Source organism: Microbulbifer sp. JSM ZJ756 (assembly GCF_044383805.1).
Lineage (GTDB): Bacteria > Pseudomonadota > Gammaproteobacteria > Pseudomonadales > Cellvibrionaceae > Microbulbifer > Microbulbifer zhoushanensis.
Map to the genome: position 1 here is coordinate 115,343 of NZ_JBISER010000009.1, position 115,343 is coordinate 230,685.

At 61.7% G+C, this 115,343-nt stretch carries 100 protein-coding genes and 1 other RNA gene (1 of these 101 cut by a window edge); 44 read left to right on the plus strand and 57 right to left on the minus strand.

All coding sequences use genetic code 11. The features are described from left to right. Window positions 1-153: 153 nt before the first annotated feature. From ACH6CX_RS14770 to sdhC, 4 genes are read right to left on the minus strand one after another with little or no spacing between them, the layout of a single operon-like run. Window positions 154-858: a succinate dehydrogenase iron-sulfur subunit gene (locus ACH6CX_RS14770; protein WP_232941346.1), complete on the minus strand. Its 705-nt coding sequence runs from the start codon at window positions 856-858 to the stop codon at window positions 154-156. 19 nt (window positions 859-877) lie between these two features. Beyond that, a complete protein-coding gene (sdhA, locus tag ACH6CX_RS14775) occupies window positions 878-2,650 on the minus strand; it encodes a succinate dehydrogenase flavoprotein subunit (protein WP_232941345.1) in 1,773 nt (590 codons plus the stop codon). A gap of 3 nt (window positions 2,651-2,653) precedes the next feature. Then, a complete protein-coding gene (gene sdhD, locus ACH6CX_RS14780) occupies window positions 2,654-3,022 on the minus strand; it encodes a succinate dehydrogenase, hydrophobic membrane anchor protein (protein ID WP_232941344.1) in 369 nt (122 codons plus the stop codon). Beyond that, window positions 3,016-3,390, minus strand: a complete 375-nt coding sequence (gene sdhC, locus ACH6CX_RS14785) for a succinate dehydrogenase, cytochrome b556 subunit (RefSeq protein WP_232941343.1) — start codon at window positions 3,388-3,390, stop codon at window positions 3,016-3,018. The genes sdhD and sdhC overlap by 7 nt, the downstream gene beginning before the upstream one ends. A 470-nt stretch (window positions 3,391-3,860) precedes the next feature. Here sdhC and gltA point away from each other — a divergent pair, with 470 nt between their 5' ends. The 5 genes from gltA (at window position 3,861) to ACH6CX_RS14810 (ending at window position 10,355) form a co-directional block, all read left to right on the plus strand. Then, complete coding sequence (gene gltA / locus ACH6CX_RS14790; protein ID WP_232941342.1) at window positions 3,861-5,150, plus strand: citrate synthase; 1,290 nt, start codon at window positions 3,861-3,863, stop codon at window positions 5,148-5,150. 391 nt (window positions 5,151-5,541) lie between these two features. Further along, window positions 5,542-6,066, plus strand: coding sequence for a hemerythrin domain-containing protein (locus tag ACH6CX_RS14795; protein ID WP_232941341.1), 525 nt, complete (start codon window positions 5,542-5,544; stop codon window positions 6,064-6,066). A gap of 385 nt (window positions 6,067-6,451) precedes the next feature. Then, entirely contained in the window at window positions 6,452-8,458 is a 2,007-nt protein-coding gene (locus ACH6CX_RS14800; protein ID WP_334078748.1) for an FAD-dependent oxidoreductase, read from the plus strand. Beyond that, on the plus strand, window positions 8,459-9,796 hold the full coding sequence (locus tag ACH6CX_RS14805) for a cytochrome c3 family protein (RefSeq protein WP_232941339.1): 1,338 nt from the start codon (window positions 8,459-8,461) through the stop codon (window positions 9,794-9,796). It begins immediately after the preceding gene. A gap of 91 nt (window positions 9,797-9,887) precedes the next feature. Next, window positions 9,888-10,355: a DUF3365 domain-containing protein gene (locus ACH6CX_RS14810; RefSeq protein ID WP_232941338.1), complete on the plus strand. Its 468-nt coding sequence runs from the start codon at window positions 9,888-9,890 to the stop codon at window positions 10,353-10,355. 101 nt (window positions 10,356-10,456) lie between these two features. On the opposite strand, the gene ACH6CX_RS14815 is transcribed toward ACH6CX_RS14810, so the two are convergent. Beyond that, window positions 10,457-13,345 (minus strand): glycosyl hydrolase family 18 protein, encoded by a 2,889-nt coding sequence (locus tag ACH6CX_RS14815; RefSeq protein ID WP_232941337.1) that lies wholly within the window; start codon window positions 13,343-13,345, stop codon window positions 10,457-10,459. A 713-nt stretch (window positions 13,346-14,058) separates the two neighbouring features. Between ACH6CX_RS14815 and chaB the strand changes: the two genes are divergently transcribed. Beyond that, window positions 14,059-14,289, plus strand: a complete 231-nt coding sequence (gene chaB, locus ACH6CX_RS14820; RefSeq protein ID WP_232941336.1) for a putative cation transport regulator ChaB — start codon at window positions 14,059-14,061, stop codon at window positions 14,287-14,289. Between the two features lie 44 nt (window positions 14,290-14,333). On the opposite strand, the gene ACH6CX_RS14825 is transcribed toward chaB, so the two are convergent. After that, on the minus strand, window positions 14,334-14,576 hold the full coding sequence (locus ACH6CX_RS14825; RefSeq protein WP_232941335.1) for a DUF3820 family protein: 243 nt from the start codon (window positions 14,574-14,576) through the stop codon (window positions 14,334-14,336). A 134-nt stretch (window positions 14,577-14,710) separates the two neighbouring features. On the opposite strand from ACH6CX_RS14825, the gene ACH6CX_RS14830 reads away from it, so the two are divergent. Beyond that, the gene (locus tag ACH6CX_RS14830) at window positions 14,711-14,980 is read left to right on the plus strand and encodes a glycine zipper 2TM domain-containing protein (protein ID WP_232941334.1); all 270 of its coding nucleotides are present in this window, start codon (window positions 14,711-14,713) and stop codon (window positions 14,978-14,980) included. A gap of 270 nt (window positions 14,981-15,250) precedes the next feature. After that, entirely contained in the window at window positions 15,251-17,539 is a 2,289-nt protein-coding gene (locus ACH6CX_RS14835) for a S46 family peptidase (protein WP_396675719.1), read from the plus strand. 126 nt (window positions 17,540-17,665) lie between these two features. Here the strand turns inward: ACH6CX_RS14835 and ACH6CX_RS14840 are convergent, their stop codons facing one another. From ACH6CX_RS14840 to dcd, 3 genes are all read right to left on the minus strand, one after another. Next, on the minus strand, window positions 17,666-17,851 hold the full coding sequence (locus ACH6CX_RS14840; RefSeq protein WP_232941333.1) for a hypothetical protein: 186 nt from the start codon (window positions 17,849-17,851) through the stop codon (window positions 17,666-17,668). A 342-nt stretch (window positions 17,852-18,193) separates the two neighbouring features. Then, window positions 18,194-19,402, minus strand: a complete 1,209-nt coding sequence (locus tag ACH6CX_RS14845; RefSeq protein ID WP_396675721.1) for an NAD(P)/FAD-dependent oxidoreductase — start codon at window positions 19,400-19,402, stop codon at window positions 18,194-18,196. 65 nt (window positions 19,403-19,467) lie between these two features. Next, window positions 19,468-20,037: a dCTP deaminase gene (gene dcd / locus ACH6CX_RS14850; protein WP_232941331.1), complete on the minus strand. Its 570-nt coding sequence runs from the start codon at window positions 20,035-20,037 to the stop codon at window positions 19,468-19,470. 328 nt (window positions 20,038-20,365) lie between these two features. Between dcd and imuA the strand changes: the two genes are divergently transcribed. The 3 genes from imuA (at window position 20,366) to ACH6CX_RS14865 (ending at window position 26,160) form a co-directional block, all read left to right on the plus strand. After that, window positions 20,366-21,073 carry a translesion DNA synthesis-associated protein ImuA gene (gene imuA, locus ACH6CX_RS14855; protein WP_232941330.1) on the plus strand — a complete coding sequence of 236 codons (708 nt, stop codon included), beginning with the start codon at window positions 20,366-20,368 and terminating at the stop codon, window positions 21,071-21,073. Window positions 21,074-21,171: 98 nt separating this feature from the next. Then, complete coding sequence (locus ACH6CX_RS14860; RefSeq protein ID WP_396675724.1) at window positions 21,172-22,674, plus strand: Y-family DNA polymerase; 1,503 nt, start codon at window positions 21,172-21,174, stop codon at window positions 22,672-22,674. 168 nt (window positions 22,675-22,842) lie between these two features. Continuing rightward, complete coding sequence (locus ACH6CX_RS14865; RefSeq protein WP_396675726.1) at window positions 22,843-26,160, plus strand: error-prone DNA polymerase; 3,318 nt, start codon at window positions 22,843-22,845, stop codon at window positions 26,158-26,160. Window positions 26,161-26,552: 392 nt separating this feature from the next. On the opposite strand, the gene ACH6CX_RS14870 is transcribed toward ACH6CX_RS14865, so the two are convergent. Further along, window positions 26,553-26,963, minus strand: a complete 411-nt coding sequence (locus tag ACH6CX_RS14870; RefSeq protein ID WP_334078754.1) for a pilin — start codon at window positions 26,961-26,963, stop codon at window positions 26,553-26,555. 493 nt (window positions 26,964-27,456) lie between these two features. Here ACH6CX_RS14870 and pilB point away from each other — a divergent pair, with 493 nt between their 5' ends. From pilB to yacG, 5 genes are all read left to right on the plus strand, one after another. After that, the gene (pilB, locus tag ACH6CX_RS14875) at window positions 27,457-29,154 is read left to right on the plus strand and encodes a type IV-A pilus assembly ATPase PilB (RefSeq protein WP_396675728.1); all 1,698 of its coding nucleotides are present in this window, start codon (window positions 27,457-27,459) and stop codon (window positions 29,152-29,154) included. A gap of 106 nt (window positions 29,155-29,260) precedes the next feature. Then, window positions 29,261-30,472, plus strand: coding sequence for a type II secretion system F family protein (locus ACH6CX_RS14880; protein ID WP_334078756.1), 1,212 nt, complete (start codon window positions 29,261-29,263; stop codon window positions 30,470-30,472). Between the two features lie 3 nt (window positions 30,473-30,475). Then, window positions 30,476-31,360, plus strand: coding sequence for an A24 family peptidase (locus tag ACH6CX_RS14885; RefSeq protein WP_334078757.1), 885 nt, complete (start codon window positions 30,476-30,478; stop codon window positions 31,358-31,360). A 119-nt stretch (window positions 31,361-31,479) separates the two neighbouring features. Beyond that, on the plus strand, window positions 31,480-32,085 hold the full coding sequence (coaE, locus tag ACH6CX_RS14890) for a dephospho-CoA kinase (RefSeq protein ID WP_232941316.1): 606 nt from the start codon (window positions 31,480-31,482) through the stop codon (window positions 32,083-32,085). A 6-nt stretch (window positions 32,086-32,091) separates the two neighbouring features. After that, window positions 32,092-32,313: a DNA gyrase inhibitor YacG gene (yacG, locus tag ACH6CX_RS14895; RefSeq protein WP_232941315.1), complete on the plus strand. Its 222-nt coding sequence runs from the start codon at window positions 32,092-32,094 to the stop codon at window positions 32,311-32,313. Between the two features lie 219 nt (window positions 32,314-32,532). On the opposite strand, the gene mutT is transcribed toward yacG, so the two are convergent. From mutT to mraZ, 19 genes are all read right to left on the minus strand, one after another. Further along, a complete protein-coding gene (gene mutT / locus ACH6CX_RS14900) occupies window positions 32,533-32,943 on the minus strand; it encodes an 8-oxo-dGTP diphosphatase MutT (protein ID WP_334078758.1) in 411 nt (136 codons plus the stop codon). A gap of 372 nt (window positions 32,944-33,315) precedes the next feature. Further along, window positions 33,316-34,518 carry a bifunctional glutamate N-acetyltransferase/amino-acid acetyltransferase ArgJ gene (gene argJ, locus ACH6CX_RS14905; protein ID WP_334078759.1) on the minus strand — a complete coding sequence of 401 codons (1,203 nt, stop codon included), beginning with the start codon at window positions 34,516-34,518 and terminating at the stop codon, window positions 33,316-33,318. Between the two features lie 220 nt (window positions 34,519-34,738). Continuing rightward, window positions 34,739-37,489, minus strand: coding sequence for a preprotein translocase subunit SecA (gene secA / locus ACH6CX_RS14910; RefSeq protein WP_232941312.1), 2,751 nt, complete (start codon window positions 37,487-37,489; stop codon window positions 34,739-34,741). Between the two features lie 212 nt (window positions 37,490-37,701). Next, a complete protein-coding gene (locus ACH6CX_RS14915) occupies window positions 37,702-38,637 on the minus strand; it encodes a M23 family metallopeptidase (protein ID WP_396675732.1) in 936 nt (311 codons plus the stop codon). A 232-nt stretch (window positions 38,638-38,869) separates the two neighbouring features. Then, the gene (gene lpxC / locus ACH6CX_RS14920) at window positions 38,870-39,781 is read right to left on the minus strand and encodes a UDP-3-O-acyl-N-acetylglucosamine deacetylase (protein ID WP_232941310.1); all 912 of its coding nucleotides are present in this window, start codon (window positions 39,779-39,781) and stop codon (window positions 38,870-38,872) included. A gap of 348 nt (window positions 39,782-40,129) precedes the next feature. Next, window positions 40,130-41,332, minus strand: a complete 1,203-nt coding sequence (gene ftsZ / locus ACH6CX_RS14925; RefSeq protein ID WP_232941309.1) for a cell division protein FtsZ — start codon at window positions 41,330-41,332, stop codon at window positions 40,130-40,132. Window positions 41,333-41,462: 130 nt separating this feature from the next. Continuing rightward, the gene (gene ftsA, locus ACH6CX_RS14930) at window positions 41,463-42,698 is read right to left on the minus strand and encodes a cell division protein FtsA (RefSeq protein ID WP_232941308.1); all 1,236 of its coding nucleotides are present in this window, start codon (window positions 42,696-42,698) and stop codon (window positions 41,463-41,465) included. Window positions 42,699-42,805: 107 nt separating this feature from the next. Beyond that, window positions 42,806-43,687, minus strand: coding sequence for a cell division protein FtsQ/DivIB (locus ACH6CX_RS14935; RefSeq protein ID WP_396675735.1), 882 nt, complete (start codon window positions 43,685-43,687; stop codon window positions 42,806-42,808). Next, a complete protein-coding gene (gene murC / locus ACH6CX_RS14940) occupies window positions 43,668-45,131 on the minus strand; it encodes a UDP-N-acetylmuramate--L-alanine ligase (RefSeq protein ID WP_232941306.1) in 1,464 nt (487 codons plus the stop codon). The genes ACH6CX_RS14935 and murC overlap by 20 nt, the downstream gene beginning before the upstream one ends. Window positions 45,132-45,143: 12 nt before the next feature. After that, the gene (murG, locus tag ACH6CX_RS14945) at window positions 45,144-46,238 is read right to left on the minus strand and encodes an undecaprenyldiphospho-muramoylpentapeptide beta-N-acetylglucosaminyltransferase (RefSeq protein WP_396675737.1); all 1,095 of its coding nucleotides are present in this window, start codon (window positions 46,236-46,238) and stop codon (window positions 45,144-45,146) included. Further along, window positions 46,238-47,464: a putative lipid II flippase FtsW gene (gene ftsW / locus ACH6CX_RS14950; protein WP_232941304.1), complete on the minus strand. Its 1,227-nt coding sequence runs from the start codon at window positions 47,462-47,464 to the stop codon at window positions 46,238-46,240. The genes murG and ftsW overlap by 1 nt, the downstream gene beginning before the upstream one ends. Continuing rightward, window positions 47,461-48,870 carry a UDP-N-acetylmuramoyl-L-alanine--D-glutamate ligase gene (murD, locus tag ACH6CX_RS14955; RefSeq protein WP_396675740.1) on the minus strand — a complete coding sequence of 470 codons (1,410 nt, stop codon included), beginning with the start codon at window positions 48,868-48,870 and terminating at the stop codon, window positions 47,461-47,463. The genes ftsW and murD overlap by 4 nt, the downstream gene beginning before the upstream one ends. A 25-nt stretch (window positions 48,871-48,895) precedes the next feature. Then, window positions 48,896-49,981 (minus strand): phospho-N-acetylmuramoyl-pentapeptide-transferase, encoded by a 1,086-nt coding sequence (mraY, locus tag ACH6CX_RS14960; RefSeq protein ID WP_232941302.1) that lies wholly within the window; start codon window positions 49,979-49,981, stop codon window positions 48,896-48,898. Beyond that, window positions 49,981-51,366 (minus strand): UDP-N-acetylmuramoyl-tripeptide--D-alanyl-D-alanine ligase, encoded by a 1,386-nt coding sequence (murF, locus tag ACH6CX_RS14965; RefSeq protein ID WP_232941301.1) that lies wholly within the window; start codon window positions 51,364-51,366, stop codon window positions 49,981-49,983. Before murF ends, mraY begins: the two co-directional genes overlap by 1 nt. Then, a complete protein-coding gene (locus tag ACH6CX_RS14970) occupies window positions 51,363-52,889 on the minus strand; it encodes a UDP-N-acetylmuramoyl-L-alanyl-D-glutamate--2,6-diaminopimelate ligase (protein ID WP_232941300.1) in 1,527 nt (508 codons plus the stop codon). The genes murF and ACH6CX_RS14970 overlap by 4 nt, the downstream gene beginning before the upstream one ends. After that, window positions 52,886-54,643, minus strand: coding sequence for a penicillin-binding protein 2 (locus tag ACH6CX_RS14975; protein WP_232941299.1), 1,758 nt, complete (start codon window positions 54,641-54,643; stop codon window positions 52,886-52,888). The genes ACH6CX_RS14970 and ACH6CX_RS14975 overlap by 4 nt, the downstream gene beginning before the upstream one ends. Before the next feature lie 102 nt (window positions 54,644-54,745). Next, window positions 54,746-55,021 (minus strand): cell division protein FtsL, encoded by a 276-nt coding sequence (gene ftsL, locus ACH6CX_RS14980; protein WP_232941298.1) that lies wholly within the window; start codon window positions 55,019-55,021, stop codon window positions 54,746-54,748. Beyond that, the gene (gene rsmH, locus ACH6CX_RS14985) at window positions 55,021-55,944 is read right to left on the minus strand and encodes a 16S rRNA (cytosine(1402)-N(4))-methyltransferase RsmH (RefSeq protein WP_237063374.1); all 924 of its coding nucleotides are present in this window, start codon (window positions 55,942-55,944) and stop codon (window positions 55,021-55,023) included. The genes ftsL and rsmH overlap by 1 nt, the downstream gene beginning before the upstream one ends. Before the next feature lie 20 nt (window positions 55,945-55,964). Beyond that, window positions 55,965-56,408, minus strand: coding sequence for a division/cell wall cluster transcriptional repressor MraZ (mraZ, locus tag ACH6CX_RS14990; protein ID WP_232941296.1), 444 nt, complete (start codon window positions 56,406-56,408; stop codon window positions 55,965-55,967). 580 nt (window positions 56,409-56,988) lie between these two features. Here mraZ and ACH6CX_RS14995 point away from each other — a divergent pair. Then, complete coding sequence (locus ACH6CX_RS14995) at window positions 56,989-57,756, plus strand: thioredoxin family protein (protein ID WP_396675744.1); 768 nt, start codon at window positions 56,989-56,991, stop codon at window positions 57,754-57,756. A 47-nt stretch (window positions 57,757-57,803) separates the two neighbouring features. Here ACH6CX_RS14995 and ACH6CX_RS15000 read toward each other — a convergent pair whose 3' ends face one another. From ACH6CX_RS15000 to rnpB, 3 genes are all read right to left on the minus strand, one after another. Beyond that, window positions 57,804-59,828, minus strand: a complete 2,025-nt coding sequence (locus tag ACH6CX_RS15000) for a CocE/NonD family hydrolase (protein ID WP_396675746.1) — start codon at window positions 59,826-59,828, stop codon at window positions 57,804-57,806. Next, the gene (locus ACH6CX_RS15005) at window positions 59,825-61,147 is read right to left on the minus strand and encodes an acetyl-CoA carboxylase biotin carboxylase subunit family protein (protein ID WP_396675748.1); all 1,323 of its coding nucleotides are present in this window, start codon (window positions 61,145-61,147) and stop codon (window positions 59,825-59,827) included. The genes ACH6CX_RS15000 and ACH6CX_RS15005 overlap by 4 nt, the downstream gene beginning before the upstream one ends. A gap of 296 nt (window positions 61,148-61,443) precedes the next feature. After that, window positions 61,444-61,800: RNase P RNA component class A (gene rnpB / locus ACH6CX_RS15010), an RNA gene on the minus strand. 260 nt (window positions 61,801-62,060) lie between these two features. On the opposite strand from rnpB, the gene ACH6CX_RS15015 reads away from it, so the two are divergent. Next, on the plus strand, window positions 62,061-64,178 hold the full coding sequence (locus tag ACH6CX_RS15015) for a prolyl oligopeptidase family protein (RefSeq protein WP_396675750.1): 2,118 nt from the start codon (window positions 62,061-62,063) through the stop codon (window positions 64,176-64,178). Window positions 64,179-64,237: 59 nt separating this feature from the next. Here ACH6CX_RS15015 and rsmI read toward each other — a convergent pair whose 3' ends face one another. Then, complete coding sequence (rsmI, locus tag ACH6CX_RS15020; protein WP_232941291.1) at window positions 64,238-65,077, minus strand: 16S rRNA (cytidine(1402)-2'-O)-methyltransferase; 840 nt, start codon at window positions 65,075-65,077, stop codon at window positions 64,238-64,240. A 37-nt stretch (window positions 65,078-65,114) separates the two neighbouring features. Here rsmI and ACH6CX_RS15025 point away from each other — a divergent pair, with 37 nt between their 5' ends. The 4 genes from ACH6CX_RS15025 to ACH6CX_RS15040 are packed head-to-tail and all read left to right on the plus strand — an operon-like array spanning window position 65,115 to window position 68,637. After that, window positions 65,115-67,022, plus strand: coding sequence for a penicillin-binding protein activator (locus ACH6CX_RS15025; RefSeq protein ID WP_232941290.1), 1,908 nt, complete (start codon window positions 65,115-65,117; stop codon window positions 67,020-67,022). After that, window positions 67,019-67,396, plus strand: coding sequence for a YraN family protein (locus ACH6CX_RS15030; protein WP_232941289.1), 378 nt, complete (start codon window positions 67,019-67,021; stop codon window positions 67,394-67,396). The genes ACH6CX_RS15025 and ACH6CX_RS15030 overlap by 4 nt, the downstream gene beginning before the upstream one ends. 56 nt (window positions 67,397-67,452) lie before the next feature. Continuing rightward, a complete protein-coding gene (locus ACH6CX_RS15035; protein ID WP_232941288.1) occupies window positions 67,453-68,043 on the plus strand; it encodes an SIS domain-containing protein in 591 nt (196 codons plus the stop codon). A 3-nt stretch (window positions 68,044-68,046) separates the two neighbouring features. Continuing rightward, the gene (locus ACH6CX_RS15040; RefSeq protein WP_232941287.1) at window positions 68,047-68,637 is read left to right on the plus strand and encodes a BON domain-containing protein; all 591 of its coding nucleotides are present in this window, start codon (window positions 68,047-68,049) and stop codon (window positions 68,635-68,637) included. A 148-nt stretch (window positions 68,638-68,785) separates the two neighbouring features. On the opposite strand, the gene ACH6CX_RS15045 is transcribed toward ACH6CX_RS15040, so the two are convergent. Next, complete coding sequence (locus ACH6CX_RS15045) at window positions 68,786-69,976, minus strand: acetyl-CoA C-acyltransferase (protein WP_232941286.1); 1,191 nt, start codon at window positions 69,974-69,976, stop codon at window positions 68,786-68,788. A 228-nt stretch (window positions 69,977-70,204) separates the two neighbouring features. On the opposite strand from ACH6CX_RS15045, the gene ACH6CX_RS15050 reads away from it, so the two are divergent. After that, window positions 70,205-70,801, plus strand: coding sequence for a LemA family protein (locus ACH6CX_RS15050; protein ID WP_232941285.1), 597 nt, complete (start codon window positions 70,205-70,207; stop codon window positions 70,799-70,801). Then, window positions 70,802-72,754 carry a M48 family metallopeptidase gene (locus ACH6CX_RS15055; protein ID WP_396675754.1) on the plus strand — a complete coding sequence of 651 codons (1,953 nt, stop codon included), beginning with the start codon at window positions 70,802-70,804 and terminating at the stop codon, window positions 72,752-72,754. It begins immediately after the preceding gene. Window positions 72,755-72,907: 153 nt separating this feature from the next. Here ACH6CX_RS15055 and ACH6CX_RS15060 read toward each other — a convergent pair whose 3' ends face one another. The 9 genes from ACH6CX_RS15060 to zapE all read right to left on the minus strand — a co-directional run bounded on the left by ACH6CX_RS15060 (window position 72,908) and on the right by zapE (window position 81,427). Continuing rightward, window positions 72,908-73,522, minus strand: coding sequence for a Yip1 family protein (locus ACH6CX_RS15060; RefSeq protein WP_232941283.1), 615 nt, complete (start codon window positions 73,520-73,522; stop codon window positions 72,908-72,910). Window positions 73,523-73,634: 112 nt separating this feature from the next. Beyond that, window positions 73,635-74,864 (minus strand): diguanylate cyclase, encoded by a 1,230-nt coding sequence (locus tag ACH6CX_RS15065; protein ID WP_396675756.1) that lies wholly within the window; start codon window positions 74,862-74,864, stop codon window positions 73,635-73,637. Window positions 74,865-75,028: 164 nt separating this feature from the next. Next, window positions 75,029-75,424, minus strand: a complete 396-nt coding sequence (locus ACH6CX_RS15070) for a ClpXP protease specificity-enhancing factor (RefSeq protein WP_232941281.1) — start codon at window positions 75,422-75,424, stop codon at window positions 75,029-75,031. Between the two features lie 23 nt (window positions 75,425-75,447). Beyond that, a complete protein-coding gene (locus tag ACH6CX_RS15075) occupies window positions 75,448-76,074 on the minus strand; it encodes a glutathione S-transferase N-terminal domain-containing protein (protein WP_232941280.1) in 627 nt (208 codons plus the stop codon). A 141-nt stretch (window positions 76,075-76,215) separates the two neighbouring features. Continuing rightward, window positions 76,216-78,417, minus strand: a complete 2,202-nt coding sequence (locus tag ACH6CX_RS15080; RefSeq protein WP_232941279.1) for a ubiquinol-cytochrome c reductase — start codon at window positions 78,415-78,417, stop codon at window positions 76,216-76,218. Further along, on the minus strand, window positions 78,414-79,013 hold the full coding sequence (petA, locus tag ACH6CX_RS15085) for a ubiquinol-cytochrome c reductase iron-sulfur subunit (RefSeq protein ID WP_232941278.1): 600 nt from the start codon (window positions 79,011-79,013) through the stop codon (window positions 78,414-78,416). The genes ACH6CX_RS15080 and petA overlap by 4 nt, the downstream gene beginning before the upstream one ends. Window positions 79,014-79,326: 313 nt before the next feature. Then, window positions 79,327-79,719: a 30S ribosomal protein S9 gene (gene rpsI / locus ACH6CX_RS15090; protein ID WP_232941277.1), complete on the minus strand. Its 393-nt coding sequence runs from the start codon at window positions 79,717-79,719 to the stop codon at window positions 79,327-79,329. A gap of 14 nt (window positions 79,720-79,733) precedes the next feature. Beyond that, window positions 79,734-80,162 (minus strand): 50S ribosomal protein L13, encoded by a 429-nt coding sequence (gene rplM, locus ACH6CX_RS15095; protein ID WP_232941276.1) that lies wholly within the window; start codon window positions 80,160-80,162, stop codon window positions 79,734-79,736. A gap of 125 nt (window positions 80,163-80,287) precedes the next feature. Further along, window positions 80,288-81,427: a cell division protein ZapE gene (gene zapE / locus ACH6CX_RS15100; protein ID WP_237063386.1), complete on the minus strand. Its 1,140-nt coding sequence runs from the start codon at window positions 81,425-81,427 to the stop codon at window positions 80,288-80,290. Window positions 81,428-81,648: 221 nt separating this feature from the next. Here zapE and ACH6CX_RS15105 point away from each other — a divergent pair, with 221 nt between their 5' ends. Further along, on the plus strand, window positions 81,649-82,107 hold the full coding sequence (locus ACH6CX_RS15105; RefSeq protein WP_232941274.1) for a YhcB family protein: 459 nt from the start codon (window positions 81,649-81,651) through the stop codon (window positions 82,105-82,107). Window positions 82,108-82,221: 114 nt separating this feature from the next. Here the strand turns inward: ACH6CX_RS15105 and sat are convergent, their stop codons facing one another. After that, window positions 82,222-83,412, minus strand: a complete 1,191-nt coding sequence (sat, locus tag ACH6CX_RS15110; RefSeq protein ID WP_334078771.1) for a sulfate adenylyltransferase — start codon at window positions 83,410-83,412, stop codon at window positions 82,222-82,224. Window positions 83,413-83,568: 156 nt separating this feature from the next. On the opposite strand from sat, the gene ACH6CX_RS15115 reads away from it, so the two are divergent. After that, window positions 83,569-84,759 (plus strand): S1C family serine protease, encoded by a 1,191-nt coding sequence (locus ACH6CX_RS15115; protein WP_396675761.1) that lies wholly within the window; start codon window positions 83,569-83,571, stop codon window positions 84,757-84,759. A gap of 23 nt (window positions 84,760-84,782) precedes the next feature. Continuing rightward, the gene (locus ACH6CX_RS15120; protein ID WP_396675763.1) at window positions 84,783-85,244 is read left to right on the plus strand and encodes a nuclear transport factor 2 family protein; all 462 of its coding nucleotides are present in this window, start codon (window positions 84,783-84,785) and stop codon (window positions 85,242-85,244) included. Window positions 85,245-85,250: 6 nt separating this feature from the next. Here the strand turns inward: ACH6CX_RS15120 and hisD are convergent, their stop codons facing one another. The 5 genes from hisD to ACH6CX_RS15145 form a co-directional block, all read right to left on the minus strand. Next, the gene (hisD, locus tag ACH6CX_RS15125; protein ID WP_232941270.1) at window positions 85,251-86,558 is read right to left on the minus strand and encodes a histidinol dehydrogenase; all 1,308 of its coding nucleotides are present in this window, start codon (window positions 86,556-86,558) and stop codon (window positions 85,251-85,253) included. Between the two features lie 10 nt (window positions 86,559-86,568). Further along, window positions 86,569-87,207 (minus strand): ATP phosphoribosyltransferase, encoded by a 639-nt coding sequence (gene hisG / locus ACH6CX_RS15130; protein WP_237063392.1) that lies wholly within the window; start codon window positions 87,205-87,207, stop codon window positions 86,569-86,571. Window positions 87,208-87,284: 77 nt separating this feature from the next. Further along, a complete protein-coding gene (murA, locus tag ACH6CX_RS15135) occupies window positions 87,285-88,547 on the minus strand; it encodes a UDP-N-acetylglucosamine 1-carboxyvinyltransferase (protein ID WP_237063394.1) in 1,263 nt (420 codons plus the stop codon). Between the two features lie 12 nt (window positions 88,548-88,559). Further along, complete coding sequence (locus ACH6CX_RS15140; RefSeq protein WP_232941267.1) at window positions 88,560-88,793, minus strand: BolA family protein; 234 nt, start codon at window positions 88,791-88,793, stop codon at window positions 88,560-88,562. Window positions 88,794-88,883: 90 nt separating this feature from the next. Then, window positions 88,884-89,540: a phospholipid-binding protein MlaC gene (locus ACH6CX_RS15145; RefSeq protein WP_237063396.1), complete on the minus strand. Its 657-nt coding sequence runs from the start codon at window positions 89,538-89,540 to the stop codon at window positions 88,884-88,886. A 289-nt stretch (window positions 89,541-89,829) separates the two neighbouring features. Between ACH6CX_RS15145 and ACH6CX_RS15150 the strand changes: the two genes are divergently transcribed. The 13 genes from ACH6CX_RS15150 to yjgA all read left to right on the plus strand — a co-directional run bounded on the left by ACH6CX_RS15150 (window position 89,830) and on the right by yjgA (window position 100,405). Continuing rightward, a complete protein-coding gene (locus tag ACH6CX_RS15150; protein WP_396675767.1) occupies window positions 89,830-90,795 on the plus strand; it encodes a calcium/sodium antiporter in 966 nt (321 codons plus the stop codon). Window positions 90,796-90,849: 54 nt separating this feature from the next. Further along, window positions 90,850-91,821: a KpsF/GutQ family sugar-phosphate isomerase gene (locus ACH6CX_RS15155; protein WP_232941264.1), complete on the plus strand. Its 972-nt coding sequence runs from the start codon at window positions 90,850-90,852 to the stop codon at window positions 91,819-91,821. Window positions 91,822-91,864: 43 nt separating this feature from the next. Continuing rightward, entirely contained in the window at window positions 91,865-92,416 is a 552-nt protein-coding gene (locus ACH6CX_RS15160) for a KdsC family phosphatase (RefSeq protein WP_396675769.1), read from the plus strand. Beyond that, a complete protein-coding gene (gene lptC, locus ACH6CX_RS15165) occupies window positions 92,416-92,982 on the plus strand; it encodes an LPS export ABC transporter periplasmic protein LptC (RefSeq protein WP_237063402.1) in 567 nt (188 codons plus the stop codon). The genes ACH6CX_RS15160 and lptC overlap by 1 nt, the downstream gene beginning before the upstream one ends. Then, a complete protein-coding gene (gene lptA, locus ACH6CX_RS15170) occupies window positions 92,969-93,532 on the plus strand; it encodes a lipopolysaccharide transport periplasmic protein LptA (protein ID WP_396675771.1) in 564 nt (187 codons plus the stop codon). Before lptC ends, lptA begins: the two co-directional genes overlap by 14 nt. A gap of 86 nt (window positions 93,533-93,618) precedes the next feature. Beyond that, complete coding sequence (gene lptB / locus ACH6CX_RS15175) at window positions 93,619-94,344, plus strand: LPS export ABC transporter ATP-binding protein (RefSeq protein ID WP_232941260.1); 726 nt, start codon at window positions 93,619-93,621, stop codon at window positions 94,342-94,344. 192 nt (window positions 94,345-94,536) lie between these two features. Next, window positions 94,537-96,012: an RNA polymerase factor sigma-54 gene (locus tag ACH6CX_RS15180; RefSeq protein ID WP_396675774.1), complete on the plus strand. Its 1,476-nt coding sequence runs from the start codon at window positions 94,537-94,539 to the stop codon at window positions 96,010-96,012. A 227-nt stretch (window positions 96,013-96,239) separates the two neighbouring features. Continuing rightward, window positions 96,240-96,533 (plus strand): ribosome hibernation-promoting factor, HPF/YfiA family, encoded by a 294-nt coding sequence (hpf, locus tag ACH6CX_RS15185; protein WP_232941258.1) that lies wholly within the window; start codon window positions 96,240-96,242, stop codon window positions 96,531-96,533. Window positions 96,534-96,536: 3 nt separating this feature from the next. Further along, window positions 96,537-96,998 carry a PTS IIA-like nitrogen regulatory protein PtsN gene (gene ptsN / locus ACH6CX_RS15190; protein ID WP_232941257.1) on the plus strand — a complete coding sequence of 154 codons (462 nt, stop codon included), beginning with the start codon at window positions 96,537-96,539 and terminating at the stop codon, window positions 96,996-96,998. Window positions 96,999-97,173: 175 nt separating this feature from the next. After that, window positions 97,174-98,034: an RNase adapter RapZ gene (gene rapZ, locus ACH6CX_RS15195; protein WP_232941256.1), complete on the plus strand. Its 861-nt coding sequence runs from the start codon at window positions 97,174-97,176 to the stop codon at window positions 98,032-98,034. A gap of 27 nt (window positions 98,035-98,061) precedes the next feature. Further along, window positions 98,062-98,331: an HPr family phosphocarrier protein gene (locus ACH6CX_RS15200; protein ID WP_232941255.1), complete on the plus strand. Its 270-nt coding sequence runs from the start codon at window positions 98,062-98,064 to the stop codon at window positions 98,329-98,331. A 112-nt stretch (window positions 98,332-98,443) separates the two neighbouring features. Next, window positions 98,444-99,811 (plus strand): magnesium transporter, encoded by a 1,368-nt coding sequence (mgtE, locus tag ACH6CX_RS15205; protein WP_370636675.1) that lies wholly within the window; start codon window positions 98,444-98,446, stop codon window positions 99,809-99,811. 72 nt (window positions 99,812-99,883) lie between these two features. Next, complete coding sequence (gene yjgA, locus ACH6CX_RS15210) at window positions 99,884-100,405, plus strand: ribosome biogenesis factor YjgA (protein WP_237063406.1); 522 nt, start codon at window positions 99,884-99,886, stop codon at window positions 100,403-100,405. A 124-nt stretch (window positions 100,406-100,529) separates the two neighbouring features. Here the strand turns inward: yjgA and ACH6CX_RS15215 are convergent, their stop codons facing one another. From ACH6CX_RS15215 to ACH6CX_RS15250, 8 genes are all read right to left on the minus strand, one after another. Beyond that, window positions 100,530-101,390 carry a hypothetical protein gene (locus ACH6CX_RS15215; protein ID WP_232941253.1) on the minus strand — a complete coding sequence of 287 codons (861 nt, stop codon included), beginning with the start codon at window positions 101,388-101,390 and terminating at the stop codon, window positions 100,530-100,532. A gap of 181 nt (window positions 101,391-101,571) precedes the next feature. Continuing rightward, window positions 101,572-102,111: a peptide-methionine (R)-S-oxide reductase MsrB gene (gene msrB / locus ACH6CX_RS15220; RefSeq protein ID WP_232941252.1), complete on the minus strand. Its 540-nt coding sequence runs from the start codon at window positions 102,109-102,111 to the stop codon at window positions 101,572-101,574. 61 nt (window positions 102,112-102,172) lie between these two features. Continuing rightward, on the minus strand, window positions 102,173-106,507 hold the full coding sequence (locus ACH6CX_RS15225; RefSeq protein ID WP_232941251.1) for a YhdP family protein: 4,335 nt from the start codon (window positions 106,505-106,507) through the stop codon (window positions 102,173-102,175). A gap of 99 nt (window positions 106,508-106,606) precedes the next feature. Then, window positions 106,607-108,094: a ribonuclease G gene (rng, locus tag ACH6CX_RS15230; RefSeq protein ID WP_232941250.1), complete on the minus strand. Its 1,488-nt coding sequence runs from the start codon at window positions 108,092-108,094 to the stop codon at window positions 106,607-106,609. Then, the gene (locus ACH6CX_RS15235) at window positions 108,091-108,702 is read right to left on the minus strand and encodes a Maf family protein (protein WP_396675779.1); all 612 of its coding nucleotides are present in this window, start codon (window positions 108,700-108,702) and stop codon (window positions 108,091-108,093) included. The genes rng and ACH6CX_RS15235 overlap by 4 nt, the downstream gene beginning before the upstream one ends. 131 nt (window positions 108,703-108,833) lie before the next feature. Beyond that, window positions 108,834-109,313 (minus strand): rod shape-determining protein MreD, encoded by a 480-nt coding sequence (gene mreD, locus ACH6CX_RS15240; RefSeq protein WP_237063411.1) that lies wholly within the window; start codon window positions 109,311-109,313, stop codon window positions 108,834-108,836. Further along, a complete protein-coding gene (gene mreC, locus ACH6CX_RS15245; protein WP_255701183.1) occupies window positions 109,300-110,142 on the minus strand; it encodes a rod shape-determining protein MreC in 843 nt (280 codons plus the stop codon). Before mreC ends, mreD begins: the two co-directional genes overlap by 14 nt. 67 nt (window positions 110,143-110,209) lie before the next feature. Beyond that, entirely contained in the window at window positions 110,210-111,244 is a 1,035-nt protein-coding gene (locus ACH6CX_RS15250) for a rod shape-determining protein (RefSeq protein WP_091507849.1), read from the minus strand. A 419-nt stretch (window positions 111,245-111,663) separates the two neighbouring features. Between ACH6CX_RS15250 and gatC the strand changes: the two genes are divergently transcribed. The 4 genes from gatC to ACH6CX_RS15270 all read left to right on the plus strand — a co-directional run. Continuing rightward, complete coding sequence (gene gatC, locus ACH6CX_RS15255; RefSeq protein ID WP_232941246.1) at window positions 111,664-111,951, plus strand: Asp-tRNA(Asn)/Glu-tRNA(Gln) amidotransferase subunit GatC; 288 nt, start codon at window positions 111,664-111,666, stop codon at window positions 111,949-111,951. A 47-nt stretch (window positions 111,952-111,998) separates the two neighbouring features. Beyond that, window positions 111,999-113,468, plus strand: coding sequence for an Asp-tRNA(Asn)/Glu-tRNA(Gln) amidotransferase subunit GatA (gene gatA / locus ACH6CX_RS15260; RefSeq protein ID WP_396675782.1), 1,470 nt, complete (start codon window positions 111,999-112,001; stop codon window positions 113,466-113,468). Then, a complete protein-coding gene (gene gatB / locus ACH6CX_RS15265) occupies window positions 113,469-114,920 on the plus strand; it encodes an Asp-tRNA(Asn)/Glu-tRNA(Gln) amidotransferase subunit GatB (protein WP_396675784.1) in 1,452 nt (483 codons plus the stop codon). It begins immediately after the preceding gene. A gap of 395 nt (window positions 114,921-115,315) precedes the next feature. Next, window positions 115,316-115,343: the 5' portion of an AMP-binding protein gene (locus ACH6CX_RS15270; protein ID WP_396675786.1), read on the plus strand. Its footprint extends 1,661 nt past the window's final position; 28 of the gene's 1,689 nt are visible here — the first part of the coding sequence; the start codon lies at window positions 115,316-115,318; its stop codon lies beyond the right edge, outside the window.

A 115,343-nucleotide genomic window follows, 5' to 3' on the forward strand; every position in this document is an offset into this window, starting at 1 on the left:
CGTTCCTTTCACTCACAAAAGGGGAGGCGCCAAAAAGTCACCTCCCCTTTTCATCTTGGTACCGGCTCGCTGGCCGATTTTCTTGTAGTGGATGGGCGCCTGCTCTGGCGCCAGCCCCGTACGGGGGCAACCGGTCGGGCCGGCCACCCGCGCTTACACAGCGCGGGCCAGCAGCATATTGCGGATATGCCCGATCGCCCGCGTCGGGTTCAGCCCCTTGGGACAGACATTGACGCAGTTCTGGATACCGTGGCAGCGGAATACACTGAACGGGTCATCCAGGCCGGCCAGGCGCTCGTCGGTGGCGGTATCGCGGCTGTCCGCCAGGAAGCGGTAGGCCTGCAGCAGGCCCGCCGGGCCGATGAACTTGTCCGGGTTCCACCAGAAGGACGGACAGGCCGAGGAGCAGCAGGCGCACAGGATGCATTCGTAAAGGCCGTCGAGCTTTTCGCGGTCTTCCGGGCTCTGCAGGCGCTCGATCGCCGGTGCCGGGGTGTCGTTCTGCAGGTACGGCTCGATCTTCTTGTACTGCTCGTAGAACTGCTCCATGTCCACCACTAGGTCGCGGATCACCGGCAGGCCCGGCAGCGGGCGCAGTACCAGCTTGCCCTTGGGCGCCGCCTCTGACAGCGGGGTGGTACAGGCGAGGCCATTGCGACCGGAGATATTCATGCCGTCGGAACCGCACACGCCTTCGCGGCAGGAGCGACGGAATGCCAGGGTCGGGTCCTCCGCCTTCAGCAGTTCCAGTACGTCCAGCACCATCAGGTCCTTGCCCTGGGTGTCGAACTCGTAGTCCTGCATGTAGGGAGCTTTGTCGGTCTCCGGGTTGTAACGGTAAATGCTTACTTTCAACATACTCTATTCCGCTCCCGAATCAGTAAGTCCGAGCCTTCGGCTCGAAAGCTTCCATGGTGTTCGGCGCAAAGTTGACCGCGCGCTTGCCGACACGTTTTTCCGCCGGGAAGAACATGGAGTGGCACAGCCAGTTTTCGTCGTCGCGCTCCTGGTAGTCCTCGCGGGCGTGGGCGCCGCGGCTCTCGGTGCGCACTTCTGCCGGGATTGCGGTGGCCTCGGCCACTTCCAGCAGGTTTTGCAGTTCCAGCGCTTCGACACGGGCAGTGTTGAAGGCGTGGCTCTTGTCCTCGAGGCGCACATTCTCGATGCGCTCACGCAGGTCCTTGAGCTTTTCCACACCCTCCGCCATGTAGTCGCCACGGCGGAATACACCGAAGTGGTTCTGCATGACGCCCTGCAACTCATTGCGCAGGTCGGCTGCCTTTTCGCCATCGTTGGTATTTTCCAGGCGATTCAGGCGCGACATAGCTGCCTCGATATCGGAATCGGACGCTTCGCGTGCCTCGATACCCTCACGCAGGGCCTTCTCGATAAACAGGCCGGAAGCGCGACCGAAGACCACCAGGTCGAGCAGGGAGTTACCGCCCAGGCGGTTGGCGCCGTGCACGGATACACAGGCGACTTCGCCGCAGGCAAAGAAACCGTCAATCACCTGGTCGTTGCCGGCGGCATCCTGGGTCAGGGCCTGGCCGTGCACATTGGTGGGGATACCGCCCATCATGTAGTGACAGGTGGGTACCACCGGGATCGGTGCCTTGACCGGATCCACGTGGGCAAAGGTCTTGGCCAGCTCGCAGATACCCGGCAGGCGGCTGTTCAGCACTTCCTCGCCCAGGTGGTCGAGCTTCAGGAATACGTGATCGCTGTTGGGACCGGCACCACGCCCCTCCAGGATCTCCAGCACCATGGAGCGGGCCACCACGTCACGGGAAGCGAGGTCCTTGGCGTTGGGAGCGTAACGCTCCATAAAGCGCTCGCCATCCTTATTAATGAGATAGCCGCCTTCACCGCGGCAACCCTCGGTCACCAGTACGCCGGCACCGGCGATACCGGTGGGGTGGAACTGCCACATTTCCATGTCCTGAACCGGGAAACCGGCGCGCAGGGCCATGCCGACACCGTCGCCGGTGTTGATGTGGGCGTTGGTGGTGGAGGCGTAAATGCGGCCGGCGCCACCGGTGGCAAATACAGTAGCCTTGGACTTGATGAAGACCACCTCGCCATCCTCGATGGACAGGGCGATCACACCTACAACCACGCCGTCCTGATTCTTCACCAGGTCCACCGCGAACCACTCATTCAGGAACACGGTGTTGTTCTTGACGTTATTCTGGTAAAGGGTGTGCAGCAGCGCGTGACCGGTACGGTCAGCCGCCGCACAGGTACGGGCAGCCTGGCCGCCGCGACCGAAGTCCTTGGACTGACCGCCGAAGGGACGCTGGTAGATGCGGCCGTTCTCGGTACGGGAGAACGGCAGGCCCATGTGCTCGAGCTCAAACACGGCCTCGGGACCGGTGGAGCACATGTACTCGATGGCATCCTGGTCGCCGATGTAGTCAGACCCCTTCACGGTGTCGTACATGTGCCAGCGCCAGTCGTCCTGCGGGTCAGCACTGGCAATCGCGCAGGTAATCCCCCCCTGGGCGGATACAGTGTGCGAACGGGTCGGGAACACCTTGGTGATGACCGCGGTCTTGAATCCGGACTGGGCCATTTGCAGGGCCGCGCGCATACCCGCGCCGCCACCGCCGATTACGATCCCGTCAAAGGAAATGGTTCGCATGTTCGCCATAAATTACACACCCCACAAAATTTCAATGCCCCACACCGCGTAGATCACGGCCAGCGCGCCCAGGACTACCTGTGCCAGCACCCGCAGAGTGGTGGCCTTGGGGCCCATCATGCGGTTGGTAATGTAGTCGGTAACCACGGACCAGAGGCCGATCCAGGCGTGCGCGACGGTGGAGAGAAGCGCGACCAGACTGAAGATCCGCATCCAGCGCTGGTCGAAGAGCGCCGACCAGCTCTCGTAGCCGAAGTCGTCGCTGAGAAAGATGAAACCCACAATAAAGAGGGTATAAGCCAGCAGCACCACTGCCGTGACGCGCTGGTACAGCCAGTCAAAGACGCCGCTGCGGCCAAAGCTTGTAACCGTAGTTACCATAACCATACTCCCGTGAGCAGAATAAGGATTACACTGAGTACCAGCACCGCTACGGCGCCGCGACGGCCACCTTCAAGGCTCTCGCCGATCCCCAGGTCCATCAGCAGGTGACGCGCACCCGCCAGTGAGTGGTAGATCAGTGCCGCCAGGGATGCCCACAGCAGGAGCTTGGCGGGAACACTGCTGAACAGCGCTGCCGTATCGGCAAAGCCCTGCTCAGAGGCCAGGCTGGCATCCAGCATATAGAGGAGCAGCGCAACCACAGCGAAGAGAACCACGCCGGAGACACGATGCAAAATGGAAACCAGTGCGGCAGCGGGAAGCTTGATAGTGGAGATATCTAAATTGACAGGTCTGTCTTTGTTCACAGGAAAAACACCTTGTTGCCCTGAACGACCGGGCGCCCGTTAGCTTTTCAATGGAGGGGCGAACTGCTTGCTGGACGTTTCACATCCAAACTGGTGAAGCCTTGTCCAGAACGGCCTTACCATGGCGCAAGCCGCGCGGATTATAGGCATTTGATGGTCAAAACACAATGAAACTGCGCCCCGGCCCCGGCGGCACCCACCGGCCCGGCCGGAAGCATCCCCCGCCAGCATGCCCGGGGAGCCGGCGCCATTCTAACCGAAGATACTGGGAAAACAGCGCTGCAAAAGCAGCCGAATCCTCTCTTTAGTCAGTGAAAGACCGAATATCCTGCCGTTAAGCGACCAGCCGTCCACACGTTTTGGTTTGACAAATGGGGGGCCGCCACTTAAGTTTGGCCCCGCCGAAATGACCGCTAGGCCTCTGTGCAACAGGGAATAAGGCGGCATAAGAACAGTTTTAGGAGTCCGCAATGTCCGATAAAAAAGCGCATCTCACGGTCGACGGTATCGACGGCAGTATCGATATGCCGGTCCTTTCCGGCACCCTCGGCCCCGATGTTGTTGACGTCAGCAGCCTGACCGGCAAGGGCCTGTTCACCTATGACCCGGGCTTTGTCTCGACCGCCGCCTGCGAGTCCAAGATCACCTACATTGATGGTGCCAAGGGTCAGCTGCTGCATCGCGGATATCCCATCGAGCAGCTGGCAGACCAGTCCGACTACCTGGAGACCTGCTACCTGCTGATGAACGGCGAGCTCCCCTCAGCAGAAGAGAAGAAGAAGTACGTCGACACCATCATGAACCACACCATGGTGCACGAGTCGATCGTCAGCTTCTTCAAGGGCTTCCGTTACGATGCCCACCCGATGGCCATGATGTGTGGAGTGGTCGGTGCCCTCGCCTCCTTCTACCACGACTCTCTGGACATCAATGACCCCGAACACCGTCGCATCTCGGCCCATCGCCTGATCGCCAAGATGCCGACCCTGGCCGCCATGTGCTACAAGCACTCCAAGGGCCAACCCTTCATGTACCCGGATAACAGCCTCGGCTATGCCGAGAACTTCCTGCATATGATGTTCGGCAACCCGTGCGAGCCGAGCAAGGTGGACCCGATTGTGGCCAAGGCCATGGACGTGATCTTCCTGCTGCACGCCGATCACGAGCAGAACGCCTCCACCTCCACGGTGCGCCTGGCCGGCTCTTCCGGTGCCAACCCGTTCGCCTGCATCTCCTCCGGCATTGCCGCGCTGTGGGGCCCGGCACACGGTGGCGCCAACGAGGCGGTACTGAACATGCTGCAGGAGATTGGTGACGAGAGCCGCATCGACGAGTACGTGAAAAAGGCCAAGGACAAGAATGACCCCTTCCGCCTGATGGGCTTTGGCCACCGCGTCTATAAGAACTTCGACCCGCGTTCCCGTGTGATGCAGGGAATCTGCGACGAGGTCCTGAGTGCAATGGGTGCCGAAAACGACCCGCTGCTGCGGATCGCCAAGAAGCTGGAGAAGATCGCCCTGGAAGACGAGTACTTCGTCGAGAAGAAGCTCTACCCGAACGTGGACTTTTACTCCGGCATCATCATGAAGGCTATCGGTATCCCCACCGACATGTTTACCGTGATCTTTGCCACCGGCCGCACCGCCGGCTGGATCGCACACTGGAACGAGATGATCTCCAATCCCTACAAGATCGGTCGTCCGCGCCAGCTGTATACCGGCTACACCGAGCGCGACTACGTGCCGCTGGACCAGCGCTGATAGCGACAGGCAACGATTGAAAAACCCGGCCCCTGGCCGGGTTTTTTTATGGCGGCAAGAGCTGGCGCCAGGCTCGCTGCCAGCACTGTACCAACCATCTCCTCCGACCCTGATCAACTTACCTTCCAGCCCCCCGATCCCACCAGTCGCGAACTGGCCCGCTGAAGCTCCTTCCTCAACTGTTAACAGTGAAGGCACTCAGAAAAGTGCACCATAATCAGGCACAGCACCAAAATTCTGTGACTTGGTTCTCATGTGAGGCAGAAAAGTGGAACTCTGTTCTAAAAAACTGTTTCATCTATACGCCGTCACGGCAAAATCCGCTGTCCACAGCCATCAGTGGCACTCCGGTTCAACAACACTCCAAAAAGACCAAAAAAGGCCCAGACTCATGTTTCGCATCTTTTCCGGCAAATCCCGCAACGAGTCAGCTACTCGGGATGACCGCTATTCAAAGAACAGCACTGGCGGGACCAGGCAGGGACGGACAATCAACTATGACCCCGCACTGATCAATAGACTGAAGGGTGACCATCATGAATTGATCAGCATCTTCCAGCGAATCTGGTCAGAGGGGTATGAACGGCAGGACTTCCGCAAGCTGGCGCAACACCTGACCACATTCAAGTCCAGGTTCCAGGCCCACCTGATCAAGGAAAATGTGAGCTTTTACGTATACCTCGAGCAATCGCTGTCAGAGGACCTCCACACGCGCCAGATCGTCAAGGATTTCCGCACGGACATGAATGACATCGCCAACGCAGTAGTGCAGTTCTGTAAACGCTACTCGCACGAGGCTTTCACCCAGGAGATGGTGCGGGACTTCAAACGCGATTATGAAAAAATCGGCGAGGCCCTGACCCGGCGGGTCACACTGGAGGAAAAAGAACTCTACACGCTGTACCAACCCTCCTGAATTCGCTGGGAACACTACAGCACCCCGGCGCACCTGCACGGCGCCGCGGGCTGTAGTGGCCCGGGCAAATTCCGCAGCACGCCGCGCGGGCTGTGTCACATCCCAGCTGCCTTTCAGACTCCCATTCAATCCGACCCGTCCTGCCCCTCCGGACGGGCTGCGTTGATACCCCCATCACAAGCCCCGGGTAAATTATTTCACAGTGTTTTATAAAACAGGCCGGCTATGGACCTTCACTGGATTTTGTTTAAATATAGTGGCACTAAAATTCTCCAATAAACAAAATAATTAGAACAATAGATCTCAAGAGGGGCGCGGGGCTCCAGAATAATAATGAAGTACAAGACAGGATTGCGCATGGGGAACGGGCTATATGGGGGAAGGTATGGCTGAACTCGAGGATGCACCTCTACGGCAACAATTGCGGGAGCGCACCGGTTCGGCTGAGAGTGACTACCCGATTTATGTGGTGGTGGGTACCGGCCCGGTGGGTGTGCGCTGCGCACAGAAACTGCTTGAACTCAGTGACGATGCACAGGTGGTCATCTACGGTGCAGAGGCCGAATCCCCCTATAACCGGGTAAAGCTCTCGCAATACCTCTCCGACCAGGTGTCCCTGGAAGATCTGAGCAACCCCATTTTGGGCCAATACGACAGCAGACTGGCCGAGTTTATCGACCGGCGGGTTGTCGCCATCGACCGGGCAGGCAAGACCATCACGGATGCAGCCGGAAACATCCAGCCTTACGATAAGTTAATCCTTGCCACGGGCTCCAACCCGGCTATTCCACAGATTCCCGGGACCGATTTCCCAAACGTCTACCCGTTCCGCAGCCTGCGAAATACCGAAGACCTGATCCGGCTGCGCGAGGGAAACCAGCATATCTGCGTAATCGGTGCCGGCGCCCTGGGGCTCGAGGCGGCTGCAGCGTTAAAAGCGCAGAATAACCGTGTCACACTGCAATCCCGGGCAGGCCTGCTCGGCGGACTACTCAATGAAGAAGCCGAGACATACCTGAAATCAGCACTTGAGGCACTGGGTGTGGAACTCCGGGTTGGTGAGGTGCCAACTGCCATCACGGGTAATGAAAAAGCATCCGAGCTGCATTTTGCCGGCCAGCCTGGATTGGCCGTTGACGCCGTGGTCCTGTGCACTGGCATCCAGTCAGAGATCACCCTGGCCCAACAATGCGGCCTGGATACGGCCCGGGCAATTGTCGTTAACCAGTGGTTGCAGACATCCGACCCGGATATCTATGCAGTTGGCGAGTGCGCTGAGTTCGAACAGGAGGTGTACCAGTTCGTCCGGCCTGGCTACGAACAGGCAGAGAGTTGCTGTGAACACATCTGCCAGAGGCACAACAACCGACTGCAGGCCACTCCATACCGGGGTAGCTACCGGGACATCCAGCTGAAAATCGCCCATATTCCCTGCGCCATCATCGGTGACGTGGATGGCGATGAATATCATATCTATCGCAATCGCTTTAAAGGGCTCTATCGCCAGCTGTTTGTCCGGGATGGGCGCCTGTGTGGTGCTGTCTACATCGGCAGCTGGGATGAAGCCAGCCAGGTGCGACAGGCCGTCGCTGCCGCAGAGGTCGTCACGGCACGCATCACGAAACGTTTTGGGCGGGATGGACACCTGTGGCAAAAGTCGGCCGCCAGGGGGATCAGGGAGCAGCCCGAGCATTACCTGGTTTGCCAGTGCAATGGCATCAGCAAGGGAGAACTCTGCTCTGCCATCTCGCACGGCAAGCGCAACCTGATGGACCTGCAGCAGGCGACTACAGCCGGCTCGGTATGCGGCAGCTGCCGCCCGCTGATAGCCGAGTTGCTGGATGTGCCCGCCCCCAACCTGGTGATGCGCCACGCGCGCGGAATCCTGGTTACCTCATTTGTATCCCTGCTACTGATTGCGCTGGCCGTATTCATGCCGCCGGCACCAATTTCGGAAAGTGTCCAGTCAAGCTGGTATTGGCAAAAACTCTGGTACGACAACTTCTGGAAGCAGGTCAGTGGTTACAGTCTGCTCGGCTTCTGCCTGCTCACCGCGTCACTGAGTCTCCGCAAACGCTGGAAAAAATTCACCCACGGGCATGTTGATCACTGGCGCTACGCCCACAGCCTGATCGGCTGTGCGGCACTGGTGGTTCTGGTGGTGCACACCGGCTTCCGCCTCGGGGAAAACCTGAACCTGGCGCTGATGCTGGTTTTCCTTGCAGCAACCACTACCGGAGCCCTGGTGGGGGTATTTATGGCACGCAACCACCACTGGACGGATATGAAACTGCGCGAACACCGAAAGTGGTGGTCACGCGTGCACTACGCCCTGCTCTGGACACTTCCGGTTCTGCTCGCGTACCACATACTGGCGGTGTATTACTTTTAGATGAAAAGCTATCAATTCAAATTCTGGCACTTTGGACTGCTGGTGACCCTGGCAATTGGGTCTACTGCTGCGTACAACCTCGAGTACTCGGACAAGACCCTGTTTGTCAGCGGTGAAATGAGCCACGGCCACCACCAGATCGAGCTCGCATGCACCAGCTGCCACGGTGACGGCTTTGCCGGGCAGGAGGCCATGCAACAGGCCTGCCTGGATTGCCACGCCGATGAGCTGGAGCTGGCCAATGACTCCCATCCGCGCAAGAAATTCCTCGATCCACGCAACGCACCGCTGCTGGCCGAGCTGGATGCGCGCCGCTGTGTTACCTGCCATACCGAGCACCAGCCGGAAACCACCAGGGAGATGGGAGTGACCCTGGCCGGGGATTTCTGTTTTCACTGTCATAACGATATTGCCGAAGAACGCAGCAGCCACCAGGATCTCGCCTTCGACAGCTGTGCCAGTGCCGGCTGCCATAACTTCCACGATAACCGCACCCTCTACGAGGACTTCCTGATTGCACACGTGGGGCAGCCGGCACTGCTCCCGGATGCGCAGCTTCCGGCACGCACGGCAATGCAGTCATGGCTTCGGGAAAATCCGCACAGGGAACCGCTGCGACTGCAGCAGGCAGACCTTGATGCCGGCGAACCGCACAAAGGCATCTCCGACTCCTGGGTGGCAAGTAGGCACGCGCAAGCGGGGATAAACTGCAGTGACTGTCACAGTAACGGTCAGCTGCAGTTTTCCAGCCGCGAAATTGTCGAGCAATGTGGCAGCTGCCATGCCGGGCAACGGGATGCCTTCACCAGCGGCAAACACGGAATGCGCTTGTCAGCGGCACTGCCGGAGGACTTTGCGCACAATGGCGCGATGACCCCGGCAGAGGCGCGCCTGCCCATGCGGCCGGGGAGCAAAGGTGCACTCACTTGTATCAGCTGCCATGGACCCCACGAGACCGATACCCGCTTTGCCGCGGTCGAGGCGTGCCTGGGCTGCCACAACGACGAACACAGCCTGGCCTACCGGGAGTCAGGCCACTTCCAGGCCTGGCAACAAGGTGAAGCCGGCGGGGTCAGCTGCGCCAACTGCCACCTGCCAAGGGAAGAGCATGATGGTGAAATCCTCGTCAACCATAACCAGAATCACAACCTGCGACCGAATGAAAAAATGTTGCCGGTATGCCTGAACTGTCACGGCATCGAGTTTGCACTGGCCGCGCTTGCCAGTGAGCGTGTCCTGAAGAGCAACTTTGGCTTATCACCGACAACAGACCACGAAACATTCAGCCTGATCCGCGATCGTATCGCCCGGATCAAATCCAACGAGCCATCCCGTTAGGAGGGAATCCATGCGCATTTTTGCCTTCATCTTAGCTCTAGCCACACTGTTAACCGCCTGTGGCGAAAAAACAGGGATTGCACCCCAGAGAATGGCGGATGCCATTTTCGCGGTCATTGAAGCAGACCGGGCCAGCTATACCAACAATGTGGTCAATCGCCTGCAAAACGAGGAAGGGGTCATCAAGGCCGAGGAGCACTGGAAGGACAAGCAGGCCCTGCCACTTCCGGCCCAGATGCTCCGCATGGGCGCGGAACGGGTGGCAGAACAGGAGGCCGGATTCAATTATGCACTGCTCTCACTCTGGGCCATCAACAAGCAGAACGCGCCGCGCACCGACCTGGAAAAACAGGGCCTGGAATTCGTGATGGATAACCCCGGCCAGAACTTCTACGGCACGGAAAACCTGGGCGGCACCGAGTATTACACCGCGATCTATCCTGACGTCGCTGTTTCACCGGCCTGCGTTAGTTGCCACAACGACCATATCGACAGTCCCCGCACCGATTTTGAACTCGGCGAAACCATGGGCGGCGTGGTCATCCGAATCCCGCTGTGAAAACAGCCTGACCGCACCGAGAGGCTCCGGTACAGCCCGAGCCACACGAAAAAGGGCACCCTGGGGTGCCCTTCTTCTTTTTCCATCCTGTGAGAATGGGATCAGTTACAGCTGGCCTCGCCTATATCTTCCCAGACACTGGCCACGCCGGGCTCCTCGCCCTGGGTCCACCACTGGGCACGGTAACGACGGCCATTGTAGTTAACCTCGTCACCACCGTTATAGGCCTTTGATGCGCTCCAGGGCACCTCCACATCGCTGGCCAGTGACCAGTCGGCAGAATCGAGGCCCGGTTTCGCCTGGGTCCAGTAGTTGGCTTCCCAGACCAGGTCCTCGTGGCTGACCAGGTCACCTCCCAGGTAGGTGGAACCGGAAGCCCACGCCGGGTAACTACCCGCATTGGGATCAACAAGCTCGCAGCTGCCCCCACCGCCGGAACCGGAATCGGTCACATTGACCGTCACGGTGGCACTGGCAGAGTCGATACTGTCCGAGACCGTTACCGTAGCGGTATAGCTGGTGTCGCTGCCCACCTGCGGCGCCGTCAGGGTGACAGTGGCGCTATCGCCATTGGCCACATTGAATGCCGGCGCACTCCAGCTGTAGGTGAGGCTGTCACCATCGGCATCGCTGCCCGTGGCAGTTACCTGCACACTTTCACCTTCGACTACCGTCACACTGGCCGGCGCGGAGACCTCCGGTGCCGTATTGGACTGGGGAGGCAGAAGGGTTACGGTAACCTGGTCGGTATCGGTGAGATCGCCGTCATCGACGAACACCTCGAATACCAGGCTCTCTGCAGAGGCAACCTCGGCGGCAGAGAAGCTGGCGGTAGCGCTGCCGGCATTCTGCAGGCTGACGGCGGTACCGCTGACCTGGGTCCAGCTGTAGGTCAGGCTGTCGCCATCCACATCGCTGGAAGCACTGGCATCCAGGGTGACGGTGTCCGGAGTCACTACCGACTGGTCGGCCCCGGCATTCGCATCCGGTGCACGGTTCGGCTGCGGCGCCCGCACCAGTATCTCCACGATATCGCTGTCACTCAGGGGTTCCGCATCGCTCACCGCCAACTGGAATGCCAGGGTTGTGTCGGCTGAGACATCCGGCGCAGTAAAGCTGGCGGTTGCGCCGGCAGCCCCCTGCAGCTGGACAGTAGTGCCGCCCGTCTGGGACCAGCTGTAACTGAGTGGGTCACCGTCCAGGTCATAGGAAGAGGTGCCGTCGAGACTGACAACAGCGCCCGCATCCACGACCTGGTCAGCGCCTGCATTAGCCACCGGTGCGCGGTTGTTGGTGCCGCCCCCGTGGCCCAGGCTCTCATGCATGGCATTGAGGATATCGCCATTATCCGCATCGATTTCCCATGCGAAGAGACCGGCGAGCCCGTTACTGCGCACATAGGCACCCTTGGTCGCCACCGAGGTGGCGTCGTCGTAGGTGATCAGGTCGCCGTTGGTGGGATTGAAGATGTAGGCACCCTGGGCAGTGCTGTCGTAATGGTATTCATACCCACCGCTGGCCAGGCGCGCGACGATATCGCGGTAGTCCACCACGCCGGCTTCCCAGGTGCCGGAGACTGGCCCGGTGGCGGTACCGGTGAGGTGATTGCCTCCGCTCCAGCCGGAAACCCCGGTCCAGCCACGGCCATACATGGCGGCACCAAGCACCAGCTTGCCCGGGGAAAGCCCCGCATTGAGGACTGCATTGACACCGCTACTGGCATTGAAGTTGTCCGTGGGATCCCAGCTCGGAGCATAGAGTGCGGTCTGGTGACCCAATGAGTCATTACTCCAGGCCCCGTAAAAGTCATAAGACATCAGGAAGATGTAATCCATGTACTGGTCGACGGCACCGTAATCGATCCGGGCAACCTTGGCAGAATCCGCACTGACGGCAGAAGTCAGCTGGTACTCGCGGCCGGTCTCCTGCTCCAGCGTATCGAGCATGGCGCGCAGGTCACGCATCAGGATACGGTAGGTCTCACCATCCTCGGGTGCACCCAGTGCCGTGTTGTAACCACCGCCGCCGGGGTATTCCCAGTCGATATCCACGCCGTCAAAGAATTTCCAGGTACGCAGGAACTCTTCCACCGAATCGACAAAGGTCTGGCGCTTGGTGGCGTCACCGAGGAAGTAGAACGGGTCTGTCAGGGTCCAGCCACCAATTGAAGGCAGGATCTTCAGGTCCGGGTAAGCCTGCTTGAGGGCCATCAGCTGGCCGAAGTTGCCCTTGTAGGGGCTGGAGAAATCCTGGCCCGACTGGGTCTTCTGCACTGCTGCATAGGGATCGTGGATACCCACCTTGAAGTCTTCCCGTCCACTGCAGGATCTCTGCAGGGCCTCGAAACTTCCGGAGATGGACTTGAGGCTGTCATTGATGCCATCGCCACCGCAGATGGGAATAAATCCGTAGAGAATATGGGTCAGGTTGTAAGCGGGAATCTTGTCCACCGGGAACTTTCGACCGTAGACGCCCCACTCCACAAAATACGCGCCCACCACAGAATCACTGGTGTTGGCATAGGGCTGATTGTTCTCGGCCACGGCGGTCTCGAGGGGATCCAGGCCACTGCCATCAGTGTCCGCCACCACGATTGGGGTGGCAGACGAAGCGCTACAACCGGTGTCGTCACACAGCGCAACCTGCAGGTCATACTTGCCGCCCTGTGAAACCTGCAGGGTGGCAGAGCCACTCTGGCTACCAGTGCCGGATGCCGCCTGCTCCAGTACCACCTCACCATTCAGCAGGTACTGGACCGTATCGCCATCGTCACCGGAATACTTGGTCCATGAGACCGGGACCTCGGCATAGTCACGGATAGTGACAATTTGCTCATAGGCGGTGGCGGTATCATCCACTTCGACCAGTGCGAAGTTGGTCTCCATCCACTCGATCTGTGGCGCGCCGGGTGCGGCCAGTGCTGTCGACGTGCCGGCCAGTCCGAGCGCAAGCAGCGCCCGGCGCCAGCGGGCCGGGTTGATTATTTTCATGATTTTCACCTTGATGCGTTTTTATTGTTTCCGGGTCGGGCTTCCGAGCCCGCAAGAGCAAACCTCACAAAATAACACCGCTGTCATTAAATTCCGGAAATATGACAGCGATGTCATTTAAGTTTCACCGTATCTTCACATCGGTATCTTTGCCAGCCCGCAAAGCCATACTTGGGATTAATTTCACGGTCTGGTCGTGAATTGCGACCAATCAGCGTCCGGTTATGTAACAAGGGGCATGAAAATTCTTTTTGACCGAGCTTTCCGGGACATATGTTCCCATTGGGGTTCAATCACATGCTGTTTGCTTCAATTCCTGTATGTGGTCGCACAGGACTCGAGGGCCAGCGAAACAGCGGTCCTGAAGTGATACGACGAAAATCCTGGTGGGATAAATACAGGGGGAACAAAGGGAGTACAGCAAAGGCAGCCTGGAAGTGAAAAAGTGGAACCCACAAAGAAATAGCGGCCGAATTCATTTCGACCGCTCCCTCTCTTTAAGCTGGTTGGCTCTACTCCCGCTGTTCACCTCGCTGAAGTCGTCTCAGACCAGTGGTCACCCGCTGTGGGTCTATTTACGGGTTAGTCCAACCTCCAGTTACGGACCGCTTTTTCTTGCCGCTTCGCCCTTTAAGGAGGGTCGAAGCTTCTTACCTAGGCACTACATATACTAGTGTGACAGCACCCTTTTCCCCACCCGGAGATAAGCCGCCATGCCCTATCGGAACCGCAACGAATTACCGGAAAGCGTCCGTAATGTACTGCCAGAAAAGGCGCAGGATATTTACAAGGAAGCCTTCAACAGCGCCTGGGAGGAATACGCCCGGCCAGAGGATCGCAGGGAGGGCAAATCGCGGGAAGAGGCAGCCCACGCGGTGGCCTGGTCTGCCGTCAAGCAAAAGTATGAGAAGGGGGGGGATGGCAACTGGCACCGGAAATCGTGACCGGATTGCCGGTCACTTATCCTGCCAACCAACGCTGGTGATATTCAGCCTGCGCTCTCATAGCCACGGGCATTCCCGTGGCGCAACGGGTCGATCAGTCCGGTCAGGCCCTCGATCTTGATCTCCAGCGCCAGGGCCATCAACCGTCCCAGGCGTCCCGCCGGAAACTCTTTCTTGGCAAACCAGAGCAGGTACTCCTCCGGCAGGTCAATCAGCACACGGCCCGAGTACTTGCCAAACGGCATGGGGGTCCTGGCAATATCCACCAGGTCCTGCTTATCGAACATCCTGAGCCCTTGCTTGTGTCAGTGGAAATACCATTATCCGGCATCGACACCTGCATACCAAATTGGGAGCGGCCGGGACGCCACCATAACATGGGCCTGTGAATTGCTATCCCAGCAGGATCAGGAGTCACTTTATGGCTATGCAATCTTTCAGGCGTGCGGGACTCGCATCCCTGCTCGCCACCGGCCTGGTTTTCACAGGCTGTGCGAATATGAGTGATACCGACCGCCGTATCGGTACCGGCGCAGGCATCGGCGCTGTCACTGGCGCCCTGATCTCGGGCGGTCGTCCGGGCGGCACAGCGGCGGGCGCCGTTCTCGGCGCCGGGGCGGGCTACCTCTACGACCGCAACAAGAAACGGTATTACTACTACGACCGCCACGGCCGTCGCATCTACCGCTAGTCCCCTCCGTAAATAAGAGATCCGGGCATGGGCGACCATGCCCGGGCTCTTGCTGTTATCACCTGACACCACCCACCATTACCCGCTCGATCCCCTGTCGGGTTTGGCTCAGCCTGCAATGACAATCGATGCAAGGTGCCAGTGGCATGCCGGCTCTCGCCGGGGCCGGGTTTTCCTCGATCACGGAACTGTGGGAATATGAATGTCTTGCGGACGGGCTTACCGTCGCACATTTTTTAGACAACTAATAAAGATTCCTGAGGAAACGCCGTGAGAACAATAAAGCGATCTTCCATGCTGGTCCTGCCACTGGCCGCAGCGCTGTTGGCAGCCTGTGACAAATCCGCCGGCGACAAGCAGGCCGCCGCGGAAACCGGCAAGCCAGACACGGTAGTGTCCACCGAGGGCATGTGGATGCCGAGCCAGCTGCCGCAGCTGAGCGGCAAACTGAAAGACCTGGGTCTGGAGCTGGACCCGAAAACCATGACCGACCTCACCGAGTTCCCCATGAACGCGGTGATCAGCCTGGGTGGTTGTACCGCCTCGTTCGTCTCCCCCGAGGGGCTGGTGGTCACCAACCACCATTGTGCCTATGGCTCCATTTCCTATAACTCCACCGAAGACAACGACCTGCTGGAGAACGGCTTCCTGGCCAAGTCCCTGGACGAGGAACTGCCCGCGGCACCGGGTTCCCGGGTGTACGTCACCGTCGATATGAATGAGGTGACTGACAAGATCGATGCAGCCCTCAGCGAGGATATGGATGGTGCCGCGCGCTTTGCCGCCATTGAGGACGCCAAGAAAGGCCTGGTATCCGCCTGTGAATCCGACCCCGGCCACCGCTGTGAGGTCTATAGCTACTATGGCGGCGCCAGCTACTACCTGATCAAGCAGCTGGAAATCCGCGATGTGCGCCTGGTACACGCGCCCGCCTCTTCCATCGGCAAGTTCGGTGGCGATATCGACAACTGGATGTGGCCGCGCCACACCGGCGATTATTCTTTCCTGCGCGCCTACGTGGGCCCCGACGGCAAGCCGGCGGATTACGCCGAGGACAATGTTCCGTACCAGCCCAAACATCACCTGACAGTATCCACCGAGGGCCCACAAAAGGGCGACTTTGTCATGGTGGCCGGCTACCCGGGCAGCACCAACCGCTACCGCACTGCGGCGGAGGTGGACAGCAACTTCAACTGGTACTACCCCACCATGCAGAAAGTACTGGCGGAGTGGTCTGAAACCATCAGCGAGGCCAGCGCGGGCAACAAGGATGCGGAGCTGAAGTACGCCAGCCTGGTGGCCGGCCTCAACAACTACTCCAAGAACTTCACCGGCATGATGGAAGGCTATGGCCGCAGCGACCTGCTACAGCGCAAGCGCCAGCTGGAACAGGACCTGCAGGCCTGGATCGAGGCCAACCCGGAATCCGCCGACAGGTACGCCTCCTTACTGGCGGACCTTCAGGCGCTGATCAATGAGAAGCAGTCCACCCAGGAGCGCGACCTGGTACTGCGCTATATGGACCGCTCGGCCATGCTGAGTGCGGCGCGCAAGCTGTACCGGCTGAGCCTGGAAAAGCAGAAGCCGGATATGGAGCGCGAGCCGGGTTACCAGGAACGTGACATGACCCGCTTTACCGAGGGCATGAAGCGTATCGAGCGCCGTTTCCACCCGGAAGTGGATCAGGCCATCTGGACCTACTTTATCGAGCGCTACAACGCCTTGCCGGCAGAACAGCGCATTGCCAGCTTCGATGAATTCCTGGGCGACGACGCCAGCGGCGATGCCCTGCAGGAAAAGCTGTCCGCGATGTACGAAGACACTGGCCTGACCGAAACCCAGGCGCGCCTGGACTGGATGGAAAAGTCGCCGGAAGACTTCCGCAACAGCGAGGATCCGTTTATCCAGCTGGCTGTTTCCATGTATGACGACATGCATGCAATCGAAGAAAAGGACAAGGCCATGACCGGCCGCTTTGCCCAGCTGCGCCCACGCTATATGGACCTGCTGATTGCCTACTACAAGGAACAGGGCAAGCCCGTCTACCCGGATGCCAATGGTTCACTGCGCGTGACCTATGGCCTGGTAAAGGGTTACACCCCGCCGGCGGGCACTGTTAAGGCACCCGCAGACGGTAACGATGGCAAGGACAGCTTCGTACCCTTCACCACCCTGCGCGGTATCCAGGCCAAGTACACCGGTGAGGACCCGTTCGACGCACCCCAGGCCCTGCTGGATGCCATCGAGGAAAAAGCCTATGGCCGTTTCTACGATGAGAAGCTGGACTCAGTGCCGGTAAACTACCTCACCACAGTGGATATCACCGGCGGCAACTCCGGATCCGCTACCATGAACGGCAAGGGCGAACTGATCGGCCTGGCCTTCGACGGCACCTACGACAGCATCAATGCTGACTGGGACTTCAATGACAACACCCGGGCAATCCACGTGGATGTGGAATACATGCTGTGGGTAATGGAAAAAGTGGACGGCGCCCACAACCTGTTGGAGGAAATGGGTGTGGCGGAGGAATCGGTTGCGGCACAGGCCGCTGACTGATCACCCTGCCCCGCAAGAACGAAAAAGCCGGCGCATGCGCCGGCTTTTTTTGATTGTCGTCAAGCAGTTCGAGAGTCTGGTAGGTGAGGTCGACAGTAACGGCCGGTTTACCTGGCCGGTTATGCCCTAGAGCAGTTTGGTTTTGGTCTTGCCACAACGCTGGCAACGATACTCGGTTACCAGCTTGCCCTGTTTCACATCGAACTTCCGCTCGGTGACCACCTGCCACTTGTGAAAACCATCCCGGCACAGGCTTTTGCCCTTGTGCTTTTCCCAGGCGGTCTTCTTCTTGAACTGGATTACATCGCCCATAAAGGTAAATCTCCCCACAGGAGAACAATTATTACAGGAGCCTGCCCTGGCACACCAGGCACAGCCCTGGCGCCACCGGGACAGAGCATTCCCCACCCATAAGGGCGAACACAAGGTTCGCCCCTACGTAACGCGCTGGAGCCGACATACACCTATTGGGCAATGCATAACCTGTAGGGGCGCACCTTGTGTGCGCCCGCCCCCGGTATTCCGGCACATGGACGTCATGACGGCCTTGATCCGATCCCGGAATCCACAAACCACCGCGCCCCCCCGAGGGCGAACAGAAGGTTCGCGCCTACAACGGCAATGGAGAAAATGGCCTGCTGGTGGGCCACGGGATTATGCCACCTCCCCGGCCGCGTGCCCGGAAGCCCAGGCCCACTGGAAGTTATAGCCGCCCAGCCAGCCGGTCACATCCAGCACCTCGCCGATAAAGTAAAGCCCAGGCTGCGACTTGCACTCCATGGTACGCGAGGAGACCGCATTTGTATCAACACCACCGAGGGTCACTTCGGCTGTGCGATAACCCTCGGTACCCGCAGGCACCAGCTGCCAGGTCTGCAGTTTCTCGCCAATCGAAGCCAGCTCTGCCGCACTGAACTGCTTCAGCGGGCGACTCTCGATACCCTTCTCAGCGAGGAAATGCTGGACCAGTTTCCTGCTCCACAGTGTCGCGAGTACCGTGTGCAGGTGTGCCTCCGGCTTTTCGGTCCGCTGCTCATTCAGCCAGTGCGCCAGCTCCCGGTCCGGGGCCAGGTCAAAGCTGACGGCCTCGCCCTCCCGCCAGTGGCTGGAGATCTGCAGCACGGCCGGGCCACTCAGCCCGCGGTGGGTAAACAGCATCTGCTCATGGAAACTGCCGTTGCCGCAGCTTGCGGTCACCGCCAGGGCACTGCCGGGCAGGTCTTCCTGCCGCTGCAGCTGGCGCTTGTGCTGGGTAAAGGGCACCAGGGCGGCGCGAGTGGGCACGATACTGAGGCCGAACTGCCGGGCGATGTCGTAGCCAAACCCGGTGGCCCCCATGGTTGGAATCGACAGGCCGCCGGTGGCAACCACCAGGGATTCGCATTGCACTGTGCCAAGGCTGGTATTCACCCGGTAGCCAGTATTCACCGGCTCAATACTTTCAATGCTACAGCGGGTGCGAATCTGCGCCTGGGCCTCACGGCACTCCGCCAGCAGCAAGTCAACGATATCCCGGGACCTGTTATCGCAGAACAGCTGACCCAGGGTTTTCTCGTGATAGGGGATCCCGTGCTTCTCCACCAGCGCGATAAAGTCCCACTGGGTATAACGGGCCAGTGCCGACTTGCAGAAATGCGGGTTGCGGCTGTAGAAGTTTTCCGGCGCGGTGTACAGGTTGGTGAAATTGCAGCGTCCGCCACCGGACATCAGGATCTTCTTGCCCACCTTGTTTGCGTGATCGACTACCAGCACGCTGCGGCCACGCTGGCCAGCCACTGCCGCACACATAAGACCGGCTGCACCGGCACCAATCACCAGTACATCGACCTGTTCGGGCAGTGGGTTGGGACTGGCTTCACTCATGGGGTGGGGAAGCTGAAGGGACCGGGCACGGCGGGCACCCGGCGCAGGAGCAGGCCATCAGGCCATCAGGCCCGCGGCAGGGTTACGCCGCGCTGGCCCTGGTACTTGCCGCCGCGATCCTTGTAGGACACATCGCAGACCTCGTCGGACTCGAAGAACAGCATCTGGGCCACACCCTCGTGGGCGTAGATCTTCGCCGGCAGGTTGGTGGTGTTGGAGAACTCCAGGGTCACATGCCCTTCCCACTCCGGCTCCAGCGGCGTCACATTGACGATGATGCCGCAGCGCGCATAGGTGGACTTGCCCAGGCAGATGGTCAGCACCGAGCGCGGGATGCGGAAATACTCGACTGTACGCGCCAGGGCAAAGGAGTTGGGCGGGATCACGCAGGAATCGCCCACCACGTCGACAAAGCTGTTCTCGTCGAAGGTCTTCGGATCCACCGTGGCGGAGTGCACATTGGTAAAGATCTTGAATTCCGGGGCACAGCGCACGTCGTAGCCATAGCTGGAGGTACCGTAGGAAATCAGGCGTTCACCGCTGCCATTGTGGCGTACCTGGCTCGCCTCGAACGGCTCGATCATGCCATTCTGCTCGGCCATCCGGCGAATCCACTTATCGGATTTGATACTCACTCCGCCCCCCTCATTTGAATCGGCTGTGCTTGTCGTTGTGCAGGTCTGTAAAGAGGCGGAATCATAGCCGGTTTGAACTGTGCAAAAAAGTGTCAATCGCGACTGGCTGGCACCGGAATGCCGCCTTTGCCTGTCCCGGGGTAAGTCCCGCCCACACCGCACCTTCCCCGTCAGCACCGGACCTGTTGATGGAACTGGTGGAAATCCATGCCCGATCAAGCCCCATACCCTTGTTGGGGCAGCCCGACTACTGTATAAATCAACAGTACATACTGTACAGATATACAGAAACAACTCCCAAAGGGACCAGATCGCGAGGGCAGATATCGTGAGCAGTGCCGAAAACCTTATACAAAACAAGCAGTTAACTGATCAGCTCAAGCAGCAACGCCTGGACCAGCTGCTGGCGCGGGCGGATATCTGGCAGGCGGCCAATGAGCATCACCGCCGGCGTAACGGCATCGCCACCGGCTACAGCGGGCTCGATGCCCTGCTGGCCGGACACGGCTGGCCCCGTGGCGCCACCACCGAACTGCTGGTGGACCAGTCCGGTATCGGCGAGCTCAGCCTGTTGCTACCGGCACTGGCGGAACTCACCCGCCAGGAGCAGATGGTCGTGCTGGTCAACCCGCCCCATATCCCCTATGCCCCGGCGCTGGCCAGTGCCGGGGTGCAACTGGAAAAGCTGTTGATCCTGCATCCCCGGGGACCGCGCGACACTCTCTGGGCCATGGAACAAACACTGCAGTCTGGCTGCTGCGGCGCCCTGCTCAGCTGGCAGGAACGACAGCCGCCCGCGGACAGGGACCTGCGCCGGCTGCAGGTGGCCGCACGGGATGGGGAATGCCTGCACTTCCACTTCCGCCCGCAATCCTGTGCCAGCAGCCCCTCACCGGCCAGCCTGCGGCTGCAGCTCGCAAGCGACGGCGACCAGCTGGCCCTGAAGCTGATCAAACAGCTGGGCGGCCGCTCGGGACAGCAGCTGCACCTGGCCCGGGCCGCGGACCTGACCCGCCGCGACGGGCCACTGCACTGATTGCCGGGAAGAGTATAAAGCTCTCTGCAGGAGCGGCCCATGGCCGCGAAAAAACTCTCTGAATAACCAATGCGGTAAGACACGACAGGGAAAATACAATGCTCTGGCTCTGCATACAGTTCCCCAACCTGCCGTTAGAGGCACTGACCCGCGCCCAGCAAGCAGGGCCTGATGGCTCTCCCCGCGCGGTTGTGGAGAAAGAGCAGGTGGTGGACGTCAACAGCAGTGCCCGCGAGCGCGCTGTCACCGGCGGACTGACCATTGCCACTGCCTGTGCGCTGTGCGCGGACCTGGAACTCCTTCCCCGGGATACCGAGCGCGAATCACAGCTACTGCAGGAACTGGCCCAGTGGGGTTACAGCTTCACCCCGGTGGTTTCCCCCCGCGCGGCATCCCCGCACAGCGATGATGGCAGCTTCGCCTGCCTTTACCTGGAACTGAGCGGCTGCCTGAAAGCCAATGGCGGACTGGAGCCGCTCCTGCAGCAGTTGCGCAGCGAACTGCAACAGATGCATATCAGTGCCTTTATGGGCCTGGGGCACAGCCCCAGTGCTGCCCATATGCTGAGCCAGCTGGAAGAGCACAGGCAGTGGCTGGCCGGGGCCAAGGCACCGCCCTCTCCCCAGCAATGGCGCCAGTGGATCAGCTTTGCCCCCGGCAAACTGCTGGACTGCGACCACAAGACCATAGCCAAACTCTATGCCTGCGGTATCAAGCGGGTCAGCCAGTTACTGGCCATACCATTGTCTGAGGTGGGGACCCGCTTCGGGCGCGACTTTGTCAATTACCTGGCGCGCCTCAACGGCACCCGCCATGACCCGGTCCCCTGTTACCAGCCACCGCCGGAGTTCCACAGTGAGCTGTTTTTTCCCAGCCCGCTGGATAACAGCGAGCAGCTGCTGTTTCCCGCCAGCCGGCTGGTCCGCGAGCTGTGCCAGCAATTGCAGCGGCGACAGCTCTACAGCCAGCAGCTGCGCTGGAAACTGGATTTCGGGCAACAGGGTTGCAAGGTGCTCAGTGTGGAAATCTCGCGACCGCAACTGGATCCCCAGCGCCTGATCGCCCTGACAAAGCTGCAACTCGAGCGGCTCACCCTCGAGCAACCTGTACAAGCAATCGGCCTGACCTGCGACAGGCTGCAACCGCTGGGCCAGGATTCGGTGGACGATGACCTGTTCGGGGAAGCCAGCCGCGTGCAGCGCAGCCACCAGCTAATCGACAAGCTCAAGGCGCGGCTGGGCCACCAGTCACTGTCAGGCGTCACCCTGAAGGAGAGTCACCTGCCGGAGCAGGCATGGCAGAGTGCCGACAACCTGGTGCTGAACAGCCGCAAACGCGGCCACCAGTTGCAACCGGTGAATGCACCGCGCCCCAACTGGCTGCTGCCGCGTCCCGATCGCATCCATTGCCGCAACCAGCGCCTGTTTTACCGCGGTGAATTGCGCCTGCTGCAGGGCCCGGAACGCATTGATGGCTACTGGTGGCAACACCGCCGCCACGCCCGCGATTACTACATTGCCCGCGGTGACGAAGGTGCACTCTACTGGGTCTTCCAGGACCTGACCTCGGAGGCCTGGTACCTGCATGGGGTTTACGCGTGACCCAGGTATAAACCTGCCGGCTCCAAGCCTGACCCCGCTCAGGAATAGTCATCACGCTCGGTGGAGCGTAGAGCTGGCGCTCGACGAACGTCCGACAGAATCCATTTAAATACAGGATTGAATACTCGCACAGGGGGAGGTGCAGAGACCAAGACAACCAGAATTGGTATGCAGTACGCCGAACTCTTCTGCCAGAGCAACTTCTCTTTTCTCCAGGGTGCTTCCCATCCCCAGGAACTTGTTACCCGTGCCCATGAACTGGGCTACCGCGCCCTGGCCATTACCGATGAATGTTCCCTTTCGGGCGCGGTCCGCGCCTATAAACAACTGGAGGAACTGAAAGCTGATGGCAGCAACCTCAAACTGATCTGCGGCAGCTACTTCCGCTTATCTGACATTAATTGTGAACTGGTATTACTGGCACCGGACCGGCAAGCCTACAGCGAGTTATGCCAGCTGATCTCTACCTCCCGCCTGCGCGCGCCCAAAGGCCAGTACGAGACCAGGCTCGACGACCTGCTGCGGATAACCCGGCAATGCATCGCCATCTGGCTACCCCGCCACCAACCACTGGAAATGCCTGCAGGCCTCAAGAGTCATTTCCAGGGCCGCCTGTATATCGCCTTCAGCAACCAGTTACTCCCACGCCAGAACGAACATAACCGGGAACTTCTGGCCTTTGCCACCGGGCAACAACTGCCACTGGTGGCCACCAGTGCGGTGCTGATGCACTGTCGCAGTCGCAAGCCCCTGCAGGATGTACTCAACGCCTGCTACCACAACTGCACTCTCGACGAACTGGGCTACCGACTGGAGCAGAACGCCGAGCGTTACCTGCGCCCGCTCGATGAGATTGCCAGCCTGCAGCTGACAGGAGCAATTGCGAACACCATTGAAATTGCCCACCAGTGCCAATTTTCCCTAGATGAACTGCGCTACCAGTATCCGTCGGAGGTACTGCCTGCCGGTAAAAGCCCGGACGGGTACCTGCGGGAACTGGTGGAGGCCGGCAAGGAACTGCGCTGGCCAGAGGGTCCCGAACCACATATTGCCGCACAAATAGAAAAGGAACTGGCACTGATCGCCGAGCTGGGGTACGAACACTACTTCCTTACCATCCACGACATCGTCCAGTTCTCGCGCAGCCAGCATATCCTCTACCAGGGCCGTGGCTCGGCCGCGAATTCGGTAGTGTGCTACTGCCTCTTGATCACCGAAATAGACCCCCACAAGATCGGCCTGCTGTTCGAACGCTTTATATCCCGCGAACGCGACGAACCGCCGGATATCGATGTGGACTTCGAGCATGAGCGACGCGAGGAAATCATCCAGTACATCTACCGCAAATACGGCCGCGAGCGCGCCGGGCTGGCCGCCACCAAGATCAGCTACCGTTTCAAGAGCGCCCTGCGGGATATCGGCAAGGCCCTGGGGCTGGGCAGCGCCACCATCGAGCAACTGATTGCCGAGCGGGCCTGGTGGGACACCATGGAGGATTTCCCCCGGCAGATGCAGAAAGTGGGGATCGACCCGCGGAGCAACGCCGGCCGCATGCTGCCGAAGCTGATGGCACAGGTCCGCGGTTTCCCCCGGCACCTGTCCCAGCATGTGGGTGGTTTCGTGATTACCGAGCAACCCCTGCATACCCTGGTGCCGATCGAGAATGCCGCCATGGAGGACCGCACCATCGTCCAGTGGGACAAGGAGGATATCGAGGACCTGAAACTGATGAAGGTGGACATCCTCGCCCTGGGCATGCTCACGGCCCTGCGCAAGTCGCTGACCTATATCGGCCTTTACGGACCGAGAATGCAGCTACGGGACATCCCCACCGAGGACCCGGGCGTCTACGAGATGATGTGCCGGGCAGATACCGTGGGGGTTTTCCAGATCGAGTCCCGCGCGCAGATGAGCATGCTGCCGCGGCTGCAGCCAAGGAATTTCTACGAGCTCACCATCGAGATCGCCATCGTGCGCCCGGGGCCTATCCAGGGCGGTATGGTACACCCCTACCTGAAGCGCAAGCAGGGACTGGAACCGGTCAGCTACCCGCACGAGAACCTGCGCCCGGTACTGGAACGCACCCTGGGAGTACCCATTTTCCAGGAACAGGTGATCCAGCTGTCCATGGTGGCCGCTGGCTTCAACGGCGGCGAGGCCGACCAGCTGCGCCGCGCCATGGCCAGCTGGGGCAAGAACGGCAACCTCTACCAGTTCCGGGACAGGCTGGTGGCCGGCATGCTCGCCAACGGCTACCAGGTGCAATTTGCCGAGCAGTTGTTCGAGCAGATGAAGGGCTTCGGCTCCTACGGCTTCCCCGAGTCCCACTCAGCCAGCTTCGCCCTGCTGGCCTACTTCTCAGCCTGGATCAAGCACCACCACCCGGCGGCCTTTTACTGTGGCCTGCTCAACAGCCAGCCCATGGGCTTCTACGCCCCGGCCCAGCTGGTCTACGATGCCCAGCGGCACAATGTGAAGGTGCTGCCTGTGGATGTGCTCTATAGCCACTGGGACCACCGGTTGGAACTACCGACTGCCGCCTCCACTGACCAGGTGACTCTCCCCTTGTCGTCCTCGCGACGCAGGCATGTCCGCCCGGACACCGATCCGGGATCAGAATCAAGTAACTCACAGTGCCATGCCGCCCGTCGTCATCCCGGGCTTGGCCCGGGATCCAGCAAACCACTGCAACAGGAACCTGCACCGCAGCCAGCTAACTCCACTCCGGCAGCAGCCCTGCCACAAGGGCAAAACCTCAATGAAAAGGGGAGCAGCCCTCGACTCCGCCTCGGTATGCGCCTGGTAAAGGGCCTGGAACAGCACACCGCGGATACCATCACCCAACTGCGTGAGGAAAACACCATCATCTCCATGACCCAGTTCCGCCAGCTCACCAACCTTCACCGCGACCAGCTCGCCCTGCTCGCCAGCGCCAATGCCTTCCGCAGCATGGCGGAGAACCGCTACCTGAACACCTGGACATCACTAGACCCGGAAGACGGTAGTGGCAGCTGGCATACCCATATCCCATCCAATACAGCGGAGGACAACACCTATAGCGATTACGCCAGCACCGGGCTGACCCTACGGGAGCACCCCATCGCGCTTTTACGAAGACGCGAGCAGTTCAGGCATTGCATGAAAGCGAAAGATCTTGCTGGTTGCAGGGATGGTGAGGCGGTAAGCGTGATCGGGCTGGTGACCTGCCGGCAGCGGCCAGGGAGTGCGGCGGGGGTGATGTTCATCACGCTGGAGGATGAGACGGGACAGGTTAACTTTGTGCTTTGGGAACGGGTTCAGGAGCGCTTTCGGGCTGAGATCAAACAAGGGCACACCTTGCAGATCAACGGTAAAGTACAAATCTGTTCCACTGGGCCAAAAGCTCAACCAGTGGCTCACCTAGTAGGAAGGCAGATCCAGTGCCTGAAATGGAAAGAGGTCCAGAGTGTGAGGAACTTTCGCCAATGCCTACAGCATTACAGCTAGCTAAGCAGGGCCATAAATAGTCCGACGGTTATCAAAGTGTGGGATACAGGGCTTTTGTTACCGGTGCCAGCACACCCCAGATTCCCCAAGGTCCGTGCATTTTTTATTTATGATAAGGTAGCTGCATTCAGTGCTTGGGGCCAGCCCATCTCAAATTGCATAAGAGCTATATAAAGGAGAGGGTTGCCCAGAGAACCGACTGCCCCACAACCATCAACTGGACCAGTGCTGTTTACATCGAGGGGAATCCAGGAGAAATACGCGCTAAAGACAACAAGATATTTATGCTTAAAGCTTATTGCACACAAAAAAGCCCCGCAATGCGGGGCTCTTTTTAAGCCTCAGCTAAAACCTTGCGGTTCTGCCTCAAGGCTCGAGTACTGCGATCAGGATCAGGTGCAACCGGCAGGCTTGTACTTGGCAACTGCGGTGGTGGCACAAGACCAGTTACCATCAGCATCGCGAGACAGCGTGATTGTATCGCCAGTGATGGCAGTGGAAACGTCACCGTCGAGGGTAACAAGAATAGTGCCGCTGCCATCGGCAGCAAAAGTAAAGGCTGTCGCTGTACCAGTGAGGTTGGACTGGACATAGCCGACGTCCGCAGCTGCAAACGCATTGTTACCGCGCATCAGGTTCTCTTCCACGGCAGACTTATAGGCAGAGGCCTCACCGAAAGCGCGGTTTACCTGGGAGCGCGCTACGTAGTCCTGATACTGCGGGATAGCGATAGCGGCCAGAATACCGATGATCGCGACCACGATCATCAATTCGATAAGAGTAAAACCCTGTTGTTTTTTCATTGTAACCGTCTCCATACAGACATGTTGTTCGAGTGAAATCCCGTGAGGAAGTCGCGGTAAAAGATACAAGGTTTGTGCCAATTCGCGCAAGCGTGTAACTATAATAAATACAGGCCTTTACAGCATAACCCTCAGGTCAAAGATTAAACAAAGCGGCGACAATCATAAAAAAGTGACCAATTTCGTCACTTATATACTCGGAGCGTACACTCCAGGAGTGACTAAAAAGTAGCCTGCCCCCGCATCGATTAAATAAGGGAAAGAGTGAGAAATGAGTGATCGTCAGCCATTACCCGTCGATTGGCCTATTCCTTCTTATTAGTTATATTAAGCTAGCTTGGCGGGGAAATATCCCGCCACTGTTTGCCTGGGCATCACTGCTCACATATTGAGCAGGTAAACCAATCAAAATAGAAATAGATAAAAGTTCGGATAGACAGGAAAACACGTCTATGTCATCCGTCGCCCCCTACAGAACGACACACTGAGACCTATGAGCAGTATTCCCCTGAGCGGCCTGGCAAAGCGGCTGGTGGCTGACAAGCTTCTGGATGAACCTACGGCTGCTTCGGCCAGCAAGGCGGCCCAGCGTGAAAATCAGACTTTCGCACAGCATGCCGTAGAGGCCAAACTCGTCAAGAGCCGTGACTTGGCCCGTATCGCTTCCCAGGCCTTTGGCTCCCCCCTATTCGACCTGGGGAGCTACAACTTTGACCTGATTCCTCGTGATGTAGTTGCTGAAAAACTCATTAGTAAGCATTTCGCGCTACCCCTCTACAAAAGGGGTAGCCGCTTGTTTGTAGCCGTCGCAGACCCCACCAATCTTGGCGCACTGGACGAGATCAATTTCAATACCGAGGCCGTACTGGTGGAGGCCGACAAGCTCGCCAAAGCCATCGACAGCTACATGTCCAAGGACGAGATGGGAGCAGGCCTGGAGGGGATGGATGATGAGGCCCTCGATGCGCTGGATGTCGACGGCGGAGATACTAATGCCCATGAGCAAGATGATCTGGGCGGTGACGAGGCCCCGGTTGTACGCTTTGTAAACAAGGTATTACTGGATGCTATCCGCACAGGCGCATCGGATATCCACTTCGAGCCCTACGAGAAAACCTACCGGGTGCGACTCCGCACCGATGGCGTATTGCACGAAGTGGCAAAACCGCCAATCCAGCTGGCCCCACGGATTTCTGCCCGACTGAAGGTGATGTCGAAAATGGACATTTCTGAGCGCAGGGTGCCGCAGGATGGCCGCATCAAAATGAAGCTGTCCAAGACCAAGGCAATCGACTTCCGGGTCAACAGCCTTCCCACTCTATGGGGCGAGAAGATCGTGCTGCGGATTCTCGACCCATCCTCCGCCAAGCTCGGCATTGATGCACTGGGCTACGAGGACGCACAAAAACAGATTTATATGGACGCCCTGGCCCAACCGCAGGGTATGATTCTGGTCACCGGCCCTACCGGCTCTGGTAAGACCGTTTCCCTCTATACTGGCCTGAATATCCTCAACACCTCAGAACGCAACATTTCCACCGCCGAAGACCCGGTGGAAATCAACCTGGAGGGGATCAATCAAGTAAATGTTAACCCCAGGGTAGGCCTCAACTTCGCCGAGGCCCTGCGCTCTTTCCTGCGTCAGGACCCCGATGTTGTGATGGTAGGTGAGATTCGAGACCTGGAAACCGCCGAAATTGCCATCAAGGCTGCCCAGACAGGTCACCTCGTACTCTCCACCCTGCATACAAACTCTGCACCAGAGACACTGACCCGCCTGATGAATATGGGCGTCCCGACCTTTAATATAGCCACTTCTGTCAGTGTGATTATCGCCCAGCGCCTTGCACGCCGTCTCTGTAATGAGTGCAAGAAGCCGGTCACCTTGCCCAATGAAGTTCTCAAGCAGGAGGGCTTCAGCGCTGTAGACATAGATCAGAAAGAGTGGAAGATCTACCAGCCAGTCGGGTGTGAGCACTGCTCCAAGGGCTACAAGGGGCGCGTGGGCGTGTATGAAGTGGTTCGCATTACCGACGGCATCTCCAGAATTATAATGGAGGGTGGCAATTCCATCCAAATTGCCGACCAGGCCCGGAAAGAGGGGTTTAACAACCTTCGTACTTCGGCACTACGCAAAGTAGTCACAGGAGTCACCAGTCTCGAAGAGGCTAACCGGGTAACGAAAGACTAATCGGATAGGCTCTTGATCTAGGCTTTCCTGAACAACCGGCTGACCCAGCCTGATTCTCATACTGATTGTGGCCTGGACCACAAATATAACAACACGGGACTAACATATGGCCAATGCCTCAGCAGTCGCTTACGTCTACAAGGGTGTGGACACCAAAGGCAATAAGGTCGAGGGAGAGATCAGCGGTACAAACCCAGCCCTGGTGAAAGCCCAGCTTCGCCGACAGGGCATTATTGCCAACAGGGTACAGAAAAAGCCAAAGCCCCTTTTTGGCGGCAAGAAAAAAGTCAAACCCGCCGATATCGCCCTATTCACTCGCCAGATGGCCACCATGATGAAAGCTGGCGTGCCACTGGTGCAGAGTTTTGAAATCGTTGCAGATGGGATCGATAATGAGGGCGTAAAGGAGCTAATCCTTAAGGTTCGAGAGGACGTCGCCTCTGGTACCGCGTTCGCAGAGGCCCTTCGCAAACATCCACTTTATTTTGACGACCTTTTTTGCAATCTCGTCGCTTCCGGTGAACAGTCTGGTTCACTTGAAACCATGCTGGATCGAATTGCCACCTACAAGGAAAAAACCGAGCAACTCAAGGCAAAAATCAAGAAAGCCATGACTTATCCAATTGCGGTAATTGTCGTTGCTGTGGTTGTCACCGCAATCCTGCTCATCAAAGTAGTGCCTCAGTTTGCTTCCACATTCCAGAACTTTGGTGCAGAACTCCCAGCATTCACTCAGTTTGTCGTGAACATATCAGAATGGATGCAGAAAAACTGGCTGATTGCCTTTGTAATCGTGGCAGCGGCAATTGGTGGAACGATTGAAGCCAAAAAGCGTAACAGAAGTGTTGCCCAGTTCTTTGATCGTCTCTCCCTCCGTCTCCCCATCATCGGGCTAATCACATACAACTCAATCGCGGCACGATTTGGACGAACCCTGTCAACTACATTTGCCGCTGGTGTTCCGCTGATCGATGCGCTCAAGTCGGTAGCTGGCGCAACGGGCAATTGCGTCTATGAGGAGGCCACCCTAAAAATCCGCGACTCCGTTGCCACTGGCATACCGCTGAATGTTGCCATGCGGCAGTCTGGCCTGTATCCAACAATGCTTGTGCAGATGACATCAATTGGTGAAGAGTCCGGTGCCCTGGACGAAATGCTGGGCAAAGCTGCCGATTTTTATGAAGAGGCTGTGGACAATATGGTCGACAACCTCACCACGCTGCTGGAACCCATGATTATGGCAGTTCTCGGCGTACTCGTTGGTGGACTGATGATTGCCATGTACCTCCCGATCTTCCAGCTGGGTAACGTTATATAAATCATGTTCAATATATTGCTTTCCAATCAAGCGCTGCTCCTTGGCAGCGCTTTTATTTTGGGTGCCATCCTCGGCAGCTTCCTGAATGTCGTCATCTACCGCCTCCCCATCATGATGGAGCGCGAGTACAAACGGGATTTCTACAGTTACTTTGGCAAGGAGCCCAAAGCGGGCGAGGCAGTTGAACTGGAAGAACCATTCAACCTGGTCCTCCCCCACTCCCACTGCCCCAACTGCGATACCGAAATCAAGCCCTGGCACAATGTCCCCCTGGTCAGCTATCTGGCGCTGGGCGGAAAATGCAGTAACTGCGCTACGCCTATTTCCAAACGCTATCCGCTGGTGGAACTGGCCACCGGTATCCTGACCGCCATTGTGGTCTGGCAACTGGGCTTTACCTGGCAGGCGCTGGCGGGCTGTGTGTTTACCTGGGCACTGGTAGCGCTGACAGGCATCGATTTTGACAAGCAGCTGCTGCCGGACAACATCACCCTACCCCTGCTCTGGGCGGGGCTGCTGGTGAACTGCTGGGGGCTGTTTGTGCCGCTACAGGACGCGGTGGTTGGCGCCATTGCCGGTTACCTGGCGCTGTGGTCGGTCTACCATATCTTCAAGCTGCTGACCGGCAAGGAAGGCATGGGCGCCGGGGACTTCAAGATCCTGGCCGCTATCGGCGCCTGGTTTGGCTGGCAGATGCTGCCGCTGGTAATCCTGCTTTCGGCAGCGGTCGGCGCGGTCGCCGGCCTTACCTGGAGTGCTATTGCCGGGCGCGACAAGAACCTGCCCATTGCTTTCGGACCCTACCTGGCCGGTGCCGGCTGGATTGCGATGCTGTGGGGCGAGCAGTTGATGGGGTGGTACCTGAGTTATTCGGGGCTGGGCGGCTAACTTTATAGAAGCTGGTGGGTCGCGGCCAGCGGCCGCTCCTACGGGTGATGATTGCCGGTTTATTGACTGGTGACTGGTTCGCGGCCATGGGCCGCTCCCACGGGTGAAGGTGGCTCCACATGCTGACAATTGGGTTGACCGGGGGTATTGGCAGCGGCAAGTCTGCGGCAGCCTCCTGTTTTCGCGAGCACGGCATCAATGTGGTGGATGCTGACTGGGCGGCACGGGTGGTGGTGCAACCGGGCATGCCCGCGCTCGAGAAGATTGCTTCCCACTTTGGTGCCGGAATACTGCTGGACAGCGGCGAGCTGGACCGGGCGGGTCTTCGCCAGCGGGTCTTCGCCAGCGAGGTAGAGCGCAAATGGCTGGAGGCCCTGCTGCATCCGCTGATCCGCGAGGAAATTATCCGTGCGCTCCGGACAAGTGACAGTCCCTACGCCATCCTGGAATCCCCCCTGTTGATCGAGTCCGGCCAGTACGAGCTGGTACAGCGCGTCTGCGTGGTGGATGTACCGGAAGAGGTGCAACTGGCGCGCGCGGGCAGCCGCGATGGCAATAGCCCCGAACAGATCCGCAGGATCATGGCCACGCAACTGTCCCGTGAGGAGCGGCTGGCACGGGCGGACGATATTCTGGATAATGCGGGCGACCTCGCCAGCCTTGGCGCCCAGGTTGCCGAGCTGCACCGGAAGTACCTGCAGCTGGCTGAATCCGCCGACCACTGAAGAGTTATGACCAAGAAGACTGCCGACCGCCCTACCGTAAACTGCCCCACCTGCAAAAAGCCAATCGAGTGGGATGCCCAAAAGTACCCCTTCCGCCCTTTCTGCAGTGAGCGCTGCAAGCTGATCGACCTGGGGGAATGGGCCAGTGAGGGCCACAAGATCCCCGGGCAGCCGGTCTATGACGATGTGCTGAGCGAGGACCTGGATCCCAACAAAACCCGGCACTGATACCTCGCCCCGTTTTTCTCCCACCCGGGTATAAGGCATTCCGGCCACAACCAGGCCACCCCTCTCGCGGGTTTAGCCTGGCAGGTTACCGGGTAGCGTCGTGTGCCGACCCAGCGGTGTGCCGCCTGTGTCAGTTGGAGGGTTCGGGAGATCGCGGCCAGCGGCCGCTCCTGCGGGCGAACTCCCAAACTGGGGCCAGTGTCGTGGCTGGAGACTGGATCAGGATGTAGTCGCAGCGCGGATTGCCGTGATGATATCCCGGTTGGCATCCGGGAAGCTGTAGTCATCCAGCTCACTCACTGTCACCCAGCGGACTTCCTGCCCCTCAAGGCCCCGGGCATTGCCGGTAAAGCAATGGACCCACCAGGTATCCAGCAGGACAGTTTTTTCAGGGTATTGGTGGCGGATTTCCGCCAGCGGCTGCAGCCGGGAGACATCGAGGCCCACTTCCTCTCGCAGCTCGCGGGCCAGCGCGTCGCCAACCGGCTCCCCCTCTTCCACCTTGCCGCCGGGAAACTCCCAGCGCCCGCCCATATGCAGGTGATCGGGACGACGGGCAATCAGGATGCGGCCGTCGTCACGTCGCACCACGCCCACTGCCACATGTACGATCTTTTGCCCCGCCGCCATAACTCTCCCCACTTCGCTCAGATACTTGCCCGCACACCTTATACCTGTCCGCAACCGGGTTCTCAAGGGCGCCAGCTGGCCAGGAGAGTCAGGAAAGCTGGTGCCGACAGGCATAGGTTGTAGTAACCGCGACAGGTTGTGAGCTCTCCAGCACGGCGGTGCTGTCATCCACTGTGGGCACACACGCCCGCATTAAGGCCAATATGATGATGGCGGCAAGGATCGCGTATATCAGCTTTCTCATTCCCGGTTTTCCTCTCTCGGACCCAAATGGATGGGATTTACGGCATTGCGGTAGTTATAGCCGTTAACCTTGCCGTTAACCGAGCCGGTCACCGGGAAGGGGAACCGATACGCGCCTCGTTCCGTGTATCAGGTGCGGTATTCCGCGTTGATGGTGACGTACTCGTGGGAGAAATCGCAGGTCCAGATATGCTCACTGCATTCCCCACGCCCCAGGCTGACGCGAATGGTAAATTCGGGCCGGTCGAAAACAGCCTGGCCTGCTTGCTCTTCGTATCCCGGCGCACGGCCGCCAGCCTCGACCACTTGCACGTCATCCAGGTAGATATCCACCCCGGCCGGGTCCAGCCCATCGATACCGGCATTGCCGACGGCCATCACCAGTCGCCCCCAGTTGGGATCGGATGCGTAGAGTGCTGTCTTCACCAGTGGTGACTCTCCCACCTCAAATGCCACCCGCAGCGCCTCTGCCGGGGTGGTTGCCCCATCCACCTGCACCGTCACGAACTTGGTCGCACCCTCACCATCGCGGACAATCGCCTGCGCCAGGTCGACATGCACCTCGGTCACCGCCTGCTTCAGGCGCTGGTAATCGGCATTACCCGGATCAGCCATCACCGGTCCTGTGGCGCCGGTCGCGATCAGCACGCAGGCGTCATTGGTGGACGTATCGCCATCCACACTGATGCGGTTGAAAGACGCATCCACCGCCTCCCGCACCAGGGTATCCAGCAGCGCCTGGTCGATAGCGGCGTCGGTAGCAACATAGGCCAGCATGGTAGCCATGTTGGGCTGGATCATGCCCGAGCCCTTGGCAATCCCGGTCACCGTGATCCACTGATCGCCCACTTGCACCCGGCGGCTGGCGCCCTTGGCACGGGTGTCGGTAGTCATGATGGTGGCCGCAGCGGCATCCCAGGCCGCCTCTGACAGTGCGCCGGCGGCTACGGGGATGGCATCGAGCAGCTTCTGCAACGGCAGGTGCTCGCCGATCACACCGGTGCTGAACGGCAATACCTGTTCTGCGTGAAGCCCCAGTGCCTCGCCCACTGCGGTACAGCAGGCGCGGGCATCACTCAGGCCACGCTCGCCGGTAGCGGCATTGGCATTGCCCGCGTTAACCAGTAGTGCACGGATATCACCATGCTCCAGGTGCTCTTTGGCCACCGTAACCGGCGCGGCACAGAATGAGTTCTGGGTGAAAGTAGCGGCAACGCTGGCTTCCGCTGAAATCTCCATCAGCAGCAGGTCGTCACGCTGCCAGTTCTTGATCCTGGCGGGCACGCTGGCGAGCCGGATTCCCGGTACGGTAGGGAGTGAGTTCTCGGGCATAGCTGTTGCGGCAACGGGCCGCCTCCGGGTCTGGGCACCGCCTGCGGCGGGCTAAAGGTAAAGAGCGACATTATCGACGTCGCCGACACTGCCAATCAACTGTTTCTGCGGACTCGGCGAGAAATGCCGCAGATAATTCATCTGCTGAGCAAAAAAATGCCCCGCACTGGCGGGGCATTTCTTCGATCCGGGTCCACCAGAGGGCAGCCCCTGGCCAGGCTCAACTCTGGGTCGAGGAGGTCAGCTTGCCATGGCATTGCTTGAACTTCTTGCCGGAACCGCAGGGACAGGGGTCGTTGCGGCCCACTTTTGGCCCGCGGCGGGCAGGTTCTGGCACGGGCGCTGCTTCGGGGGCTTCAGCCTCCTGGGGCATGGCCGAGGCCTCGGCGTGGCGCAATTCCAGCTCCTGGCGGCGCTGGGCTTCCAGGCGACGCTGCTCCATCTCTTCCATCTGCTCGCGGGTCATGGGCTCCACATGCGCCAGTACCCGGATCACCTCGTGCTTGAGGTTATCCAGCAGGCTCTGGAACAGGTGGAATGACTCGCGCTTGAACTCCTGCTTGGGATTCTTGTTGGCGTAGGCACGCAGGCCGATACCGGCACGCAGGTGGTCCATGCTGGACAGGTGCTCTTTCCACAGCTGGTCCAGCACCTGGAGCATGATCTGGCGCTCGACGGTGGCCATCATATTGGGATCACCGGTGGATTCGCCCACCCGCTTCACTTTTGCGTCGTAGGCTTCCTGGGCCGCAGCGATGATTTTCTCGCGCAGGCTCTCTTCGTGCAGGGTGCGATCCTCATCCAGCCACTTCTGGACCGGCAGCTCCAGGCCCAGTTCACCGGCCAGCTGCTTCTCCAGGCCGGGAATATCCCACTGCTCCTCGACGCTCTGCGGCGGGACAAAGCCGGAAACCAGCTCATTGACCACGTCCTCGCGGATGGCGCTGATGGTGTCACTGATATTCTCCGCCTCGAGCAGCTCGTTACGCTGGCCATAAATGACCTGGCGCTGGTCGTTGGCGACATCGTCATACTCGAGCAGCTGCTTGCGGATATCAAAGTTACGGCCTTCCACGCGACGCTGGGCCTTCTCGATGGCATTGGAGACCATGCGGTGCTCGATAGCCTCGCCCTTTTCCATACCCAGCATCTGCATAAAGTTCTTCACCCGGTCGGAGGCGAAGATACGCATCAGGTTGTCTTCCAGGGACAGGTAGAAGCGGGTTACGCCCGGGTCACCCTGGCGCCCGGCACGGCCACGCAGCTGGTTGTCGATGCGGCGCGACTCATGGCGCTCGGTACCGATGATATGCAGGCCGCCGGCCTCGATCACGGTATCGTGGCGCTGCTGCCAGCCTTCCTTGAGTTTCTCGATCTCCGCCTCGGTCGGCTCACTGCCCTTCTCCTGGCGCAGCTCCTCAACCTCGGCCTCCCAGTTACCGCCCAGCACGATATCGGTACCGCGGCCCGCCATATTGGTGGCGATGGTGACAGTGCCCGGACGACCGGCCTGGGCAATGATCTGTGCTTCCTTCTCGTGGTACTTGGCGTTCAGTACCTGGTGCTTGATGCCGGCCTTGGTCAGGCGCTGGGACATCTCTTCCGATGTTTCGATCGAGGCGGTACCCACGAGGATCGGCGCCTGCTTGTCACGGCAGTACTTGATGTCCTCGATGATGGCATCCATCTTCTCTTCTTTGGTCAGGTATACCAGGTCATTGAGGTCATCCCGCTGCTTCGGCTTGTTGGTGGGGATCACCACCACGTCGAGGCCGTAAATCTGGCGGAACTCGAACGCCTCGGTGTCCGCGGTACCGGTCATGCCGGCCAGCTTGGGATAGAAACGGAACAGGTTCTGGAAAGTGGTGGAGGCCAGGGTCTGGCTCTCACTCTGGATCTGCACACCCTCCTTGGCCTCCAGCGCCTGGTGCAGGCCCTCGGACAGGCGGCGACCCGGCATGGTGCGACCGGTGTGCTCATCGATCAGCACCACCTGGCCGTTCTGCACGATGTAGTCCACGTCGCGATGGAACAGGACATGGGCGCGCAGTGCAGCGTGCACATGGTGCAGCAGGCCCAGGTTGCCAGGTGCGTAGAGGGAGTCATCCTCACGGATATGGCCGCTGCGGGTAAGGAGGTCTTCCACCAGCTGGTGCCCCTCCTCATTCAGCTCCACCTGGCGGGTCTTCTCGTCCACCGAGTAGTGGCCCTCACCGCCCTCTTCGGCGCGCTCCAGCTTGGGAATCAGCTTGTTCATGGCCAGGTACAGCTGCGAAGAGTCCTCGGCCTGCCCGGAGATGATCAGCGGTGTACGCGCCTCATCGATCAGGATGGAATCCACCTCATCCACAATGGCGAAGTTCTGCGGACGCTGCGTGCGGTCTTCCTTGCGCAGGACCATATTGTCGCGCAGGTAATCGAAACCGAATTCGTTGTTGGTACCGTAGGTGATATCGGCCTGGTAGGCGGCTTTCTTGTCGTCCGGATGCTGCTGGGACATGATCACGCCCACAGTCATGCCCAGGAACTCATAGACCGGGCGCATCCAGTTGGCGTCGCGGCTCGCCAGGTAATCGTTGACCGTCACGATATGCACGCCCTTGCCCTCCAGGGCGTTCAGGTAGGCCGGCAGGGTCGCGACGAGGGTCTTGCCCTCACCGGTGCGCATCTCAGCAATATGCCCCTCGTGCAGGGTCATGCCGCCGATCAGCTGCACATCAAAGTGGCGCATGCCGAGTGTCCGCCGACTGGCCTCACGCACGGCGGCAAACGCCTCAGGCAGCAGCTGGTCCAGGGACTCGCCATCGGCGATCCGCTTACGGAACTCTTCTGTCTTGGCTTTCAGGGCGGCATCGTCGAGCTGCGTGTATTCCTCTTCCAGCGCATTGACCCGGGCCACGGCACGGCGCATGCGTTTCAGCTCGCGGTCATTCTTGGATCCAAAGACCGTTTTTATCAGTTTGCCAATCATTCTCTAAAAACCACTCAATCTTTATATTGCGGTGCGGACTTCTGCGGCCCGGTTGTGTCGGTACACCTGTTCTGGCGGTAACCGGGAACTGTCTGCTTATATCGGGGCGCTGGCACCGGATTCCAACAAGGGGTGCAAGTAAACAGGAAGGCGCAACGACTGGCAACTCCCCCGGGGAGGCCCGTCGCTACGCGGTATGGAGAGGATAGTTGTTATCTGCCGTTACGGCGGATGTAGCTGGCCGGATCGACCGGGCGGTCGTTCTTGTATACCTCGAAATGCACGTGGGGACCGGTGGAACGCCCACTGGACCCCATCAGGGCGATTACCTGGCCCTTCTTGACCACCTCGCCCAGCTCGACCTTGATATCACGATTGTGACCGTAACGGGTCTTGTAGCCATTGCCGTGGTTGATCTCAACCAGGTTGCCGTAACCGTACCGGTCTTCGGCCCAGGTCACCACGCCCGCTGCCACAGCCACCACGTCGGAGCCGTCCTTGCCGGCGAAGTCCACACCCTTGTGCCAGGAACGGCGACCGCTGAACGGATCGGTGCGGTAACCGTAACGGGAAGACATCCAGCCACGGCTGATGGGACGGCCGGCGAGGAACTGCTCGTCCTGCAGTTGCTGGTTGGCCAGCACTGACTCGATGGTCGAAAGCTGCAGCTGGCGATCCTCGATCTGCTCGGACAGGTCCTCGAATGCGCCCATAAAATCGGGCTGCTGGAAGGGGAAATCGGCAGAGCTTCCCTCGCCCGGCTCTTCCGGGCCGCCCAGCGCCGGTGCAGTGCCGAACTGGAATTCGTTTTCATCCAGCTTGGCCACAGTCACCAGCCGTTCGCCCAGGGCGTCCAGGCGGGTCAGGCGCGCCTGCATTTCCGCCATTTTGACTGTGAGCGCAGTAAGCTGTTCGCGGGCCTGCTGGTCGGCCTCATCAATTTCCACCTGCTGCTTGCGCAGGGCCTTACCCCAGGCCTTGGCGGTACGGGAATCGAACACATCGGATTCGGCCACCGGCAGGTTGACCCCCACCAGGAAGGCCCCCACCGGCATACCGATCAGGCACAGCCCCAGCAGGGCCTTGCTCAGCCTACCGAAACGGAAACTGCGGGTTCCCCCACGTTCATTGACAAGAATAATTTTCATAACCGGCGCGTGTGGATTGCAATACGTTATAACTATCGTTTTGTGGTCTGCAGCACCGACTCCCCCGAGCCGGGCTCTCCTCACGCCTTTCCATTGGCATTCAAGTCGACCAGAACATCCACTGTAACAGGGGTCGACATTAAAAGACGGCATGTGGCGCACATTTGCGCCGACCGCCAAAATTCAGACAGTAAAAAGCCGGCAATTTTCGTGCCGGCTTCTGGTTTCCCGCTTAGACAGCCAGTATTGGCTTGACGTATGAGATGGGCGCTTCCTGTTCATCCTCGAAAGTTACCATCTCCCATGCGTCTTCCTGCGCCATCAAGGTGCGCAGGGACTTGTTGTTCAGGGCATGGCCGGACTTGAAGGCCTTGTACTCACCAATCAGGCTGGTACCCAGCAGGTACAGGTCACCGATGGCGTCCAGAATCTTGTGCTTAACAAATTCGTCTTCGTACCGTAACCCACCCTCATTCAGAATACGGTACTGGTCGATAACGATGGCGTTATCCACACTGCCGCCCTGGGCCAGGCCTTTGGAACGCAGGTACTCGATTTCGTGCATAAAGCCGAAGGTGCGAGCACGGCTCACTTCTTTAACGAAGGAGGTGCTGGAAAAGTCCACCGAGGAACTCAGGTTGCGACCCTGGAACACCGGGTGGTCAAAATCGATAGTGAAAGACACCTTGAAGCCATTGAATGGCAGGAAGCTCGCGACCTTGTCGCCGTCTTCAACAGTTACCGGCTTCTTGATCCGCAGGAACTTCTTCGGCGCCGACTGCTCCTGGATCCCAGCGGACTGGATCAGGAAAACGAACGGACCGGCGCTGCCGTCCATAATCGGTACTTCCTGCGCGCTGAGCTCGACGATGGCATTGTCGATACCCAGGCCCGCCATCGCGGAGAGCAGGTGCTCGACCGTAGCCACGCGAGCGTCACCCTTGACCAGGGTTGTGGACAGCAGGGTGTCCCCCACGTTCTCGGCACGCGCCTCAATCTCGACCACCGGGTCGAGATCCATGCGCCGGAACACAATGCCACTGTCTACAGGCGCCGGCTTGAGGGTCAGCACGACCTTCTTACCAGTGTGCAGGCCCACGCCGGTGGCGCGAATAGCATTTTTAAGAGTACGCTGTTTGATCATGTATCGGTCGTATCCCAGTCGGTAAACGGCACAAATGCCGCAGCAAGCCGGCAAGCTTAGCAGAAAAATAACGCCAAAACCACAACTGCCTCGGCAGTCATGGCGCTTCACCGCACCCTATACCCAGAATAGCCTACCGCGCGGCAAACCACGCCAATGCAGAGGCGAATCTACTGTGTATTTTTAATATGGTACAGCGATCTCGCTGAACGCGAGGTTAATAAAGGTAAAGCGGGCCCCATGGCCTGCGACCACCGGGCCAGCCGCCGGCGCGACGATGCCCGGCCCGAGGGGCCGGGCGGACATGAGCGGTGTGTTTGCCGCGCCGGAGGCCTGGACTGACCGGGGTCAGTCAGCCTGGCGGCGCAGGAAAGCCGGGATATCCAGGTATTCCATGTCGTCGGCCGGGTTCATGGCCGGAGACTGGCGTTTGGGACGCTCGGTCTCCGGGCGCTGGCGCGCGTCACCCGCATCCCGGGCCCCCATACCCTGGCCAGCCACGGACTTCGGCGGCTCGCGGTTCTCCTGGCGACGGGTGTTGTCCACCACCTTGGTGGGGCGCGCAGCCTGCTGCGAACCCTCGCCCAGGCCAGCAGCCACCACGGTAACCCGCATTTCATCGCCCAGCTTGTCATCCACGGCTGTACCAATCACCACGGTGGCGTCATCGGAGGCGATTTCCTGGACGATCTCACCAACTTCAGAGTACTCGCCCAGGGTCAGCTCCTGGCAACCACCGTCTTCGCTGCCGGTGATGATATTCACAAGGATACCGCGGGCACCCTGCAGATTGACGTCATCCAGCAGCGGGCTGCGCACCGCCTTCTCGGCGGCCTCGCGGGCACGGTTCTCACCCACGGCGGCACCGGAGCCCATCATCGCCATGCCCATCTCGGACATCACGGTACGAACGTCGGCGAAGTCTACGTTCATGATGCCCGGACGGATCATCAGGTCCGCAATACCCTGCACTGCACCCAGCAGTACATTGTCGGCCTCTTTGTATGCCGCCTTCATGGTGATCTTGTTACCGAGCACCTCCAGCAACCGGTCGTTGGGGATGGTAATCAGGGAGTCCACCTTGTCCCGCAGTTCGAGGATGCCCTCTTCTGCCACCTGCTGGCGCTTGCGCCCCTCGATCAGGAACGGGCGGGTAACCACAGCTACGGTCAGGATTCCCAGGTCCTTGGCAATCTCGGCGACAATCGGCGCACCACCGGTGCCGGTACCGCCGCCCATGCCAGCGGTGATGAATACCATGTCCGCACCCTGCAGCACTTCGGCGATCCGCTCGCGATCCTCGAGGGCGGACTGTCGCCCCACATCGGGATTGGCGCCGGCGCCGAGACCCCGGGTAATGTTGTTACCCAGTTGCAGGATGGTACGGGCCTCGATGTCTTTCAGAGCCTGCGCATCAGTGTTGGCACAGATGAAATCCACACCTTCCACTTCACTCAGGATCATGTGCTTGACGGCATTACCGCCGCCGCCGCCGACACCGATCACTTTTATGACAGGCTTGTCCTGTACGCTATCGACTAGTTCGAACATCTCTGTTCCCCTTTTTTGCTCATGTCAAAATTTATCGTTCGGTCCTGAATCAATACTTTCTGCAGCCCCTGCGCTTTCTCCCGGGACACGCGGCGCACTTCCCCTGGTGCCGCGTACCCGTCCGGAGCACTTACAGGTTGCCGCGGAACCAGTGCTTGACCTTGTCCCACCAGAGGTTTTCCTGGCGCACCGGGCGGTTCCCGGACAGGTCAACTTCTTCCTGCTGCATTGCGTACATCAGCAGCCCCACGCCGGTTGAGTAGATCGGGTTACTGACAATGTCTGTCAGCCCGGCTACCCCCTGGGGCACCGCGAGGCGCACCGGCATGTGGAAAATCTCCTCGGCCAGCTCGACAGCACCCTCCATCTTCGAAGAGCCACCGGTCAGCACGATGCCTGCAGCACAGAGGTCCTCGAAACCACTGCGGCGCAGCTCCGCCTGTACCAGGGTGAAAAGCTCGTCGTAACGTGGCTCCACCACTTCGGCCAGCGCCTGGCGGGAGAGGTCACGCGGTTCCCGGTCGCCCACACTGGGCACCTTGATCGTCTCACCCTCTCGTGCCAGCTTCGCAAGCGCACAGGCATACTTGATTTTCAGTTCCTCGGCGTGCGGCGTGGGCGTGCGCAATGCCATGGCAATGTCGTTCGTCACCTGGTCGCCGGCAATCGGGATCACGCCCGTGTGCCGGATAGAACCCCCGGTAAATACTGCGATATCGGTAGTGCCCCCACCGATATCCACCATGCAGACCCCCAGCTCTTTCTCATCGTCAGTGAGCACGGCATAACTCGAGGCGAGCTGCTCCAGGATGATGTCTTCCACTTCCAGGCCGCAGCGCCGGATGCACTTCTCGATATTCTGTGCCGCGTTAACTGCGCCGCTTACCAGGTGCACCTTGGCCTCCAGGCGCACGCCGGACATACCCAGCGGTTCTTTCACACCTTCCTGGTTATCGATCAGGAATTCCTGCGGCAACGTGTGCAGGATTTTCTGGTCTGCGGGAATTGCCACCGCGCGCGCGGCATCGATTACCCGGTCCAGGTCCTGCTGGGTTACTTCGCGGTCCTTGATGGCGACAATCCCGTGTGAATTCAAGCTGCGGATATGGCTTCCGGCGATACCTGCATAGACCGAGTGAATCTCACAGCCCGCCATCAGCTCGGCTTCCTCGACCGCGCGCTGTATCGACTGCACCGTGGACTCGATATTCACCACCACACCTTTTTTCATACCGGTGGAACGGTGGGAGCCGATACCGACAATATTCAGCTCGCCGCCGCCGCTGACTTCGCCGACGATGGCGACGACCTTGGAAGTGCCGATATCCAGTCCCACGATCATGCGGTGATCGGATGCTTGTGTCATTTTTGTACCAACCTCGCTGAACAGTGTTCCGGGGCGCATTCCCAATAACGTCCCAGGACCCTGTACTCGCTTTTAAAATTGTTATCCCGGCGGCGCGAGCGCCGCGTTCATTCACTCAGTTCTTTATCTTTCCACTGCACCGCCACGGCATTGCTGTAGCGCGTATCCACCCGCGTCACCCGCTCCAGGTGGGGAGCCAGGACGCCCCGACTCAAGCTGAGAAAACGATTCACCCTCTCCAGCAGTTCATCGTGCCCCAGGTGCAGTTCAATGCCGGAGACCAGTTCCAGGTGCCATCCGGCCAGGTCGTCAAAAGACAACCGCTTAACTTCCATATCCCGCGTGGTCAGTAACCGCGCAAGTGCCTGGTATTGCGCCATGATGCGCTCCACCAGCTCCTCGTCACCCGCCAGCTCCGGCAGGCGACCTGTCTGCATCTGTTCGGGCCGCGGCAGCAGGTGACCACTGGCCACGAGCAGCCGCTCGCCACCCCAGGACGCCAGCGGTGTGGCCTCCTCGATTTCTATTTCCACTCCACGGGGCCAGCGTCGGCTGACCGACGCCCGGTCGATCCATGGGTGCTCCAGCAGCGCCGCGCGCATGCCCCTGATATCCAGGGCAAAAAAGCCGCGCTGCAGGAACGGCAACATCAGTTCCTCTACCTGTTCCCGCGTCACCGCCCGGAAGGGCGCCCTGACACGGACATGCTCCAGCGCGTCGACCCGGCTCAGCTCCTGCACCGGCAGGCGCTGCCAGCTCCACACCGCACCGTATGCCAGTGCGGTAACTGTTCCCAGCGCAAGCAGCATTGCCAGGGCAGGCAACAGCCGAAGCGAGGAACGCTGCTCATCATCCCGTCGCCGGGCACCGCGCTGGGCCTTTGTCTTACGGCCGGATTGGGCTTTCTTCTTCAGTTTCGGTGCTGCACTCCGCACCGCACCCCGCGCCGCGCTCTTCGCCTTTGCCGACTTAGCCCTGGTCCGAGTCATCGCCAAGCCGCCACGTTGCCAGTTGCTGCGCCAGGGCCCCGACATTGCCGGCACCCTGGGTCAGTACGATGTCGCCCGGCTCCAGCAGGTCCGCCAGTACCGGCGGTACCTGTTCGATGGACTCGACAAAAATCGGGTCCACCTGTCCGCGGTTGCGCAGGCTGCGAGCCAGGGTACGACCGTCGGCACCTGGAATGGGCGTCTCACCCGCACTGTAAACATCCAGCAGCACCAGCTTGTCGACCTTCGACAGGACCTGTACGAAATCCTCGAACAGGTCGCGGGTGCGCGTGTAACGGTGCGGCTGGTAAATCATTACCAGGCGCCGGTCCGGCCAGCCATCGCGCACTGTCTGGATAGTGGCGGCCACTTCCCGCGGGTGGTGGCCGTAATCGTCCACCAGCATCACCTTTTCGGCTTCCGCGTCGTCGCTCACTGCGTAGTGACCGAAAATCTGGAAGCGGCGGCCTACCCCCTGGAACCCCTCCAGGCCCTGCTGGATCGATGCATCGCTGATGCCCTCCTCGGTTGCCACCGCAATGGCGGCCGTGGCATTCAGCACGTTGTGGATGCCGGGGGTGTTCACGCACACATCCAGTACACTGCCGTCCGGGCGCAGCACACTGAAATGGCTTCGCAGCGGCTCCTGCTTCACCCGGGTGATCCGGAAGTCGTTGCCCTCCTCGAAACCGTAGGTGGAGATCGGGCGCGACATCTGCGGTATCACTTCACGGATATTGGCATCGTCGCCGCAGACCACAGCCAGGCCATAGAACGGCAGGTTGTGGACGAAGTCGACAAAGATCTGCTTGACCTTCTCGAAATCGCCACCGTATGTCTCCATATGGTCGGCATCGATATTGGTGATCACGGTCACCATCGGCTGCAGGTGGATAAACGAGGCATCACTCTCGTCCGCCTCGGCTATCAGGTATTTGCTCTCTCCCAGCGCGGCGTTGGCCCCGGCGGCATTGACCAGGCCACCGATCACAAAGGTGGGATCCTTGTGATCCGCGGCAAAGATCGACGCAATCAGGCTGGTCGTGGTCGTTTTGCCGTGAGTCCCCGCCACGGCAATCCCATAGCGATACCGCATCAGCTCGCCGAGCATCTCCGCCCGGCGCACGACCGGGATCCGGTTTTCGCGCGCCGCTAGTAGTTCGGGGTTGTCCCCGTGCACTGCGGAGGAGTTCACCACCACATCCACGCCGCGAATATTGTCCGCGCTATGGCCGATATGGATCACAACACCCAGTTTGCGCAGGCGCCCGGTCACATTCGATTCCTTCAGGTCGGAACCGGAGACCTCATAGCCCTGGTTGTGCAGCACCTCGGCGATACCGCTCATCCCTGCACCACCGATGCCGATAAAATGGATACGGCGTATCCGCCGCATGGTGGGCACGCTGAAATTCTGTTGCTGTACCTGTTCGCCGGCCGACATATTCAATTTACCTCATCGCCCTTTGATTTCTTCTGCGCACGCCACCAGCACACGCTCGGTGGCGTCAGTCACCGCAACTTTACGTGCCGCCTGTGCCATGGCCACCAGTTTCTGCGGCTGCGCAAACAGCCCGCCCATAATCTCTGCCAGTTGTTCTGCGGTCAGGGTGTCCTGCTGTACCACCAACGCACCACCGGCCTGCTGTAACCACTCGCCATTTTTTGTCTGGTGGTCATCGATGGCGAATGGGAACGGCACCATGATCGCGCCCACGCCGGCTGCCGCCACCTCGGAAACGGTCAGCGCCCCCGCGCGGCAAACCACCAGGTCCGCATTGCCGTAGGCCGCCGCCATATCGCTGATAAAAGGCACCACCTCGGCTTCCACGCCGGCCTGCCTGTAGGCTTCACGCGCCAGGTCCAGATGCCTCTTACCCGCCTGGTGCACAATCCGCGGACGCTCTTCCGGTTGCAGCATCAGCACTGCCTGCGGCACCAGCTCATTGATGGCGACCGCTCCCAGGCTGCCGCCAAGAACCAGCAACCGCAGCGGGCGCTCACAGGCCACGCGCTCTTCCGGGGCCGGCAGGGTGACAATCTCCTCGCGCACCGGGTTGCCTACCTGCTCCGCGCCGCGCAGGCCACTGTCAAAAGCCTCGAGCACACGATTGGCGATCTTTGCCAGCAACCGGTTGGTGGTACCGGCCACGGCATTCTGCTCGTGGATAATCAGCGGTACCCGACAGAGTTTCGCTGCCACCCCGCCTGGTCCGGAGGCAAAACCGCCAAAGCCCAGCACTGCGTCTGGCCTTACCTTCCTGACCACTCCGCGCGCCTGCATGACTGCCCGCGAAACCTGCAGGGGCGCCTTGAGCAGGGCCAGCTTGCCCTTGCCCCGAATCCCCTCGACAGAAATCACGTTCAGCGGGATATCGGCTTCCGGAATCAGCTGCGACTCAATACCCCGCGCCGTACCAAGCCATTCGACGCGTGCACCGCGTTCGATCAGGGCGCGGGCCACCGCCAGTGCCGGAAACACATGGCCGCCGGTCCCGCCGGCCATTACCAGGAAGGTCCGGCCACTGAATGACAAATCAGTCGCTGTCATTACGCCGCCTCCCCTTTGATTTCCCGGTCACCCAATTGCAGCGGATTGAAAATCGGCAGGTGCCGGATCCTGCCCATCGCCGACTGTTCCTGCTCTTCATCCCCGCGCAGCTCTGCCTGGATTCGCAGGGCCAGCGCGAAGAGTGCACAGCACACCACCAGGCTGCTGCCGCCGGAGCTGACGAACGGCAGCGTCAGTCCCTTGGTGGGCAGCAGGCCCGAGGCCACGCCCATATTCACGAATGCCTGCCCCGCCAGCAGCACGGCGATACCGAATGCCAGCAGCGCGGCAAAAATCTTCTGCCGCTCCAGCGCTTGCCGAACCAGCCGCAACAGCGACAGCGTCATCAGGCTGAACAGGCCGATGACCACCATTCCGCCAAGCATGCCCCACTCTTCCGACAGGATGGCGAAAATAAAATCCGTGTGTGCTTCGGGCAGGTAGAACAGCTTCTGGACACTGTTACCCAGCCCAACGCCAAACCATTCGCCACGGCCAAAAGCGATTAGTGACTGGGTCAACTGGTAGCCACCGGCAAACTGGTCGCCCCACGGATCCAGGAATGTGGTCAGTCGCTGCAGCCGGTAAGGACTCAGCATCGCCAGCAGCGCCAGTGCGCTCGCCGCCAGGCCCACCAGCAGGAAGGTGTGCGGCAGGCGCGCACCGGCGAGAAATACCATCGCCAGTACTGTCCCGGAAATCACCACCACCGAACCAAAGTCCGGCTGCATCAACAACAGCAGTGCAACCAGGCCCAGGATGACCACCGGAATCATGAAGCTGCTCCAGTGGCGCAACTGCTGGTTGCGGCGCGTGAGGAAACTGGCGAAGAAAACCAGCAGGCAGAACTTCGCCACCTCGGCCGGCTGTACCGTGATCGGGCCGAATGCCAGCCAGCGGCGACTGCCGTTCACTTCGCGGCCCACGCCCGGCACCAGTACCGCCAGCAGCAACAGGCACGAAAACAGCAACAGTGGCCAGGACAAACGCGACCACGCCGACAGGGATACCTGGCTCACCACGAGGGCCGCCACCGCGCCCAGACCCAGGAACACCAGGTGGCGCTTCAGGAAATACCAGCCATCGCCGTACTGGTCCGCGGCGAATGCAATCGAAGCGGACCCCACCATAACCACGCCGATACTCACCAGCGCCAGGACGCAAAATGGCAACGCCCAGTCCAGGTTCAACTCTTTCTGCTCGACGGTCTGCGGAGTCCGGCTCATGCCACGCCCCCCGCCTGCCCTTCCAGCAGTGCGTTCACCGCGCGGCGGAAATCCTCACCGCGGGCTTCAAAATTGGGGTACATGTCGAAACTGGCACAGGCCGGCGACAGCAATACGTAGTCACCCGGCTGCGCCAGTCGGCCAGCAGCAGTAACAGCTTCGTCCATATTCGCGGCCGACTCGGCATCTACCCGGCCACGGAATGCCTCGGCAATGCGCTTCCCATCGACGCCGATGGTCACCAGCGCCCGCAATGTCCCCGCCGACTCCGCCAGCGGGGAAAAGTCTGCACCCTTGCCTTCACCGCCAGCAATCAGGACGATCCTGCGACTGCCACTGGCAAGCCCGTCGAGGGCGGCGCGGGTCGCGCCCACGTTGGTGCCCTTGGAGTCATTTACATAAGTCACGCCATCCGCGTCGGCCACTCGCTCACAGCGGTGCGGCAGCCCGCGGAAATGCCCGAGGACCGCCAGCATCGCCTTCATCGGCAACCCTACAGCGCTGCCCAGCGCCAGCGCTGCCAGGGCATTGGCGGTGTTGTGACTACCCACCATCGCCAGCTCACTCATCGGCAGCAGTTTTTCCTGGCCCCGCGCCAGCCACACGCTGGCGGAATCACCGGCACCATCCGGCAGCAGGCCGAACTGCCCCAGGTCAGGGCGGTCGAGCCCGAAACTCCACTCGCGGCTATCGCGGGACAGCGGGCCGCGTGTCAGCGGGTCGGCGCGGTTGATCACCAGTTGTTTCGCATGCCGATAGATTCGCTGCTTGGCGCGATGATAGGCAGCCATATCCGCATAGCGGTCCATATGGTCCGCGCTGAGGTTGAGTATGGTCGCCACATCAGCTGCCAGCGAAAATGTGGTTTCCAGCTGGAAGCTGGAAAGCTCCAGCACAAACAGCTCCGGCAGCCCTGCCTCGCCTTCTTCGGGCACCAGTAAATCCAGTACCGGTACGCCGATATTTCCGCCCACGCGCACTGCGACACCAGCCTGCTCCGCCATCATGCCGACCAGGGTTGTGACCGTGCTCTTGCCGTTCGAACCGGTAATGGCGACCACCTTCGGCGGCTGCTCAAGTGCCGCCAGTTCCCGCGCAAACAATTCGATATCACCGATCACCGGGATACCTGCGGCGGTTGCCCGCTGCAGTGCCGGCTCGGCCAGGGCCACACCGGGGCTGGCCACGATTTCGCTCGCGGCCAGCAGGGTCTCGGGGTTCAGCTCGCCGGTCTCCACCGGAACATCCGGGAAGGTCGCCCGGAACTCTTCCAGGCCCGGCGGCTCGCTGCGGCTGTCCACCACCACGGGGGAAAAACCGGTACGCAGCAGGTAGCGCACCACCGATTGACCGGTAGCGCCCATGCCGATTACCACTTTTTTCTCCGAGGTTGCGATCAGCGTCATAATTCTCTCAGCGCACTGTCCGTATTCAGCGCAGTTTCAAAGTCGCCAGGCCGGCGAGTACCAGCACCACCGTGATGATCCAGAAACGCACGATCACGCGCGGTTCGGGCCAGCCTTTCAGTTCAAAGTGGTGATGCAGAGGTGCCATGCGGAAAATGCGCTTGCCGGTGAGCTTGAACGAGGCCACCTGCAGGATTACCGATACCGTCTCCATCACAAACACGCCGCCCATGATGAACAGTACAATCTCATGCCGGGTGATCACCGCAATCACACCCAGTGCCGCACCCAGGGCCAGCGCACCCACATCGCCCATGAAAACCTGTGCCGGGTAAGTGTTGAACCACAGAAACCCGAGGCCTGCGCCACCCAGTGCGGCGCAGAACACCGCCAGTTCACCGGCACCACTGATCGAGGGAATATGCAGGTACTCGGCAAACTCCACATGGCCGCAGAGGTAGGCGATGACACCCAATGCGCCCCCCACCATCACCGTGGGCATGATCGCCAGTCCATCCAGGCCGTCGGTCAGGTTTACCGCATTACTGGTTCCCACAATCACGAAATAGGTCAGGGCGATAAAGAACACCGGCCCCAGGTCAAAAATCACGTCCTTGAAAAAGGGCACAAAAAACTGTGTCTCCGCAGGACTGGTAGCACTGAAATACAGGTAGATGGCGGCCCCCAGGCCGGCCACCGACTGCCAGAAGTATTTCCAGCGCGCGATCAGCCCGCGCGGGTTCTTTTCCACCACCTTCTTGTAGTCATCGACAAACCCGACAGCACCAAAGACAAAGGTCACCAGCAACACCACCCACACATAGCGGTTGCTGAGGTCGGACCAGAGCAGTGCGCCGGTAAAGATCGCGGCGAGGATCAGGGTTCCGCCCATGGTCGGGGTACCGGATTTGCTCAGGTGCGTCTGCGGGCCATCATCGCGCACAGCCTGGCCCACCTGCAGGCGGTTAAGCCAGGTAATCATGCGCGGCCCCACCAGCAGTGCCATACCCAGCGCAGTGAGCGCACCCAGGATTGCCCGCACGGTGAGGTAGTTGAACACCGCAAAGGCGCTCACGTGTTGCTGTAAAAGTTCTGCCAGCCAGAGCAGCATCAGTTATCCCCTTTCTCGTTCCCGGTCTGTGTCAGAGCCCGTACCACCTCTTCCATACGGGCACTGCGGGAACCCTTTACCAGCACCGTGGTGTCTTCGGTCAGATCCCTCTCCAGAGCCGCGACCAGACGCGCGCGCTCGGAAAAATTATGTGCGCTGCCGTCCCGGGCAGACGCGAATGCTTCTGTGGCTGCCGCACCCAGCGGGCCAAAGGTATAAAGTCCGTCGAGGCCGCGCTCCGCTGCCAGCTCCCCGACTTCACGGTGCATCGCCTCGGCATCGGCACCCAGCTCGGCCATATCACCCAGCACCAGGATCTTCCTGCCCGGCCGCTGGGCCAGCAGGTCGATCGCGGCCGCCACCGAGCCGGGGTTGGCGTTGTAGCTGTCGTCGATCACGGTCACGCCGGCGTGGCCGCGCAACATCTGCAGGCGTCCGGATACGCCACCGGCCTGCGCCAGTCCCGCCGCAATCTCTGCTGCAGGGATACCGGCGGCAAATGCACACCCAGCCGCCACCAGGGCGTTATGTACGTTGTGCTCGCCCATCAACTGCAGCTCAACCCGGTGTGCAACGCCCTCGATTACCAGGTCGAAGGACGGGCAGGCATCGGCGCCCACCTCGATATTGCCGGCAAAAATTGCGCAGTCCTTGCCCAGGCCAACGCTGAGGGTCTCCACGTCATCCGGCATATTGCGCAGCCAGTAATCGGCAAAGTCATCGTCGGCGTTAATCACCGCGGTGCTGCCCGGCTCGAGGCTGGTATAGATCTGGCCCTTGGCCGCGGCAATGCCGGCCACAGAGCCGAAACCCTCGACGTGCGCCGGCTTGACGTTGTTCACCGCCGTTACCTGCGGCAGGCCAATACTGCACAGGTAGCCGATATCGTCGGGACCATTGGCCCCCATCTCGAGAATCAGCACATCGTGCTCGGGTCCCAGCCCGAACAGGGTCATGGGCACCCCAAACTGGTTATTCAGGTTGCCCTGCGTCACGCAGGGCGTATGCCGCTGGCCAAAGATCGCCGCCAGCATCTGCTTGACTGTGGTCTTGCCGCAGGAGCCGGTAATTGCCACCACCGGGCCATGGAACTGTTCGCGGCACAGGCGACCGATATGGCCCAGCGCCACCGTGGTGTCCCCGACGATCCACTGCGGCAGGTTGCAACCCTCGATACGATGCTCGACGACCAGGCCCAGCACCTTGCCCTCCAGGTCGGCGACAAAATCATGTGCATCGAAGCTCTCGCCCACCAGCGCCACAAAAATCGCGTCGCTGTCGAGCTTGCGGGTATCGGTGCACACGCGATCGAATTCCACCGAGCCGTTGACCAGCTCGCCGCCGAAGCGCTGCTGCAGTTGTTGCAGGGTCAGCGGTGCGATCACGATGCCTCCCCGGCGCTACCGGCCATCCGCGCCTGCAGCGCATGCGCAGACTGCTCGCGGTCACAGAAATGTATCTTTTCGCTACCGATAATCTGGTAGTCCTCGTGCCCCTTGCCGGCAATCAGGACGATATCGCCGGGCGCCGCCGCACTGACCGCACGGCTGATGGCCGCGGCCCGGTCCACTTCCACCTCGATATTGCTCGCCGCTCCCTCGAGGATGTCGTCAATGATCTTCTGTGGATTCTCACTGCGCGGGTTGTCACTGGTGACAATGGCTCGGTCCGCCATCTCAGAGGCAATACGGCCCATGGGTGCGCGCTTGCCGGTATCGCGGTCACCGCCGCAACCAAACACACACCACAGTTTGCCGCGACAGTAGGGGCGCGCGGCTGCCAGCGCTGCACGCAGCGCTTCCGGGGTGTGGGCATAGTCCACCAGGACGCTGACATCGGCCTCGCCGGATACCACCCGCTCCATACGACCGGGTACCGGTTGGATGGTCGGGAACGCCGCAAGAATCTCTTCCAGTGGTACGCCCGCCGAGGCCACCGCGGCCACCACAGCCAGGGCGTTGTGGATATTGAAGTCGCCGATCAGCGGGGCCTTCAGTTCGCCACTGCCCCAGGGGGTGGTGAGCTGCACGGAAAAACCGCCCTCGTCGCGACGCAGGTCGGTGACATGCAGGTCGCCCTGCTGCAGGCCGTAGCTGACCACCCGCAGGTTGCGCAGCTTGCAGCGTTCGATCAACTGCGCACCGAACGGATCGTCGATATTGATCACACCGCGCTTGAGCTTGGGCAGGCCGAACAGCTTCTCTTTTGCCGCCCCGTACGCTGCCATATTGCCGTGGTAGTCCAGGTGATCGCGGGACAGGTTGGTAAAGATCGCGGTATCGAACACCAGCCCGTGCACCCGACCCTGGGCCAGGGCGTGTGATGAAACCTCCATTGCCGCGGCGCGCACGCCGTCATCGCGGAAGCCGGCGTAATCCGCCTGCAGGCGCACCGGGTCCGGCGTGGTCAGCCCGGTTTCCTCCAGCTGGATCTCACCATCCTGCCAGATGCCGTTGCCGATAGTGCCCATCACTGCGGCCTTGCCGAAGTGGCGCGCCAGCAACTGTGCGGTCAGGTAGGCGCAGGTGGACTTGCCGTTGGTACCGGTAACACCCACCAGGTACATGGACTCGGTCGGGTGTTCGTAGAATCGCGCAGCGATTTCGCCGACGCGTTTGCCCAGGCCCGGCACATAGGCCACCTCAACACCGTCACGGGTCTCGGTGCGCAGGGTGTCGCCATCGGCCAGTACGGCAGCGGCACCGTCGGCAATAGCACTGTCGATAAACTCGCGCCCGTCGGCCACGCTGCCCCGCAGCGCCATGAACAGGTCACCTTTCTTGACCGCACGGCTGTCCAGCGCCACACCACTGACCGCCACATCGGGAATGCCCGCATAGCCCGGTACCAGCTGCTGCAGTGAAACTTTCCTGCCTGTCTGCTTTTCTGTTTGCCTGCGCTGACTCACGATTTATTACCTCTCTCGCCCAACTGCACAGCGAGCTGCCGTTCAGCCGATTCAATCTCTTCCGGCGGCACCTGCAACAGGCGCATGGCGCCGGCCATCACTTTGCCGAATACCGGCGCGGCCACTTCACCGCCGTAATATTTGGCGTGGCTGGGATCATCGATCACCACCACTGCCGCCAGCCGCGGCTGGTCCGCGGGAATAAACCCTGCGAATACCGAGCGGTAGCGATTGTCGACATAGCCATCGCTGCCCACCTTGTGCACCGTGCCGGTCTTGCCGGCCACGCGATAGCCATCCACTGCCGCCCGCTTGCCGGTGCCCTCGGCGCCGATTACCGTCTCCAGCATGGCGGTCACTTCCCGGGCCAGCGGCTCTTCCACGACCCGCTCCGGGGTGCTCTCGCCGGCGCCAGACAGAACGAGCGAAACCGGGCGCTTGAGCCCGGCGTTGGCCAGCACACTGTATGCCTGTGCCAGCTGCACCGCGTTCACCGTCAGGCCATAGCCAAAGGCGAAGTTGGCCCGTTCGATCGGGTGCCATCGACTGCGACTGGGCAGTACGCCCGCCGCCTCCCCCGGGAAACCGCTACCGACCGCTTCGCCCAATCCCAGGCGGTAAAAGAGTTCGCGCAGGGAGTTTGGTTCCAGATCCATCGCGATTTTCGTGATCCCCACCTGGCTCGACTTGGTAATGACACGGGTGAGGTCAATCTCGCCGTAGTTGACCGGATCCACCAGGGTCTTGCCCGGCAGGCGGATATAGCCCGGACTGGTATCGATCTTTGTGTGCGGCTGGTAGCGACCACTCTCGAGTGCCGCCAGTGCCGTGATCGGCTTCACGGTGGAACCCGGCTCAAACTGGTCGATCAGGGCGCGGTTACGCATCGCTGCCGATTTGACCCCGGCGCGGTCGTTCGGGTTGAACGAGGGCTGGTTGGCCATCGCCAGCACGTCGCCGCTGCGGGTGTCGAGGATCGCCATAAACCCAGATGCCGCGCCATTTTCAGTGACCGCACGCTTCAATTCACGATAGGCCAGATACTGCAGCCGCATATCGATGCTCAGACGCAAATCGCGCCCGGGACGGGCCTCGCGCTGGGTGGCCAGGTCCCGGACCACGCGGCCCTTCAGGTCCTTGACCACCTGCTGGCGCCCCGGTTCGCCGGTCAGCCAGTCGTTATAGGCGAGCTCCAGGCCCTCCTGGCCCCGATCGTCGATATTGGTGAAGCCCACCAACTGGGCCACCACCTCACCGGCCGGGTAGAAACGGCGGTACTCCTTCTTGCTGTAGACACCGGCAACATCCAGCGCCAGCACGTCATTGGCTTCCTCCGGCGCCAGGTGGCGACGCAGGTACATGAACTCCTTATTGCGGTACTTTTCCAGTCGCTTCGCCAGCGACGCCGGCTTCGCCCCCAGGGAGCGGGCCAGCCGGCGCAGCTCTTCAGCACTGGCCTCACGCAGCACCTGTGGGTTCGCCCACAGGCTATGTACCGGCGTGCTCACTGCCAGCAGCTCGCCGTTGCGATCCAGGATGGCGCCACGGTAGGCGGCAATTTCCTCGGTACGGATGGTGCGCTGGCGCCCCTGGTCCTGCAGGAAGCGGTAACCGCGCTCGGCCTCCGGCACCACCTGCAGGCGCGCCAGGTGCAGCACCAGCGCCAGCGCCAGCAGGCACAGCAGTACCGCCACCAGCGCGAAGCGCCAGCGGGCAATACCCGGCTGCGGTTGCTGTTTCTTCACTGCGCCCATGAGGCTCCCTGTACGCGTCGTTTATTATCTGGCCGGGTTTCCCGCCCAGGCGGCCCAGCTCTTCGGCCGGCTGTCGTTCGCGCCGGTCCATTGGTATTCAAGCTATTCAACGGGGACGATAATCCGCTCGCCGGCTTCCGGCGCCCGCATCCCCAGTTTGTCGCGCGCCTCGCGTTCGATCCGGCTGTAGGCCGACCAGGCGCCCCGCTCCAGGAGCAGCCGCTCCTGTTCATAGCGCAGTTCATCCCGCTGCTTCTGTGCCTGCACCAGTTCGGCGGTCAATGCGCGGCTGCTCTGGGTGGTGTGAACCACACCAAGGGCGGAGACCAGAGTCGCCACCCAGAGAAAAGCCACGATCAACATGCGCCGGTTATTCATCAGAGTTTCTCCGCCACGCGCATCACCGCACTGCGGGAGCGCACGTTTTCACCGACCTCCTGCGCTTCAGCCTTGACCGCCTTGCCCACCGCGCGCAGCGTCTTCTCGATTTCGCTGTCCATTACCGGCAGCCCTCTGGGCAACTGCGGGCCGCGCTCCTTATCCCGGATAAAGCGCTTCACCATCCGGTCCTCGAGCGAATGGAAGCTGATCACCACCAGGCGACCGCCGGGAGCCAGCAATTCCATCGCGCTATCCAGCACCCGTTTCAGGTCTTCCAGTTCCCCATTGATATGGATGCGAATCGCCTGGAACACCCGTGTGGCGGGATGCTTGCCCTTCTCCCATGCCGGGTTGGCCGCCTTTACTACCTCGGCCAGGTCCAGTGTGCGCTCAAACGGCTTCTCTTCACGCCGGCGCGCAATGGCCGCAGCCATCCGGCGGGCAAACCTTTCCTCACCATATTCGCGAAAAACCCGCGCCATTTCGGCTTCGGATTCACTGTTAACCCAGTCGGCAGCACTAAGCCCCCGACTGGTATCCATACGCATATCCAGCGGGCCATCCTGGACAAAACTGAAGCCCCGCTCGGCCTGGTCCAGCTGCGGCGAGGACACACCAAGGTCCAGCAGGATGCCGGTGACCTGCCCCTCGCGCCCGGCAACAGCCTCCGCCATATCGGCAAACGAGCCGTGCCAGATTGCAAAGCGGTCATCGCCGGCAAAGCGCTCACGCGCGAACTCCACTGCCTGTGGGTCCTTGTCGATACCCAGCAGCTGGCCGCGCTCATCCAGTTTTTCCAGGATCGCGGCGCTGTGCCCACCGCGACCGAAAGTGCCGTCGATGTAAAAGCCGCCCGGATCGGTGACCAGGGCGTCCACGGCCTCGCGTAACAACACACTGCGATGCAATTCTTGCGACACCCGGGTCTTCTCCTATCGGTTTACAGGGAAAGCGAGGCCATTTCCTCCGGCATCTCCCCCTCTCCTTCGCTATCGTCGAGCCAGGACATCCAGCCCTCTTCACTCCAGAGCTCCAGTTTCTTGCCCTGGCCTACCAGCATCAGTTTCTTTTCCAGCCCGGCGTATTCGCGCAGGGTGGGCGGAATCAGCACACGGCCATTGCCGTCCACCTGCAGCTCGCAGGCGTAACCGATCAACAGCCGCTGCGCGCGACGCGCCACTTTATTGAAACTGGAAAGGGATTCGATTTTGGGCAGGATTTCCTGCCACTGCGGCTCCGGGTAAACCAGCAGGCAGCGCTCCTCAGTGTGCGCGGTCACCACCATGCGCCCACCACAATCCTCCAGCAGCGTGTCCCTGACCCGCGCCGGAATCGCCAGACGCCCCTTGGCGTCCATATTGATTGCGTGGCTGCCTAAATACACTTTGGTTCCAAGTGCGCGGTCGAACCACCCGCGAATGCCCCGTTATTGCCGTTTATTTCTGGTGAAAATTTGCGCGCTTTTCATTCATCTGGTGTAAATACCCACTCACAAACACGAATAAACCACCAAAACCCACAAATTTCCACTTTTCTCCACCTTCGACACTATAAATCTGGCTTGCCTAAAGTCAAGGAAATCGAAAGTAAAACCCCCCGAAATGCCAGTAATTTCGCGGCCTGCAGCCATACCGCTTAAAAACCGCACAGTTTTTGGCGGCACATTTGCCCGATGGAGCAAGTACTTACTTTTTGCACTTAAGAGAACACTTTAAGTTCTCGTGATTAATTTCTGCTCCACCTCTCAGCACAAGGTTAGCGAACACTTACCCTCTTAAGACGAAGGAGCGCCGGCTTTCCGGATTAGGGGCGGAGATTCGACAAAGAAAAGAGAGAGTAATGACATTACTGGCGAATTTGACAGGATGCCGCCTCGCGAATCAGGACGGGTATGGGAACAGGCATGCACCGCGGAACGTGAATGGGCAATAATGCCCGTCAACTGAATGCGGAGATCCCCACAGATGAAATCTTTTATGTTCGGACTGGCCCTGTTATTTGCCTGCCTGGAGGCAGTCGCGGACGAAAGCTCGGGGCGTGTTTATCAACCAGTTACCGACACCATGGCACAGGTGGACCGGGCCCTGGCCCGCGCCAACGAGGAGGGCAAAACCGCTCTGATCGTCATGGGCGCCAACTGGTGCCACGACAGCCGTGCCCTGGCCACCCACCTGCAGGAGCCGTCGATCGCGCCGGAGCTGGAGCAGGAATTTGTCATCCAGTATGTGGATGTCGGCTACCTGGAGCGCAACTTTGACGTGAACCGCCGCTTCGGCCTGCCGGTGATCTTCGGCACCCCCAGCGCCCTGCTGGTGGATCCTGCGACCGGCAAGTTACTGAACCGGGACAGCGTCCATATCTGGGGCAACGCCGCCAGTTTCAGCGCCGGGGAAACCCGGGACAGGCTCCGGCGGCAGGCAACGGCGCCAGATAATTCCATCGAAACAGGGGGTCACCTGGCCGCCCTGCTTGAGGACATCGACAGTTTCGAACAACGGCAAGCCGGGCGTATTTACGCCGGCTTCAAGGTCGTTGGCCCGATGCTCGCTGCCTACAAAGAGGGGGAAGAGGCCAGCGAGTTCGAGCACTACTGGAAGCAACTCTACGAAATGCGCACCCGGCTGCCCCGGGACCTGCAGCGGCTGCGCCGCGAGGCCCGGCAACGGGTTGCCGACGGCGAGACAGATATCCAGCTCGACTTCCCGGTATACGCTGCATTCGACTGGGAGTGACTGACGCCCGGGTATCCGCAGCGAGCTCATCGTGACAGATTGGCCCACTAAACCAGGTCGCGGGGAATCTCCACATCCCAGTTTTCGGAAAAGACCCGCTTCTGCCCCTCATAGGCATCCAGCTGAGCGTGGATATTGAAGTGCGAGGGCGTCGACTCCAGCACGGTCCGCGTCACCGTCCGGACTTCCCAATTGTTCCGCCGATATCCCCACTCCCACAGGGTCTCCCCCTGGGGTGAGGAGTAGTCGTAGCCCCGGTAGCTGTACCACTCCAGGGCCTTGCGCTGCATCTCCACCCCCACCGGCTCGATATAAATCACGCCGTCGTCATTGATCACCTCCAGGGTGGAAACATCGGTCTCCAGGTCACGAACCACCCGCCACTTGTGCTGCCCGGCCTGGACTGTCCTGGTGGCGAGTGGTCGCGCACCTTCCGGGGGCAGGAAGACGATCTCACTATCCTCCGTATCCCGGCGCGGGCGTTCGGGCAATACCAGGCGGCTGGTACCCGTGAAGATTGTCAGCCGCACCGGTACGGGTGCGGGCCAGGCCAGGGGAAAGTAGGAGGTGGATATCGACACTCGCAGGCGGTTGCCGTCAGGAAATACATGCCCGATATCATTGAGGATCACCTTGACCCGGTAGCGCTTGCCCGGCTCCAGCGGGGTGGGCTCCGCTGAGCCATCGCGATGGGTGAGGTTCAGCAAGCCGTAGGTCACCCGGGTCGCCTTGTCGTCAGGGGCAACATCCGACAGGCGCACCGCCACCATCGCCACCGGCCGGTCGGCGGCCAGCTCCAGTTCCACGACGGGCGACCCGAGGATCTCCAGAGGCCCGTCCAGCTGGGTGGAATCAAACACCAGCGCGCCCCCGTCCTCCTCGCGCTGGTCATGGGGAAGGTCCGGGGTGGCGGCGTAGGAACACCATTTTCCGGCGAACAGCCCGACTGACAGCGGCGACTGGATTGTCATCACCGCCTCGCCCACTTCCGATTCCTGCGGCTCCAGGGTACCGGGACTGGCCAGCGTCAGTATCCGCTCGCCAATATTTGGCGACGGCCATTGGGGCTCGCCCACCCAGCGACCGGGACGCTCCTGGTAAAAGGTGGTGGGAGGCTGGTGCTCCTGCATCCAGGCCCGGAGCATGGGCTCGCCCATGATCCCGGTCTCCTCCCCCTTCAGCCACTGGTCCCACCAGCGTTTGCACTCCTGCAGAAAACCGATCGCAGGGCCCGGCACCCCCTGGTGGGGATACTTGTGGCTCCAGGGCCCCACCAGCCCCAGGCGGGGCACCTGCAGGTTGGCCAGCAGGCGGAAAACCGCATTTGTATACCCGTCTGCCCAGCCGGATACCGCCATCACCGGGCACTGGATGGCACCCCAGTCCTCGCAGACGGAGCCATGCTGCCAGTAATCATCCCGGCGCTGGCGGCGCAGCCATTTCTCCAGCCACAGGCCACTGCCACGCAGGCGCTGGAACCACATCTCGCGCCAGCGCTCGCCCACCATTTCCGGGTCCGGCGGCAGGGAGTTGAAGGCGAACATGGTGGAAGCCCAGGAAAGGTTATCCCCCAGCAGGCAGCCGCCCATATGGTGGACGTCGTCGGCGTAGCGATCGTCGGTGGAGGCGACACTCACCACGGCTTTCAATTCAGGCGGGCGGAGCGCGGCGATCTGCAGGCCGTTAAAGCCGCCCCAGGAAATACCGATCATGCCAATATTGCCGTCGCACCAGTCCTGCTGCGCAATCCAGCGGATGATTTCCACCCCGTCGTCCAGCTCCCGCTGCAGGTACTCGTCCTCGAGCAAACCCTCCGAATCCCCACTACCGCGAATATCCACACGCACACAGGCGTAGCCATTGCCGGCGAACCACGGGTGCATGATGTCATCGCGGGCCCGGGTGTTATCCCGCCGGCGGTAGGGAATAAACTCCAGGATGGCCGGTACCGGGGCAGATTCGGCATCCTCCGGCATCCAGATCCTCGCCGCCAGGTGAATACCGTCACTGATCGGTATCCAGGCGAGCTCGATTTCCCGAATGGGCCGCGGCAGGGGATCGATGATTTTCACGGTTGCGCTCCCTTTTCGGCAGCCTGCGGTCCCGGCGGCGGACTGAACTCCAGTGGCAGCTTTTCCAGCAGTGCGCGATAGCGCGCCTCGAGCTCTTCGTGATTGCTGCCGCCCATAAAAATCACGGCAACCTCGTAGCTGTACACTTCATGCCCCCGGAGTTCCGAGAGCCGGTCGCCCAGCTCCACATCCACCTGGATGCGCGAGCCGGGGAACTCAGACTCCAGCGCCGCCAGCTCGGCATCAGTGGGTACCCGGGTGACAATGCCATCCTCGAAGCGCCGCAGCATAAACTTGGTGGCCGCGGGGTGCTCCCCCTCCCGGCGGAAAAAGTCCGGTTTCCGACCGAGGGCCACGTCCACCGCGACCTCGTGGTGAGAGGCGCCCACCACATCGGTAAACAGGGGGCAGTGTGACTTGGAGATGCGGGTGTTTACCTCCAGTAACCAGATGCGGTCACTGTCCTGATCCCAGAAGTACTCCACGTTAAAAGGCGTATCATCCAGGCCCAGTACGGGGATCACCCGCCCGGTAATATCCACCATCCGCTCGATGACGGGCTCCGGCAGGTCCGAGGGAAATTCATAGCGTGTGAGAGAAGAGCGCAGCGGCCCCTCGCGGATGGAATCCACGGTACCGTAAACCACCACCTCCCCGCCCTGGATATAGCCCTCCAGCGTGCACTGCCAGCCGTCGATGGGCTTTTCCAGTATGCAGTAGTGGGCGTCGATTTCCCGCGGGATATCCGCCGGGATCTCCGTGAGTCCCATCAGGTGTGCAAATGGCTCGCCGAAGCGGCGGATGCCCTGCCGTAGCCCTTCCAGCGCATGGTGCAGCTCGCGGGAATCCGCCACCCGGTAGACCAGCTGGGAGGAGAAGCCGATCACCGGTTTGATCCAGAATGGATAATCCAGTTCGACGTGATCTTCCGCATCGGGGGCGAACGGATCCAGGCTCTGGAAGGCGGGAATATGTTCCGGGATTACCTGTTGCTGGCGCAACCGGCTCCAGTACTTGTGATCCGCGATCAGCGTGGCGGCGAGCCCCGGCCCGGGCAGGCCATATTCCTGGCGGAACACCGCCAGCAATGCCGTGGTGGGAAAGTCCCAGTGACCGATAATGGCATCGACAGGAACGCCGGCCCCGGCCAGCTCCCGCCGTCCCTCCTCAATCATTTTCTCGATCGGGTAACTCTCGGGGTTGACCACCATGTCATACGGCAACAACCCGTGGAAGGTGTAGTTCCCAGCATCGCGAATGGTCTGCAACTGTCCCAGGTGGAAGTCATCCAGGCCGATAACAAAGACATGGGTGGTCATGCCTGCCCCGCACAGTTTGGTTATGGGTGCCGCAACGGCCCCTGAACTATGGAGACTAGCCGTTTTGTGCGGGGGCGATGCCCAATAGCGGCGCCGGAATGTTCCGGTTGGGGCTGGCAAGAGTGGGCAGCAGGGGTGAACAGGAAATCCGCCGCCTGCGCACGGTCGCACGCAGCTGCCACTAAAGACGGAACCGGGGAAGCGATGGAAACAAAAGGAATCACCGGCTGGCACGCCAGCCTGTTGACTCAACCATCCCGCCACCGACAGCACGGCGCGGGATGGAGGAAGGTAATTTGTCGAGCTGGCCTGTAAGCCGGGTTCTGTCGAGGACAATCATTCATCTGGGATGCCTGTCACCAGACACCTCAAGCGACCTACCCGCCCTCGGTGCGGGTCACACCTGTAGAGGGCCTATTTGGTCTTGCTCCGGACGGGGTTTACCATGCCACGGACTGTTACCAGCCGCGCGGTGCGCTCTTACCGCACCCTTTCACCCTTACCTGTGCCTGCGAACAGGCCATCGGCGGTCTACTCTCTGCTGCACTTTCCGTAGGCTCGCGCCCCCCAGGCGTTACCTGGCGTCCCACCCTATGGAGCCCGGACTTTCCTCCATCCCCCCGAAGGGGAACAGCGATTGCCGGGCCAGCTCGCGGCGAAGATTAATCTGGCGCAGGTGGCATTGCAAGGCTGCTGTGCGGGCAACCGCTGTGACCATTGGCCCTGCCCTTCCCCAGTTCGGTTCCCGAAGACATTGGCACTGTGGCAACAGGCGTTCATCGCGGTTTTACGGCTGTGCGCCTCACCAGAGAGCGATCAAACTTTACACAACAGAGTGGCTTTCAATATCCTAAGCGACTGGTTTATCGCGGCACCGGGCGCGCGATCATGCAGTTCTACAGGTTAATCAATTATGAGAATAAAAGTTCAAGGACTCGCCCTGTCGGCGCTGGTGCTCCTCTCCAGCCCGGGCCGGGCTGCCGAGGACCCCTATCTCTGGCTCGAGGACGTCGAGGGTGAGCGCGCGATCGAATGGGTCAAGCAACAGAACGCGGAGACCCGGGGCCGGCTGGCCGGGGGCGAGCTGTACCAGTCGCTGTATAAAGATGCCCTGGCGGCACTCAGCGCCGAAGACCGCCTGCCGGAAATCAGCCAGAAAGGCGAGTGGCTCTACGAGAACCACCACAGCAAGGACAACCCCCGTGGCCTGTATCGCCGGATCAAGGCCGACGCATTCGACCAGGGCAGCGAGAAATGGGAAACCGTGCTGGACATCGATGCCCTCTCCCGCGACGAGGGCAGGAAATGGGTCCTGAAGGGCATGACCTGTGAGGACGACGCCCAGACCCGCTGCCTGGTCTCCCTGTCCGCGGGTGGCGGCGATGCCGTCGAGCTACGGGAATTCAACGCCCGCAAGAAGGCATTCATCAAGGGTGGCTTTTTCTCCCCCATGGCCAAGCAGTCCGCCGTCTGGGTCGACGCCGACCAGCTGCTGATTGCCACCGCCGGCGGCGAGCACGGCGCCACCAACTCCGGCTACGCCCGCACCGTCAAGCTGTGGCAACGCGGCAAGAGCCTCGACAAGGCCCGCACGGTGCTTGAAGTCCCGAAGGAATCCGTATGGGTCAGCCCGACCTCCGTCGGCACTGGCGAAGACAGCCTGATCCTGCTGGGCGAGGGCCTGGATTTCTGGCACCAGCGCAGCTTTGTGTTCCGCGATGGCAAGGCCGTTCCACTGCAGCTGCCGGAGAGCGCCGAGATCAAGGGCGCGCTGGGTGAACAGCTGGTAGTGAAGCTGAACAGGGACTGGAAAGTCGAAGACAGGACCTGGCCGCTCGGCAGCCTGGTACTGGTTACCCTGGAGTCCCTGCTGGATGGCGCCACCACAGTCGCACCGCTGGTCATGCCCGGTAAGAGCGAAGTAATCGATTCTGTCGTGGTATCCGCGGCCGGCGTGCTGGTGACCATGCTGGACGACGTGAAAGGACGGGCATATTTCTACCGGCAGGATGACAAGGGCTTTACCCGCACCCCCATTGAAGTGCCCGACAACGGCCAGCTGTCCATCGCCGCCTACGACGAGGAAAGCGGCAACGCCTACCTGAGCTGGCAGAATTTTGTCACCCCGCCCACGCTGTATCGTTACCACCCGGCAGCCGGCGAGCTGGACCGCATCCTGGTGCAGTCACCGACCTTTGACGGCAGCAAGTTCAAGATCGAGCAGTATTTCGCCGAATCCCGCGACGGCACTCGCGTGCCCTATTTCGTGGTGATGCCGAAAGATATCGAGCTGGATGCCGATAACCCCACCCACATCTTCTCCTACGGCGGCTTCCGCAATGCCCTGCTGCCGTCCTATTCCGGCTCCTACGAGCCGCTGAACGGCGCCTACGGCAAGCTGTGGCTGGAGCGCGGCGGGGTCTATGTACTGGCGAACATCCGTGGCGGCGGTGAGTATGGCCCGGCCTGGCATGCGGCCGCATTGCGTGAAAACCGGACGAAGTCCTTCGAGGATTTCGCCGCGGTTGCCGAGGACCTGATCGAGCGCCGCATCACCCGGCCCCAGCGCCTCAGCATCGAGGGCCGCAGCAATGGCGGGCTGTTGGTGGGCGCCAGCATGACGCGCCGGCCGGACCTCTTCAATGCCGTGATCTGCGGCGTACCGCTGCTGGATATGAAGCGCTACCACAAGCTGCTGGCGGGCGCCTCCTGGATGGGGGAGTACGGCAACCCGGACACCGACGACTGGGACTTCATCAAGGAGTACTCGCCCTACCAGAACCTGGAGCCCGGCACCGAGTATCCCTCCGTGTTCTTCTTCACCTCCACCCGCGATGACCGCGTACACCCGGGCCACGCCCGCAAGATGGCGGCGCGGATGAAGGCCATGGGCCAGGACGTGGAGTACTTCGAGAACCTGGAGGGTGGGCACAAGGGCAGCGCCACCAATGAACAGCTGGCCCACCGGGTAGCGCTGATGTTCGCGCACCTGTGGACCTCGCTGGAGCCGAAACCGAAGCGCGAGGGCTGAGCCGGCCATCGCTCGTAACTCCCTGCACCGGGCTCGCCGATGTGTTCGGCGGGCCCGGGTTATTTGCGGGACAGGCTCCAGTTGTACAGCACCTTCTTGTTGACCCCGGTGATCTCCGCGGCCACTGCCGCGGCGCGTTTGGGCGGCAGCTCCCCCAGCAGCAGGCCCATGACACGCTCCGCCTCGCTGTCCAGTTCGTCGGCTTTGCGCTTCTCAGCCCCGCGGACCATCAACACGATCTCACCGCGCTGCTGGTTGCTGTCCGCCCGTACCCAGGCCGCCAGCTCCGCCAGCGGCGCCAGGTGGAAGGTCTCGAAAGCCTTGGTCAGCTCACGGGCAATCACCGCCTCGCGCTCATCGCCAAAGGCCTCCGCCATGGCGTCGAGGGTATCGGCCACCCGGTGCGGGGCCTCGTAGAACACCATGGTGCGCTCCTCCCCGGCCAGCTGCTCCAGCGCCCGCGCGCGGGCACCGGACTTGGCCGGCAGGAAGCCCTCGAACGTGAAGCGGTCGCTGGGTAGGCCGGCGGCGCTCAGGGCGGCGACAAAGGCGCAGGCCCCGGGTACCGGCACCACGCGGATACCCCGGGAACGTGCCTCGCGCACCAACCGGTAGCCCGGGTCGGAAATCAGCGGCGTGCCCGCATCTGAAATGAGCGCTACCGTCTCGCCCGCCTCCAGGCGCTCGAGGATACGGGCAGTGCGCTGGTCGTCCGAGTGGTCGTGATAGGCCACCAGGGGCGTATCGATATCGAAGTGGGAAAAAAGTCTCTGACTGTGACGCGTGTCCTCTGCCGCCACCAGATCGGCGCATTGTAGAACTTCAATCGCTCGCGGTACCATATCGGCCAGATTACCGATGGGTGTAGCGACCACGTAAAGCGCCTGATCCGGCCCCATAGCACACTCCATGATTCAAGATTTGTGGGAGAAATGTATGTCCGCCCTCAACCGGCGCACGCCCCCTGTTGTTACCAGGCTTGCCGCCAGTGTGCTGGCCCTGGCCCTGGCTGCCTGCCAGACCCCGACCCCGAAACCCGATACCGGGCTGGCCAGCGGGCCGGTGACCGCCGAAGCCAGTCGTGGCACGGCGATGGAAATGCTGCAAAGTGCCAGGGACATGGACGCGCCGCAGCGCGACCAGCAGACGGTCAAGGCTGCCGCCATTCTATACGGACTGGGCGACAATGCGACCGCCCAACAGGCCCTCGATGGGGTCGAGCCAAAAAACCTGGACGATGTGCAGTACGCGCAGTACGCCCACGTATACGGCAATGTGCTGGCCGCGCAGGATGAATTTTTCCGCGCCCTGGACCTGGCCACCGCACCGCGCCTGGATGGCAACTGGCTGCGCCTGCCGCCGGATACCTCCCTGCCCCTGCGCAACCTGCGGGCCCAGCTCTGGGGCCTGCTGGGTGATATCGACAGCGCCATCGAGGAGCGCCGCCAGATCGCGCACCTGGCCCGTACCCCCGAGGAGATCGCCGAGAACAACAACGGCTTCTGGCAGCTGCTCACCCAGCTGCCCTCCAGCGAGCTGCAGCAGCGTGCCAGCCAGAGCGCCAACCATATGATGCGCGGCTGGTACCAGCTGGCCCTGCTGGGCCGCAGCACCCAGACCGATGTGAGCGGCCAGCTGACGGAATTCAGCCGCTGGCGCCAGCAATGGCCGCGCCATACCGCCGCCATGTACCCGCCGCGGGCCATGCAGCTGCTGGAACGCCTGGCCGCACAGCGGCCCCAGCGCGTCGCGCTGCTGCTGCCACTGTCCGGGCAACTGGGCAGCGCCGGCCGCGCCATCCACGACGGCTTTATGGCCGCCTACTACACCGCGCTGGAAGCGGGAGCGCCCACCCCCGCGGTAGAGGTTTACGATACCGGCACCGCGCAGCCCTTCGACGAGGTCTACCAGGCCGCCGTTGACGCCGGTGCCGAGGTGATTGTGGGGCCGCTGGACAAGGGCAAGGTCGCCAACCTGCTGGCCACCGAGACCCTGCCGGTTACCACCCTGGCCCTCAACTACGGTGACAGTGGCCGCCTCACCGATGACCTGGTGCAGTTCGGCCTGGCGATCGAGGACGAGGCCCGCCAGGTGGCGCGCCATGCCTATCGCCAGGGCCACCGCCAGGCCCTGATCATGGCTTCCGACGCCGGCTGGGGACAGCGCGGCGCCCAGGCTTTCCAGGAGGAGTGGCAACGCCTGGGCGGGCTGGTCAGTGGTCGCAAGACGTTCCACGACAAGAGCAACTTCTCCAAGATGGTCAGTGATGCCCTGCTGATCTCCGACAGCACTGCGCGCGAGGCAGCCCTGCGCCGCACCCTGGCCGCGCCGCTGGAGTTCACCCCGCGCCGCCGGGACGATGCCGATATGCTGTTCCTGGCGGCACAGCCGGGCCAGGCACGCCAGATCAACCCGATGCTGACGTTCCACTACGCCAGTGACCTGCCGGTGTACGCCACGTCGCACGTCTTCGAGGGCAATATCAACCCGCAGCGCGACCGGGATATCAATGGTATCCAGTTCACTGCCCTGCCCTGGCTGTTCGAGGATGAGAACCGCACCAAGCAGAACATCGTCAGCCAGGCCGCACCATCACCCGCGTTCGCACGGCTGTATGCCCTGGGCGCCGATGCCTTCCGCCTCTACCCGCGCCTGCCCATGCTGCGCGAGTTCCCGCAGCAGCGGGTGCACGGCCTGACCGGCGCGCTGCAACTGAGCGATGACGGCCGCATTGTGCGCGAGCAGATCTGGGCGCGGATGGATGAAGGTTCACCGGTACCGGTGACCACGGCCGGCGAACCGCTTGGCGAGGCCGGCAGCACAGGGATTGGCGGCGCCCAGTGAGCTTTTTTCGCCGCGGCGACGCCCCGGGCAGCATCGGCTCCCGGATGGAAGCGCACGCGGCACAGTTCCTGCAGAAGGCCGGATTGAAGGTTGCCACGCGCAACTTCCGCAGCCGCCGGGGCGAGATCGATATCGTCGCCTGGGATGGCGATACCCTGGTGTTCGTGGAGGTTCGCTACCGGCGCAACAGCCGCTTCGGCTCGGCCGGTGACTCGGTAGACCGCCGCAAGCAGCGCAAGCTGATGTCCGCCGCCGAGAGCTACCTGCAGGCCCATAAACTGGACTGTCCCTGTCGCTTCGATGTAGTGGCGATAGAGGGTGAGGACGGGCAGGTCGAATGGATTACCGGTGCTTTCGCCGGCGAGACAAGCTGAATAGTCAGCGGTAACGGCAGGGGCCGCTACCCGAGGAGATTACCCAGACGGGATCGATGGAACAGAGAGTTGTAACCCTTTTTCACCGCAGCCTCGAGGCAACCATGAACGGTGGCGAGATACTCGCCCCGCTGATCGCCGAGGCCAGCGATATGATCGTCCATACGCTGCTGGAAGAGCGCAAGCTGCTGATCTGTGGCAACGGTGTCAGCGGCGCGCTGGCACAGAGTTTCTGTGCCCAGCTGGTGGGCGGTTTCGAACGTGAGCGGCCGGGCCTGCCGGCCATCGCCCTGAGCGGTGACGCGGTCTCCCTGAGCACCGTGGCCCGCAATCATGGCCGCGCCGAGTCGTTTGCCCGCTCGGTGCGGGCACTGGGACAACCTGGTGACCTGCTGGTGATCGTCAGCAACGACGGGCGCGACTCCAACCTGGTGCAGGCCATGCGTGCCGCACGCGACCGTGATATGGGCATTCTCGCCCTGACCGGCGGCGACGGCGGGGACTGTGCGGCCCTGCTGGATAATCACGATATTGAACTGCGCGTGCCTTCCGAGGTCGCAGCGGAGGTGCACCAGGTACATCTGTTAACCATTTTCTGTCTGTGCGATCTCATCGACAGCAGTTTGTTCGGTGGCTACGAGGACTGAACCATGACCATCAAGCTTTTCAACCGCAACCTTAACCTGGCCCTTGTGCTGGTGCTCAGTACGGCTTTCGCCGGCTGTGCCTCGGTACTGGAAGCCACCAGCGACGGCCCCATCCAGCAGGATCCGGGCAAGCGCTCGCTGGGCACCTACATGGACGACCAGAAGATCGAGACCGTCACCACGGTCAATATCAACAAGGCGCACCCCGCCCTCAAGGAAGCCAACATCAACGTCAACGTGTTCAATGGCGTGGTGCTGCTGACCGGCCAGGTCAATGATCCGGAGATGCGCCTGCTGGCCGGGCGCACCGCACAGCAGGTGAAAAACGTGCGCCAGGTCTACAACGAAATCCAGGTGCGCGGCAATGTATCCCTGCTCGCCAGCAGCAGCGATGCGTGGCTCAGCACCAAGGTGCGCAGTGCCCTGCTCGCCGACAAGGAAGTGGACAGTGGCCGCATCAACGTCGTCACCGAAAACGGCGTGGTCTACCTGATGGGCCTGCTGACCCGTGCGGAGGCAGAAATGGCAGCGGACGTTACCCGCAGTATCGGCGGTGTCCAGAAGGTCGTGAAGGCTGTGGAGTACGTGGACTGAGGCGGTCTCCCGCACCGGCAGTGACCGGAGCCGCATAAAAAAACGGAGGCAGGGCCTCCGTTTTTTTTATGCCTGGATTCAGTGCCTGCCACCCACCCCGCTGTCCCGCCACGGCCGGGCGGGACAGGGGCTGGTGCGCAGGGCCAGGTCAGACCCGCTCGATGGCAATGGCGGTCGCCTCGCCACCACCAATGCAGAGGCTGGCCACGCCCTTGTTGAGCCCGCGCTTCTCCAGCGCCCCCAGGAGGGTAACGATGATGCGCGCACCGCTGGCGCCCAGCGGATGGCCCAGGGCACAGGCGCCGCCATTCACATTGACCTTGTCGTGCGGCAGGCCGAGTTCCTTCATGGCCGACATGGTGACCACCGCGAACGCCTCATTGATCTCGAATAGGTCGACATCGCCGGTACTCCAGCCGGTTTTTTCCAGCAGTGCCTGCATGGCGCCCACCGGCGCAGTGGTGAACCACTCCGGCTCCTGGGCAAACTGGGTCTGGCCGCGCAGTACCGCCAGCGGCTTCAGGCCGCGGCGCTTCGCCTCGCTCTCGCGCATCAGCACCAGTGCCGCGGCACCATCGGAGATGGAGCTGGCATTGGCCGCAGTCACAGTGCCGTCCTTGCGGAACGCCGGCTTCAGCTGCGGAATCTTGTCCGGGCGGGCACTGCCCGGCCCCTCATCCACGCTGACCTCCACATCGCCACGGCGCGAGGAAATGGTGACCGGGGTAATCTCGCGCTCGAAAGCGCCCTCTTCAATCGCGGCATTGGCGCGCGCCAGGGATTCCAGGGCGAAATTGTCCTGTTCCTCGCGGGTGAATTCATACTTGTCCGCGGTGCACTCGGCAAAGTTGCCCATCAGCTGGCCGTCATAGGCGTTTTCCAGGCCGTCGAGGAACATGTGGTCCATTACCTTGCCGTGGCCCAGGCGCATGCCGCCGCGGGCCTTGGGCAGCAGGTAGGGGGCATTGCTCATGCTTTCCATGCCACCGGCCACCACCACACTGGCATCACCCACCAGCAGGGCATCGCGGGCCATCATCACGGTTTTCATACCCGAGCCGCATACCTTGTTCACGGTGCTGGTCGGGGTGCCCTCGGGAATACCGGCCCCCAGCGCCGCCTGTCGCGCCGGTGCCTGGCCCACGCCCGCGGGCAGTACACAGCCCATCAGCACCTCATCGACGTCGCTCCCGGAAATCCCGGCATCCGCCAGCGCCGCGCGGATCGCCGCGGACCCCAGTTGCGGAGCACTGAGTGCAGACAGGGCTCCCTGCATTGCGCCCATGGGCGTGCGCGCCATTCCGACAATGACCACTGGATCCGAATTTACATCACTCATACGCTGCTCCGATTCTGTGCCGGCGTCCTGGTACGCGCCGGCGATCTATTTATTGCGGCGGCATTATAACCGATCCGCGGGCCACTGCCGCCATGCGTCCCTGGTCGGGTCTCCCCCACCCGGTCACCGCCCGGGTGAGCGCAGGATTGCGGCCTTGCTCAAGTCACCGGCAACCCGGGCCATGCTAGTATCGGCGCCACAAAAACCGCGATAACAATAGGATGACAAATGGAATTCTCGGGAATTTTCTGGATCGTGGCCATCGCCGCGCTGCTGTTCTACGTAATCAGCATCTACAACAAACTGGTTTCACTGAAAAACCGCTACCAGAACGCCTTTGCGCAGATCGAGGTGCAACTGAAACGCCGCTATGACCTGATCCCCAACCTGGTGGATACCGCCAAGGGCTACCTGAAGCATGAACGTGACACCCTGGAAGCGGTGATAAGTGCCCGCAATACGGCCCTCAGCGGCCTCAAGTCCGCCGCTGCGGACCCGGGCAACCCCAAGGCGATGGCTGACCTGGGGCACGCCGAGGGAGCCCTGGCCGGGGCGCTGGGCCGCCTGAACGTGGTCATGGAGGCCTATCCCGACCTCAAGGCCAACCAGAACATGATGCAGCTGAGCGAGGAGCTGACCAGCACGGAAAACAAGGTCGCCTTTGCCCGCCAGGCGTTCAACGATTCGGTCATGGCTTACAACATTTACCGCCAGAGCTTCCCGCCGGTTTTCTTTGCCGGCTTTTTCGGCCACCGGGACGACGCACGCCTGCTGGAGTTTGAAGACTCGGCAGAATTCCAGGCAGCGCCACGCGTGGAGTTTTAAATGAACTTTTTCGAGCAGCAGGACCGCGCGCGCCGCAACAGTACCCTGCTGGTGGGCCTGTTCGCCCTCGCCGTTTTCCTGCTGATTGCCATCACTACCCTGCTGGCAGCAGCGCTCACCGCCTACAGCCGCGGGCAGGATTTCAGCCTCGCCAGCGCGATACCGCAACTGGGCTGGGAAACCGTGGCGATGATCGCCCTGTCGATTCTCGCTGTTATCGGCCTCGGCAGCCTGTACAAGCTGCGCCAGCTCGCCGCCGGCGGCCAGGCCGTGGCGGAGTCCCTGGGCGGGCGCAAGATCAATCTCTCACCAGACGGTGTGGCAGAGCAACGGGCACTGAACGTGGTGGAGGAAATGGCCATCGCGTCCGGTACTCCGGTCCCGGATGTATATGTCATCGAGGACCCGGCCATCAATGCCTTTGCCGCCGGGATAAAACCCGCCGACGCGGTGATCGGACTGACCCGCGGCAGTATCGAGCGCCTCAGCCGGGCTGAACTGCAGGGAGTGGTAGCCCACGAGTTCAGCCACATCCTCAACGGCGACATGCGCCTCAACCTCCGTATTGTCGGCCTGCTGCACGGTATCCTGATCATCGGCCTGCTCGGCTACTGGCTGCTGCGGGGCTCTCACCTGGGCTCCACGCGGGATAACCGCGGCCGCGCGGCGCTGCTGGGTATCGGCGCCGGGCTGATGGTGATTGGCTATACCGGCACCTTTTTCGGCAACCTGATCAAGGCTGCGGTCAGCCGCCAGCGGGAGTTGCTTGCCGACGCCTCCGCAGTGCAGTTCACCCGCGACAATACCGGCATCGCCGGGGCCCTGAAGAAAATCGGCGGCCACAGCGACAGCTCGACCCTGGCTTCCCGACAGGCTGCAGAATACAGCCATATGTACTTCGCCAGCGGGTTGCGTCGCTCTTTCGCGAACCTGTTCGCCACCCACCCCCCGCTACCGATACGTATCCGGCAGCTGGACCCGGCCTGGAATGGCCAGTTCCCCGCGGCTCCCGCAGCGCCCCCGCCGGCGGCGGTATCCTCACCACTGGCGGCCGGCATTGCCGGTGAGGCGCCACTGGAATCAGTGGCCGCGGCGGTGGATAACAGTATTGCCAATCCCGGCGAGGAACACACCGACTACGGCCGCCAGCTGCTGGCTGCGGTGCCCCCGGCCCTGCACGCCGCGGCCCACGATCCATTTGCCGCGCGGGCCGTGGTGTACCGCCTGATGCTCCACCGGGACCAGGCTCGGCGCGAGGAGCAGTACCAGATGCTGCGCAAGCTCGCCCATCCCGCAGTAATGCGGGAAATGGACCGGCTGGAGGGGGATTTCAGCGCCATGCCGGAATGCTCACGACTGCCCCTGCTGGACCTCTGCGTGCCGGCCCTGCGGGGCCTCGTGCCCCAGCAGTACCAGGTTTTTAAACGCAACCTGATCAAGCTGCTGCGCAGTGACAATCGGGTCGACCTGTGGGAGTGGGCCCTCTACCGCTTGCTGATGCACGCCCTGGAGGACAGTCCGGACCGGCAGCGACTGGCTTCCGGGCCCCGCGCGCACCGGCACGCTGCGGGCTTCCTGCTCGCGGCCATGGCACATGCCGGCAACCCCGACTACCTGGAGGCCAAGCGGGCGTTCGAGGCGGGAATGAACGCGCTGCAACTGGAGCGCATCCCCCTGCCGGCGCGACGGGATATCACCCTCGCACGGCTGGACAAGGCCGTGGCCATCGCCGCGGGCGAGCGGCCCCTGCGCAAGCCCGCCCTGCTCAAGGCCATGGCTACAACCATGGCCCACGACGGCCTGATCGCAGCCGAGGAAATCGAGCTGCTGCGGGCGGTGGCGGACAGCCTGGACTGCCCGATGCCCCCCATCTGCCCGCAGGTGGTAGACCGGAGTCTCTCCAGGGGTGCGCCGGCCGGCGCCACCGGCCGCCAGGCAACGCCGACAGGCTGAAACAGAAAAGCCGGCCCTGTGGCCGGCTTTTTTTATTCCCGTTAAACACCCGCAAATAACATTGGGCGGCATTCCCCGGTAGCTGCGGTACTCTCAAGAGGCGGCGCCAAGAGGCACTGCAGCTCACCCCGCTCGCATCGGTGTTCCGGCAGGTCAATTCTGGTAGATCGGTCCCACGCCCATACTCCAGAGAATCACGGACCCCACCCGCACTGTCACCAGCAGGACCAGCCCTACCGTCACCACCGATGTGGCGTACATAAACGACTGCTCTTTACTCAGGTTCATCAGTATGGGAATGCCCTCGTAGATCAGGTAGATCGAGTAGCAGGCGGCGAGCATGGTCACCCCCGCGTTTACCCACAGGTTGGGATAGAGCCCGATAAAGCCCACCAGGAAAATGGGTGTGGTGACGAAAACCGCAAGCGCCGTACCCTCGTAATGCCGGGTTTCCTCGTTACCCTCGACCATATATGTCTTTGCCATCCAGTTGATGAACTCGCCGAACAGGTAGACCCCGATCAGCATGGCCAGGTAGGTGAGAATGGCCAGGGTCGCGGCACTCGCCGGGGTGAGCTTGGCGACGTTATCCCCGACCCGGAAACCGAACTGGGTAACACCGATGTAACCGCTGATACAGGGAATCAGGGCGAGGAAGGGCACATGGCTGAGGAAAACCTGGGCAAAAGAGTGCTTGTCGGCACGGATTGCCTTCCACTCCTTGTCCGGGTTGGTGAGGATGCCGAGGGTATGACTCAGGATTCGCACGCTTCTTCTCCCTATTTCGCTTTTGCTAGCAGTATCGGGGGACAGCACCCGATTCACCAACACTTAAGAAGAATAGCACGCCAATTTTCCGCGGAGCCGATAGCGTCGAATACTAGCGGTGGGCACATACCCGGTTGCGACCGCCGCGCTTGGCCCGGTACAGGGCTTTGTCGGCCGCCGCCAGCACCTGGTCCGGAGCCCGCATCTCCCGGGATGCGGACGCCAGCCCCACGCTCACCGAAGTCTTGATCGCCTGGCTGCCGCCGCGCCCCCGCAGGCGCTTGCCTTTTGCCTTCTTGGCCGGCCGGCCGGCGCCACGGATACGCAAGGGATAGGCGGCAATTTTATCGCGCATCCGCTCCAGCGAGCGCTCGGCGCGCTCGCCATCACGGCCCCGGAACACCACCACAAATTCCTCGCCGCCATAACGGAACGCCCTGCCACCGCCGTACCGGGCAATCTTGCCCGCCACCATCCGCAGCGCCTGGTCCCCTACCTGGTGTCCATGGCGGTCATTGAGCTTCTTGAAGTGATCGATATCCACCACGGCGATACTGTAGTTGCGTCCCAGGGTGAGCAGGTAACGGCTGTAGGCGCGGCGCGAGGGGATACCGGTCAGCTCATCCCGGAAGGCCAGCTCGTATGCGCTGCGCAACGCCAGCAGGGCCAGCAGCAGCCCGGCACAGACCGCCAGGATCAACAGGGTACGGCTCCCACCACCCAGCACGTAAACCGACAGGGCGAGGAGAATACAGGAGAGGAGGCCCAGGTTAACCGGGTCCCGGTGCACCATGGACACCGCTACACCCAGCGGTACAGCCAGCAGGAAAGCCAGGTCAGCCCAATTGAGCCCCGCCAGCCAGCCACCCGGCATGCCAGGTGACAGCCCGGAGACCAGTGCCGCCAGTGGCCTGGCCGATGAGAGGGCAGAGCTGCAACACTCGTACAGGGATACCAGCCCCAGGGCCTCGCCCGCCAGCACTGCCGTGAGCAACAGGCCAAAGCCGCTGAGCACGCTGCGATCACGCAGGCCCATAACAAGCGCGGTATTAAGAGACACCAGCGCCAGGCCGTGCACGGTCAACCATGGACGCGACGAGGCGGGCAGCTGCTCCAGCAGGATAAACCCTGCCAGTAACTGGCCCGCGACAAAGGCGAGCCGGCTGGATTTGAAATAGACGCCCAGCGCCAGCGCGGCTCCCAGCAACAACATCGCCAGCCGGGGCGCAAGGTCCAGGTCGATGGAAACGGGCTGGAAATAGAGCGCCGCAGCCAGGCCCAGGGCCAGTGCGGGCACCCAGCCCTGGCGGAATATATGCAGGATTTGCGATATCAACGGCATCGTCACTTCACAGTCCAACGGGGCTGCCGATTATAGGGATTGGTTCACGCGCCATCCGGCACTGGGTCGCAGACTGGAATGTGAGGGAGTCAGGCAGGCAGGGATATGGCCAATGGACCCGGAGGGGGGAACCGGTCGACAGCCGCGAACGGCTGCCGGCGGAATTACTTGACCACGCGCAGGGAGGGTTTTTTGGCGGATTTCTTGCCCAGGCTGGTGGGTGGCGTGGGCTCCGGCGGTTCGGGGGTTTCCTCAGCCTCGAACACCATGCCCTGCCCGTTCTCCCGTGCATAGATGCCCACCACAGCGCCCACAGGCACCTGGATGTCAGTGGGAACACCGCCGAAACGCGCATTGAAGCGGATTGCGTAGTTATCCATGGTCAGCCCGACCACGGCACTCTCGGAGATATTGAGTACTATCTGGCCATCTTCGTTGACGTGCTGCTGGGGCACCAGCACCCCGGAGAGATGGGTATCCACCAGGATGTAGGGCGTACAGCGGTTGTCGCTGATCCACTCGTAAAAGGCCCGCAGCACATACGGACGATTGGATGTCATGGCCGGTTTACTCAACGATCACCTCAACGCATTTCCCGTTCGAATTCGGTCAGGCTCTGCTGGAATGCCTCACGGGTAAACAGGCGATCCATATAGTCCAGCAACGGCTTGGCCTGCTTGGTCTTCGGCAGGCTGATTTCGAACTGCTCCAGGCGCCACAGCAGCGGGGCCATGCAACAGTCGACCAGGGAGAACTCTTCATTGAAGAAGAACGGCAGGTCGTTGAACAGCGGAGCGATACCTACCAGGCTGTCGCGCAATTCCTTGCGGGCCGCCGTCGCCTCTTTGCCCCCGGCCAGGATCTTGTCCACCAGCGGACACCAGTCCCGTTCGATACGATACATGATCTGGCGGCTCTGGGCGCGCGCCACGGGATAAACCGGCAGCAGTGGCGGGTGCGGGAAGCGCTCGTCCAGGTACTCCATCATGACCTTGGTTTCAAACAACACCAGGTCCCGGTCAACCAGGGTGGGCAGGGAGTTGTAGGGGTTGAGGTCCGCCAGCTCGGCCGGCTTGTCTTCCGGGTCCACATCGATGATATCGACAGAAACCCCTTTCTCCGCGAGCACGATACGCACGCGATGACTCAAATGACTACGACCATCGGAAAAGAAGGTCATGGAGGAGCGCTTGTTGGTGGGCACACCCATCTTGTAACTACCTCAAACTGGCGGCCGGCAATGCGCCGGCCGGGGATCCGAAAAACGAAAGGGTGATGGAGCAGCTCCACCACCCAGACACGGCGCCCGCTACTGGCTGGCGCCGGATAACTTTTGGCGATCGACCGCGGTTCAGTGCCCGATGTCTTTCCAGTACTCGCGGTTCAGCAACCAGGCGAACGCGAAGAACACGAGGATAAAGGCCAGCACATAGAAGCCCACGCGCTTGCGATCTTCCGCCATCGGCTCGGCGATGTACTCCATAAAGTTCACCAGGTCATACATGGCCTGGTCGAACTCCGCGTCGGTCATGGAACCCTTGACCTCGCCCACCTGCAGGCTGCCGCAGTCGGCATCCATGATCGGGTTACCCAGCTCATCGCGCACTACATGGCCGTGGTCACGCTTCGGACCCGGGGCGCATTCCGGCAGGCCCTGCAGCTCCATCAACACGTGCGGCATACCCACGTTCGGGAAAACCTTGTTGTTCACGCCGGTCGGGCGGCTGTCATCCTTGTAAAAACTGCGCAGGTAAGTGTAGAGCCATTCCGGGGAGCGGGACCGGGCCACCAGCGTCAGGTCGGGCGGCGCGGCGCCGAACCAGACCTTGGAATCCTCCGGCCGCATGGAGATCTTCATCAGGTCGCCGATCTTGTCGTCGCCCAGCACCAGGTTCTGCACCATCAGCTCATTGGGGATTTCCAGATCGCTGGCCACCCGCCCCCAGCGGGAAAAGTTGGCGCTGTGGCACCCCATGCAGTAGTTGACGAAATACTTGGCGCCGCGCTGCAGGGACGGCTTGTCCTGCAGGTCGATATTGATGTGGTCCAGCTCCACGGTGCTCTCCGCACCCACTGCCTTGATCGGCAGGAAGGCCAGCAGGAAGACCACCACGATACCCATAAACAGGACCCCGAACGTCTTCTCACCCGACGGGCTGGTAACCCGGGTCGGCGGCTCGCCGATGTGGTCGCGGCTGGTCAGCCACGGCAGCGCCGCGAACAGGCCAGCCAGGACCAGGGCTGAAATGCCCACGAACAGGCTCGCCTTGAAGTTGCTGACCGCCATCCACAGGAACAGCAGGCCGAAAATACCGCTCACCACCCAGGACGCCATGCTCTTGCGCTCGGTCGGGTTGGACCAGATAGGCATGGTGATGAAGTAAGCGAAGTAGAACAGCGTCGCTACCTGTGCCAGGAAGTTACGGCCCGGGGTCGGCGACTTCACACCCAGGTAACCCAGGATGATGAACACCGCGGCAAACACCAGCAGCAGCGCTTTCGGCAGCACGCCCTTGTAGCGGATGGAGCGCACAGGGCTCTTGTCCAGCCAGGGCAGCACGAACAGGATCGCAATCGCCGCGCCCATGGCCACCAGGCCCAGGAACTTGGCGGTCAGCGGGCCGATATCGATGGTTACTGCACGCAGGATGGCGTAGAAGGGCGTGAAGTACCATACCGGGGCAATATGCGCCGGGGTCTTCAGCGGGTTTGCCTCCTCAAAGTTGGCAAATTCCAGGAAGAAGCCGCCCATCTCCGGGAAGAAGAACACCACTACACAGAAGATAAACAGGAATACCGCAATACCCACCAGGTCGTGCACGGTGTAGTACGGGTGGAAGGCAACACCGTCTTTCGGCACGCCATTCTCGTCCTTCACCTTCTTGATATCGATACCGTCGGGGTTGTTGGACCCCACTTCGTGCAGCGCCAGGATGTGCAGCACTACCAGCAGCACCAGTACCAGCGGCAGCGCGATCACGTGCAGCGAGAAGAAGCGGGTCAGGGTGATACCGGAGATCAGGTAGTCACCACGAATCCACTGTACCAGGTCCTCACCAATCCCGGGGATGGCACCAAACAGGGACACGATCACCTGGGCACCCCAGTAGGACATCTGGCCCCACGGCAGCACGTAGCCCATGAAGGCCTCGGCCATCAGGACCAGGTAGATACACATACCGAAGATCCACACCAGCTCGCGCGGCGGCTTGTAAGAGCCGTACATCAGGGCGCGGAACATATGCAGGTAGACCACCACAAAGAAGGCGGATGCGCCGGTGGAGTGCAGGTAGCGGATCAGCCAGCCCCATTCCACGTCACGCATGATGTACTCGACGGAAGCGAAGGCGCCGTCAGCGGACGGGTTATAGCTCATCACCAGCCAGATGCCGGTCAGCAGCTGGTTGGCCAGCACCAGCATCGACAGGACGCCGAAGAAGTACCAGAGGTTGAAGTTCTTGGGCGCGTAATACTTGCCCATATGGGTATCCCAGGCGCGATAAATCGGCAGCCGCTGGTCTACCCAGTCACCCAATGCCGTTAGCCAGTTCATGCGCTGCCCTCCTGGTCCACACCGATTACGATCACATCATCATTTTCATAGGAGTAAGGCGGCACATCCAGGTTGGTCGGGGCCGGCACTCCCGTGTACACGCGACCAGCCATGTCGTACTTGGAGCCGTGGCACGGGCAGAAAAAGCCACCCAGCCAATCAGCACCGCCCAGGTCGGCGGCACCCACCTCGGGGCGGAACATCGGGGCACAGCCAAGGTGCGTGCACAGTCCTACCAGCACCAGCAGCTGCGGTTTGATGGAACGACTCTTGGGATCGACGTATGCCGGCTGGTTGGACTCCTCAGAATCCGGGTCTCGCAGCATCGGCACAACCTTCTCCAGGTTCTGCAGGGCCTCCTCGCTGCGACGCACCACGTAGACCGGCTTACCACGCCACTCAACGGTGACCATCTGGCCCGGCTCGAGCTTGCTGACATTGTATTTAACCGGGGCGCCGGCCGCCTTGGCCTTGGCACTCGGATTCCAGGACTTAACAAATGGCACGGCAATTCCCACCGCCCCGGCACCACCTACTACAGAGGTGGCAGCGGTCAGGAAACGGCGCCGGCCTACGTTTACACCGTCATCACTCATGACGTAGTTCTCCCATCACAGCTTCTCCCCGGGGGAAGATTGGCTGACCCAAACCCAAAAAAGTTGTAGAAAAGGTCCCTTAAAGGTTCCCCCGGAAAGATTGCCCGGGCGGATTAACCCCAAAAATCAAGCGGATACAAATTCGCGCAATGTTAAAGAAAATGCCATTTTGATACAAGGTAAACACGGAAGGGAACGTCGGGCATCGCGTAGCGAACTGGCCACAAATTAACCAAAACCTGTGACAACTGGCCGACTCCCGCAGGAGACAGGAATAAAAAAGCCCGGCAGGAGCCGGGCTTGAAAAAGCAGATTAACGCTTGGAGAACTGCGGTCTCTTGCGCGCCTTGCGCAGACCCACTTTCTTCCGCTCAACCGCACGCGCATCGCGGGTTACGTAACCCTCTGCACGCAGCGGCTCACGCAGCGCCTCGTCGTACTGCATCAGTGCGCGGGTCAGGCCGTGACGGATAGCGCCCGCCTGGCCGAAGGAACCGCCGCCCTTCACAGTGACGTGGATATCAAATTTTTCCACCATATCGACCTTTTCCAGCGGCTGGCGCACGATCATGCGAGCCACTTCGCGGCCGAAATACTGGTCCAGGGTGCGACCGTTCACGGTGATTTTGCCTTCACCCTGCTCGATGAATACACGGGCAGTGGAGGTCTTCCGACGGCCGGTACCGTAATATTGAGTAGTTGCCATAAGAGTATTTCCGTTTAGATCGCCAGTTCAATCGGCTGTTGCGCCGCGTGAGGATGTTCGCTGCCTTTATACACTTTCAGCTTTTTGAACATCGCACGACCCAAAGGACCTTTCGGCAGCATGCCCTTGACGGCGCTCTGGATAGTGCGCTCGGGGGCTTTTTCGATCAGTTTCTCAAAGCTGATGGACTTGAGACCACCGGGGTAGCCGGAGTGGCTGTGGTAGATCTTGTCCTGCGCCTTGCGACCGGTCACGCGGACCTTTTCGGCGTTGATCACAATGATGTAATCACCGGTGTCCACGTGGGGCGTATACTCAGGCTTGTGCTTGCCGCGCAGACGGGTGGCGATCTCGGCGGAAATACGCCCGAGGGTCTTGTCCGCAGCGTCGACAATGTACCAGTCGCGAGTTACCGCTTCCGGCTTGGCACTGTAAGTCTTCATGTTATAAAACACCTGCATTGGGCCCCCGGAATGGAGGCCGTCCCACAAAAGAGCGCGAATACTACATAAGCGCCCGGGGCATTTCAAGGATTATCTGGGTGATTTTTAACCCGCCTGACATCAACTTAGTCTGGACGGTGGGGCCGCGCCAGATACTCCCGCGACTGCATCTCCAGCAGGCGGCTGACCGTGCGTTCAAACTCGAACCGCAGGTGCCGGCCCTGGTACAACTCCGCCACTGGCACCTCCGCCGAGATGACCATCTTGACACAGCGGTCATAAAACTCGTCCACCAGGTTGATAAAGCGGCGGGCCTGGTTCTCCATGCGCCCATCCATCCGGGGCACATTGGCCAGCAACACGCTGTGATACTCCCGCGCCAGCTCTATATAGTCGTTCTGTGAACGGGGTCCATCGCAGAGTTCCGCGAACTCGAACCAGGCCACATCATCCGCCTCCTTGCGCGCCACGATCGAGCGCCCCTCTATATCCAGTGCCTCGTACTCACGGATCTCGGCCCCCTCCACGATCAGGCTGGCAAAGCTCTCCTCCAGACTCCGGTCCGCCTCCGCATCGAGGGGACAGTGATACAGCTCGGCCCTCTCCAGCGCCCGCAGCCGGTAGTCGGTGCCGCCGTCCACATTCAGCACCCTGGTATGCCGCCGCAGCAGGTCGATGGCCGGCAGGAAGCGCGCCCGCTGCAGGCCATTGCGATACAGGCCCTCTGGCTCGATATTGGAGGTGGCCACCAGTGCCACCCCGCGCCGGAAAAGCGCGTCCAACAGGCTCGCCAGGATCATCGCGTCGGTAATATCGGACACGAAGAACTCGTCAAAGCAGAGAACCCGGGTACGCGCGGCGATACCGTCGGCCACCAGCTCCAGCGGGTTCTTTTCACCATCGAGGCGCTTGAGCTCGCGATGCACCTCGCGCATAAAGCGATGGAAGTGCGTGCGCTGCTTCTCGGCAAAGGGCAGTGACTCGTAGAATGCGTCCATCAGGTAGGTCTTGCCGCGCCCTACCCCACCCCAGAAATAGAGGCCGGTTTCCGGCTCGCGCGCGGGCCGCTGCCACAACCCTTGCAGGCGCTGCCACAGCCCCTGCGCCTGCCGCTCAGAACACAGTCGCTCATAGAGGTCCTGCAGTTCCTCGACAGCGGCTTCCTGCGCAGGATCGGCGACAAAATCCGGTCGCTGCAGGTCCCGCTGGTAACGCTCGATCGGCGAGAGCCGTGATGGCCGCTGGGTAGAGATGTCGGCAGGCATGGTTCGCTGTTGGACCCTGGGTGGTTGCGAGGGGCGCCACTTTACCAAAATACGCGCAATCCCGCCTAGCGCGGGGACGACCGAGCAGCTGGACCCGATACGGGCTGACCAGCCGGCCATTATTTCCAAATCGCCCCGACGCCAGCGCCTGAATTGCGTATACTAGGCCCTGGACGGCGCCACGGACGGCGCAGACATTCGCAATCCGGGAGACTGTATTCGTGCACTCTACATCCATTCTTATTCTGGTCGGGATTCTGGGACTGGCGCTGGGCGCGCTGCTGGCATTTCTCGCCACCCGCAACCGCGGCGGTATCGACCGCACCCAGGAACTGGAGCTGCGCCTGAAGGAGTCCAACCGCAAGCTCGAGGACTTCCAGCTGCAGGTCAACGAACACTTTGACCAGACTGCCCAGCTGGTCCACAACCTCACCGAGAGTTACCGCGAGGTGCACGAGTACCTGGCGAACAGCGCCATGCGCCTCTCCAGCCAGGATATCGGCCGGCAGATGCTGGAGGCCGGCAGCGGCAAGCTGAGCGAAAACGACGAGAGCCTCAAGAGCGTCGAGCCCCCCCGGGACTGGGCCCCGAAAGAGCCCGGCGCCAAGGGCACCCTGGCCGAGGACTACGGCCTGGACAGGGACCAGCACGAGCGCTCCGAGAGCGTGGCCAATCGCTAACCGGCTCCCTGGGCGAAGAAAGCCAGGAAACAGCACGGCAAGGGCCGCGCGGCGGCAATAAAAAAGGGCGGGTATCAACCCGCCCTTTTTCGTTTCACCTTTCCCGGTTCCCGGTCAGATGCTCTGGTAGTAATCCATCAGGATCTGGGCAACCTCCGGGCGGGAGAACTCCGGGGGCGGCGCAATGCCGTCACCCAGCATTTCACGCACCTTGGTGCCGGACAGCAGGATGAAGTCCTCCTTGGTGTGATCCGGCACGTCCCGCATCATCACCACCTTATTCAGCTTTTTTGAGTAGGCCGTGTGATCCGCGCGGAAGATTTCGATCTCCAGCGCCCCTTCCGGTACCTTCTCGTCGAAAATGGTCTGCGCATCGAAGGCGCCGTAATAGTCACCCACGCCGGCGTGGTCGCGGCCCACGATCAGGTGGCTGCAGCCACAGTTCTGGCGGAATACCGCGTGCAGCACAGCCTCGCGCGGCCCGGCATAGAGCATGTCAAAACCATAGCCGGTCACCATCACGGTGTTCGCGGGGAAGTACAGTTCGACCATCTTGCGGATTGACGCATCGCGTACCGGCGCCGGGATATCGCCGGGCTTCAGCTGGCCCAGCAGCATATGGATCAGCACACCATCGGCGTCCACCGACTCCAGGGCCATCTTGCACAGTTCCTCGTGGGCGCGGTGCATCGGGTTGCGGGTCTGGAATGCGACCACCTTGTTCCAGCCGCGCTCGGTGAACTCATTGCGGATTTCAACCGCAGTGCGGAAGGTATCCGGGAAGTCACTCTGGAAGTAGCTGAAGTTCAGTACCTCGATCGGGCCGGAGAGCAACTTGCGGCCCGCGGACTTGAAGGTCGCCACACCGGGGTGCTTATCGTCCAGGGTGCCGAAGACCTGCTCGGCAATGGTGTTGACCTGCTCGTCGGTGACGGTTTCGATGGCCTCCACATCCATAATCGCCAGCACCGGGTTGCCCTCCACATTCGGGTCGCGCAGCGCGATACGGGACGCGCCCTCGATGGCACTGGTGTCCTGCACCATGTTAACCACCGGCACCGGCCAGAACAGGCCATCGGAGGTACGCAGGGACTTCGCCACGCTCAGGGTATCGGCCAGGTTCATATAGCCGTGCAGCGGGTTGAAGTAGCCAGCCCCCAGCATTACCGCATTGGCAGCTGCCGCTGAACTTACCACGATCGACGGCAGGGACTCCGCCTCGTGCATCAGCTGGTGGTGCCGTTCACTGTCATAGACAAAGCGGGGCTGCAGCTCGACGCTGCCGTGGGGGCGAACCAGGGACATACGGGTCTCCGAAAGTTTATCGTTTCTTGCCAATGGAATAATCAGGAGCACGCATTATACGGAATCCGGGCGTGCACCCAAGGGGCAGCGAATTTGCGGCACGCGATGAATCCGGGCGCCAAACCCGTATAATGGCCGCAAATTCAGGAGGCAAGAGTGTCCTTACAACGATTTCTGCAAGACTGGGCCATCCCCGCAGGCATCGGCCTGCTGCTGGCAGTGGGTGCCCTGCTGCTGTTCCCCCAGCTGCGTGATGGGGCATTCGGTCCCGAGCGGGACGAGTGGAGCGGCCCCGTGTCCTATGCCCGGGCGGTCAATAATGCCAGCCCGGCGGTGGTCAACATTTATACCCGCAGCGCCGTGCCCCAGCAGCGCCACCCGCTGCTGGACAACCCCGCCTTCCGCGCCCTGCTCGAGAGCACCGAGCTTCCCCACCAACTGCGGGACCGCATGCAGGCCAACCTGGGCTCCGGCGTCATCGTGAGCGAGGATGGCTATATCCTCACCAATCACCACGTGATCAACCAGGCCGAAGCGATCACCGTCTACCTGGCCGACGGGCGCGAGGCCCGCGCGGAACTGGTGGGCACCGAGCCAAACTTCGACCTCGCCGTGCTCAGGGTCGACCTCCCCGACCTGCAGACCATCGAGGTGGGCGACCCGGAACAGGCCCAGGTGGGCGATATTGTGCTGGCAATCGGCAACCCCTTTGGCGTCGGCCAGACTGTGACCCAGGGCATCATCAGCGCCACCGGCGCCCGTAACCTGACCAACTACGGCGCGGGCGGCTGGCTACAGAGCTTCCTGCAGACTGATGCGGCGGTAAACCCCGGCAATTCCGGCGGTGCCCTGGTGGATACCCGTGGCCGGCTGCTGGGCATCAACACATCGATCCTGGACAAGAGCGGCTACACCGGCGGTATCAGCTTTGCCATTCCCGCCAACATCGCCCTCAAGGTGATGGAGGACATCATCGAGTATGGCCGCGTGGTGCCGGGCTGGCTGGGGATCGAGGCCGCCGACCTGCGGCAGTTACCGCAGCTGGCCCCCACCCTCAAGCTGCCCCCGTCGACCGAGGGTATCGTGGTGCTCGCCATCTATAACGAGGGCCCGGCCTTCAAGGCCGGCCTGAAGCCCGGCGATGTGCTCACCCATATCAATGGCCTGCCACTCAACAACGGTATTCGCGGCCCGGCGACCATGTTCACCCTGCGCCCGGGCGACACGGTCACCATCAGCTACATCCGCAACGGCATCGAGTCGACCACCGAGGCTATCGTTGCAGAGCCGCCGCAGTCCCAGGGCGAGGACCCCGGCCAGGCAGCGCCACCGCCCACCCAGGAATAACAACCACAATGAGGACGCTAGCCATGCGTATATCCCTGATTCTCGCAGTAGCAGTCACCACCCTCCTGGGCACACCGGCAATTGCCGACGATCGCGCCGCCCTGGATAAGCAGCTGGACAACTTCCTCGCCGCCACCCACAAGAAACAGGCACACCAGCGTTTCTGGGCGGAGGACCTGGTCTACACCAGTTCCAGCGGTGCCCGCTTCGGCAAGGAGACGATCCTGCAGGGATTCGAGGGACAGGAACAGCAACCGGCTACCGCCGCTTACCGGGCAGAGGATGTGGATATCCGGCTGTTCGGGGACACTGCTGTCGTGGCCTTCCGGCTGGTGGCCGAGGAAAGGGCGCAGCCCGATGCCGGTGACAAGCCAGGGGACAGCGCCCCGACCTCCTACTTCAACACCGGCACCTTCGTGAAACGTGATGGCGAATGGCGCGCCGTGGCGTGGCAGGCGACCAGGATCCCGGCACAGGAAGACTGACGCGGGTCAGTCCTTTACCCGGTACTCGGCCGAACGGGCATGGGCCTCCAGACCCTCGCCGCGGGCCAGGGCCCCGGCTACGCGACCAAGCTGGTCGGCGCCTTCCGGGGAGCAGTGAATAATCGAGCTGCGCTTCTGGAAATCGTACACCCCCAGCGGCGAGGAAAACCGTGCAGTGCCACTGGTAGGCAGTACATGGTTGGGACCGGCACAGTAATCCCCCAGTGCCTCGGCGGTGTGGCGCCCGAGGAAGATCGCCCCGGCATGGCGAATCTGCGGCAGGTAGCTTTCCGGATCCGCCACAGACACTTCCAGGTGCTCGGGGGCGATCCGGTTGGCCACCTCGATGGCCTGCTCAATCGAATCCACCGCGACCAGCGCACCGCGCCCCGCCAGCGATGTGGCAGCGATATCGCGGCGCGGCAATTCATCGAGCAGCTTTTCCAGTGAGGCCTCCACCGCACCAAGGAAACCCCGGTCGGGACTGAGCAGGATCGACTGCGCCTGCTCATCGTGCTCCGCCTGGGATAGCAGGTCCATGGCAATCCAGTCCGGGTCGGTCTGGCCGTCACAGATCACCAGGATTTCAGACGGGCCGGCAATCATATCGATTGCCACACGCCCGAAAACGGCCCGCTTGGCACTGGCAACGAAGATATTGCCCGGACCGACAATCTTGTCCACCCGCCCCACTGTCTCGGTACCATAGGCCAGCGCGGCCACCGCCTGGGCCCCGCCGATGGTGAAGACCCTGTCCACACCCGCAATCGCCGCTGCCGCCAGCACCAGGTCACTGACCTGGCCATCGGGCGCCGGCACCACCATGGTGACGGAATCCACACCGGCCACCCTGGCCGGCAGTGCATTCATGAGCACCGAGGAGGGGTAGCTGGCCTTGCCACCGGGCACATAGATACCCACACGCTCCATCGGCGTGATTTTCTGGCCCAGCACCGTGCCATCGGACTCTGTGTACTGCCAGGATTCCTGCCGCTGGCGCTCGTGGTAGGCACTCACGCGCTCCGCGGCCACCTCAAGGGCTCCGCGCTCGGCCGCGGATATTCTCTGCAGGGCTGCCTGCAGGGCCTCGGCGGACAGCACAAAACCCTTCGCGGATTGCAGGTCGCGGCGATCGAAACGGTTGGTATATTCGATCAGGGCGGCGTCGCCACGGGTGCGAACATCCTGCAGGATGGCAGCTACAGTCTGCTCGACAGCATCATCGGCAACCGATTCCCAGGCGAGCAGATCGTCGAGCTGCCGGTCGAAATCGGCACTTGCGGCATCCAGCCGGCGGATCAGGGCGCTGCTCATATCGGCCACCTCAGCTTGCATCCCGCGCGCTCACAGCGGCGGAGAGTTTCTCGATCAGGGCATTGATGGGGCTGTATTTCATTTTCATCGACGCCTTGTTCACGATCAGGCGACTGCTGATATCCGCGATCTTGTCCCGCGCCTCCAGGCCGTTGGCCCGCAGCGTATTGCCGGTATCGACGATATCCACGATCTCATCGGCCAGCTCCATCAAAGGCGCCAGCTCCATCGCCCCGTACAACTTGATGATATCCGCCTGGCGCCCCTGGGCCGCATAGTAGCGTCGCGCACTCTGCACAAATTTGGTCGCAACCCGGATCCGGCCACGCGGCAGTGCTGCACCGGCGATTCCCGCCGTCATCAACTGGCAGCGTGCGATTCCCAGGTCGAGCGGTTCGTAGAGCCCATCATTAGGATGCTCCAGCAACGTATCCTTGCCCGCCACACCAATGTCAGCGGCCCCGTGCTGCACATAAGTGGGTACATCCACACCGCGCAGGATCAACAGGCGTACGCCATCCTGGTTGGTGGGGAATATCAGCTTGCGGCTCTTGGTGATGTCTTCCTGCGGCTCCAGGCCGGCGGCCGCCAGGAGCGGCAGGGTTTCCTTGAGGATCCGCCCCTTGGTAAGCGCTATTGTGATCTGCATCGTTATGACAGTTATTCAGGTATGTTTTGGGCCACAGGGCCGGGTCCACCCCGGACCCTGTGGTAACTCACTGGGAGTCAGCCGGGCACGCGACGGATGTTGGCACCGAGCTGCTGTAGTTTTTCCTCGATACATTCGTAGCCGCGGTCGATATGGTAGATCCTGTCCACCACTGTGGTGCCCGTGGCCACCATTCCGGCAATCACCAGGCTGGCGGAAGCCCGCAGGTCCGACGCCATCACCGGAGCCCCATTCAGTTGCTCCACACCGGTGACGATTGCGGTATTACCCTCGAGGCTGATATTGGCCCCCATACGATTGAGCTCATGCACCTGGATCAGGCGATTCTCGAAAATCGTCTCGACCACCGTTCCCTTGCCCTCGGCGACAGCGTTGACCACCATCAGCTGCGACTGCATATCAGTAGGGAATGCCGGATACGGGGCGGTGCGGAAACTGACCGCCTTCGGGCGATTGCCCTTCATGTCGAGCTCGATCCAGTCATCACCGGTGCTCAGGTGCGCGCCGGCCTCCTCGAATTTGAGCAGTACCGCATCGAGGATGTCGGCGCGGGTATGGGTCAGGTGCACCTTGCCCCGGGCGGCGGCGGCCGCCGCCAGGAATGTGCCGGTCTCGATCCGGTCGGGCATCACGCTGAAAGTGCAGGAATTCAGCCGCTTGACGCCATGCACCCGCAGGGTATCGGTGCCCACACCCTCGATCTGGGCGCCCATGGCGATCAGGAATTCGGCCAGGTCGACAATTTCCGGCTCCCGCGCAGCGTTGTGCAGAACAGTGGTTCCTTCGGCCAGTACCGCAGCCATCAGCAGATTCTCGGTGCCGCCAACAGTGACCTTCTCCATCACGATATTGGCGCCCTTCAGGCGGCCATTGGAGCGCGCGCGAATAAACCCGCCGTCTATGGTGATCTCGGCACCCATGGCCTCCAGGCCCTTCAGGTGGATATCCACCGGGCGGCTGCCGATGGAGCACCCCCCCGGAAATGACACATTTGCCACCCCGTGGCGGGCGAGCAACGGCCCCAGCACCAGGATGGACGCGCGCATGGTTTTCACCAGCTCGTAGGGTGCCGTCAGCTCATTCACCGAACGGGGATCAATCTCCACCGCCAGTTTCTCGTCCACGGTCACCTCGCACCCCATGCAACGCAGCAGCGTAATCATGGTGGTGATGTCGTTGAGGTGCGGCAGGTTGTGAATATGTACCGGGCCATCGGCCAGCAACGCCGCGGCAAGGATCGGCAGTGCGGCATTCTTGGCTCCGGAAATCCGCAGCTTGCCGGAAATGGGGCTACCGCCCTCAATAATCAGTTTATCCATTCAACCGCGGTCCTATTTACCGGCTTCTGCCGGCGTCAATGTCTGCATCTGCACGGCGTGCAGGGTGCCATCGGCGATCTTTTCACCGAGCGCACCATAGACCAACTGTTGTTTTTTTAGCCGGCTCAACCCCTCGAAAGAGGCGCTCACGACGGTAACCATCAGGTGGCTGCCCTCGAATGCGACATCGGCATGACTATCGGGAATATGCCCTTCGATCAGGGCCTTGATTTCTTCAGGTTGCATAGGCGGGGAAACTTGGAATTGAAAAGCGGCAGTGTACTGAAATCGGTGGGCGGGTGCAGCTTTCCGCCGCACCCACCGGGAATCTGCTGGTTAACCGACCTGGTTGGCGACATTGTCCGCCGCGGACCAGTTGGCAATCACCTTGTCGATATCACCCTCGTGGGTCTGCATCGCCTGGGCAAACTGGCTGCGGAAAGTCTTTCCGAGGTTCACACCATTGAGGATCACATTGATCAGCTTCCACTGGCCGGCGCGATTGCGCACCAGCGTATAGGACACCTTGGTGATCCCCTCCTGGCTGCGCACCTCCTGCAATACATTCACACGGCGGCCTGACACCGGCGTGCCCGGGTTGACCACGCGCACCTCCATATCACCAAAGCTGGCCACACCGCGGGCGAACGTTGCCACCAGGTCCTTGCGGAAGGCACTGGTGAAGCGCGAGCGCTGGGCGGTGGTGGACTGCTTGGCGTAGCGCCCCATAACACCGCGGGCAATGAAGTTGAAATCCACCACCGGCTCGAGGACACTGTCCACCGCACTGTAGTAACGCTGCGGATCGGAATTCATATACTGCGCATTGGCGCGAATCACACCCAGCAGCTTCTGGGAAACCCCCTCGATCATGGCGTAGGGATCCTGGGCCGCACTGGCGAACGGGGTCCAGGCTGCAACCAGCAGGGCACACAGGACCAGGCGGGCACGCCGGGTAAAGCTCTGGCGGGCGTTGTTCATAGAGAAGCTCACAAATAATCTCCCATTGGCAAATCGATCCTTGGACGCACGTGGCGGCAAAAAGTGCCATACGACCATCTGGCTCCCGCAGCATCCTGCCTACGGCCAGCGCAACCCCGTCGTCACCCGATCACTGAACCACACGGACAAAGAGGACGGAGCTGACAGTGACGGCGGCAGACTATACCATGGCCGCGGCCCAAGTTGGGGCGATGTAATGACATGAAATCAGTGACAGAGGCCTCGCTTTGGTACATGGATGGGCGCCTGATGCAACTCTTCCCGATAACAAGAGGTTAGCATGCCGCAAGTCTGGCTGGCGGTGATTGCCGTCCTCGGTGGCGCAGCCGGGCTCATCTGGAGCGCCGATCGGTTTGTCGCCGGCAGCGCAGCCCTGGCACTTCGGATGGGGCTCTCCAAGCTGGTGATCGGGCTCACCATTGTCTCACTGGGAACTTCAGCCCCGGAAATCATGGTCGCCGGCAGTGCCGCCCTCAAAGGTGCCGGCGAAATCGGCGTCGGCAATGCACTGGGCTCCAACCTGGCCAATATCGGCCTGGTGCTGGGCGCCACCGCGCTGGTCGCCCCCCTCCCCGCCCAGCCGCACCTGCTGCGCCACGAAATCCCCGCGCTACTGGCGGTCACAGGCCTCGCGGGCCTGGTCCTGGCTGATGGCTACCTGTCCCGTACAGAGGGCCTGGTCATGCTGGGCCTGATCCCGCCGCTGCTGTGGCTGACGGTGCACTTCAAGAAGCGCCACCACGGCCCGGAGGAAGAGGACCTGGACATCCAGGCCTACACCACAGCCCGCGGCTTTGCCCTGTTCACCATCGGCCTGGCAGCCCTGCTGCTCAGCTCGGAAATCCTTGTCTGGGGCGCGCATCACCTCGCCCTGGCGGCCGGCATCAGCCCCCTCGTGATCGGTCTCACGGTGGTCGCGCTGGGCACCAGCCTGCCCGAGCTGGCCGCCTCACTGGCAAGCGTGATCAAGGGGCATTTCGACCTGGCGCTGGGCAACATCATCGGCTCCAACATCATCAACCTGCTCGCGGTCATGGCACTGCCTGGCGCCATTGCCAGCATCCAGATGGAGATTGAGGTATTCTCCCGCGATTATCTCGCCATGCTGGCGGTCACGCTGCTGCTGGTGGCAGCGGTCAGCGCCAGTCTCTGGCGCAGGCCCACACGGGCACGCCTGGGCCGCACACTGGGCATCGTGCTGCTGGCGAGCTACTGCGGCTACTATTGGCTCCTGTTCCACAACTGAAACAGGGCACCCCGGAATTCCTACAATTGATTGAGCTGTAAACAGAGATTCACAATGACCCAGGACCTGATACTGCAAGCCGGCCGTCGCACCGTGTTGATGGAAAACGAGGCCGTCGCGGCACTGGAAAACCGTATCGACGAGGGCTTCAAGCGCGCCTGTGAGCTGATCCTGCAATGCCGCGGGCGAGCCATCGTTACCGGCATGGGCAAGTCCGGCCATATCGGCAACAAGATTGCCGCCACCCTGGCCAGCACCGGCACACCCAGTTTCTTTGTGCACCCGGGCGAAGCCAGCCACGGCGACCTCGGCATGATCACCCGCGAGGACCTGGTGATCGCCATTTCCAATTCGGGCTCCTCGGCCGAGGTGCTGACCCTGCTGCCACTGCTCAAGCGACTGGGCATCCCCATGATCAGCATGACCGGCAAGGCCGACTCTCCGCTGGCCCAGGCCGCTGAAGTCAACCTGGACATCTCGGTGGAGACCGAGGCCTGCCCGCTCAACCTGGCTCCCACCTCCTCAACCACCGTCACCCTGGTGATGGGCGACGCCCTGGCCGTGGCCCTTCTGGAGGCGCGCGGCTTTACCGCCGAGGACTTCGCCTTCTCCCACCCGGGCGGCGCGCTGGGCCGGCGACTGCTGCTGAAAGTAGAAGATGTAATGCATGCCGGCGAGGAGCTGCCCCGGGTCTCGCCGGAAACCCCGCTATCCAAGGCCCTGCTGGAAATGACCAGCAAGGGCTTCGGCATGACCACGGTGGTGGATAACAAGGGCACCCTGCTGGGCGTATTTACTGATGGCGACCTGCGCCGGGTAATCGACCAGAAAGTGGAACTGGACAAGGCCACCATGGACGTGGTCATGAGCCGGCGCCCGAAAACAGTCTCCGCCGACACCCTCGCCGCCGAGGCACTGCGGATAATGGAAGATAACAAGATCACCGCGCTGGTGGTGGAAGACAGCGCCCGCCACCCCATCGGCCTGCTGCATATGCACGATATACTGCGCGCCGGCGTAATCTGATCCCACGACTGCCTGCGACTGAATGAGAGAAGGACAAGAAACTGTGAGCTCCAGCGAAAAGCAGCAAGAGAAAATCGACCGCAAACTGGCGCAGGTGCGCTGGCTGGTCCTGGACGTCGATGGCGTCCTCACCGATGGCCGCCTGTATTTCGACAACAGCGGCAATGAACTGAAAACCTTCAATACGCTGGATGGCCACGGCATCAAGATGCTGCAAAAGTCCGGCGTCCAGGTGGCAATCATTACCGGGCGTCGCAGCAGTGTGGTGGAGCGCCGGGCCCACGACCTGGGCATCCACAAACTGATCCAGGGTCGCGAAGACAAGTTTGCCGCCCTGCAGGAGCTGCTCGACGGGGACAGCTGCCGACTGGAGGACATTGCCTATGTCGGTGATGATTACCCGGACCTGCTGGTAATGACTCGCATCGGCTGCCCCATCTCGGTCCCCAATGCCGCATCACCGGTGCGTGAGCGGGCGATCTGGGTCACCAGCAGCCGCGGCGGTGAAGGCGCAGTACGCGAGGTCTGCGACCGCATTATGCATGTCCAGGGCACCTTCGCCGCCGCGTTGGCACCGTATATCGGGGAGTGCTGATGCGGACCTGGCTCCCCCTGTTTGTGATCGTGGCCCTGATCAGCGTCGCCGCCTGGTTCGCCGAGAGCCCACCCCCGGAGCTGCTGGGCAAGCGCCCGACCCCGAAACAGCACAAACGCGCCCCGGACCTGGTGATCCGCGATGCACGCACACGCCACTTTAACCTGGAGGGCAACCTGGCCTATCGGGTGGACGCGGAGCGGATTACTTTCTTCCAGTATGCCCGCAGTGACCGCGCCAACCTGAAGGAGCCACGCATCCTGTTTTTCCAGGGAGACCAACCCAAGTGGCGCACGGAGTCACGGACCGGGGTGGCCTTTAACAATGGCGAACGGGTGGTCCTGCGTGGCGACGTGCATATCAATGAACTCCCGGAGCCCGGCGGCATCGTACTGGATACCGAGAAAATCACCATCAAGCCCCGCCAGGAATACGCGGAAACAGACAAACTTGTTACTATTGCCGCCGGCCCGAACCGGACGCAGGGAAAAGGCCTGCGCGCCTTCCTGAAACAAGACCGGGTAGAGATACTCTCCGAGGTGGAAAGCACCTATGAAACTCAATAACTTCCTGTGCGCCCTGGCAGCTACTACGCTACTGCTGCCGGGAATGCACGCCACAGCACTGCCGGCCGACCGCCAACAGCCGGTCAAGGTCAATGCGCAGAAACTGGAAGCCAACCGCGGCAAGAACCTGTCGGTCTACAGCGGCAACGTGGTCATCACCCAGGGCTCGCTGCAGATCCGCGCCGATCGCGTGGAAGTACACGGCAACCCGGAAGGGGAGATCCGCCGCGTCATCGCCACCGGCAATCCGGCCCACTTCCAGCAACAGATGCAACAGAGCCAGAACCTGGTCAAGGCCCGCGCGCGCCGCATCGAGTTCAAGGTCAACTCCGACGAACTGCAGCTGACTGGCAACGCCCACGTGGACCGTGACGGCAACACCCTGGCCGCAGAGCGGATCGACTATGACCTCAACAGCGAAAAAATGCAGGCCCAGGGCCAATCTGGCGACGGCCGGGTCGAGATGATCTGGAAACCGGAGCGCAAGCCCGAAGGGACAGCCCCGGCCGACAGCGCAGAAGATAACAAGGATTCGACGGAAGGCCAGTAACCCCTTCCCACCGGGGCCGCGCCTCGCAATCCCCAGATCCAGCGCGGGATGCCGCCACGGCATCTCGCGCCCAGCAGGAATTCAGTATGCCAACGCTACAGGCGTTACACCTCGCCAAACAGTACAAGAAGCGCAAAGTCGTACGGGACGTATCCGTCAGCGTATCGAGCGGCCAGGTCGTGGGCCTGCTGGGCCCCAATGGGGCCGGCAAAACCACCTGCTTCTACATGATCGCCGGCCTGGTGCGCGCGGACGCGGGCCAGGTGCTGATCGATGAAGAAGACATCACGCGGTTATCCATGCACGGCCGGGCCCGCAAGGGCATCGGCTACCTGCCGCAGGAGGCCTCGGTATTTCGCCGCCTCAGCGTCCGCGACAACATTCTCGCCATCCTCGAGACCCGCAAGGACCTTACCCGGGCGCAGCGGCAGGAGCGGGCCGATGAGCTGCTGAACGAATTCAATATCACCCATATCTCCGGCAGCCTGGGCATGTCCCTGTCCGGCGGCGAGCGACGCCGGGTGGAGATTGCGCGAGCCCTGGCCACCGATCCGGCATTCGTCCTGCTCGACGAACCCTTTGCCGGCGTCGATCCCATTTCGGTCAACGATATCAAGCAGATCATCCAGCACCTGCGCCAGCGTGGCATTGGCGTCCTGATCACTGACCACAACGTGCGCGAGACCCTGTCCATTTGTGAGACCGCCTATATCGTCAGCGAAGGCCACATCATCGCCGCCGGCGCACCGGATGAGGTGCTCTCCAACCAGCAGGTACGCGAGGTTTACCTGGGCCACGAATTCACCATCTGATGCGGACCGGGCGCCGAAAACCGTCCTAGGCAGAGGGGGCAATCTGCATATCTGTCACCTCCATCGCCGGCGGAGGCAATACGGTCATCATTTTCGGCACACTTATTGCTTGTAATCGCGCCCACAGCAGGTTAGTCTGCCGCCTTATCGAAATTCGGAAGAATATTTCGTTCTAGCGGTTCTCTACCCTGTATGAAGCAATCCCTCCAGCTCAAGCTCGGCACCCAGCTGACGATGACCCCGCAGCTGCAGCAGGCGATTCGCCTCCTGCAACTGTCGACGCTCGACCTGCAACAGGAGGTCCAGTCGGCCCTGGACAGCAACCCGCTGCTGGAGACCGATACCGGGGAGCATGGCGAACATGAAGCCTCCGCGGATGAGGCCAAGGGCGAGGATCACCCGACCCCCGGGCCCGATGACCGCACGGCCAGCGCCAGCGAATCCGGTACAGATGCCGCGAGCGAGAGCGAATGGAACAACGACATTCCCGACGACCTGCCGGTCGATACCCACTGGGATGACATCTACAGCGGTGGCAGCTACAGCGGCCCGACCGGCGAGGACAACCTGCTGGAGCAGCGCAATGCCACCTCCGAAAGCCTCCACGACCACCTGCTGTGGCAGCTGAACCTCACCCCACTCTCCCGGCACGACAAACTGATTGCTGAAACCCTGATCGACGCGATCGATACCCGGGGCTTCCTGCAGTCGCCACTGGCGGAGCTGGCCGAGGCGCTGGAGGTCGGTGAGGATGAAATCCTGGCGGTCCTGAAAACCATCCAGCAGTTTGAGCCCGCCGGATGTGCGGCGCGCGACCTGCGCGAGTCCCTGCTGCTGCAGCTGCTGCAGATGCCCGCCGAGACCCCCTGGCTCGCCGAGGCCCAGGCCATCGTCGACTTGCACCTGGACCTGCTGGGTAAACGCGACTTTCGCCAGCTGGGGCGCCGCACCCGGCTGAATGAGGCCCAACTGGGTGAAGTGATGCGGCTGATCCAGTCACTCAACCCGCACCCGGGCGAGGCCTTTGGCAGCGATGAGCCGCAATATGTCGTACCGGATGTGATCGTAACCCGGCGCCAGCAACGCTGGCAGGTGGAGCTGAACCCGGAAACCACCCCGCGCCTGCGCATCCATGCCGGTTATGCCTCCATGATCAAACGCGCGGACAACTCCGCCGATAACAACTTCCTGCGCGATCACCTGCAGGAGGCACGCTGGTTCCTCAAGAGCCTGCAGAGCCGCAATGAGACCCTGCTCAAGGTGGCCTCGAGCATCGTCGAGAAACAGCAGGGCTTTTTCGAGCAGGGCCCCGAGGGAATGAAACCCATGGTGCTGGCGGATATTGCTGAAACCGTGGGCATGCACGAGTCCACTATTTCACGGGTCACCACGCAAAAGTATATGTTCACACCCCGCGGGGTCTTTGAGCTCAAATACTTCTTTTCCAGCCACGTCAGCACCAATTCCGGTGAGGATGCCTCGTCTACCGCGATCCGCGCACTGATCCGCAAGCTGGTCGACGCCGAGCAGCCACGCAAGCCCCTGTCCGATAACAAGATCACCCAGGAGCTGGCCAACCAGGGAATCAAGGTTGCCCGCCGCACGGTCGCCAAATATCGCGAATCCATGGGCATACCCTCTTCCAGTGAGCGCAAGCGCCTGATCTGAGACCACTGCAGGCCCCGCCAACCGGGCCCTAGCGGCGCAACCTGACCCCATCGGAAAATACGGTCACCACCACTTGCCGGGCATGCAATCCCACGCGGCCCGCAACCAATACCTCAAGTTTGAGTGTATCCTTCCAATCTGGCGTACTTCCTAGTAGGGTTGCCGCCCTGACAGGGGGTGCTGCCGGTTCAAACCGCGCTTTCGATGCACTCGAACAGGAGAATTCCATGCAAGTCAACATCAGTGGCCGCCACCTGGAAGTGACTTCAGCCCTTCGCGATTATTGTCTCGAAAAACTGGATAAACTCTCCCACCACAATGACCTGATCACGACGGGACAGGTAACCCTGTCAATGGAAAAGAAAGAAATACAGCGCGCCGAGGCACTGTTTCACGTCAATGGGCGGGAGATCTTTGCGGATTCGGAAGCGGATGATATGTACGCGGCAATTGACGCCCTCACGGACAAGCTCGATCGCCAGCTGATAAAACACAAAGAGAAGTTGCGAGCCCATCGTTAAGCTATGACATTGGAAGCATTACTCTCGCCCAGCCTCAGCCTTTGCCGGGTGGCGGGCAGCAGCAAAAAGAAGCTCTTGCTGAATATTGCCCAGGCGATAGCCGAGCAGTATCCACACCTGGACGCAGACACGATTTTCAACCAGATGATCGCGCGCGAGCGGCTGGGCTCCACCGGCATCGGGGATGGTGTCGCCATCCCCCACTGCCGCCTGCCGGGCTGCCAGGAGGCCATTGGTGTACTGTGCACCACTGAGCCGGCGATCGATTTCGATGCTGCCGACCGCCAGCCGGTCGACCTGCTATTCGCCCTGCTGGTGCCGGAAAACGCGGAGCAGGAACACCTGGACACCCTGGCGGAAATCGCCGCCCTGTTTAACGACAGCAGGGTCAGGGAGAAGCTCCGCCAGGCGGACTCCAGCGACGAGCTCTACGCCCTGGCCATCGACAGCGCTGCCGCAGCCTGAAGCACACCAGCGCCGTCCCACTGCGATCCTTCACAAACATCCGTTATCGTTGTGCCGGACGCCGCAATGGCGGATCATTGGCCAATGCGACCGGGAGCCCGCCGGTAGCTCTTGCCCGGGCAGGTAGCAAACGGCCGGCAGTCGATCAAACATTACGAAACGGACCTCGAAACTTATGCGCCTGGTGATCATCAGCGGCCGCTCCGGCTCCGGCAAGAGTTCAGCCCTGCAACTGCTGGAAGACGTCGGCTTCAACTGTATCGACAACCTGCCCGCCAGCCTGCTGCCGGAGCTCGTGCGCAGGGTCCAGGAGCAGCCGCGTGTGGAGAGCGCCCGGCTGGCCCTGGGGATCGATGCCCGCAACCTCTGGCAGGACGTGCAACAGGCACCCCGGGTTATCGATGAATTACGCGAAAGCGGCATCCAGTGCGACGTCATATACCTGGACGCGCGCTCTCCCGTGCTGGTCCAGCGTTTCAGTGAAACCCGGCGCAAGCACCCGCTCAGCGACAACCGCACCCACCTGCTGGAAGCCCTGAACCGGGAAAAGGAATTACTGGCCCCGCTGGCCGGCATGGCCGACCTGGTGATCGATACCAGCAGCCTGAGCCTGCACCAGCTGCGCGACCAGGTTAAGACCCGGGTTGTCGGGCGCGACTCTCCTGGCATGGCGATCCTGTTCCAGTCTTTCGGCTTCAAGCACGGGGTACCGGTTGATGCGGACCTGGTGTTTGACCTGCGCTGCCTGCCCAACCCCTACTGGGTTGCCGAACTGCGCCATAAGACCGGCCTGGACCCGGAAGTGGTTGAATTCCTGCGTTCCCACGAGGAAACCGGCGAGATGCAGCGGGACATTACCAGCTTCCTCGGGCGCTGGCTGCCCTCCTACCAGCAGAGCAACCGCAGCTATACCTGTGTCGCTGTCGGCTGCACCGGCGGTCGCCATCGTTCCGTATACATGGTTGAGCAGCTGGCCAGGACGTTTGCCGGCCAATTCGATAATATCCAGGTTCGCCATCGCGAACAGCAGCCGTAACGTATAGACGGAGAACGCGACACCGCCATGCAGAAGTGCCGCCTGACCATCATCAACAAGCTGGGCCTCCACGCCCGCGCCGCCAGCAAGTTCGCGCAGACCTCAGCCCGGTTTTCCGCTGACATCCGCGTCCACTGCCAGGGCAAGTGCGTCGACGGCAAGAGCGTAATGGCACTGATGCTACTGGCCGCGGGCAAGGGAGTGGAACTGGAGCTGGAGGCCACAGGTGGCGATGAGGAAGCCGCACTGGAAGCCATCACCACCCTGATCAACGACCGCTTTGGCGAGGGCGAGTAATCCCGCGCCCACTGCCCCGCTGGCAGCACGGCACCGATAGGCATAAAATCCCCTCCCTGCGGCCCCCGAACGCCGCCCGACCCCGAACCTCTCAGTGCAGTAAGGAAACGCCGTGTCCAACCCGCCACCAGCTGAAATCCAGTTCCGCGCGCAGAACCAGCTCAGTGAGTTGTTTGCCGCCCTGGACAGTGGCACCGGCCGCGAGGTGCAGCGCATGCTGCACACCCTGTCGCCGCAGAGTATTGCCCAGCTGCTGGAAAGCTCCCCACCCCGGATTCGCCAGGTGCTCTGGAAACTGGTCGACCCCGAGGTCGAAGGCGAGGTGCTGCCCGAGCTGTCATACGAGGTGAAAAGCCAGATCCTCGCCACCATGGACACCGAGGAAATGGTCGCTGCGATGGAGGGCCTCGACGCCGACGACGTCGCCGATATCCTGCAGCAACTCCCCGAGCGGGTCATGGGCGAGGTGCTCGCCGCCATGACCGAGGCCGATCGCCTGCGAGTCGAGCGGGTGCTGGCCTTCGATGAGGAGACCGCCGGCGGCCTGATGGACACGGATACCATTTCCGTGCGTCCCAACCTGACCCTCGACGTGGTGTTTCGCTACCTGCGCCGCCACGAGCAGTTGCCGCCCTCCACCGACACCCTGTTCGTGGTCAACCGCAGGGACCAGTACATTGGCCTGCTGCCGCTCTCGCGGCTGCTTACCACCGATCCCTCGGTCACCGTGCGCGAGGTGATGAACACCGATGTAGAGCCCATTCCAGCGGACTTTCCCGATACCGAGGTGGCGCGGCTGTTTGAGAAATACGACTGGATTACCGCGCCGGTGGTGGATGACAACAACCGCCTGCTGGGGCGTATTACCATTGACGACGTGGTTGACGTGATCCGCGAGGATGCCGACCACTCACTGATGAGCATGGCCGGTCTCGACGAGGAAGAGGACACCTTCGCCACCGTGCGCCGCACTGCCCCGCGGCGGGCGGTCTGGCTGGGTATCAACCTGCTTACCGCCCTGCTCGCGTCCTGGGTCATCAACCTGTTCCAGGGCACCATCGACAAGGTGGTGGCGCTGGCTGTACTGATGCCCATCGTGGCCAGCATGGGTGGCGTTGCCGGTAGCCAGACCCTGACCGTGGTGATCCGCGGCATGGCCCTGGGCCAGATCGGGCGCAGCAACCTCAGCTGGCTGTTGACGCGGGAGCTCGGCTCCGCGGTGCTCAATGCGCTGCTCTGGTCCGTGGCAATGGCCGTGATTGCCGCCCTCTGGTTCGACGACATCACCATCGCAGTGATCATCCTCGCCGCGATGGTAATCAACCTGATCACCGCAGCCATTGCCGGCGCCATATTGCCGGTGGCACTGCGCGCCATCCGCATCGACCCGGCACTGGCCGGCGGGGTCGCGCTGACTACTGTTACCGATGTGGTGGGCTTTATGTCCTTCCTCGGGCTCGCCACCCTGTTTTACGCCTGAGCGCCCACCCGGCTGGTAGCGGATATAACCATGTACCGGCCCCGCGGCGCCTGAATTAGCTGGAATACCAGAATGCAAGAATACGACGATTTCGATGAGGACCAGCCCAAGAGCAAAACCCGGGTCAAGCAGGAGATGCATGAACTGCAGGACCTGGGGCGCCAGCTGACCGAGATGGGCAAGGCACAACTGGCGGAAGTGCCGCTGGATGAGGATATCCGCGAAGCGATCGCCACCCTGCACCGGATCAAGTCCAACGAGGCCCGCCGGCGCCAGATGCAGTACATCGGCAAGCTGATGCGGGGCGCCGACCGCGAAGCGATTGAGGAAGCTCTGGCACGCTTCCACGAGCGAGACCAGTTGCACGTACGGTTTGACCGTATGGCGGAGGACTGGCGCAAGCGCCTGCTGGACGATGGCAAACAGGCACAGAGTGATTTCTTCGACCAACATCCCCACGCCGACCACCAGCACCTGCGGCAGCTGGTGCGCGACTCCCTGCGCGAGCGGGACAAGCAGAAGCCCCCCACCCAGCAGCGCAAGCTGTTCCGTTACCTGCGCGACTTCTTCATGCAGGAGCAGAACAGCCAGTGACGGGAAGGGCGGACACAAGGTCCGCCCCTAAGCGTATGCTGGTCCTGAAGCGAGGCTGACGCTACCAGACCTGTAGGGGCGATCCTTCTGATCGCCCGGCTGATCGCCCGGCCCTATCACTCACTCAGGCGGCGCTCTGGCCGGTTTTCTCGGCGGCGGTCTCGGCCTGCCACTCGAACAGGTTCAGCTCGATGAAGAAGAAGGCCACCAGCCACAGGAAGGCATCCCAGAAGTCCAGGAAGCTGCCGTTGATCCCCCAGTAGATGGCACACAGCAGCAGGGTGAAATACAGCACAGCCTTGATCACCTGCGAGTAACGCATGATGGCATTGGACAGCTCATGACGCAGCTGCAGCCATACGTCGAAGGCAAGGATCACCACTACCAGCAGCCAGGCACCGGCATTGATCACGTCAGTCCAGGCCAGCCACTTGATCTCGTTCCAGGTAGACACCGCACCCAGGACCTGGGCATCAGCCAGTCGCAGTACCTGGGTGTCCGCCAGCGCGGCACAGTTCTGGGCGGTCAGGGCGACATAGTCATCCTGGCCCACCACCAACTGCCAGCCACCACTGGCCGCCAGCTGGCAGGCAGATTCGGATACCGGCAGCAGGTGTGTCAGCGACGCCATCTCGGCCACATAGCCGTAGAAGGAATAGGCGATAAACAGGTAACAGAAAGCGGACACGCCGTTCAGGGCCCACTTCACGCCGCCACGGATCCTGTCATCTGCCAGGACAAAGGTTTCCAGCTCAAAAACCAGCAGCAGCAACACCCACGCCAGGGTATCGATAGAGTCGTTGTAGGCCTCAATAATACGGCCCAGCTGCACACCGTCGGCAAATACCGCCCCGGCAGCAGCGTGATTCTCAACAAAGAACGCGTAGACGTTGTACGCGAGCAACAGGTAAATGGTGTATTTAAACACCCGGAACAGGGCGTAGCGGTTGACGGAAAACCCACCCAATGTGGCCACCTCGGACATCAGCTCGAACCTCTATTGATTATTGTTCTGCATCGGTTCTGCCTGACCGCGCACCGACGCCTGCGGGACACGGGTCCGGGAACCTCGCACTCGAATCGATACATCCTGCCGGCACCGCCCTCCCCACAGCTGCAGGGTGGCGGTGCCGCACGGCAGAGCCGCAAAACACAATATCGAACAATTATTCGGTTTTTTCAACCGCCGGGACAAAATCCAGGGCCAGTGAATTCAGGCAGTACCTGAGCCCCGTAGGCGGCGGGCCGTCTTTAAAGACATGTCCCAGGTGTTCACCGCATTTCGACAGTACTTCGGTGCGTTTCATGCCCCAGCTGTAATCCTCTTTCAGGATTACATTTTCCGGGTGGGCCACGTCCCAGAAGCTGGGCCAGCCGGTTCCCGACTTGTACTTGTGCTCTGAACTGAACACCGGCAGGCGACACCCGGCACTGACATAGGTGCCCTCGGCCTTGTTCTCCAGCCATTTGCCGGTAAAGGGCCGCTCGGTGTCCTTCTCCCACAGCACCTCGTACTGCTCCGGTGACAGGATCTGTTTCCAGGCGGAATCCGGTATCGTCGACAGGTTGGTACCCGCCTCGATATTCGCGCGGGCCTCGGCCACGGTCATCTCCTCGTTGGTGGCACGTTTTTCATCGGCCTCAGTGCAGGCCGGCAGGCCGATGACCATTGCCAGCAACGCAGTTCCCAACAGGCGCTTGTGCATATCTATTCTCCTCTCTGTGCAGAACTCCATGGTCTTACACTTTTAGTCGGAGATCCGGTGTTCAGATTACACCTGTCCGTTCGTCACCCTCGCCCTCACCGGTAGCGGGAGGGGGCGAACCGGACACCGCTTCGGTCTCTGGCCCGGGAGCCGGGCCTTCAGGCTCGGGGCGCTTCTCGGAGGGCGGGGGACGCTGGAACCCCGCCTCTTCGGCGCCCTGGCGTTCGGCGCCATCGCCATCAAACAGCTTGTCGAACCGCACCTGGGGCTCTGACCAGTCACCGCTGATACGGTAACTGACGCTGGCCATCTTGTTGACCTGCTTCTTGAACGCCTTACTGATCAGGTAAACCCCTGCGGCGGCGGGCAGGCCGCCAGCCAGTGCCGCCACCAGCGCCAGGTTATTGCCCACCGGCAGGGTGGCCACCAGGGTCAGGTTGAGGTCCTCGCGTTTCAGGTTGACCCGCCCCGCCATCTGCAGCTCACTGGTGGGGCCCTCCACCTGGATCGGCACCGCGATCAGCAGGCTCCCGTCCCCCTCGAAAAATACCTCGCCCCGCACCCGGTCGAACGCCATGCCGCTCTGGTAGAGATCGGAAAAGTCCAGTCGCAGCCGACGTGCCCAGGTATCGAAATTGAACAGTGACAGCAGTCGTAGCAGGGCCGAGCCGGCGTTATCTGTGGCGCGCAGGAAACGACCATCCTGGATATCGATTTCCAGGTCGCCGGTCAGCGCATCCGCCGCCACCTGTGCCGGCGAGCCGTCCCAGCGCAGGGCGGTATCAAAATTGGCTGACTCGCTCTCGATCACCGGCTCCTGTCCCCAGGCGCGCTGCACCCCGGCCAGGTCGCCGGCGCTCAGGCGGCCGATAAACTGGGAGGAATCCCTGCCTTCTTCATCGCGCATCCACATCAGCTGGGCGCCGAGGCGGTTGTCCCCCTCACCGCGCCCCTCGACGCGGATGCCCCGTGCGGCGCCGCGGATATCACTGACCACCAGGCGTTGCGCGGACGGGCGCAGGTTGAACGACCAACGGCCGAAATCCTCGTCGCCGAGATAGAGTTTGTCGGTACTGAAATCCAGCGCCGGCAGGTCAGCAAATTCGAACCCGGCCCAGGGGTCAGCAACTGGCGCCCCCGTCCCGGCCGGGGCAGCGGTCGCTTCGACTGCCGCGCCGGCCTTGGCCTCGCCTTCTTCACCGGACTTGCCGGGCAGGCGCAGGTGATCCAGCTCCAGCGTCAGCGGGGTCTCTGCATTGAGTACACCGCTCAGGTGCCCCGCGGCAGTTTCACTGTCAAAATCAAGTTCCCAGCTGGAACCCAGCCCGCGCCCACGAATATGTATATGGCTGATATCGGTCTTGCCCAGCTTGAGCCGGTCGGTACTCAGGTCCAGCATCAGTGGCAACGGGCGCTGTACCGTCCCGTCTTCCGGAGCGGGCTGCTCTGGCGTCGTGTCGTAAATCTTGAGTAACTGGCGCCAGTGGGGGAAATCCACCTCGGACACGTCACCGCTGATCGACAGGCCCCGCTCGCTGGGCAACCTGGCCTCGGCATTCAGGGCGATAGCGGCGCGCTCCACCGCACCTTCGACCTTCCAGAAGCGCGCGGCCAGGTGCTCGCCATACTCCAGGTTGTAGAGGCTGCCCTGCTTTCCAATCGGCACCCGCAGCACCAGCTCCGACGCCTGCTCTGCGGATTTGCCCAGTGGCGGCGGCAGGTTCACGGCGACCCCTTCAAGGTCCGATGTCACTTCCACGATCGCGCGATAGGGCTTGTCTTTCACCGGAGCCGGGATGGTCACCAGGGTGCGGTAGTCGAATTCGCCCTCGAGCCAGGCAAGCTCGGGCCGGCCGGTCCACTCACGCAGGGCCTGGGTGGTATTGCGACCACTCACCACGACCTGGGTATCCCGGTTTTCCCCCTCGCCCTGGTGGTGAATGCTGGCCCTCAGCGGCCGCCCCCAGAGGCGCCCACTGAGGGCTGACCCCTCCAGGCCAGCCTCGCTGTCATAGTGCATATTCCCGGACAGGGACTGGATCACCAGGCGGGTGTCGTCCATATGCAGGTCAGCGCCTGCCAGTTCCAGGTCGACCCGCTGGCGCGGCTCAATATCTGCCCCGCCCAGAGGCTGCGACAGGGTCAGGTGGCCCTGCATCTGTCCGCCCAGGCGCCAGTCGTCAAAGCCATCACCGAGTTTCTCACGCAACGGGGACTCCTGCAGCAGGCGCAGGCCATCGGCTGCGGGGCCCGCCAGGCTGGCACGGACACCGAGTAGCGCGCCCTGCCCGGCCGGATCGGGGGAAACGCCCACCTCGATATCGCGGGCATCGATATTCCAGAGCCGGGCACGCCCGGCGTTGACCATCACGTGGCCATCGTTGATTGCCAGGTGCGCGTCCACCTCCCGAGCCGCCGGCCAGCCAGGCAGGTAGTCGATGCGTCCCTGTTCCAGCTGTGCGGCCAGCTGGACGGTCTGGCGTTCCTGGCGCTCGCCCAGGGCCAGCAGGTCAGCGTTCTCGCCCTCACCATAGCCATAACCACGATAGAGGAAACCGGCCCGCGCCACCCGGCCGGGGTTTTCCTCACCAAGCGCACGGTCCAGCCATTCGCGCAGGGACTCGCTGACGGTGTAGGGCACCAGTGACGCCTGGGCAGAGACAGGCGCGTCACGCAGGCCCAGCGCCAGGGTCAGTTGTGCTGCCCGCGTATGCGCCTCAAACGGCAGCTGCAACAGGAACTGGCCGCGGATCGCGCCCTCTTCACTTTCGAGCTCCAGGGGGCCGGAGTTGACCTGTACGGAATTATTCTCCTTGTCGACATGCCAGGCGACGGTACCGCGGGCACGGGCAAAGCTGAAGGCCTGTTCGTAGAGCTTCGGGAAGTGCAACCGCAGGTCCCCATCACCCGCCAGCTGCAGTTCTCCATCACTACCGCGCACCTGGAGGTAACCGTCCAGGCCCTCCACGGCCGGGGCGGCCTTATGGGCAGCGGCCCGTATGTCGCGGAGGTTGGCACGAAGTGATACCAGCCCGTCACTGTCGCGGCCAAAGCGCAGGTTTTCCAGGGCGCCGGTGGGCTCCAGTGCTTCCAGCCAGGTCCCGGCCTTTTCCGGCAGCAACTGCAGGCGTGACAGGATACGATTCCAGGCCTCCAGCTCCAGGTAGTCGAGGGAGAGCTGGACACCCTCGCCGTCACCGCCGCTGGCCTGGATGTTCAGGGCCGGCATGGCGACATCGCGCCAATCCAGCTCGATGGACTGCAGGGCGAGTCGCCACTGTCCGCCAGGCAGCCACTGGCCGGAAATGTCGCCACCCAGCGAGCGCAGCGGGTCCAGCGTGCCCGCCACGGCTTCAGCTTCGCCCGCGCCCGGATCACCCTGCCCGGTTTGATCCCCATGTACTTCTGGGGTCCCGCTGCCATCGCGGCCAGCTGCCAGCTCCCCCTCCAGTTGCAACAGGTCGAGGCGCCCGCGCAGGCGGTAGCCGGCCTCACTGTCGCTGCGCAGCCACAGGTTGCCGCGGGCTATCTTCCTGCCCTGCCAGTGGTAGCGCTCGGGGACCGGGGTCAGCTGCTGCAACAGGGCCACGGTGTCGTCATTCACCTGCAGCTCATTCAGCTGCAGGTAGCCATTGAGGGTGAAGTGCTCTCGATCACGCGGGTTGCCGCGTCCCTCCAGGATCAATCGGAGTGTCTCGGTACCCGCAGGGGCCTTGGCCACCGGCAGGTTTTGTGCGTTGGCAGGGGAATCGGTATTCGCAGAGTCGGCTTCATTGGTGTCAGCAATAAAGGCACGCGCGCTCAACCGGTGGAATGCACCACTGTTCTCCAGAAGTACCTGCGGCAGGCTGATGCGGGCCCGCTGCCCATCGGCAAGCTGCAGGGTGATATTGGCATTGCGGACCTGCACCTTGGGGCCCAGCTGGAAAATCCGTGCCGGGTCCCCGAGACGCTCGCCGGTAACCGCGCCATCGGTGTCGGCGTCCTGCAGGGCCGCGGGGAAACCGTGCACATGCCAGTTGCCGCGGCCGATACGGTTCAGCTGTGCAGAGAAGTCGTGCACCTGCAGGTTCTTCCATACCAGCTCGCGATTCCACAGGCTGGCAAGCAGGTCGAGGTGGAACAGGCCGTAGCCCATATGCACCTCACCGTTCTCCCCCAGGCGCAGCCCGTCGAGCTGCAGCGCGACCTCGAGCGCCTCCCAGCGCAGGGCAATGCGATCCATCTGCACCGGCGCACCCAGGCGCTCTGACAGCAATGCACTGATCTGCGGACGGTACTGCTCCACCTGCGGCGACAGCATGCGCCCGGTCTGTACCACTATCGCCAGCAGGATTACCACACTGACGGTCAGTAACCAGAACTTCCGCGCCAGCCAGCGCACCGCACCCATCATCGGCGCCCCCCCCGCAGCCCGCCTGCAGGCAGGCGCCCGGGAGCGGCCATCGCGCCGGTGGGCGCGAAGACGCAACTCGGGCGGGCGCGGCAATGGGCATCAGACAAGAACAATGTCGTACTGCTCCTGGTTGTAGATGGGCTCCACCTGGAACTGGATCGGGCGATCGATAAACTCCTCCAGGTCGGCGACGTTGGCCGATTCCTCATCGAGGAGCAGGTCGATCACCACCTGGCTGGCCAGCACCATGATCTTTTCACTGTCATAGGCCCGGGCCTCGCGAATGATCTCGCGGAAAATCTCGTACACCACCGTCTCGGCACTTTTCAGGGTGCCGCGGCCCTCGCACACCGGGCAGGGCTCACAGAGGATCTGCCCCAGGGATTCCCGCGTGCGCTTGCGTGTCATTTCCACCAGGCCCAGTTCGGACACCCCGGTAATACTGGTCTTGGCGTGGTCGCGCTCCATGGATTTCTCCAGGGTGCGCAGCACCTGGCGCTGGTGCTCGGCCTCTTTCATATCGATAAAGTCGATGATGATGATGCCGCCCAGGTTGCGCAGCCGCAGCTGGCGGGCGATGGCAGTGGCCGCCTCCAGGTTGGTCTTGAAGATGGTCTCTTCCAGGTTCCGGTGCCCCACGAACGCACCGGTATTCACATCGATGGTACTCATCGCCTCGGTCTGTTCAACGATCAGGTAGCCACCGGACTTCAGGGTCACCTTGTTCTGCAGCGCCTTGCGGATTTCCTCCTCGACACCGTAGAGGTCGAACAGCGGGCGCTCGCCGGGATAGTGCTCCAGGCGACCGGCGATCTCCGGGGCGTATTTGCCGGAAAATTCCGCCGCGCGGACGTGGGCCTCGCGCGAATCAATACGGATCTTTTCCGTGTGCGGGCGGGCCAGGTCGCGCAGGGCGCGCATGAACAGGGGCAGGTCCTCGTAAATCACCGAGGGCAGCGGGCGCGAGCGGATACGCTGTTCCAGCTCGGACCACAGCTTGTAAAGAAACGGGATATCCCGCAGCAGCTCCTCTTCACTGACGCCCTCGGCAACAGTGCGCAGGATAAAGCCGCCATCGCCGGACTGGCCCTCGTCCGCCAGCTTGGCCGCAGCCTGCTCCACCAGCTCCCGCAGGCGCTCGCGCTCGCCCTCGTCCTCGATACGGTTGGAAATGCCGATATGGCGGGTCTGGGGCATGTAGACCAGGTAGCGGGCCGAGACGCTCAGGTGGGTAGTGAGGCGCGCGCCCTTGGTGCTGATCGGATCCTTGACCACCTGCACCACCAGTGACTGGCCCTCGCGCACCAGTGCGCGGATGTCCGCCACCTCGGCCTCGCGTGATTCCATGCCCTCCTCGTCCAGGGGGGCGATATCGGAGGCGTGGATAAAGCCGGCGCGCTCCAGGCCGATGTCGACGAACGCCGCCTGCATGCCCGGCAGCACGCGCACTACCTTGCCCTTGTAGATATTGCCGACAATACCGCGGCGCGCACTGCGCTCCAGGTAGACCTCCTGCAGCACACCGTTTTCCACCAGCGCCACCCTGGTTTCGGTGGGAGCTACGTTGATCAGCAGTTCCTCGCTCAAGATGCCTCCCCGGCCTGCCAGTATGGGATTCCGGTTTCTTCGAGCATCGGCACCAGCGCCTCCAGGGGCAAGCCCACCACATTGCTGTAGCTGCCACTGATGGCCTCAACCAGCACCGCACCCAGGCCCTGGATACCGTAACCGCCGGCCTTGTCGACAGGCTCCCCGGTCTCCCAGTAGGCCTCGACTACATCGTCGCGCAGCGGGCGCAGGCGCACCCGGGTTTCCTCCACCCGGCTCAGGCTGCGATCGCCCCGGCAGAGGCAGATGGCGGTGAGCACCGAGTGCTCGGAAGCTGAAAGTGTCGCCATCATGCAGCGAAAATCATCGAAGTCCCGGGGTTTTTCCAGAACATTTTCACGTGACACAACCACGGTATCCGCCCCCAGGACCCAGGTCCCGGCATCGCCCTGGGCGGCAAATCCGGCCGCAGCCTTCTCGCACGCCAGCCTCAGGACATAGTCGCGGGGTGCCTCCCCGGCAGCCCTGACTTCGGGAACGTCAGTCTTGGCCCGGGTGAACGGCACCCCAATCTGCGCCAGCAATTGCGCGCGGCGCGGGGAGCCGGAAGCAAGGATCAATCTGCTGTGTTCGGCGGTATCTGGCACGGTACTGCTTTATTGTTGGTGAATCAGCCGCTGATTATAGCGGTATCGCTCGAAAAATGAGCATTTCTTTACCGGACTTAACCAAAAATGTGACGTGGAGGCCGGTTCACGCACCCCGGTTTCTACGGGCTTCAGCGCACCTGCAGGCGACCGGCCATGCGGTCGAGCCAGGGCGTGACCAGTGGCCACAGCAGGGCTGTGGTGAGTGCCGGCCAGAGAAAAGTCAGGCCGGGCACAGGCTTACCCGCCAGGCTGTGTACCCAGTTGCCCACCACCTGGTGAATACCCACCAGCACAAACACCCACATGAGCTGCTGGGCCGGGTTGAAGGCGCGGGTGCGCTGGTAGGTCAGCAGGCTGAAATAGGCCAGCGCCCCGAGCGCCAGGGCGTGGGTACCCAGCACCGAGCCGGTGACGAAATCCTCCAGCAGCCCGACCAGCCAGGCAAACCCCACCCCCAGGCTCTGTGGCATGCGGTTGATCCAGAAGATCACCAGCAGCGCCATGAAGGCGGGCCGGAACCAGAGCCACTGGTACGGCAGCGGCATCACCGAAAGCAACAGGGCCACCAGCACCGTCGCGGCAATAAACCAGCGATTATTCGGTTCCAACGGCCTCATCCCCTTCGGTGATCACCGCCAGCACGAAACGACTGCGGTTCATGCGGCCGCGCGGCTGCACCTCCACATCGGCGAAGGCGCGACCGGGATCCCGCTCGACGGAAATCACCTCGCCCACCGGGTAGCCCGACGGGAAGCGCCCCCCCAGGCCGGAACTCAGGAGCAGGTCACCCTCCCGCACGTCGCTGGTATTGGCCACATGGCGCAGCTTGAGGCGGTAGAGATCACCGGTGCCCTCGGCCACAGCGCGCACACTGTTGCGCAGCACCTGCACCGGCAGGGCGTGGCTGGCGTCGGTAATCAGCAGGACGCGGCTGGCACCGGGGCCCGCCTCGATCACCTGTCCCAGCAGGCCGCTGGCATCCATGATCGGGGTACCCAGGCGCACGCCGTCATCACGCCCCTTGTCGATCACCAGCACATGCTCCAGGGGGTCCGGCGACACGCCGATAATCTCGGTAACGAGCACCCGCTCATCCACCGACTCGGCGGAGTTCATCAATTCCTTCAGCTGGGTATTTTCCGCCCTGGCGGCGGCAAGCAGCTGGCTGCGCTGCTCCAGCAGCAACACCTGGCGCCGGAGGCGGCTGTTCTCCTCCTCCAGCTCATCGCGCGAACGCAACTGGTCCCCGGCCCACTCGCCCATCCGGGCGGGCGCATCGGTAATCCAGTAGAAGGGTTCCGCCAGGCTGGCCACGCGGTCGCGTACCGGCTGCAACCAGTCGGTATAGATATTGACGACGATGAGCGCGGCCGCCACCAGGCCCAGGACCAGGATGCGGGATTCCGGCGACGGGCCGCGGGTAAATAGCGGTTTAATGGGTAACCCCCATTAACAGGTCAGTTTGCTTTGTTGTTATCGATATCGGGTACAAGGGGTGCCGAACTCAGTTCGACACCAGGTACAGGCGGCTCTTGTCCATCATGTCCAGTGCCTTGCCGCCACCGCGGGCAACGCAGGTGAGGGGGTCGTCGGCGACGATCACCGGCAGGCCGGACTCTTCCATCAGCAGGCGGTCCAGGTCGCGCAGCAGCGCACCGCCACCGGTCAGCACCATACCGCGCTCGGCGATATCGGAAGCCAGCTCGGGCGGGGACTGCTCCAGCGCGCTCTTAACTGCCTGCACGATACCGGTCAGGGGCTCCTGCAGGGCCTCGAGGATCTCGTCGGAATTCAGGGTGAAGCTGCGCGGCACGCCCTCGGCCAGGTTGCGGCCACGCACGTCAATCTCGCGCACCTCGCTACCGGCGTAGGCACAGCCGATCTCTTCCTTGATGCGCTCGGCAGTGGCATCGCCGATCACGCTGCCGTAGTTGCGGCGCACATAGTTCACGATCGCCTCATCGAAGCGGTCACCGCCGATCCGCACGGAATCGGAGTAAACCACGCCGTTGAGGGAGATGATGGCGATCTCGGTAGTGCCACCACCGATATCCACCACCATGGAGCCGCTGGCCTCCTCCACGCGCAGGCCGGCACCGATGGCCGCAGCCATGGGCTCCTCAATCAGCCAGACCTCGCGCGCACCGGCGCCCATGGCCGATTCGCGGATCGCACGGCGTTCCACCTCGGTGGACTGGCAGGGCACACACACCAGCACACGCGGGCTGGGGCGCATCCAGCTGTGCTCATGCACTTTCTTGATGAAGTGCTGCAGCATTTTCTCGGTGACCTGGAAATCGGCGATCACACCATCCTTGAGCGGGCGAATGGCAGTGATATTGCCCGGGGTCCGGCCGAGCATGCGCTTGGCCTCGACACCGACGGCCTCGACAATTTTCTGGCCGTTGTAGTGGCGAATGGCAACGACGGAGGGTTCGTCGAGCACGACCCCGCGATCGCGCACGTAGATCAGCGTGTTGGCGGTTCCCAGGTCGATGGAGAGATCACTGGAGAACATGCCCCGCAAACGTTTAAACATGGAATTCGATTACCTTGTACTAATAGCAACGGCGCCCCGGGCGGGCGCTGTCAGCGCAGACTCAAGCATGCTGTGTAAAGCTTATTTAGTCAGCGCGAATAATTCTGAGTTCCGGGCCGCATTATCCGAAATGATCGCAGGCCCCTGGCTCTCCCGACACCCACCCGTCGGAAGCTGGCACACAGTCCACCGCCAGAATCGGCAAACTCTAACAACGGCGGGGGTTCAGGGCAAGGCTGAATCCGCCTGAATACCGCAATAGGCCGAACTGGCGCGGCCCCGCCACGCAACGTTCGGTGCCCGTTTATGAGAATCGTGGCCGCCTGTGCTAAATTTGCGTCCCTCCTGCCCCGCTTTGGAGTCCGGTTTACCGGTCACCGGGCAGTCCCCATTCCATCCAAGCTGGAGCCCCGATTGTCATGGCCGTGGACAAGCAAACCGTAGAACAGCTGGCCGAGCTGGCCCGCATCGCCATTTCAGAGGAAACCGTTGACGAGGTCGGCAAGCGCCTGGGCAATGTCCTGCAGCTGGTCGACCAGTTGCAGTCTGTGCATACCGAGGGCGTCGCGCCGATGGCCCACCCCCTCGACGAGGTACAGGTGCTGCGGCCGGATGCGGTTACCGAGCCGGACCAGCGCGAGGCCTTCCAGGAACTGGCACCCCAGGCGGAACAGGGCCTCTACCTGGTTCCCAAGGTAATCGACTGACTGATCCCTGGCCACCACCCGCAAAGAGACAACACACCGGGAATACCATGCACCAGTTAACCATCGCCGAAATCATTCGCGGCCTGCGCGAACGCGAGTTCTCCAGCGTCGAGATCACCCGCCAGTTGCTCACCCGCATCGAACAGCTGGACGGCGACCTGAACAGCTTTATCACCGCCACCCCCGAGCAGGCACTGCAGCAGGCCGGGGCCGCCGACCAGCGCCTGGCGGCCGGCGACGCGCCGCTCCTGTGTGGCGTGCCCATTGCCCACAAGGACATTTTCTGTACCCACGGGGTGCGCACCAGCTGCGGCTCGAAGATGCTGGACAACTTCGTGCCGCCCTACGACGCCCACGTGGTGGAACAGCTCCAGGCCGCCGGCGCGGTGAGCCTGGGCAAGACCAACATGGACGAGTTCGCCATGGGCTCCTCCAATGAAACCAGCTTCTACGGTCCGGTAAAGAACCCCTGGAACCCGGAGCATGTACCCGGCGGCTCCTCCGGCGGCTCCGCTGCGGCTGTGGCGGCACAGCTGGTACCGGGCGCCACTGCCACCGACACCGGCGGCTCCATCCGCCAGCCGGCGGCCCTGACCGGCACCACCGGCCTCAAGCCCACATACGGCCGGGTCTCCCGCTGGGGCATGATCGCCTTCGCTTCCAGCCTCGACCAGGGCGGCCCCATTGCCCGTACCGCCGAGGATGTGGCCCACCTGCTGACCGCCATGGCCGGCCACGATCGCCGCGACTCCACCAGCCTGGACCGGCCGGTGCCGGACTTTGCCGCCTCCCTCAACGACGATATCCGCGGCCTGCGAATCGGCGTGCCAAAGGAGTATTTCAGCGAGGGGCTGAACGCGGAGGCCGCGGCGCGGGTACAGGATGCCCTGAAGGAATACGAGAGACTGGGTGCGCAGCTGGTGGAAATCAGCCTGCCCCATACCCACCTGGCCGTACCAGCCTATTACGTCATCGCACCGGCGGAGGCCTCCGCCAACCTGTCGCGCTTTGACGGCGTGCGCTATGGCTATCGCTGCGAAAACCCCGCCGACCTGCGTGACCTCTACATGCGTTCCCGCGGTGAGGGCTTCGGCGAGGAGGTTAAGCGCCGCATCCTGGTGGGCGCCTACGCTCTGTCCGCCGGCTACTACGACGCTTACTACAACAAGGCCCAGCAGGTGCGCCGCCTGATCAAGCAGGACTTTGTGCAGGCCTTCGAACAGGTGGACGTAGTGATGGGCCCAACAGCGCCCAACCCCGCTTTCCGCCTGAACGAGAAAACCGACGACCCGGTGGCCATGTACCTGGAAGATATCTACACCATTTCCGCCAACCTGGCGGGACTTCCGGCCATGTCCCTGCCCTGCGGGCAGGCAGGCGGCCTGCCGGTGGGCCTGCAGATTATCGGCAACTACCTCGACGAGGGGCGCATGCTCAACGCTGCCCACCAGTTCCAGCAGGCCACTGACTGGCACCGCGCGACCGCGCCCTTTGCACAAGCGGCAGGAGAACAGTAAATGGAATGGGAAGTCGTCATCGGGCTGGAAGTCCACGTCCAGCTCGCCACCGAATCGAAGCTCTTTTCCGGGGCCAGCACCCGCTTTGGTGCGGCGCCGAACACCCAGGCCTGCGCCATCGACCTGGCCATGCCGGGCACCCTGCCGGTGCCCAACAAGGAGGCGTTCCGCCACGCGGTGATGTTCGGCCTGGCCATGAACGCCGAGATCGGCCGGCGCTCCATATTCGAGCGCAAGAACTATTTCTACCCGGACCTGCCCAAGGGCTACCAGACCACCCAGCTGGCGGAACCCATCGTCGGGCCCGGTGAGATCGAGATCCACCTGGAAGACGGCAGCAGCAGGAAGGTGCGCCTGCACCATGCCCATCTGGAGGAGGACGCCGGCAAGTCCCTGCACGAGGACTTTCATGGTATGTCCGGTATCGACCTGAATCGCGCCGGCACACCCCTGATCGAGATTGTCTCGGAACCGGACCTGCGCAGTGCCGCCGAGGCCGTGGCCTACCTGAAAAAGCTGCACAGCATCGTTACCTACCTGGGCATCTCCGACGGCGACATGTCCCAGGGCTCCATGCGCTGTGATGCCAATGTCTCGGTGCGCCTCAAGGGCGAGAAAGAACTTGGCACCCGCACCGAGATCAAGAACGTCAACTCCTTCCGCTTCGTGGAGCGGGCGATCAAGGTGGAGGCGGAGCGCCAGATCGACCTGCTCGAGGACGGCGGCACCGTGACCCAGGAAACACGCCTGTACGATGCCGATAAAAACGAGACGCGCTCCATGCGCAGCAAGGAAGTGGCCAACGACTACCGTTACTTCCCCTGCCCCGACCTGCTGCCGGTGGAACTGTCCGAGGACTACATCGAGCAGCTGCGCGGCGAGCTGCCGGAACTGCCGGATGCCAAGAGTGCGCGCTTTGCCAGCGAGTATGGGCTGTCCGCCTACGACGCCGACCAGCTGACCCAGGAACGCGTACTCGCGGATTACTTCGAAACCGTGGCCGGGAAATCGGGAGAGCCCAAGCTGGCCGCCAACTGGATGATGGGTGAGCTCGCAGCACTGCTGAATCGCGAGGAGAAATCCATCGACCAGTCACCGGTCAGCGCCGAACAGCTGGCGGGCCTGATTGCGCGCATCGTGGACGGCACCATCTCCAGCAAGATTGCCAAGCAGGTGTTCGAGGCCATGGCCAATGGCGAGGGCGATGCCGATACGGTGATCGAGCAGCGTGGCCTGAAGCAGGTTTCCGATACCGGTGCGATCGAGCAAATGATCGACGAGGTAATCGCCGGCAGTGCCAAGCAGGTGGAAAATTACCGCAATGCCGACGAGGCCAAGCGCCCGAAAATGATGGGCTACTTTGTCGGCCAGGTGATGAAAGCCTCGAAGGGCCAGGCCAACCCGCAGATGATCAACAAGATCCTCAAGGACAAGCTGGACGCCCTGCTCTGATCGCCAGCCGCATTTCCCTTTACGTGGCCATGGGCCGCTCCTGCGGGTAGGACCCCGTAACCCGGGTTAACTACCATTGCCCGTAGGAGCGGCCGCTGGCCGCGACAACCCTGAGTCCGGCGCAGTGCGCTGCGCTTATTGCGCCCTACGCCGCGCCCAGTGCCTGCGACTCACCCTCGCTCCATCTCGCGGCCAGCGGCCGCTCCTACGCATTGCTTTCCGGCAGACACAACTTTCCGTAGGAGCGGCCCATGGCCGCAAAACACCTCCACCGAAAAATACACCCCCCACTCCGGTCACAAAAATTCGCCCCACCCTCTGGACAAAAGGGACGCAAGTCAGGAAATTAAGGACCAGCAAGCAATAACAAAGATAACAACGGAGAGATACAAGCGATGACAGAAAGGCGCCCTAGCTATACCC

What these genes read in the sequence shown, in the direction of transcription:
- ACH6CX_RS14770 (WP_232941346.1), bottom strand. Translation starts at nt 858, where the DNA reads ATGTTGAAAGTAAGCATTTACCGTTACAACCCGGAGACCGACAAAGCT.
- sdhA (WP_232941345.1), bottom strand. Translation starts at nt 2,650, where the DNA reads ATGGCGAACATGCGAACCATTTCCTTTGACGGGATCGTAATCGGCGGT.
- sdhD (WP_232941344.1), bottom strand. Translation starts at nt 3,022, where the DNA reads ATGGTAACTACGGTTACAAGCTTTGGCCGCAGCGGCGTCTTTGACTGG.
- gltA (WP_232941342.1), top strand. Translation starts at nt 3,861, where the DNA reads ATGTCCGATAAAAAAGCGCATCTCACGGTCGACGGTATCGACGGCAGT.
- ACH6CX_RS14795 (WP_232941341.1), top strand. Translation starts at nt 5,542, where the DNA reads ATGTTTCGCATCTTTTCCGGCAAATCCCGCAACGAGTCAGCTACTCGG.
- ACH6CX_RS14800 (WP_334078748.1), top strand. Translation starts at nt 6,452, where the DNA reads ATGGCTGAACTCGAGGATGCACCTCTACGGCAACAATTGCGGGAGCGC.
- ACH6CX_RS14805 (WP_232941339.1), top strand. Translation starts at nt 8,459, where the DNA reads ATGAAAAGCTATCAATTCAAATTCTGGCACTTTGGACTGCTGGTGACC.
- ACH6CX_RS14810 (WP_232941338.1), top strand. Translation starts at nt 9,888, where the DNA reads ATGGCGGATGCCATTTTCGCGGTCATTGAAGCAGACCGGGCCAGCTAT.
- ACH6CX_RS14815 (WP_232941337.1), bottom strand. Translation starts at nt 13,345, where the DNA reads ATGAAAATAATCAACCCGGCCCGCTGGCGCCGGGCGCTGCTTGCGCTC.
- chaB (WP_232941336.1), top strand. Translation starts at nt 14,059, where the DNA reads ATGCCCTATCGGAACCGCAACGAATTACCGGAAAGCGTCCGTAATGTA.
- ACH6CX_RS14825 (WP_232941335.1), bottom strand. Translation starts at nt 14,576, where the DNA reads ATGTTCGATAAGCAGGACCTGGTGGATATTGCCAGGACCCCCATGCCG.
- ACH6CX_RS14830 (WP_232941334.1), top strand. Translation starts at nt 14,711, where the DNA reads ATGGCTATGCAATCTTTCAGGCGTGCGGGACTCGCATCCCTGCTCGCC.
- ACH6CX_RS14840 (WP_232941333.1), bottom strand. Translation starts at nt 17,851, where the DNA reads ATGGGCGATGTAATCCAGTTCAAGAAGAAGACCGCCTGGGAAAAGCAC.
- ACH6CX_RS14845 (WP_396675721.1), bottom strand. Translation starts at nt 19,402, where the DNA reads ATGAGTGAAGCCAGTCCCAACCCACTGCCCGAACAGGTCGATGTACTG.
- ACH6CX_RS14860 (WP_396675724.1), top strand. Translation starts at nt 21,172, where the DNA reads ATGCTCTGGCTCTGCATACAGTTCCCCAACCTGCCGTTAGAGGCACTG.
- ACH6CX_RS14865 (WP_396675726.1), top strand. Translation starts at nt 22,843, where the DNA reads ATGCAGTACGCCGAACTCTTCTGCCAGAGCAACTTCTCTTTTCTCCAG.
- ACH6CX_RS14870 (WP_334078754.1), bottom strand. Translation starts at nt 26,963, where the DNA reads ATGAAAAAACAACAGGGTTTTACTCTTATCGAATTGATGATCGTGGTC.
- pilB (WP_396675728.1), top strand. Translation starts at nt 27,457, where the DNA reads ATGAGCAGTATTCCCCTGAGCGGCCTGGCAAAGCGGCTGGTGGCTGAC.
- ACH6CX_RS14880 (WP_334078756.1), top strand. Translation starts at nt 29,261, where the DNA reads ATGGCCAATGCCTCAGCAGTCGCTTACGTCTACAAGGGTGTGGACACC.
- ACH6CX_RS14885 (WP_334078757.1), top strand. Translation starts at nt 30,476, where the DNA reads ATGTTCAATATATTGCTTTCCAATCAAGCGCTGCTCCTTGGCAGCGCT.
- coaE (WP_232941316.1), top strand. Translation starts at nt 31,480, where the DNA reads ATGCTGACAATTGGGTTGACCGGGGGTATTGGCAGCGGCAAGTCTGCG.
- yacG (WP_232941315.1), top strand. Translation starts at nt 32,092, where the DNA reads ATGACCAAGAAGACTGCCGACCGCCCTACCGTAAACTGCCCCACCTGC.
- mutT (WP_334078758.1), bottom strand. Translation starts at nt 32,943, where the DNA reads ATGGCGGCGGGGCAAAAGATCGTACATGTGGCAGTGGGCGTGGTGCGA.
- argJ (WP_334078759.1), bottom strand. Translation starts at nt 34,518, where the DNA reads ATGCCCGAGAACTCACTCCCTACCGTACCGGGAATCCGGCTCGCCAGC.
- secA (WP_232941312.1), bottom strand. Translation starts at nt 37,489, where the DNA reads ATGATTGGCAAACTGATAAAAACGGTCTTTGGATCCAAGAATGACCGC.
- ACH6CX_RS14915 (WP_396675732.1), bottom strand. Translation starts at nt 38,637, where the DNA reads ATGAAAATTATTCTTGTCAATGAACGTGGGGGAACCCGCAGTTTCCGT.
- lpxC (WP_232941310.1), bottom strand. Translation starts at nt 39,781, where the DNA reads ATGATCAAACAGCGTACTCTTAAAAATGCTATTCGCGCCACCGGCGTG.
- ftsZ (WP_232941309.1), bottom strand. Translation starts at nt 41,332, where the DNA reads ATGTTCGAACTAGTCGATAGCGTACAGGACAAGCCTGTCATAAAAGTG.
- ftsA (WP_232941308.1), bottom strand. Translation starts at nt 42,698, where the DNA reads ATGACACAAGCATCCGATCACCGCATGATCGTGGGACTGGATATCGGC.
- ACH6CX_RS14935 (WP_396675735.1), bottom strand. Translation starts at nt 43,687, where the DNA reads ATGACTCGGACCAGGGCTAAGTCGGCAAAGGCGAAGAGCGCGGCGCGG.
- murC (WP_232941306.1), bottom strand. Translation starts at nt 45,131, where the DNA reads ATGTCGGCCGGCGAACAGGTACAGCAACAGAATTTCAGCGTGCCCACC.
- murG (WP_396675737.1), bottom strand. Translation starts at nt 46,238, where the DNA reads ATGACAGCGACTGATTTGTCATTCAGTGGCCGGACCTTCCTGGTAATG.
- ftsW (WP_232941304.1), bottom strand. Translation starts at nt 47,464, where the DNA reads ATGAGCCGGACTCCGCAGACCGTCGAGCAGAAAGAGTTGAACCTGGAC.
- murD (WP_396675740.1), bottom strand. Translation starts at nt 48,870, where the DNA reads ATGACGCTGATCGCAACCTCGGAGAAAAAAGTGGTAATCGGCATGGGC.
- mraY (WP_232941302.1), bottom strand. Translation starts at nt 49,981, where the DNA reads ATGCTGCTCTGGCTGGCAGAACTTTTACAGCAACACGTGAGCGCCTTT.
- ACH6CX_RS14975 (WP_232941299.1), bottom strand. Translation starts at nt 54,643, where the DNA reads ATGGGCGCAGTGAAGAAACAGCAACCGCAGCCGGGTATTGCCCGCTGG.
- ftsL (WP_232941298.1), bottom strand. Translation starts at nt 55,021, where the DNA reads ATGAATAACCGGCGCATGTTGATCGTGGCTTTTCTCTGGGTGGCGACT.
- ACH6CX_RS14995 (WP_396675744.1), top strand. Translation starts at nt 56,989, where the DNA reads ATGAAATCTTTTATGTTCGGACTGGCCCTGTTATTTGCCTGCCTGGAG.
- ACH6CX_RS15005 (WP_396675748.1), bottom strand. Translation starts at nt 61,147, where the DNA reads ATGACCACCCATGTCTTTGTTATCGGCCTGGATGACTTCCACCTGGGA.
- ACH6CX_RS15015 (WP_396675750.1), top strand. Translation starts at nt 62,061, where the DNA reads ATGAGAATAAAAGTTCAAGGACTCGCCCTGTCGGCGCTGGTGCTCCTC.
- rsmI (WP_232941291.1), bottom strand. Translation starts at nt 65,077, where the DNA reads ATGGGGCCGGATCAGGCGCTTTACGTGGTCGCTACACCCATCGGTAAT.
- ACH6CX_RS15025 (WP_232941290.1), top strand. Translation starts at nt 65,115, where the DNA reads ATGTCCGCCCTCAACCGGCGCACGCCCCCTGTTGTTACCAGGCTTGCC.
- ACH6CX_RS15035 (WP_232941288.1), top strand. Translation starts at nt 67,453, where the DNA reads ATGGAACAGAGAGTTGTAACCCTTTTTCACCGCAGCCTCGAGGCAACC.
- ACH6CX_RS15040 (WP_232941287.1), top strand. Translation starts at nt 68,047, where the DNA reads ATGACCATCAAGCTTTTCAACCGCAACCTTAACCTGGCCCTTGTGCTG.
- ACH6CX_RS15045 (WP_232941286.1), bottom strand. Translation starts at nt 69,976, where the DNA reads ATGAGTGATGTAAATTCGGATCCAGTGGTCATTGTCGGAATGGCGCGC.
- ACH6CX_RS15050 (WP_232941285.1), top strand. Translation starts at nt 70,205, where the DNA reads ATGGAATTCTCGGGAATTTTCTGGATCGTGGCCATCGCCGCGCTGCTG.
- ACH6CX_RS15055 (WP_396675754.1), top strand. Translation starts at nt 70,802, where the DNA reads ATGAACTTTTTCGAGCAGCAGGACCGCGCGCGCCGCAACAGTACCCTG.
- ACH6CX_RS15065 (WP_396675756.1), bottom strand. Translation starts at nt 74,864, where the DNA reads ATGCCGTTGATATCGCAAATCCTGCATATATTCCGCCAGGGCTGGGTG.
- ACH6CX_RS15070 (WP_232941281.1), bottom strand. Translation starts at nt 75,424, where the DNA reads ATGACATCCAATCGTCCGTATGTGCTGCGGGCCTTTTACGAGTGGATC.
- ACH6CX_RS15075 (WP_232941280.1), bottom strand. Translation starts at nt 76,074, where the DNA reads ATGGGTGTGCCCACCAACAAGCGCTCCTCCATGACCTTCTTTTCCGAT.
- ACH6CX_RS15080 (WP_232941279.1), bottom strand. Translation starts at nt 78,417, where the DNA reads ATGAACTGGCTAACGGCATTGGGTGACTGGGTAGACCAGCGGCTGCCG.
- petA (WP_232941278.1), bottom strand. Translation starts at nt 79,013, where the DNA reads ATGAGTGATGACGGTGTAAACGTAGGCCGGCGCCGTTTCCTGACCGCT.
- rpsI (WP_232941277.1), bottom strand. Translation starts at nt 79,719, where the DNA reads ATGGCAACTACTCAATATTACGGTACCGGCCGTCGGAAGACCTCCACT.
- rplM (WP_232941276.1), bottom strand. Translation starts at nt 80,162, where the DNA reads ATGAAGACTTACAGTGCCAAGCCGGAAGCGGTAACTCGCGACTGGTAC.
- zapE (WP_237063386.1), bottom strand. Translation starts at nt 81,427, where the DNA reads ATGCCTGCCGACATCTCTACCCAGCGGCCATCACGGCTCTCGCCGATC.
- sat (WP_334078771.1), bottom strand. Translation starts at nt 83,412, where the DNA reads ATGTCCCTGGTTCGCCCCCACGGCAGCGTCGAGCTGCAGCCCCGCTTT.
- ACH6CX_RS15120 (WP_396675763.1), top strand. Translation starts at nt 84,783, where the DNA reads ATGCGTATATCCCTGATTCTCGCAGTAGCAGTCACCACCCTCCTGGGC.
- hisD (WP_232941270.1), bottom strand. Translation starts at nt 86,558, where the DNA reads ATGAGCAGCGCCCTGATCCGCCGGCTGGATGCCGCAAGTGCCGATTTC.
- hisG (WP_237063392.1), bottom strand. Translation starts at nt 87,207, where the DNA reads ATGCAGATCACAATAGCGCTTACCAAGGGGCGGATCCTCAAGGAAACC.
- murA (WP_237063394.1), bottom strand. Translation starts at nt 88,547, where the DNA reads ATGGATAAACTGATTATTGAGGGCGGTAGCCCCATTTCCGGCAAGCTG.
- ACH6CX_RS15140 (WP_232941267.1), bottom strand. Translation starts at nt 88,793, where the DNA reads ATGCAACCTGAAGAAATCAAGGCCCTGATCGAAGGGCATATTCCCGAT.
- ACH6CX_RS15150 (WP_396675767.1), top strand. Translation starts at nt 89,830, where the DNA reads ATGCCGCAAGTCTGGCTGGCGGTGATTGCCGTCCTCGGTGGCGCAGCC.
- ACH6CX_RS15155 (WP_232941264.1), top strand. Translation starts at nt 90,850, where the DNA reads ATGACCCAGGACCTGATACTGCAAGCCGGCCGTCGCACCGTGTTGATG.
- lptC (WP_237063402.1), top strand. Translation starts at nt 92,416, where the DNA reads ATGCGGACCTGGCTCCCCCTGTTTGTGATCGTGGCCCTGATCAGCGTC.
- lptA (WP_396675771.1), top strand. Translation starts at nt 92,969, where the DNA reads ATGAAACTCAATAACTTCCTGTGCGCCCTGGCAGCTACTACGCTACTG.
- lptB (WP_232941260.1), top strand. Translation starts at nt 93,619, where the DNA reads ATGCCAACGCTACAGGCGTTACACCTCGCCAAACAGTACAAGAAGCGC.
- ACH6CX_RS15180 (WP_396675774.1), top strand. Translation starts at nt 94,537, where the DNA reads ATGAAGCAATCCCTCCAGCTCAAGCTCGGCACCCAGCTGACGATGACC.
- hpf (WP_232941258.1), top strand. Translation starts at nt 96,240, where the DNA reads ATGCAAGTCAACATCAGTGGCCGCCACCTGGAAGTGACTTCAGCCCTT.
- ptsN (WP_232941257.1), top strand. Translation starts at nt 96,537, where the DNA reads ATGACATTGGAAGCATTACTCTCGCCCAGCCTCAGCCTTTGCCGGGTG.
- rapZ (WP_232941256.1), top strand. Translation starts at nt 97,174, where the DNA reads ATGCGCCTGGTGATCATCAGCGGCCGCTCCGGCTCCGGCAAGAGTTCA.
- ACH6CX_RS15200 (WP_232941255.1), top strand. Translation starts at nt 98,062, where the DNA reads ATGCAGAAGTGCCGCCTGACCATCATCAACAAGCTGGGCCTCCACGCC.
- yjgA (WP_237063406.1), top strand. Translation starts at nt 99,884, where the DNA reads ATGCAAGAATACGACGATTTCGATGAGGACCAGCCCAAGAGCAAAACC.
- ACH6CX_RS15215 (WP_232941253.1), bottom strand. Translation starts at nt 101,390, where the DNA reads ATGTCCGAGGTGGCCACATTGGGTGGGTTTTCCGTCAACCGCTACGCC.
- msrB (WP_232941252.1), bottom strand. Translation starts at nt 102,111, where the DNA reads ATGCACAAGCGCCTGTTGGGAACTGCGTTGCTGGCAATGGTCATCGGC.
- ACH6CX_RS15225 (WP_232941251.1), bottom strand. Translation starts at nt 106,507, where the DNA reads ATGATGGGTGCGGTGCGCTGGCTGGCGCGGAAGTTCTGGTTACTGACC.
- ACH6CX_RS15250 (WP_091507849.1), bottom strand. Translation starts at nt 111,244, where the DNA reads ATGTTTAAACGTTTGCGGGGCATGTTCTCCAGTGATCTCTCCATCGAC.
- gatC (WP_232941246.1), top strand. Translation starts at nt 111,664, where the DNA reads ATGGCCGTGGACAAGCAAACCGTAGAACAGCTGGCCGAGCTGGCCCGC.
- gatA (WP_396675782.1), top strand. Translation starts at nt 111,999, where the DNA reads ATGCACCAGTTAACCATCGCCGAAATCATTCGCGGCCTGCGCGAACGC.
- gatB (WP_396675784.1), top strand. Translation starts at nt 113,469, where the DNA reads ATGGAATGGGAAGTCGTCATCGGGCTGGAAGTCCACGTCCAGCTCGCC.